The organism is Catenulispora sp. MAP12-49, from assembly GCF_041262705.1.
GTDB lineage: Bacteria > Actinomycetota > Actinomycetes > Streptomycetales > Catenulisporaceae > Catenulispora.
This window is the reverse complement of the sequence record NZ_JBGCCP010000013.1, coordinates 1-115,011: the sequence shown is the minus strand read 5'-3', so window position 1 is coordinate 115,011 and position 115,011 is coordinate 1. Positions and strand designations below refer to the sequence as shown.

Below are 115,011 nucleotides of genomic sequence, written 5' to 3'. Positions count from 1 at the left end.
CGCGTGGACCAGACGTTGACCCAGGACGCCACCGGGACCCTGGTGATGCTGGAGCTGGAAGCCCTCGGGCTGAACCGGGTCCGCACCGAGGTCTCGGTGCAGTACGTCGACCACAACCTGTTGCAGACCGACGAGCGGAACATGGCCGACCACCTGTTCCTGCGCTCGGCGGCGCAACGCTTCGGCCTGTGGTTCTCCCCGCCGGGCGGCGGCGTGTCGCACCCGGTGCACATGCAGCGCTTCGGGATCCCCGGCAAATCGCTGATCGGCTCGGACTCCCACACCTGCGCCGCCGGCTCGCTGGGCATGCTGGCCATCGGCGTCGGCGGCCTGGAGGTCGCGCTGGCCATGGCCGGGGAGCCGCTGTACCTGACCATGCCCCGGATCTGGGGCGTGCGGCTCACCGGCGAGCTGCCGGACTGGGTCAGCGCCAAGGACGTGGTGCTGGAGATGCTGCGCCGCCACGGCGTGAAGGGCGGGGTGCACCGGATCATCGAGTACCACGGGCCCGGGGTGGCGACGCTGTCGGCGATGGACCGGCACGTCATCGCCAACATGGGCGCCGAACTCGGGGCGACCGGGACGGTCTTCCCCTCCGACGACCGGGTCCTGGAGTTCCTGCGCGCCGAGGGCCGCGAGGCGGACTACGTCGAACTCGCCGCCGACCCCGACGCCCAGTACGACCTCACCGACGAGATCGACCTGTCCACCGTCGAACCGCTGATCGCCAAGCCCAGCTCGCCCGGCTCGGTGGTAGCGGTGCGCGAGGTCGCCGGCACCGAGGTGCACCAGGTGGTGGTGGGCTCCTCGGCCAACCCGGGCCTGCGGGACTTCGCCATGGTCGCCGCGATCCTGCGCGACCGCCGCGCCGACCGCCAGGTCTCGCTCGACGTCAACCCGACCTCGCGGGAGATCCTCGCCGACCTGACGAAGTCCGGCGCCATCCTGGACCTGATCCACTCCGGCGCGCGCCTGCACCAGACCGGGTGCCTGGGCTGCATCGGCATGGGTCAGGCCCCTGCGAAGGGCCGCAACAGTCTGCGAACCTTTCCGCGCAACTTCCCGGGCCGCTCCGGGACCGACGACGACCAGGTGTGGCTGTGCTCCCCGGAGACAGCCGCCGCGGCCGCTCTGACCGGACGCATCACCGACCCGCGCGAGTTGGGGTTCGCCTACCCTGACGTGCAGCTGCCGGAGTCCTCCTCGGTGGACGTCGTGGTGCTGGAACACCCGCTGCCGCCGGGCCTGGCCGCGGAGGTCGAGCTGGTCAAGGCCGAGAGCATCGGCAGGCTGCCGGAGCTGGACCCGCTGCCGGACCGCCTGGACGTCCCGGTGGTCCTCAAGGCCGGCGACAACGTGTCGACCGACGAGATCCTGCAGGCCGGCGCCGCGGCGCTGCCGTTCCGCAGCGACATCGAAAGGCTCGCCGAATTCTCCTTCACCCGCCTGGACCCGACGTACCCGCAGCGGGCCCGCGAGACCGGCGACCACGCCGTGATCGGCGGCGAGAACTACGGCCAGGGCTCCTCGCGCGAGCACGCGGCACTGGCGCCCCGCTCCCTGGGGCTGCGCGTCGTGATCGCCAAGTCGTTCGCACGGATCCACGCCTCGAACCTGGTGAACTTCGGCGTGCTGCCCCTGGAGTTCACCGACCCGGCCGACTACGACGGCATCCAGCCCGGCGACGAGCTTCAGCTCGACGGACTGAGCCGGCACCTGGCCGACGGCGAGTTCACGGTCAGCAACCTCTCGCGGAACACGACCTTCGGCGTCCGGCACCGGCTCTCGCCACGGCAGATCGCGACGATCCTGGCCGGCGGCCGGATCGCCGAGCACCTGGGCGGTCGGAGCAAGAGCTGAGGTTCTCAGGGCTCGATGTCTGAATCGGGCGCCTCTGGCGTATGCGTGGGTGGGGGTGGCGGGTGCGGTTTGTTTATGGCTGACAGGCACGGGCGTTTCTTGACGGCTTCGCGCATGGTTCACGGGATCCGCTGGTGGCGCGGGTCGGGTGTGACGCCTTTTCGCGGGGCGGCGGTGGTGTGGGCAGATGGTGGGGTCTACAGCGACAGTCAAAGACCACAGTCACTGCTCGGAAGCGATACCGCGGACGCCGTCGCGCCCGCGCCTCACCAGCCGATGACCCGTCGATCGGCCTGTGCCTCGCGGAAGCGCATCCGGGTGGCGGACAGCCAGTTCTGCAGCTGCTCGGCCAGCAGGTCGCGCGATTCGGAATAGGAGTCCAGCGCGGCTGCGCAGGCCTGTTCGGCCCTTTTCAGCTGGCGTGCGGTCTCCTCGATCGCCGGCGGGTCGCCGACCCGCTGCGCGACGCGGAGTCGGTCGGCGAGCTGTTGCCGGGCTCGCGTGCAGACGTCCACGGAGATGTGTGCTTCGTATTCGGCCACCAGAAGCTGCCCGATCCAGGCGTCGCCCACCGCCTGTTCCGCGCTGCGTACGGCCGCGCGCTGGTCCGCGCCGTGGCCGTCCCGGTCGATTTCCATGTGTTGTCACCTCCAACACTTTCGACTTGACCGTTCTGCTCGGATCGAAACTGGGGACTAAGCGGTATTTCACCCTACGGAACAAGCGCCGGACGCGCTTGGCGGGCAATGGCCCGCCGGGCGCGTCCGGTGAGGTGACGAAGAACCCTGATGTCTGCCCCGCTCTACTTCACCGCCTCCGTCTCCCGTACCTCGACGGCCCGGACGGCGTGCCGGCGACTGTAGCCGAAGTACACGAACAGTCCGACCACCATCCACACGCCGAACCGGATCCAGGTGTCCACCGGCAGGTTGAGCATCAGCCACAGGCAGGCCAGGATCGCCGCGATCGGGACGTAGGGCACCGCCGGGGTGCGGAAGGCGCGCGGCAGGTCCGGGCGCGTGCGTCGCAGGATGATGACACCCAGCGAGACCAGGATGAAGGCCGCCAGGGTGCCGATGTTCACCAGCTCGGCCAGCGCCTTGAGCGGGATGACGGCGGCGAAGCAGGCGACGACCCCGCCCAGCAGGATGGTCGAGCGGTACGGCGTCTTGAACCGGGGGTGGACCTTGGAGAAGGTCTGGGGCAGCAGGCCGTCGCGGCTCATGGCGAAGAACACCCGGGACTGGCCCATGAGCAGCAGCAAGGTGACCGAGGTCAGACCCAGGACCGCGCCGGCGCTGATGAAGCCGCTGAGCCAGTGCGCGCCGGTGGCGTTGAAGGCGTCGGCCAGCGGGGCCTTCTCCGAGAGCATCGTGTACTTCTGCATGCCGGTCACGACCAGCGTCACTGCCACGTAAAGCACCGTGCACACCGCCAGCGAGGCCAGGATGCCGCGCGGCAGGTCGCGCTGCGGCTTCTTCACTTCCTCGGCGGCGGTGGCCACGACGTCGAACCCGATGAAGGCGAAGAACACGACGGCCGCGGCGCTGAAGATGCCCATCACGCCGAAGGAACCCGGCGCGAAGCCCAGATGCTGGATCAGCGGCGCCGAGCCGCCGCTCGCGGTGCCGCCCGTCTTGGAGGTCGGCGGGATGAAGGGGTGGTAGTTCGAGCTCTTGATGAAGAACAGGCCGGCGATGATCACCATCAGCACCACCGCCACCTTGATCGTGACGATCACGGCGGTGACCCGGGCCGACTCCTTGACCCCGGCGACCAGCAGCGCGGTCACGGCCAGCACCAGCACCGCGGCCGGGATGTTCAGCCCCCAGTGCTGGTCGGTGCCGCCGCCGATGGCGCTCGGGATGTGGATGCCGATGTCGCCCAGCAGCGTCTGGATGTAGCCGGACCAGCCGACCGCGACCACCGCCGCGCCGAGCGCGAGTTCCAGGATCAGGTCCCAGCCGATCAGCCAGGCCGGGAACTCCCCGAGCGAGGAGTAGGAGAAGGTGTACGCCGATCCCGCGACCGGGACCGTCGAGGCGAACTCGGCATAACACAGGGCCGCCAGGGCGCATACGAGCCCCGCGGCGGCGAAGGACAGCGCGACGGAGGGTCCGGCGTAGTCCTTGGCGGCTGTTCCGGTCAGTACGAAGATCCCGGTACCGATGATCACACCGATGCCGTAGACGGTCAGGTCGAACGCCGACAGCGCGCGTTTGAGGCTGCGCTCGGAGTCGTCCGTGTCCTTGAGGGTCTCTTCAATACTTTTGGTGCGGAATAGGCCCTTCGTCGCGTTCTGAGTGTCCATGGGCCCCGGCTACCCCGAAATCCGGATCTCTATCACGGCGGTATCGGGGAAATTCAAGGAAAATTGGCCTGTTTGCCCCGGGGCGCGCCGGCACCGGGAGGTGTTGGCAACGCCATGGAGTGGTTCGACTACGGTATGTCCACCTCCGGCACGATCACCTCTGGCGCTGGTGGCCGTCGGGTTCATCGTCCGCCCGTTCGGCGGAGCGTTGCTGCGGCGTGATCGGCGGTCAGTTTCGAAGCAGAAGAGCGAGCGCGGGGCATTCGTTGACGGCTCTGCGGGCCCGACGCTGGGCTTCGGGCGGGATCGGCCGGTCGCCGATGATCGGGTAGCCCCACTCGTCGAGGGTGATGACTTCCGGGAGGAGGTCGGCGCAACCGCCGTAACCCCGGCAGGTGGTCCAGTCGACGGCCGCGCGCGGCGGCCGGGGTGCTTCGGTCATGTCAGGCCTCTCATTTCCCAACGGGCAGCATCGGCGGTCGCCCGGGTGCGGTGCAGCGGCCCCGGGCGTGGGCGTCGGCTTCCCGCGCGAACGTGGTCAGGGCACTGTGAGCCAGCCGCGCCGAGCCGTCGGGGTGGCGGCACGCGCCGCGCCCGGTGATCAGGCCGGCCCAGCGCGACAGGTCCGTGTGGATCTGGCGGAAGTCGGTGCGCGGCGTCGGATGGGCCAACTCGGCGAAGGCCGATGCCATGCGCGGCAAGCCATTCAGGCACGGTCCGCACTGGCCGGCCGATTCCAGGGCCGGGTAGCGCAGGATCGAGGCGGTTTCGATCAGACCGCAGCGGTCGTGGGGGAGGACCGCCAGCATCCCTGCTCCCAGGGGGACGCCCAGCGTCTCAAGGCTCGATGATGCCGCATCGGCCCAGGGCAGCCAGGTGCCGTGGTACCCGCCGATCAGGACTGCCTGGCTGCTGCCCGGATGCGGAACCGTATCCGTATCCGTATTCACCAACTGCCGCACCGGCGTGCTCGGCATGGCTTCGACCACGGTCGGCGTGCCGTCCGCGTGCCGCACCGTGAACAGCGACGTGGCCGCGCCGGCTCGGTACCATCCCGGGCCGTGGCGGGCGATCAGGGCCAGATGCGCCAGCGTCTCAACGTTCTGCACCAGCGTGGGTGCGCCGCCGACGCCGTGCTCGTACACCGGCCGGATCTGGAACCGGGGCCGGGCCGCTCCTCCGTCCAGGAACGACACCAGTGCGGTTTCCTGCCCCGACAGGAAGCGCTGCGGCACCTCGACGATCGTGACCGGCACCGTCGGCGCGGGCCGCTGCCGGCTCACCTCGGTCAGATACCGGCCCAAGCCGTGCCCGGCTTCCACAGTCAGAAAGGCCCGATCGGCGCCGACCGCCGCCGCCGCGAGGGCCAGGCCGTCCAGCACAAGGTGCGGCGCCAGCGACATCAAGGTTTTGTCTTTCGCGCTCGCCGGTTCGCCCTCCGAGCCGTTGGCCACGACCACCGCCCGGCGCCGGCCGCGCCGAGCCGCCTCGCGCACCGCGCTCAGCTTCCGGTGGGTCGGGAACGCCGCGCCGCCGTGCCCGCGCAGGCCCGCCAGCTCGGCGGCCAGGATGATCTGCTCGCCGTCGAGGTACGACAGGCCGCCGTAGACCGCGCAGTGCGCCTCGTAGTTCAACGGTTCCGAGGCGAGCAGTCGCCGCGCCGCGTTCGTGGCGTACGAGCGGATGCGCACCGGCAGGACAGTCGTGGTCATGGTGGTCATGGTGGTCGTCGTGGTCATCGTCGGGCTCCCGCCGCGAGAAGGTCTGCCGGGGTCTGTATCTGTATCTGTATCTGTGTCTGTGTCACGCGCCGGCGCCCGGCGAGGAAATGATGTGCGGTGGTGGCCAGCACCACCGCGACGCAGCCGAGGGTCAGCCCCAGGGCCCAGCCGTTCATCGCATGCCCCGTGCCGCTGCCGAGGGCCACGCCGTGCACGACCGCCGCCGGCCAGCAGCCGTAGGCCAGCCAGTGCACGGCCCGCCACGTCCGCCGGCCCAGCCGGGCCCGCAGCAGGCTGGTGACCGTCACCGCCAGGATCAGGTCCAGCGCGACCGTGCCCAGGCCCACCCACAGCGGCTCGTAGGAAGAGGAGAACGGCACCACGGCTGCCAGTGGGCTGATATCGACATAGGAATCGACGACCGCCGTCAGGATGTGCACCGTCAGGAACGCCACCGCCAGCAACGAGATGCTCCGATGCAGCGCCACCGCCGCCAGGCGCGGCATCCCCGGGAGCCGTACCTGGCGTCGCACGCCGATCCCCAGCACCATCACGATGCTGAACAGCACCAGGCACACGATTCCTGTGGCCTGCCCGGCGTACCAGATCACCGCGGAGTCCACGACGGCACCCCCTTCGGATCCAGGGCGTAGGCGAAGCCGGTGCTGCGCGGCGCGGCGGGCCAGCGGCCGACCGTGCACACCGTCCCGTCCTCGGCCAGCAGCCGCGCGTCCAGGCCGCACTCGGCGAGCCAGGCCGGGGCCCGGCCGCCGCGGATCACGGCGGCGGTGCTCGCGATGTTGGCGTCCAGGCAGCTGGCCGCCGTCACGCTCACCGTGCGCCACGGCGTCCGCGCCGACAGGCCGGTGGCCGGGTCGACGATGTGATGCAGGGTTCTGCCATCGCGGGTCCACCGGCGGGCGGCGGTGCCCGAGGTGGCCAGTCCGCCGTCGCGAATCAGGACACTGGTGAAGGCCGCGTTCGGGTCCGGGTCGTCGGTCCGATCCTGGACGCGGATCGCCCAGCCGTCCTGCGGCGCCGGCCCGGCCACGGCGATGTCGCCGCCGAGGCCGACCAGCACGCCGCAGCCGAACGTCGCGGCCAACTCCGCGGCCGCGCGGTCGGCGGCCCACGCCTTCGCGGTGGCTCCCAGGTCCAGCCGGATCCCGGAGGGCACCGCCAGGGTGCGCCCGACGGCGTCGAACCGGATCCGCCGCCAGCCCGGCACCGGCCGCACCACCAGCTTCACCGGGCTTCCGCCTTGCTGCACCAGGTCGAAGTCGCGGTCGTACCCCAGGCCCGCCAAGGCCGAGCCGACCGTGGGATCGACGTCCCCGCAGCTGAGTTCCGCGCCGCGCAGCGCCGCGGCCACCGCGTCGGCCAGCACCTGGCTGACCGGCAGGTCGCGTCCGGCCGAGCGGTCGAACGCGGCGATCTCGGAGTCGTCGCGGAACCGGCTGCAGGCCAGATCCACCCGGGCCAGCCAGGTTTCCAGCGCCTGCCGGGCATCGGTCAGCGCGTCCGGATCGGTGACCGCCAGCCGGACCGCGCAACCCAGCGCGCGCCAGTCGGCCGCCGCGGCACTCATGACGCACCCGAGGTGGCGGCGTGGCCGGACGACGATGACGAAGAAGACGAACCGGATGACGAGGATGGCGAGGACGACGATGACGATGACGATGAGGAAGACGAAGAGGAATTCGAAGAAGTCGTGCTCGTGGTGCTCGTGGTACTCGGCGCGGTTGTCGCCGGCTGTAATCCCGAGCTGCCCGGGTTCGCGTGCGCGGCCCGGGGCACGGTCGCGGCGATCGCCACCCCGCCGGCCACGCTCGCCGCCGTGACACCCCAGGTCACCGCGGAAATCCGGACCAACCTGCGTCGTGCTTCGCGCTCCATGACACCACCTCCACAACCGTTGTTCGGATCACCGCCAACGGTGGCTTCGTGAAGTGAGAGAGCGATGAGGGGCGCGTCAACGTCCGCTTTGAGAAAAAGCTCAGAAGATCCCGTGAGAACAAATAGTCGAGCGCTCGTGAGGTCGGCGGGTCACACCCTTGTGCGGTACTGTCATGGCCCGTAGATCTGGTGCGCGCAAGCGTGTCAGTATCAGGCAAAAAGGCATCAGCGTGCCGTTTCGCTTCACACCAGACCTGATTGAGAAGACGGATGAATGCTGATATAGCACTGTGGTGCACGGCTGCCGCCCTCATCATCGCGATAGCTGTCGCCGTGTACTGGGCCCGCGGTGCCGGGCAGTTGCGGGCGCGGGTCGCCGGCCTGGAAGAGGCCTGCGCGGCCCGGGACGCCGCGGTGGCGCAGCTGGTCGCCGCCGGTCTGCCCTCGGTCGGCGAGCTGACGGGCGATTCCCCGGCGGGCCAAGCGGTCCATCACTTCCCGGCCGTGCCGCCGGTCCTGGAGCGGACCGCTTTCGCCGGCGACATCCAGGTCCTGACGCGGCGGTATGGTACCGGTCTTCGTGATCTGCAGCGCGGCGTGGCCTCCTCGGTGCGTCAGCGCGTTGAGGAAGAGGCCCACCAGACCACCGAGTCGGCCGTGCGGTCCTTCGCCGAGACCGTGGTCAGCCTCGGGGCGAACCTGAGCAAGGTGGTCGCCGAGGCCATGCGCCGCCACCGGGGCGACGAGACCTTCGAGACCCTCACGCTGATCGACCACACCGTCCAGCAGATGATCCGCCAGGCGCAGTCCTACGTCGTGGTCTGCGGCGGCCTGCCCGGCCGGCGCTGGCCGGCCCAGCCGATGACCGACGTGGTGCGCGGCGCGATGGGCCGCATCCAGGACTACCAGCGGGTCCGGCCGCGCGAGCTGAGCCGCCAGGTGGTCGGCCAGGCCGTGGAGCCCGCCGTGCACGCGGTGGCCACGCTGCTGGACAACGCCGCCCGCTACTCCCCGCCCGGGTCCTTCGTCGACGTGACGTTCCAGGAGGGCCACCACGGCGTGACCGTCATCGTCGACGACGCCGGCGTGGGAATGAACAGCGAGCAGCTGGACGCCGCGCGCCGCATCCTGTCCGGCCAGGAACCGGTGGACCTGCACGCCCTGGGCCCGCACCCGAAGATCGGCTTCCCGACGGTGGCCGCGCTGAGCCGGCGCTACGGCTTCCAGGCCTCCATCGACGGCTCCAGCAGCCCGTTCGGCGGGACGCGCGCGGCGCTGTTCATCCCTGAGTCCCTGCTCGCCGCGGAGGTCCCGATCGACGACGGCTCCGACGCCGCGCCGCCCGCGCCGGAAGACCTCGTGGAACTGGACACCACCGACGCCGGGCTGCCGCGCCGCCGGCGGCACAGCGCCACGCAGGACACCCAGCCCCTCCCGCCGGTGCTCAGCGCCTCGCCGCCGCGGCCCGGCATCGCCGCGGCGTGGCAGAGCGGCGCGCACCGCACCGACGGCGCGGACACGCCCTCCGACCCCGCAGAAGGGACTCGATAGCCCGTGAGCACCACCGCCCCGCCGGCTGACGGGAACAACAAGCTGACCTGGATGCTCAGCAGCCTGGACATCGAAGGGGTGCGCTACTCGGTCCTCATCTCCGGGGACGGGCTGCGCATGGCGCATTCGGACTCGATCTCCCGCGACGAGGCCGACGCGTTCGCCGCGGCGGTCAGCGGGGTGCAGTCCCTGGGCAAGGCGCTGGCCACGATGACCGGGGACCAGGACAACCGGCTGCGGCAGAACCTGATCGAGTACGACCAGGCCCTGGTCCTGGTCACCGCCGCGGGCCAGAACGCGATGCTGGGGGTGTGCGCGGAGCCCACCGCGGACGCCGGGCTGATCGTGCACCGGATGAACGATCTGGCCTCGCGCCTGGGCAACGAGCTGACCAGCGAGACGCGCCGGCCATGAGCCGGCCGCGGCGCGACCCGGACCTGGTGCGCGCGTACGTCGTGACCGGCGGCGTGGTGCGCCCCAGCCGCAAGCTCGGGCTGGTGACGCTGCTGATCGCGCAGGACGTCCCGGCCCAGGGGCTGGCCCCCGAGCAGCGCCGGGTGCTGGGCGTGTGCAGCCGGCACGGCGCCCTGTCGGTCGCGGAGATCGCCGCGCACCTGGATCTGCCGCCGTCGGTGGTCTCGATCCTGGCCTCCGCCCTGATGGACTCCGGACATCTCGCCGTCCCCGCTCCGACCGCCGACGTCCCCGAGATCGACGTGCTGAAAGAGGTTCTCCGTGGGCTCCGCCAACTTGTCTGAGGTCGCCTACCTGCCCGGCACCGTCACCCGGTCCGTGAAGCTGCTGGTGGCCGGCCACTTCGGGGCCGGCAAGACCACGTTCGTGGGCAGCGTCTCGGAGATCAAGCCGCTGCGCACCGAGGAGCCGATCACCGAGGCCAGTCTCGGCGTGGACGACCTGGCCGGGCTGCCGAAGAAGACCTCGACGACGGTGGCCATGGACTTCGGGCGCCGGACCTTCGGGGACGTGGCGCTGTACCTGTTCGGCACGCCGGGGCAGCACCGGTTCCTGCCGATGTGGGACGAGCTGGCCCGCGGCGCGGCCGGTGCCCTGGTGCTGGTCGACACCCGGCGCCTGGACCACTCCGACGAGATCCTCAGTGCCGTGGAGAAGCGCGGCCTGCCCTACACGGTCGCCGTGAACGAGTTCGACGGCGGGCGCCGCTATCCGGCCCAGGAGATCCGCGAGGCCCTGGACCTGGCGCCGACCACCCCCCTGACCGTCTGCGACGCCCGCGACCAGACCTCGTCCATCAAGGCCCTGATCATGCTCGTCGAACACCTCACCAGCCGACCGGAGACGCTCGCGTGACGACCCAGACACCCCCACAGAGCACCGCCATATCGCGCATCCCCATGTACACGCCCGAGTTCGCCGCCGACCCGCACGGCGTGTACGAGCGGATGCGCAACCTGCACGGATCGCTGGTCCCGGTCCTGCTGGACCCCGAAGTGCCGGCCACGCTGGTGATCGGCTACCAGACCGCCATCCGGATCCTGCACGACCCGGAGCGCTTCCCGGCCGACCCGCGCCGCTGGGAGGGGGCGAACCTGTCCCAGACCTGCCCGGTCCGGCCGATGATGGAGTGGCGGCCGAATGCGTTGCGCAGCGCGGGTATGGAGCACTCCCGGTACCGCAGCTCCAACGTGTACAGCCTCAACGGCGTCGACCTGCACGCGCTGCGCCGGGTGGTCCAGGACGTGGCCGGGGACCTGATCGCCGGCCTGAGCCGGGCCGGCCAGGCGGACCTGATCACGCAATACGCGTTCCCGTTGGCGTTCCGCGTCCTCAACCGCATGCTGGGCTGCCCGCCGGAGATCGGCGAGCGGGTGGCGATCGGCATGGCCAAGATCTTCGAGGGCATCGACGCCGAGGCCGGCAACGCCATGCTCGCCGCGGCGCTGGCCGAGCTGGTCATGATGAAGAAGGAGCGCCCGGCCGACGACATCACCACCCGGATGCTGCAGCACGAATCAGAGCTGGAACTCCCGGAGATGGTGCACCAGCTGGCCTGCGTCTACGGCGCCGGCATCGAGCCCCAGCAGAACCTGATCGCCAACACCCTGCTGCTGATCCTCACCGACGAGCGGTTCTCCGGGGACGTGCTGGACGGCAACCTCACCGTCCGCGACGCGCTGGACGAGGTGCTGTATCAGGACCCTCCGATGGCCAACTTCGGCATCTCCTACCCGCCCTACCCGGTGCAGATCGACGGCGTCTGGCTGCCCGCGGACCAGCCGGTGGTGATCAGCTTCTCGGCCTGCAACAACGACCCGGCCATCGCCTCCGACCAGCGCGCCGGCAACCGCGCCCACCTGGCCTGGAGCGTGGGCCCGCACGCCTGCCCGGCCCAGTCCGCGGCCTACCTGATCGCCCAGGCGGCGATCGACCAGATCCTGGACGCCCTGCCCGAGATGGAGCTCGCGGTCCCCGAGAAGGACCTGGTGTGGCGGCCCGGGCCCTTCGCCCGCGGGCTGGCCGCGCTGCCGGTCGCCATCCCGGTCCCGAGGCAGAACCCTGTTCGCTGAACGCCCCGCGCACCCCGGCCGTTGTGAATCAGTAGCCTGTCCTCGATCGCTCCTGTCCGCCATGGAAGGCCCCAGCATGGACCAGCACGTCCTGACCCTCGATCCCACCGGCGCGAACCGCCACACCGAGGACGCTCATCTCCGGGCCCACGGCCCCGCCACCCGCGTCGACCTGTTGGGCCAGGAGGTGTGGGCGATAGCCGACCCGGCCGTGCTCAAGACGCTCCTGGTCGACCCCCGGGTGTCCAAGGACGCCGCCCGGCACTGGCCGAAGTTCCCCGACGAGATCGTCGGCAAGTGGCCGCTGACCCTGTGGGTCGGCGTGAGCAACATGTTCACCGCCTACGGCGCCGAGCACCGCCGGCTGCGCCGCCTGGTCAGCCCGGCCTTCGCCGCCCGCCGGATGGCAGCCCTGGCCCCGGCGATCGAGGAGATGACCCGCGCCCTGCTCGACGAGCTGGCCGCCACCCCGGCCGGCCAGAGCGCCGACCTGCGCGAGCGCTTCGCCGTCCCGCTGCCGATCCAGGTCATCGGCTCCCTGATGGGCCTGCCCGCCGAGGCCCGGCAGGCGTTCCGCGGCTGCGTGGACGCCGTGTTCGACACCACCTTGTCCGCCGAGGAGCAGACGGAGAACGCCACCAAGGTCTACGGCATCCTGGCCGGCCTGGTCGCCGACAAGCGCGAGAACCCGGGCGAGGACATGACCTCCGTCCTCATCGCCGCCCGCGACGACCAGGACGAGGAAGGCGACGGCTCGGCCCTGACCGAGCAGGAGCTGCTCGACACCCTCCTGCTGGTCGTCTCCGCGGGATACGAGACCACGGTCAACCTGATCGACCAGGGCATCACCACCCTGCTGTCGCACCCCGCCGAGCGCGCCAAGGTCGACGCCGGCACCGCGCAGTGGCGCGACGTCGTCGAGGAGACACTGCGCTTCGAGGCGCCGGTCGCGCACCTGCCGCTGCGCTACGCGGTGGAGGACATCGAGCTGCCCGGCGGCGTGACGATCCGCCAGGGCGAGGCGATCCTGGCCTCCTACGCCGCGGTCGGCCGCCACCCCGACCTGCACGGCCAGACCGCGGACGTCTTCGACGTCACGCGCTCGGGACAGGACCACCTGTCCTTCGGCTACGGCGTGCACTTCTGCCTGGGCTCGCAGCTCGCGCGGATGGAAGCGGAGATCGCACTGCGCATGCTCTTCGAGCGCTTCCCGGACCTCGCGCTGGCGCCGCAGACCACGCTGCGTCCGCTGGGGTCGCTGATTTCCAACGGACACGACGCGCTGCCGGTGGTGCTGCGGCCTGCCGCATCGTAGACGCCCGAGTTCCATCAGCCCCCGGATCTTGTAGCCCCCGGACCTTGTCCGGGGGCTGATTCACTCCTGCTCCCCGTCCGACAGCCGGCGCACCGACCACGCCGCGAGCAGCGTCGCCGCCGTCAGCGGCAGCCACAGCGCGGCCGAGCCGTGCGCGGCCAGGGCGGTGATGACCGACGGGGAGACGGCCAGGCCAATGCCGTTGGACAGCTGGAAGCGGGCCAGCGCGCGGCCCAGCACCGGCGCCGGGGTGATCGCCATCAGCAGCGGGCCTACGGCGCCGGCGTACATGATCTCGCCGATGGTGCAGAGCACTGACACGGCGGCGACGGCGGGGGCGGCCAGGCTGTGGCCGAGTGCGGACGCGAGCAGAAAGCCCAGGTAGGACACCGAGATCACGCCCCCCGACGCAGCCAGCGCGACGCTGCGCGGCCAGCGTCCCAGCCACACCGTCACCGGGACCTGCAAGGCGACCACCAGCGCGGTGTTGGCGACGAAGATCCCGGCGGCCCAGGCGGGGGAGGCGTGCAGCATCCGCACCACGATCAGCGGCAGCGCGATCTCCGGGACGTTGAGACAGAACACGTAGATGACGTTGGCGGCCAGCAGCTTGAGCATCACCGGCGTCGGTGCGGTACGGATGCCGGATCCCTTCACCGGCGCCGCCTGCCCCCGGATGCGGACCGTCCAGGCCAGCAGCGCCGAGACCAGGAAGCTGGCCCCGGTCGCCGCCGCCAGCCACCGCATCGCGGTCGGCCCGCCGGCCATGGCGGCGGTCGCGGCCAGCGCTCCGAGCCCCATGCCGCCGTTGCGGACAGAGCGTGCGGCGGCCGCTGCCGCGTCGCGCTCGCGGCCGGCGGCGACGGTGGCGATGAGCGCGGCGTGCGCGGTGGGCATGCTCTGGTTGCCGATGCCCAGGAACAGCGCGGCGGCGGTGAACCAGGGGACGCTGCCCGCCGGGGCCGCCAGCAGCACCAGGGTGCCCAGGACCCGGATCAGCATCGAGGCGGCCACCACAGTGCTGCGCGCGCCGCGATCGAGCCACCGGCCGGTGAGCGGTGTGGCGCAGAGCCCTGCGATGATGCCGGCGGTCATCGCGGCGCCGGAGACCGGCGCGGACAGGCGCATGACGTCGATCCCGTAGAGCAGCAGGAAGGGGCGCAGCATGCCGTTGCCGAAGGAGTCGACGAGCAGCGCGACGGCGTAGCGGGGGCCGCCGGTGGCGCGCAGGAGCGCACGTGCGCCGACGCGGGGGCGGGCCGGTGCTTGGGCCGGGTCCCGGGCAGAGTCCTGGGCCGGGCCCTGGGCCGCCTTCCGGGCGGATAGCTTGACGGCTTGCTCGGCGGTTCGCTCGACGGCTTCCTTGCCAGGTTCCCCGCCGGTCTCCGGCGGTGTTCGCGGGGGCGCGCTCATGGTCATGGCCCAACGGTGCGCGGCGCGGCCCCGGTCCGTCACGTGGATTGACCAATGGCGTCAACCGACGTGCCGTCCACGGTCCCCACCAGCGACAATGGCTGAGTGACCTTGCGCATCGACATCACCGGCATGCCGCCCGAGCGGCTGCGGTTCGCCGTCTCGCCGCTGGCCGAACTGGCCGCGATGCTGCACGCGCTGGCCGGCACCGCCCACCACCCGCGCTTCGCGGCGTGGGCGGCCGGCGTGCGCGGGGCGCTGCGCCCGGAGCTGGCCGAGCGGCTTCAGGAGGCCGAGTTCCTGTGGCGCTCCTCCCGCGCGGACTTCCTGCTGCCGGCCCGGCCGAAGGGCAGCCTGAAGCAGGAGCTGGACGACGTCGACGCGATCGACGACGAGGCCTACGTGCTCTCGGCGCTGGTCACCACCTGCGGCAGCAACCGCGTCCACTTCGGCGACGCCTCGCCGCTGACCGACGCCGGCGCCCGCGAGCGCGCCCTGGAACAGGCCCAGGCGCGCGGGGCGGTGCAGGAGGCCTTCGCCGAGCGGCTGCTGACCGACCCCGGCGTGGTGCGCCGCAGGGTCCGCGAGACGCTGGAGCAGTGCGGCGAGGCCTTCTTCGAGGCCGCGTGGGCCGACGTGGTCCCGCGCCTGGCGGCGGACGTGCAGGTCAAGACGAGCCTGCGGGAGCGCGAGGGGATCGGCCCGGCCCTGGCGTCGGTCTCGTCCGCGGTGACACTCGCCGCCCGCGCCGACGGCGACGCGTCGATCGTCGTGGACAAACTCCAGGACAACGCGACCCGCGCCCGCACCGACGGCGTGACCCTCATCCCGACCGTCTTCGGCAGCCCCCACCTGGTCGCGGTCCACGCCCGAGGCTGGCGCCCGGTGATGCAGTACCCGGCGGCCGAACCCGGTGCCGCCGAGCACGCGGTGTCGATGGACGTCATCGAGCGGCGGCTGCAAGCGCTGTCGCACCCGGTGCGGCTGCGGCTGGTACGCACCCTGGCCAGAAGCCCGCACACGACCGGGGAACTGGCCGCCGCGTGGGAGCTGACGGCGCCGGAGGTCTCGCGCCACCTCGCGGTGATGCGGAAGGCGGGGCTGCTGGTGGCCGAGCGCAGGGGGCGCTATGTGTACTACTCGCTCGACGCGTCCGCGCTGACGGCGCTCGGCACGGATCTGTTGTCGGCGATGCTGCGGTAGGGATTGTCGCCGGTGCTGACCAAACCGTTCTCGTACGCGACGATCACCAGCTGCACCCGGTCGCGCGCGTCCAGCTTCACCAGCAGGCGCGTCACGTAGGACTTGACCGTCGAGCCGCTGATGCCCATCGCCTCGGCGATCTCGGCGTTCGTCAGGCCGCGGGCGATGAGGGCCAGCGTTTCCAGCTCGCGGCCGGTGACGCCCAGGTGCCGGCCCCGGTCCGCCGGGGGCGGCTCGGTGCGGGTGCGGCGGGCGAACTGCTCGATCAGGCGGCGGGTGACCTTGGGGGCGATGAGCGCGTCGCCGGCCGCGATCACCCGGACGCCGGCCAGGATCTCGGTGATGCCCATGTCCTTCACCAGGAAGCCCGAGGCGCCGGCGCGCAGGGCGTTGTAGACGTTGTCATCGTCGTCGAAGGTGGTCAGGACCATGACGCGGGCCGTGTCCGGGCCGGCGGTGATCAGACTGGTCGCCTCGATGCCGTCCATGCCGGGCATGCGGATGTCCATGACCACCACGTCCGGACGCAGCGTACGGGTCATCCGGACCGCCTCCAGCCCGGTGCCGGCCTCGCCGACGACGTCGAGGTCGGGCCGGTCCGTGGCCGCCATGACGAGCGCGGAGCGGATCAGGGGCTGGTCGTCGGCGAGCAGAATGCGGACCGCCATCAGGACCGCCCCGACACCGGAACCGGAACCGAAACCGGAACCGGAATCCGCGCGGCTACAAGGAAACCGCCCCCGGCACGCGGCCCGGCGCTGAACTCGCCTCCCAACAGTTCGACCCGCTCTCGCATCCCGGCCAGGCCGTAGCCGGCGCCGTAATCAGTGCCACAGCCGGCGCGCCTGCCGTCGTCGGCCACCTCGATCGCCAAGTCTTCCTCCCCGTACTCGAACCGGACCTGACAGCCGCGCGCTCCGGAATGCTTTAAGACGTTCGTGACCGACTCCTGCACGATCCGAAAAGCAGCCAGATCGACCTCCGGCGGCAACAGCCGACAGACCCCGCGCCGCTCGACCTCGATGCGCACCCCCGCCTCGCGGGCTCTGTCCACCAGCTGCTCAACGCCGTCCAGCCCTTCCGGCGGCGCATCCGCCCCCGGCTCGTCATCGTGCAACGCGCCGAGCATGCGCCGAAGCCCCGCCAGCGTCTCCCGCGCCGCGTCCTCCACGACCCCCAGCGCCTTCACCGCATCGTCCGGCCGCCTGCGCACCACCAGCTTCGCCGCCCCCGCCTGCAACGCGACGACCCCGATCGTGTGCGCGACCATGTCGTGCAGCTCCCGGGCGATCCGCAGCCGCTCGGCGACCACCGCCTGCGACGCCACCCGGGCTCGCGTCTCCCGGACATGCGCACGCTCCCGCCGCCGCGAATCCCCCACCACCGCAGCCAAAGCGACGCACAGCACCACGACGGCCTCGACCGCCGTATCCACCCTCAGGCCCCTGACAAGGCACACCACCACGTACCCGAGAACTCCGGCGCCCGCGACCGCCGCCGCACAAGCCCCAGTCCGCTGGGATTCGCCGGCGGCGACGAAATAGAGCGCGGCACACACGGGAAGGTACTGATCCGGCGCGATACCGGCCGAGTGGATGTCGTAGTTCAACGCGAGCGCCCCGACCACCAGCGCGGCCATCGCCCCCAACGGCCTACGGGCAAGCCACCGGCACCCGCAGGCCACCACCACACCCGCCAACGCCAGGACGACCCACTCCCGATCATCCATTGCCCACGACGACCGGTGCCCCGGCCCCACCCCCACCACGGGCCCCCACGGCCGCTGCATCCGCTGCGACTGCGCCAGCAACAGGTACGACGTCGTCAGGACCCAGACACACGCCACCACCAACGGCGGCGGCACCCGCGGGAGGAACGGCCGGTTCTCGGACATGCGGCCAACCCTAGGTACGCACCCGCGCCACCACATCGGACCCAGGGCGTACGCCCCGAGACGGCATCCCCTGGCGCCCGATGCCTGCCCAGCTCCGATGTGCCGCCTCGACCGCCGTCGGCACTGTCGTCCCATGACGAATGCGAAACCCTCCGAAGACGCAGATCTCTTTGAAAGCACAGCTGTAGACCCGGACCCCGTCGTCCACCTGACCGACCTCCGCAAGGACTTCGGTGACCACGCCGCCCTGGACGGCGTCACCCTGACCATCCGCACCGGCGAGTCGGTAGCGGTGATGGGCCCCTCCGGCTCCGGCAAGTCGACCCTGCTGAACATGGTCTCCGGCCTGGACCGCCCCTCTGCGGGCCGCATCGTGGTCGGCGGCCAGGACTTGACCGCGCTGTCCGAGAAGGGCCTGGCGGTCTTCCGTCGCCGCCGGATCGGCATGGTGTTCCAGTTCTTCAACCTCCTCGACGACCTCCCGGCCCTGGATAACGTCGCCCTGTCCGGCCGGCTCGCCGGCATGCGCGCCCGGCCGGCCCGGGCACGCGCCGCCGAGTTGCTGGACGAGCTCGGCATCGCCGACCGCGCGGCCATCCACCCGGCGTCCCTGTCCGGCGGGGAACGGCAGCGCGTGGCCGTTGCCAGGGCCCTGATGAACAAGCCCGCGCTGCTGCTCGCCGACGAGCCGACCGGCGCGCTGGACAGCCGTTCCGGGGAGGCGGTGATGAGCCTGCTGACCGACCTGAACCGGCTCGGGCAGACCCTCGTCCTGGTGACTCACGACCCCCGGCTCGCCGCGCGGTGTGCGTCCCGCGTGGTCGAGATCGAGGACGGACGCATTGCTCGCGACCGTTTCCTGCCGGCTCTGCAGGACGCCCGATGAGCGCGGTGTGGACCGCGGCGTCGGCGGCCATCAAGCGCCGCAGGCTCCAGACTTTCGTTCTGGCCGTCGTGGTCCTGCTGTCCACCGGAATGGCGGTCGTCACCCTCGGTCTGCTCGCCGCCGTATCAGGCCCCTTTGACAAGGTCTACGCCGCAGCTCATGGCGCGCACATCGTCGCCGAATACTCCGACTCCAAGGCGAGCGCGGCCCAGATCGCGCAGACGGCTCACGCCCCGGGCGTGGTCGGTTCCGCCGGACCGTATCCGGTCGCATACCTGCATCAGCCCACTGAGACCGGCACTCCTTCGATCGGGCTGGCCGGGACGTTCACCGTCGTCGGCCGCGATCGTCCGGACACGGCGGTCGACACGCTGAAGCTGGCCGAGGGACGCTGGCCCGCAGGCCCCGGCGAGATCGTCCTGAACCTCCCGCAGGGCGACGACCGCACGACCGTGCGGCTGATCGACGTCGAACACCATGTCGTCACCGCCGACGGCCTCGACCTGAAAGTCGTCGGCTACGCCAGGTCCGTCAGCGATTCCGCCGACGGCTGGGTCACCCCGGCCGAGGCGACGGCGTTGGGCGCCACCGAGACCCAGATGATGTATCGGTTCCAGCAGGCGGGATCGGATGCGTCCTTGCGAGCCAACATGGCTGTCGTGGCCGCGACCATGCCCTCCGGATCGCTGATCGGAACGAGCTCCTACCTCACCATCAAGGCCCACCTGGCCACCGGCCCCAATACCTACGTGCCGTTCCTGACCGCCTTCAGCATCCTCGGTCTCGTCGTCTCGGTCGTGATCGTCGGCACGGTCGTCAGCGGCGCCGTGGTCGCCGGCTATCGGCACATCGGGATTCTCAAAGCCCTGGGATTCACGCCGGGCCAGGTGACAGCTGTGTACATCCTCATGGTCATGGTCCCGGCCGCGATCGGGTGCGTGCTCGGCGCCGTCATCGGCTCGGCCGCCGGGTCCTCGATGGTCAGCCAGGCCTTCTACGGCATCTCCGGCAACGACGTTCTCAGAGGGAGTGAAACCCTTCCGGCGTGGGTGTATCCGGCCGTGCTGCTCGGCATGCCGGCCCTGGTCGCGGTGTCAGCCCTCCTTCCCGCAATGAAGGCCCGCCGCCTGCCGGCCGCCGTGGTGATCAGCGCGGGTGCCGTGCCGCAGACCGGACGCGGTCTGCGGGTCCAGCGTGCGCTCGGCGGTTCGCGCCTGCCGCCTCCGGTGAGCCTCGGGCTGGGCTGGCCGTTCTCGCGGCCGGGGCGGACCGCGCTGACGCTGTCGACGGTGGTGCTCGGCGTGACGACCGTGACGCTGGCGATCGGCCTGTCGGCGACGGTCGTGAAGTACGACCGGACGCAGAGCGGCCAGGACAAGATCCAGGTGACGGCCACCGTGGACGATCCGGCCGCGCCCTGGCATCCGGCCGCCCCGGCCCACACCGACGACGAGTTGTTCAGCCTCCTGCGAGCGTTGCCCGGGACGGCCCATGTCTCAGCCGACGCGCCTTTCCGCACCCACCTGGCCGGCAGTACCGACGCCGTCGCCATGGACGTCGAGACCGGCGACACCGCGGCGCTGCACCCCGATCTGGCGCGCGGACGCTGGATCGAGGGTCCCGGAGAGGTCGTCGTCGGATCAGAGTTCTGGCACCAGCACCATCTCGCCCTCGGCCAGACCATCGTCCTGGGCTCCGCCGATGGTCAGGTCCCTGAAAAGGTCGTCGGCGAGGAATCCGGCGGTTGGGACGTGACGAGCACCGACTGGAATCGCTTTGTGGGCCTGCGTTCCACGCACCGTGCCATGACGTTCTATATCGGCCTGACCAAAGGCACCGAACCGAACGACTACGCCGCAAAGGCCGCCGGCCTGGACCCCGCGCTGAAACCGGCGCTGAACGACGGCATCGACACCACCGAGAAGGTGATGATCAGCGTGATCTCCACCCTCACCGGCATGCTGATCGCCGTCTCGGCGCTGGGGGTGTTCAACGCGGTCGTCATGACCACCCGCGAGCGGCGCAAGGATGTCGGGGTCCTGAAATCGATCGGGATGACGCCGCGCCAGGTGATCGCGCTGGTGGTGACGGCGATGGCCGCGCTGGGCCTGCTCGGCGGGCTGATCGGGCTGCCGGCGGGGATGGTCGTCCACCGGATCGTGGTCCCGGCCACCGGTCACGGCACCGGCCGCGACCTGCCCGCCTCGCTGCTGCACGTGTGGGCCTGGCCGACGGTGGCCGCGCTCGCCGTCTCCGGTGCGGCGATCGCCGCGCTCGGCGCGTTCCTGCCGTCGGTGCGTGCCTCGCGCTCGTCGGCCGCGGAGGTGCTGCGCACCGAATAGCGTCCCGTCTCCGCGAGGGCCCTGACCGGCTCGACGCAGCTGAGCATGACGTCGATGGCGTCGGCCCCGACTGCGCGGCCGGTCAGCCTCCGTTGCGCGCGCAGCGGTTTGGCGATCTGCTCCAGCAGCGTGGCGGCTTGCTGGAAGCGGGCCTGGCGGCGGCGGATCTCGGCCTGGTCGCCGGTCGGGGCGCTGAGGAAGGCGCTGAGGGCGGCGTGTGCCTCGCCCATGCGCCGCTTCAGGACGTCCCCGGTACGGATCGGCAGGACGAACCAGGAGGCTGCGATGCCGAGCGCCGCGCCGACCAGGATCGCCTCCAGCCGGGTGGTCAAAAGCCCCGTCGCGCTCTGCCCGAAGTAGCCGTACAGCAAAGACAGGACGGCGGTGACGCTCCCGGCCCAGAACGCGTAGCTGATCTCCCGCAGCCAGCTCGCCATGCCCAGCACCACGAAGATGATGACGACCGACCAGCGGTCCGCCGGCGGGAAGGTACCGGCGATCGCCGTCGCCAGGACGGTCCCGGCGGCCGCGCCCACGGCGCGCAGGACGCCCTTGTGCAGGACGTCGCCCCGGCTGCGTGCGCCGCTGCCGACGATGAAGGCGGTGAGCACGGCCCACGGCCAGTGGTTGTGGAAGGCGGCGTGGCCGACGGCGCAGGCGGTGCCCAGGGCCACGGCCATCTGGCAGGCCATGCGAGTGCTGGGCGGTATCCGCCTGGCACTGGACGATGCGGTGCGGGGCCGTGGTCGTTGTTGCGGCGTCGGCGGGCGCGGGCCTTGTCCGGGCAGACCCAACGCGGCGGCGCTCAGCTGGTACAGCGCCACCCAGAGCGCCGAGACCAGCGCGATCAGCGCGGACCACAGGTCGTGGTCGAGGTTGCTTGGGGGAGTGCCCTGGCCTTGCGTGAGCAGCAGCGTGATGAACGGGACGACCATGACCGCCCCGGCGGTGGCGGCGCGCGCTCCGAAGCGCCGGATCCAGATCGCGCCGGCCATCGCGGCGGTGAAGGCGGCGCCCCCGATGACGGGGTGCAGCTGAAGCAGAGAGCTGATTTCGGAGGCGCCGGCCGCCGACACGGTCAGAACCGCTGTGCCGATCAGGCGGTTCCGGGTGTCGGTACCGCGCTGGACGCGGGCCAGCGTGATCGTCATCGCCACCGCGGTGATGACGATGTCCAGGTGCTGGTGCGCCCGGTGCTCGATCCAGATCGCCGAGCCGTACGCCGACAGGACCGCCGCCATGGAGACGGCCGCGGCGCTCAATTTAGTACTCAATATGTACTACCTCGAAGGTGAGGGTGTCGTGCAGGCAAGCTTGATGCGAGCTTGGCGTCATCGAGATAGTAAGTGATAGCGTAGTTGTATGACAACCGCCCGGGACCGGCCGGACCAACCGGACTTGCTGGACGCCGCGACCGCGATCCGTCAGGGTACGGTGCGCCTGGCCCGCCGCGTCCGCGCCGTCCGCTCGGCCGGGGCGCTGAGTACCAACAAAATCAGTGTTCTCAGTCACCTGAAGCGCCTCGGACCCTCCACACCGGGCGAGGTGGCGGCCCTGGACCGGCAGCAGCCGCAGTCGCTGACGCGCGTGTTCGCCGAACTGGAGCGGGACGGCCTGGTGGTCCGCTCCGCCGACGCCGGGGACCGCCGGCAGTCGATCATCACGATCACCGACGCCGGCGTGGAGGAGCTCCAGCGAGACGTCGCCGAACGCGACGCCTGGCTCGCCGCGGCGCTCGCCGGGCTCAGCGAGACCGAGCGTCAGGTGCTGGTTCTCGCTGCGGCGCTTATGGAACAGATCGCAGACGGCTAGGGCAGGATGGTGCGGGTGAACGAACCGAAGATCCGCGAAGCGACGATCGCCGACGTCCCCCGGATCGTCCACCTGATCGAATCCGCCTACCGCGGCGACTCCAGCCGCACCGGCTGGACCACCGAGGCCGACCTGCTCGACGGCCGGCGCACCGACGAGGGCGACGTCACAGCCGCGGTGGCCGACCAGGACAGCCGGATGATCCTCGCCGAGGACGGCGACGCCCTGATCGCCTGCTGCCTGGTCCGCCACCGCGGCACCCACGCCTACTTCGGCATGTTCGCCGTCAGCCCCGCCGCCCAGGGCGGCGGCCTGGGCAAGCACCTCCTGGCCACCGCCGAACGCCTGGCGCACGACGAACTCGGCCTGACCACCATGGAGATGACCGTCATCCGCCAGCGCACCGACCTGATCGCCTGGTACGTCCGGCGCGGCTACACCCAGACCGGCCGGATGCAGCCGTTCCCCTACGGCGACATCCGCTTCGGCGAGCCTCGTCGCGACGATCTCGAATTCGAAGTGCTCGTCAAGGACCTGACTTGATGAGCGTATGCGGGTCGCCGTGGCTGGGCGAAGGCCGGGTCTATCCCGACCCGCCAGGACGGTGGCCGGCGCTCATGCGTGGCCTGCGGGTCGGTGATCCGCAGGTATGTGTATCGAGGTCCTTGATCGAGTATCTCGACATGACCGGCTCCACAGCCCTCACCGCCGCGGTTCGAACCGCTCCACGCTCAGGCCGTAGACGAACTCCCGGGCCGTCGCGATGAAGTCCTGAGGGAATCCGAGCTCGAAGGAGCAGGCCTCGTCCAGGCGTTGCAGTGCTTCGGCCGGCAGTTCCACGTCCAGTGCGGCCACGCTGTCGGTGAGCTGCTCGACGGTGCGGGCGCCGATGATTGGGTGGATCCAGCGGTGGCGGGCGCGGGTCCAGGCCACGGCGGCCTGGGAGGAGGAGACACCGAGGTCGTCGGCGACGGTGTCGAGCACGGCGGCGACGTGCAGGTCGTGCTCGGAGAGGTTCTCTTTGCTGGTGCGCGAGCCGGTGGTGGCGCCCTCGCGGGTGAACTTGCCGGTGAGTACGCCGCGGGCCAGGGGTGCCCACGCCGCGACCGACAGGTGCAGGGCCTCGGCCATCGGCAGGAGTTCGCGCTCGATGCCGCGTTCCAGCAGGCTGTAGTTGAGTTGCAGGCCTGCGAAGGGGGTCCAGCCGCGTAGTTCGGCGATGGTCTGGGCGCGGGCGGTGACCCAGGCCGGGGCGTCGGACAGGCCGATGTAGAGGACCTTTCCGGCGCGCACGAGGTCGTCCAGGGCGCGCATGGTCTCCTCCAGCGGCGTGTGCGGATCCCAGATGTGGACCCAGAGCACGTCGAGGTAGTCGGTGTCCAGGCGGCGCAGGCTGTCCTCGACCGAGCGCCGCAGGTTCTTGCGGTGGTTGCCCGAGGCGTTGGGGTCGGTGCCGTCCATGGTCAGGGTGTACTTCGTGGCCAGGACGAAGCGGTCGCGCTCCTGGCCGAGCAGTTCGCCGACGATGCGTTCGCTGGAGCCGTCGGTGTAGCGGTTCGCGGTGTCTATGACGTTGCCGCCGGCCTCGGCGTAGGCGGTGAAGATCTTCCGGCAGTCCTCGACGGAGACGCCCCAGCCCCAGTCCTCGCCGAAGCCCATCGTGCCGAGGAAGGCCTCTGATACGCGCAGGCCGGTGTTCCCGAAGGTCGTGTATCGCATGGGGCGAAGATACCCAGCGTCTAGACAGTCTGTCTAGACGTTATGTCTAGACGCCATGTCCACGGCGCTCGCTACCATGACGGCCATGGCACAGGAGGCGAATCCGGCACGTCGGACGGCAGCGGCCCGAACAGGACACGACGACCGGGAGGTTCGCGAGGCCATCCTCGCCGCGACCCGCCGCCTGCTGGACGAACGCCGCTTCGACGAGCTCAGCGTGGCCGACATCCTCACCGCCGCGGGCGTGGCGCGGGGCAGCTTCTACTTCTACTTCGCCGGCAAGCACCAGGTCCTCGCCGAACTGACCCGGCGCGCCGTCTCCCGCGGCCAGACCGCCGCCGAACCCTGGCTGGCCGTCACCGACGACCCCCGCGAGACCATCCGCCACGGCATCAGCGAAGGCGCGAAGCTGTGGCGCGCCGAGGCACCGGTGCTGCGGGCGGTGGTCGAGAACTGGCGGAGCGATGAGGAGCTCGGCGAGCTGTGGCTGAGCCTCATGGGCGCCTTCACCGGCGCGACCGCCGAACGGATCGCGGTGGATCAGGGCGCTGACGCTGGCGCCGATGCCAGTGCAAGCACCGATGCCGGCGCCAATACCAACACCGGCGCCAACACCGAGCACCTGGCCGCCGCCCTGACGTGGCTCGGCGAGCGCCTGTACTATCTCGCGGCGATCGGGGTCGAGCCGTTCGACGACGAGGATGCCCTGGTAGACGTCCTCACGCACATCTGGATGAGCGTTCTGCACCCGCCCGGCCACCGCTAGCTACGCGGCGTCGCTAGGATCACACCCATCGGGTTGGGGAACGCGCCGTCGGTGCCCTGGTTTCGGAGGGCGACACAGAGCCGAGCTAGACCCAAGCCGAAATCTTGTTGCGGCGGACCATTTCGCCCGTCAGGATCGCGCCATGACAACCCCCGCACCCGACGGACGCGCCGGCATCGACGCCGCCCTGGTCAAGCGGCTGATCGCGGCGCAGTTCCCGCAGTGGGCGCACCTGCCGGTCATCCCGGTGGAGGTCGACGGCTGGGACAACCGTACCTACCGGCTCGGCGCCGCCATGACCGTGCGCCTGCCGACCGCCGCGGGGTACGTCGCCGGCGTCGCCAAGGAGAACGAGTGGCTGCCGCGGCTCGCCCCGCAGCTGCCGCTGCCGATCCCGGAGGTGCTGGGGGTCGGGGAGCCGGGGGAGGGCTACCCGCATCCGTGGTCCGTCCGGGGCTGGCTGCCCGGTGCCACGCTCGCCATGCGGGAGCTGGCCGATCCGGAGCGCTTCGCCACCGATCTGGCCGCCTTCCTGCACGCGCTTCAGGCCGCTGACACCGCCGGCGCCCCGCTCGCCGGGGAACACAGCTTCTACCGGGGCACGTCCCCGGCCCACTACGACGCCGAGACCCGCGCCTGCCTGGCCGATCTCGAAGGCCGCATCGACACCCGCCGCGCCACCGAGGTCTGGGACGCCGCGCTGAAAGCCGAGTGGGGCGGCGCGCCGGTCTGGTTCCACGGCGACATCGCCACCGGCAACCTGCTCGTCGACGGCGGACGGCTGGCCGCCGTCATCGACTTCGGCACCAGCGGTGTCGGCGACCCGGCGTGCGACCTGGCCATCACCTGGGTGACGTTCACCGGCCCGGTCCGCGAGACCTTCCGCTCCGCCGTCGCGCAGGACGCGGCCACCTGGGCCCGAGGCCGCGGCTGGGCACTGTGGAAGGCGATGCTCCAGCTCAGCGGCCGGTCGCACACCGACCCCGCGCTGGCCCCGGAGTTCGAACGGGTCATCACCGACATCCTCGACGACCACGACCACGACCACGACCACGACCACGACCGCGACCGCGAGCACGACCGCCACGGCTGAGCCGCTTGCGCACATTTTCCGGATTCCGGTAGGGAAGGTCCAGGACTGGACGCGCACAGTCCGGCCGCACGCATTCCCAGAGACCGTAGAACGGTAGACCGGAGTCCCGATGACCGCCCTGCCCCGCTCCGCCCCGTCATCGCAGGCCACTGACGCCCACGGCATCGTCGCCTTCCTCGACGCCCTCGACGCCCTCGAAGCCGTCGATGGCGTGGCCGGCATCGAGCCGCACAGCGTCATGCTGCTGCGCCACGGCCACGTCATCGCAGAGGCCTGGTGGTCGCCGTACAGCGCGCGAGGGCTGCACCAGCTCTACTCGCTGAGCAAGAGCTTCACCTCCACCGCCGCCGGACTGGCCTGGGCGGACAAGCTCCTGGACCTCGACGCCCCGGTCCTGTCCTACTTCCCGGAACTCGACGCCGAGGTCACCGATCCGCGCAGCCGGTCGATCCTGGTCCGGCACATCGCCTCCATGTCCGCCGGGCACACCACCGAGCAGTGGAACCGGGCCCTGGACATCGACCACGACGAGCCCGTCCGCGGCTTCCTGCTCGACCCGCCGGACGGCACCCCCGGCGTCACCTTCGCCTACAGCCAAACCACCACCCACGTGCTCGGTGCGATCGTCCAACGCGTCACCGGATCCACCCTGCTGGACTACCTGCGTCCCCGCCTCCTCGAACCGCTGGGCATCGACGGGATCGATGAGATGTTCTGGCTCCAGCACCCGCCCGGCCGCGACATCGGCTTCGCCGGACTGCACGCCACCACCGAAACCGTCGCACGCCTCGGCCAGCTGTACCTCCAAGGCGGCGCGTGGGAAGGGCGGCAACTACTGGCGCCGGAATGGGTCGCCGAAGCCACCCGGACCCAGGTCGACAGCAGCAACTGGGGCGGCCCGGAATCGGATTGGGCCCAGGGCTACGGCTTCCAGTTCTGGATGTCCCGCCACGGCTACCGCGGCGACGGCGCCTACGGACAGCTCTGCGTCGTCCTGCCCGAACAGGACGCCGTCCTGGCCATGACCGGCGAGGCCGAGGACATGCAAGCCGTGCTCGACGCGGCGTGGACGCACCTGTTGCCCGCCTTCGACCGCGAGGGCTCGGAGGCGGCCGACGCAGCGCTCGCGCACCGCCTGACCGCATTGCAGCTGCCGTTCCCCGACGGCGACGAGGTCTCCGAATCAGAGTTCACCGCCGCCACCTCAGTGCTTCGCAAACTCGAGCGAATCAGCCTCACGCCACACACCCTGACCCTGCACGAACAGGACGGCACCACCACGACACTGCCGCTCCTCGCAGGCGCCTGGCCGCCCCCGACCGGCCACCTGACGGCCCGCGCCACCCGGACCGCCGAGGACACGGTCACCGTGCACCTGCAGTTCACCCAGACCCCGCACAAGCTCCTCATCACCTGCGACCTGCGCACCGGAACCTTCGACGCCCAGTGGCGCACGATGCCGCTCATGGCCCGCTCGATCAGCTCGCTGGCCGCCGTCGCCGATCCCGGGCGCCGCCAGGCCGAGTGGCCGGCACGCCGGAGCTGACGCGGGCGACTGACGTGGGCGGCTGACGCGGGCGATTCCCTTCTCGGACCATGCATTGATTCGGCGCGCGCCGGTGCTCTTAGGGGACGGAGGCACACCGCCGAGGGGGGATCGATGCGCGCGGACAAAGACGGCCACGACGCCGAGTTCCACGGGTTCATGGTCGGCCGCTGGCCGTCGCTGGTCCGGTTCGCCTACGGCCTGACCGGCGATCACGGCCACGCCGAGGATCTGGCACAGGCCGCGCTGGCCAAAGCGCTCGTGGCGTGGCCGCGCGTCCGCCGCGCCGATGATCCCGACGCCTACGTCCGCCGGATCCTGATCAACCTCAACCGCCGACGGTTCCGCAGACGCCGGGTGGAGGAACATCTCGGCGGCGAGGCGCCGGAGACGCCCGCCGGCGACAGCCCGGACACCGACCGGCTCGAAGAGCGGATGACCCTGATCCCGGCCCTGATGGACCTGCCGCCTGGCCAGCGCGCGGTGGTCATCCTGCGGTACTGGGACGGCCTGACCGAGACGCAGGCGGCCGCGATCCTGGGCTGCTCGGTCGGCAACGTGCGCAGCCAGGCCTCCCGCGCGCTGGCCCGCCTGCGTACCGACCCGCGGCTGCACGATTGGAGCGCCTCATGACAGACGATGAACTGGCCCTGCAGCGCTATCTCGACGAGGAACTGAACCGGCTCCAGCCGCGTCCGGTCCCCAGCGAAGCGGTCTACGGCCGCGCGAGGGCGATCCGTCACACGCGGCGGGTGTGGGCGGCCGGGACGGTGGCGGCTGCGGCGGTGTTGGGGACGGCACTTCCGGGTCTGGGCCTGATAGGGCCTCGGCACATCGCTCCCGCCGGCGGGACCACGGTCACAGTGAACGCGCCGCATGCCGACAAGAAGGGCGGATATGTGTTCTCCGGTAGCGCGGAGGGCAAGCGTTGGACCATCAAGGCCGCTCCCGGTGGCTGCCCTTCCGAGGGCCGTTACACCGTGGTGTGCAGCGGGCGTCCTGGGGACGATCCGGCTGACTTCGCCTCCGCGGGCTCGGCCGGATCGACGACGACGTATGAGGTGTTCTTCGGCTCCAAGACCACTCGGATCGACGTGGCTCTGAGCGACGGCGAACAGGTGTCGCTGCTGCCGGGTGTTGTGCAGGGGAACCTGGTGGCATTGCTGGTGGTGCCGCCGAAGCTCGGGATAACGCGCGTCGACGCCTACGCAGCGGACGGGAGCCCGATCGCGTACTCGATACCGTTCCAGGCAGACGGCATGGCCCACTTCGCCATGTGGTACCAGCCGGGCCAGGTGCCGACCCAGGCGGAGGCCTCCGGGACGATCACCGGCACCACCCAGTCGGGCAAGCCCGCATCTGTCGAGGTCAGGATCGGACCGTTCGGGATCTGCTACACCGTCGCGCCGCGTCCCGCGCCCGGCGCGATACCCACCACGAATTGCCAGTCGCTCACCGCGCTGGCCGATGACATACCTTCCCGTTTTCCCGACTGGGTGGCGGTCGGCGGGCGGGTCAACGAACGGGTCGCCTATGTGGACTTCATGCTGAGCACCGGCACGATCCGCGCACAGTCCGTGCGCATCGGCGGCTACGCGTTCGCGGTGGGCTTTGCCGACTTCGGCTTCCAGTCCCTCGGTGAGGTCGACTACGACGGCGCCGGCTACGTCGTCCCCGCGCAGATAGCGGCCAAGCCCTGAGCTTTCGCACGCGAAACTCCGCCGCCGCGCCGGGAAGGGCGCGGCGGCGGAGTGTATTCGTCAGGCCTCTGTCATTCAGCTCGCCGTACACACCGGCGTCGGCGCCGGATTGCTGCCGCTGTAGCTCGCCTGGAACCCGAACGACGTGTTCGCCCCCGGAGCCACGGCCGCGTCCGAGCTCACCGCCGTGAACGTCTCGCTCTGGCCGCTGTGCGCCTCGGTCGCGTTCCAGGCGTTGCTGACGGCCTGGCCGCCCGGCCACGTCCAGGTGACCTGCCAGCTGTGGGTGGCGGCGGTTCCGGTGTTGGTCACCGTGACGTTGGCGGTGAAGCCGTTGTTCCACTGGTTCGACACCGTGTAGGCGGCGGTGCAGCCGGCGTTGGTGCCGGTGCCCTGCGTCGTCGTGGTCACCGCGGCCGAGGCCGGTGAGAGGTTGCCGGCGGCGTCGAACGCCTTGACCGTGTACGTGTACGCGGTCGAGGGGCTCAGGCCGTTGTCGGTGAAGGTCGTGCCCGCGGTCGTTCCGGCCAGGGTGCTGCCCCGGTAGACGTCGTAGCCGCTGACGCCGACGTTGTCCGTCGAGGCGGTCCAGGACAGCGCGACCGAGGTGGACGTCGTCGATGTCGCCGCCAGGTTGGCCGGCGCCGTCGGCGGAGTGGTGTCCCCTCCGCCACCACCGCCGCCGGCCAGGCCCGGTGCCTTGATCGAGGCCAGATACCCGTCCTTGACGGTGTCGACGGTGGTCCAGTCGTCTTTCAGGATGCCGCCGGTGTCGCCGGAGTCGGGGTTCCAGGACCAGAACGTCCATTGGAAGGAGTCGGCGCCGTAGGTGCTCGTCGGCCGCAGATACGACACCAGCGTCTTGAGCCAGACCTGGTCGGTGGTGGAGGCCAGGGTGGTACCGAACTCGCCGACCCATACCGGTGCGATGTTCGAGTTGAACAGGTAGCCCCAGTTCTTGTCCCAGATCCCCGGCATGTTCGAGGGGAAGGAGGGGTCGGTGAACCAGGGCTGGCTGGCCACGCTGGTCGCGTAGTCGTGCGCCGAGTACACCAGCTGGTTCGGGACGTTCAGCTGCACCGGGTAGGTCCCGGCGCCTTGCAGGTTGCCGCCCCACCAGTAGGAGCTGCCGTTGTAGGTCTGCACGCCCTCGACGAAGATCAGCAGGTGCGGGTTCGCCGCCAGCACGGCGTTCCCGGCGCGCTCGGCGGCCAGCCGCCAGTCGATCGAGACGTCCCCGCAGCCCCAGCATGCCGGGTCGTGCGGCTCGTTGTGCAGGTCGATGCCGACCACCGCCGGGTTGCCCTGATAGCGGGTGGCCAGCGACGTCAGGTCGGTGATCCAGGTCGACTCCGGGACCGTGGAGGTGTACCAGAGCGCTGACTGCCCGCTGGAGTCGGGCCGGTGCCGGTCCAGGATCACCTTCAGGCCGATGGAGCCTGCGTAGTCCACGATCTTGTCCATCACCTGCAGCGAGGTCAGACCCTGCAGGTCGGTGTTCATCTGGTAGAAGTTGATGCTGTTGGGCATGGTGCCGGGCTTGAAGATGTCGTCGCTGTACGGCAGCCGGATCGTGTTGTAGCCCAGCGATTTCATCTGGTCCATCATCGACTTGTAGTCCCGGGACCACAGGCCGTGCGGGACGTAGTTGGCCGTCTCGAAGCCGAACCAGTTGACGCCGGCGATGCGGACCGGCTGGTTGTTCGAGTCCAGGATGTCGCGGCCGCTGGTGTGCCAGTAGCCGGCGCCGGCGGCCGCGAAGGGCTTGGCGGCCGCCGAGGACGGTTTCGCGGCTGTCGCCGGCTGCGCGAGTGCCCCGGCGAGCATCATGATCAGAACCGAGAGCAGGGCTCCGGCCGCTCGCCGCGCGGACAGACATCGAAGGCTGGTTCGACGCATAGTGACTCCCGTATGCATGGTCTGCTTGTGCAGCCCACTACAGGGCACGTACATCCCCTCGGCAACCGACCAGCCCCCGGTGCGATGTCGCGCGCGGCGTGCGGCTGAAACTTTCGACCCGATCAGCTCGTCGTGCAGTTCAGCGTGGGGGAGGTGTTCGCCCCCGAATACGTGGCCTGGAAACCGAAACTCGTGCTGCCGCCGGCCGCCACCGAGCCGTTGTAGGTCGCGTTCGTGACGGTCACCGGCGAGCCGCTGCCGGCCGGCACGCCGTTCCAGACATTGGTGATCTGCTGGCTGCCGCCCCAACTCCAGCTCACCTTCCAGCCGTTGGTGGGCGCCGTCCCGGTGTTCGTGACCGTCACCGAGGCGGTGAAGCCGGTGGCCCACTGATTGGTCACCGCATAGGCCGCGGTGCATCCGCTACCGCCGCCGGTACCGCCACTGCCGCCACCGCTTCCGCCACCGGTACCGCCACCGCTTCCACCACCAGTGCTCTGATCCAGCCCGAAGAAGTAGATCGCATCAGCGGCCATGCCGGTCAGCGGCAGCACGTGGCCGGTGTTGGCGATGCTGTACGCGTCGACCTGAGCCGTCCCGGAGGCGTCGTCGTACGCGGTGTGCGTCCAGCCGGACTGTGGCGAGTCGGTCGTACTCGGGGTCTGCGAAACCCCCAGCACGTTGGTCCACTGCTTGATCTCCTCGCCGAAGTTCACATACGACAGCGTGGTGTCACTGGTCCCGTGCCACAGCTGCATCCGGGGACGCGGCCCGCTGTACCCCGGGTCGGCGGCGCGCACGAGATCGCCCCACTGCTGCGGCGTCTTCGTGATCTGCCCCTGCGCGCAGGCGGTGTTCCACAGAGAGCCGTCTGTCGTGGCGAAGCATCCGAACGGCACCCCCATGAACGCCGCGCCGGCCTTGAACACGTCCGGGTAGTCGCCGAGCATGACGTTCGTCGCCATGCCGCCGGACGAGGCGCCGGTGACGTACACCCGGCTCGCGTCCGCGGCGTTGTGCTGCTCGACGTACTGGACCATGGCGATCAGCCCGGCCGGGTCGCTGGATCCGTTGTGCGTCAACGCGGCCGGGGAGGACACGTCCCAGCAGTCGCCGCTGCGCGTCACCGACGGATAGATCACGATGAAGCCGTACCGGTCGGCCAGCGAGGCGAACTCGGTCCCGGAGTAGAACGCCGGGCCCGAACCGCCGCAGTAGTGCAGCGCCAGCAGGATCGGGGGATGGGCCTGGACGCTCGCCGGGACGTACTCGTACATCTGCAGGTTCGTGGGGTTGGCACCGAAGTTCGTGACCTGCACCAGCGATGCCGCCGACGCCTCGGGTGCGGCGTCCACGGCGGCCACGACCGCCGCGAGGGATGTGAGCATCGCCAGCACCGCGGCGACGATCCGTCTGCCGGATCTCATGGGACCTCCTGCGCACTGCGAAGTGCCGCCGAGTCGGTTCAGCGGCCTGCGCCTCACGCTAGGAACGGACGCGCCCGGGAGCCAAGCGATGCGGCGGGAACGGGACGTTCGCCCTGCCTGCTCGCATGCCAGATATGAAAGTTTCGCCGAACCTGGTCCGGACGTTCCGCAGAGCCTTGACGGGCCTGGCCGCCAGGCTTAGGCTCCCACAGCATCTCATATATGAGATCTGACGAACCTCTCTGGAGTCGCGATGCCCGATCTGGCTCTGTCATCCCCCATGGGATCCCCGCCCGGCGCGCTGCCGTCTCGCACCGAGGCGGTGCTGGCGGCTATCAAACACGCGATCCTGGCCGGCGAGCTCAAGCCCGGGCAGCCGCTGGTGGAGACCGAGCTGGCCGCCCACCTCGGGGTCTCCAAGACCCCGGTGCGCGAGGCGCTCAAGACGCTGGCCGGGACCGGACTGGTGACGATGAGTCCTTATAAAGGCGGCGCGGTACGGGAGATGGACCGTGCGCACGCGCGCTGCATATACGACATGCGGCTTCTGCTGGAGCCGGTGGCGGCCGGACGGACCGTCGCGGCCAGCGGCGACTGGTCGGCGGCACGGCGCGCGCTGGAGGCCGCCGACCGCTCGGCCGACGCCGCCGAGCGTTCCCTGGCCAACCGGGTGTTCCACCGCGAGATGTACCTCGGATGCGGAAATCCGTTGCTGGTACGGACTTTGGACGACCTGCGCGACCAGACCGCCCTGGTGTCCGCTGCGGCGTGGGCCCAGCGGCCGTCGTGGGAAAGGGAGGCCGCGGAGCACCGCGCGATCCTCGCGGCGGCCGAGCGCGGGAAGGCCGAAGAGGTCAGGAACCTGATGCGCAGCCACATCAGCTCCTTCGTGGCGCGCAACTTCGCCGAGGACGCCGCATGAACCACCTGAGCCGACCGGCCGAAGAAGAAACGGAGCGGATATCCATGACCACCGCATCGGAAGACGCTGCGCCGTCCCCGTTGGACAGCCTGCGGGCCCGGCTGGCGACGGTGGTGGCGATCCCGGCCACCCCCTTCGCCCCCGACGGCGGCGTCGACTGGCCCGGGCACGCCGCGCTGATCCGCCGCCTGGTCCAGGACGGCGTCCAGGCCGTGACGCCGAACGGCAACACCGGCGAGTTCTACACTCTCAGCGAGCCGGAGAAGCGGCGGGCGGTGGAATCGACGGTCGAGGCCGTCGACGGCCGGGCCGAGGTGGTGGCCGGCGTCGGCCTGGACATCGCCAGCGCGGTCGACGCCGCACGCCACGCCGCCGACGTGGGCGCCAGTGCCCTGATGATCCACCAGCCGGTGCACCCCTACCGCTCCGCCGAGGGCTGGATCGAGTACCACCGCGTCATCGCCGACGCGGTGCCCGGGCTCGGCGTCATCCTCTACATCCGCGACGAGCGCGTGGCCGGGGAGCACATAGCCACGCTGGCCCGGCACAGCCCGAACGTGATCGGGGTGAAGTACGCGGTCCCGGACCCGGTGCGCTTCGCCTCGGTGGCGCGCGACGCCGGTCTGGAGGCCTTCGCCTGGATCGCCGGGCTCGCCGAGCTGTCCGCGCCGGGCTACTGGGCCGTCGGCGCGACCGGTTTCACCTCCGGGCTGGTCAACGTCGCGCCCCGGCTGTCCGCGGCGATGCTGGACGCGTTGCGCGGCGGCGACTTCGCCAAGTCGATGCTGCTCTGGGAGACGGTCCGGGAGTTCGAGGAGCTGCGGGCCGCCGATGCCAGTGCGGACAACGTCAGCGTGGTGAAGGAGGCGCTGGCCCAGCTCGGCTTCATCGGCCGCGACGTGCGTCCGCCCTCGCGCGCGCTGCCGCAGCCGGTGCGGGACCGGATCGCCGCCGTGCTCGACCAGTGGCGGAGCGGAGGATGGCTGTGACCGGCGCTCCCGACCGAGCTACCCGACAAGCTGCCCACGGGACTACCCAAGAAGCTGCCCACAGGACTACCCACCGAGCTACACACGAAGCCGGAAACGCTGATGGCGCCCCGGTTCAGCTGCGCAGCGCGGCCTGGTTCGGCGAGGGCGCGACCGGCGGTCACCTGCGTGCCTTCAGCCACCGCTCCCGCATGCGCCAGCTCGGCTACCTGCCGGAGGAACACCTCGGCAAACCGGTCATCGCGATCCTGAACACCTGGTCGGACATCAACCCCTGCCACATGCACCTGCGCGAGCGGGCCGAGCAGGTCAAGCGCGGGGTGTGGCAGGCCGGCGGGTTCCCGCTGGAGTTCCCGGTGTCGACACTGTCCGAGACGTTCCAGAAGCCCACGCCGATGCTCTACCGCAACCTGCTGGCGATGGAGACCGAGGAGCTGCTGCGCTCCTACCCGGTGGACGGCGCGGTGCTGATGGGCGGCTGCGACAAGACCACGCCGGCGCTGCTGATGGGCGCCGCCAGCGCAGGGCTCCCGGCGCTGTTCGTCCCGGCCGGGCCCATGCTTCGCGGCCACCACCGGGGCAAGACGCTCGGCAGCGGCACCGACCTGTTCGGGTACTTCGACGAGTACCGGGCCGGGCGCGTGGGGGAGTGCGAGATGGCCGAGGTCGAGTGCGGCCTGGCCCGCTCGCCCGGGCACTGCATGACGATGGGCACGGCCTCGACCATGACCGCCTGCGCCGAGGCCCTGGGCATGTCTCTGCCCGGCGCGTCCTCGATCCCGGCCGTGGACTCCGCGCACCACCGGATGGCTGCTGCCTCCGGCATGCGCGCGGTCGCGATCGCGCTGGAAGGGCTCACTCCGGACCAGGTCATGACCCGCGAGGCGTTCGAGGACGCGGCGGCCACCGTGCTCACGCTCAGCGGCTCCACCAATGCCCTGATCCACCTGATCGCGATGGCCGGCCGGCTCGGCGTGGAACTGCGGCTGGACGACTTCGACGCGATCGGGGAGCGCGTCCCGGTGCTGGCCGACGTCCGGCCGGTCGGGCGGTTCCTGATGGAGGACTTCTACTACGCAGGCGGCCTGAAAGCCTTGCTCCGCCAGCTTTCCGAGGTCCCGGGGATCCTGCACCCGGACCGGCCGACGGTCGCCGGGACCTCCTTCGGCGCGTACTACGCTGATGGCCAGATCCACGACCCCGAGGTGATCCGCACGCCGGACAACCCGGTGGCCGAGCACGGCGGCGTCGCGGTCCTGCACGGCAACCTGGCCCCGGACGGCGCGGTGATCAAGCACCTGGCCGCCGAGCCGCGCCTGCTCACCCACTCCGGACCGGCGGTCGTCTTCGACTCCTACCCCGACCTGCTGGCCCGCATCGACGACCCGGATCTGGGCGTCACCGAGGACACGGTCCTGGTGCTGCGCGGCGCGGGCCCGCTCGGCGGCCCCGGCATGCCGGAGTACGGGATGCTGCCGATCCCGGCCTACCTGCTCAAGAAGGGCGTGAAGGACCTGGTCCGGATCTCCGACGCCCGGATGAGCGGCACCAGCTACGGGACCTGCGTCCTGCACGTCGCGCCGGAGTCGCACGCCGGCGGGCCGCTGGCGCTGGTGCGGACCGGCGATGTGATCACCCTGGACGTCCCGGCGCGCACGCTGCGCCTGGAGGTCGACGACGCCGAACTCGAACGACGCCGTGCGGCCTGGCAAGCCCCGGCGCCACGGTTCGAACGCGGATACGGATCCCTGTACGCCGAGCACATCACGCAGCCGAATCAGGGCTGTGACTTCGACTTCCTGGCCCGGCCCGGTGTGAACCCGGTGCCGGACCCGCACTGAGCACGTAGTTCCAGTCTCAGCATCAAGCCCCGCCGCACATCAGCGGCGTCGGCTCCGCACCGACACCAAGCGAAGGACACCCCTATGTCCGTGCGCAAAACAGCCATGTCCCGCCGCACCCTGCTCGGCTCGCTGGCCGCCGGCGCCGCCGCCGCTCCGGTTCTGTCCGCCTGCGGGGCACCGGGATCGTCGAGCTCTGCCAAGGCCGCGCCGCCGAGCACGCTGGCCACCGCGCCGTCCAAGCCGGTGGCGCTGACCATCCTGGACGTGGCCGGGAACCTGCAGCTGACCCAGCCGATCCTGGACGCGTTCAAGGCCCGGCACCCCGAGGTCGTCTCCGGCATCACCACCAGCACCGGCACCGCGCCGGAGCTGGCTCCGAAGGTGCAGGCGCAGCAGCAGGGCGGGAACGTGCAGATCGACCTGGTGCTCACCGGAACCGACGGCTTGGCCGCCGGGATCGAGAAGCAGCTCTGGTACGACCTCAAGCCCTACTACGACACCTTCTTCCCGAACCTGATGGCGAACTACCAGCCGGCCGCCGCCTCCATGGCCGCGCTCGCCCAGGACCAGGGCATCGAACTGGTGGTCACCCCCTCCGGGCCGCTGCTGGAGTACGACCCGGGCAAGGTCGCCACAGCCCCGACCACGCCGGACGCCCTGCTGGCCTGGGCCCAGGCGCACCCCGGCAGGTTCCAGTACGCCCAGCCCCGCAACTCCGGACCGGGCCGCACCTTTCTCATGGGTCTGCCATACCTGCTCGGCGACTCCGACCCGAGCGATCCGACCAACGGGTGGGCCAAGACCTGGGACTACCTGGCGCAGCTGGGCAAGTACGTCGAGAGCTACCCGACGAAGACCTCCGCGACGATGACCGGCATCGCGCAGGGCACCGTCTGGATCATCGCCTCCACCGCCGGCTGGTACATCAACCCGCGCGCCACCGGCACCGTCCCGGCCGGGGTGAAGGTCGCCAAGTTCGACAACCTGACCTGGGTCAGCGACGCGCAGTACGGCGTGATCCCCAAGGGCATCCCGGCCGACCACCTCACCGCGGTGCTGCGGCTGCTGGCCTTCGCCCTGACCCCGGATCAGCAGGCTGCGACGTACGACCAGGGCTACTTCTACCCGGGCCCGGCGGTCAAGGGCGTGACCCTGTCCCAGGCCCCGGCCGCCTCGCAGCAGGTCGTCCAGAAGTACGGCGACCCCGACTTCGACACCTGGACCTCCACCGGCCCGATCCGCAACTCGCTGCCCGCCGGGGCCCAGGTCACCGCGTTCGACCTGTGGGACAAGAAGATCGGCGCGGCGAAGTGACGACGACCGCCGCGACCTCCCCCTCCCCGCAGGCCTCGCCCCCGCGCCGGCCCGCCTCCCAACTCGGCCGGCTCACGCTGCGCGGCGTCAGCCGGGCCTACGGCGCCCACACCGCCCTGCACCCGCTGGACCTGGAGATCACCGGCGGGGAGTTCATCGCGCTGCTCGGGCCCTCCGGCTGCGGCAAGACCACGGCGCTGAACTGCCTGGCCGGCCTGCTGCCGCTGACCGCCGGCGAGATCGAGCTCGACGGCCGCCGCGTGGACACGCTGCCGCCGGAGAAGCGCGGCTTCGGCATGGTGTTCCAGAACTACGCGCTGTTCCCGCACCTGACCGTGCGCGCGAACGTCGCCTTCGGCCTGAAGATGCGCGGCGTGGCCAAGGCCGAGACCGAACGCCGCGTCGCCGACGTACTGAACCTGGTCCGCCTCACCGAGCACGCCGCCAAGCACCCGGCGCAGCTGTCCGGCGGCCAGCAGCAGCGCGTCGCGATCGCCCGCGCCATCGTGACCGAACCGGCCCTGGTGCTGATGGACGAGCCGCTCTCGAACCTGGACGCCGCCCTGCGCCTGGCCATGCGCGGCGAGATCCGCCGCATCCACCAGGACTTCGGCCTGACCACGGTGTACGTCACGCACGACCAGGAGGAGGCGCTGTCGCTGGCCGACCGGCTGGTGGTGCTGCACGACGGCCGGGTCAGCCAGATCGGCACGCCCGCCGAGCTCTACGAGCACCCCGCCGATCCGCACGTGGCGGCGTTCATGGGGTATCGCAATCTGCTGCCACTGCGGGCGAGCTCGGTTGAGGGCACGACGGCGCTGGCCGAGGGGGACGGGCTGCGGGTGGTGGGCACCAGGGCCGGCAACCCGGCTGGTACCCCGGTCGACGGCGCGTTGTCGGCCGGGCAGCAGGTTTTGGTCGCGATCCGGCCGGAGGACCTGCGGGTCGCCGCCGAGGGCGAGACCGCGATCGGCGAGGCGGTCGCGGAGATCGTCGAGTACCACGGCCGGGTGCTGCACGTGGAGGCGGCCACGGACCAAGGGCGGCGTCTGCACCTGAAGGCGCACCAGCCGGTACGCCCGGGCGACCGGCTCCACATCGCCGTGGATGCCGAGCGAGCTTTGGTCTTCCCGGCGGAGGCGGTTGCCTCATGACCGCCGCCACAACCACTACTCCACCCACTGCTCCACCGCGTCTGGCGCTGCGCCACCGCCTGGCTGAACGCGGCGTAGACCGTACCCTGCTGCTCGTCCTGCCGGGAGCACTCGCACTGATCGCGCTGTTCTGTTACCCGTTCCTGTACGGGTTGCAGCTCTCGTTCCAACCTACGGCCGGCGGGGTGTTCGGCGCGTACCGGAGCTTCTTCAGCGACCCCTTCTCACGCAAGTCGATCTGGGCCACGTTCTCCCTGGCGATCCCCGCCTCGGTCATCAACGTGGGCGTCTCGATCCCGATCTCGTACCGGATGCGCCGCGACTTCCGGGGCAAGCGCATCATGCTCGCGGTGCTGGTCGTGCCGATCACCCTCGGCACGGTCCTGACCGCCGAGGGCATCCTGGAGTTCTTCGGCCCGGCCGGCTGGTTCAACCGGACGCTGCACCTGTTGGGCCTGGCAGCCTCGCCGATGAAGCTGACCATGAACTACACCGGCGTCCTGCTCTCACTGATCATCAGCGGCTTCCCCTTCGCCTACCTGCTGACCCACTCCTACCTCTCGGGCATCCACCCGAGCCTGGAGAAGGCCGCCGCCACCCTCGGCGCCGGTTGGTGGCAGCGCTTCCGGTACGTGACCCTGCCGCTGCTGTTGCCGGGGCTGCTGACCACGTTCAGCCTGACGTTCGTCATGGCCTTCGCGGTGTTCCCCTCGGCGTTGATGGTCGGCGATCCCGACGGCCGTACACACGTGATCTCCATCGAGGCCTACGAGGCCGCACTGGAACGCTTCGACTACGCCCAGGGCTGCGCCGACGCCATGATCATGACGGTCCTGATGCTGGCCGTGATCGGCGCGCTCGCAGCGGCCCGGTCGCGGATGTACCGGGGCGCGACGGGAGGCAAGGGATGAGTACTCCGACCGAATCGCTGCCCGACCCGGCTGGCCCGGCAGGCTTTGCCGAACCAGGTCCGGCCGGCTCAAGCCTGCCCGCTCCCGGGCTCGCCGCCGACCGCCCCCGCCACCTCGCCCTCCGCCCCGGCACCTGGCTCACCTGGGCCGTCCTCGCCTTCTTCCTCCTCAACCTGGCCGGCGTCATCGCCACCGTGCTCCTGAACTCCTTCGGCAGCCGCTGGTTCGACTCCTGGCTTCCCGGCGGTTGGACCAGCCACTGGTATACCGACGCCTGGAAGGAGTTCAGCCTCGGCCACGTCTTGGGCGTCACGCTCGAGGTGACTCTCCTGGTCGTCGCGATCTCGCTGGCTCTCGGCGTGCCCGCCGCCTATGCGCTGGCCCGGCGCGACTTCCCCGGCAAGAAGGCGCTGAACCTGCTGTTCATCCTGCCGATCCTCGTACCGCCGATCGCCTACGGCATCCCGCTGGCCACCATGCTCTACAAGGTGCACCTGGCCGGGACGCTGACCGGCGTCATCCTGGCCAACCTGGTGCCCTCGATCCCGTTCGTGGTGTTCACCATGACGCCGTTCATCGAACAGATCGACCCGCGGATCGAGGCCGCCGCGCGGGTGTGCGGGGCCCGGACGCACACCGTCCTCGGACGGATCCTCGGACCGCTGCTGCTGCCGGGCATGCTGGCCGCCGGGATCCTGGTGCTGGTACGTACTTTCGGCATGTTCGAGCTGACCTTCCTCACCTCCGGACCCAGCAGCCAGACGCTGGTGGTGACCCTGTTCTCGGCCGTGAACTCCGCCGGCATCCGCTCGACCCAGTCCATCGACGCCATGGCCGTGGTCTACACCGGCTCCATGGCGGTGCTGCTCCTGATCGCGCTGCGCTTCGTGAACCCGACCCAGCTGGTCGCGAGGTCCGCAGACTGACCACGAAAGAGGCCTGACATGCCCGAGCACACCAGCCGCCGGGAGCCCACAAACCGCCGGGAGCCCACCAGCCGACGTGACGTGCTGCGCCTGGCCGCCGTCGGCGGGACCGTCGCGCTCACCGGCGCGCTGAGCCCGGCGGCGCGCGCCGCCACGAGCCCGAAATGCGATACCGATCAAGCCGCTGACAAGGCGGCGGACCGCGCCGCTGACCGGATCGTGCGCTCCATCGAGCGACCCCGCATCCCGCGCCGGGACTTCCTCATCACCGACCACGGCGACAGCATCAACGCCGCCATCCGCGCGGCCTCGGCGAAGGGCGGCGGCCGCGTGGTCGTCCCGCCCGGGACCTGGACCACCGGCCCGATCCGCCTCGCCTCCCGCATCGACCTGCACCTCGCCGAAGGCGCCACCCTGCTGTTCGCCACCGACCCGAACGCCTACCTGCCCACGGTCTACAGCCGCTGGCAGGGCATCGAGCTGATGAACTACTCGCCGCTGATCTACGCCTACGGCGAACACGATGTCTGTGTTACCGGTAAAGGTGTGCTCGACGGCCAAGCGTCGACCGCCAACTGGTGGGCCTGGAAGAAGCAGGGCGACGCCGACTTCACCACCTTCGAGGCCAGCGTGAACGCCGGTCTCCCGGTCGCTCAGCGCGACGGCGCCAAGTACCACTTCCGCCCGACCTTCATCGAGCCCTACAAGTGCGAACGCGTCCTGGTCGAGGGCGTGACGCTGCGCAACTCGCCGTTCTGGCACCTGCACCCGACCCTGAGCCACGACGTGACGATCCGCGACGTCACCGTCGCCTCGACCGGCCCCAACACCGACGGCTGCGACCCCGAGTCCTGCGACGGCGTCCTGATCGACGGCATGTCCTTCGACGTCGGCGACGACTGCGTGGCGATCAAATCCGGCCGCGACGCCGACGGCCGCCGCGTCGACGTCCCCTGCCAGAACGTCGTCATCCAGAACAGCACCTTCGCCGCCGGCCACGGCGGCATCACCATCGGCAGCGAGATGACCGGCGGCGTCCGCGAGGTCTATGCCAGGGACCTGACGATGACCAGCACCGGCCTGCAAGCCGGGCACCGGTTGAAGACCAACTCGGTGCGAGGCGGGTTCATCGAGGGCAGCCACGTCTGGCGCGTGAACGTGAGCGCCATCGGCGGACCGTTGTTGCTCATCGACTTCAACTACGGCGAGGGCAACACCGGCACCTACCCGCCGACCGTCACCGACATCAACCTCAGCCACTGGACGGTCGCCGCCGCGACCCAGGGCTGGGACATCGCCGGCTACCCGACCGACCCGGTCGGCACCGTCCGGCTGCGGGACGTCACCGTCACCGGCCCGCTCACCGCCGCCAACGTCGCGACGAACATCAGTGACCTGCGACTGACCGACGTGGTGATCGACGGAGTCCCGCAGTGAGCTCGGTCCTGAGTCCGGTCCCGAGCCCGATCCCGAGCTCGGTCCTCGTGACCGGCGCGGCCGGCCGGATCGGCAGCCTTCTGCGCTCCGGCCTGCCGCCGCTGGGCTGGCGTCTGCGCTGCCTGGACCTGGTCGGACCGGTCGAGCCCGACGGGCTGCCCTGGACGATCGCGGATATCGCCGATGTGGCCGCCGCCGAGGCGCTTCAGGAAGCTATGACCGGCGTAGAGACCGTCGTGCACCTGGCGGGCATCCCCACCGAGGCCGCGTTCGCTGACCTGCTGCCGGCGAACATCGACGGGACCTACCAGGTGTTCGAAGCGGCGCGGCGGGCCGGGGTGGCGCGCGTCGTCTACGCGAGCAGCAACCACGCGGTCGGGTTCCACGCGACCGGTTCGCTGCTGACCACCGAGGTCAGAACGCGCCCGGATTCCCTGTACGGGGTTACGAAAGTCTTCGGCGAGGCGCTGGGTTCGTTCTACGCCGACCGGTACGGCATGGACGTCGCGGCCGTGCGGATCGGCAGCTGCTTCGACCGGCCGCCGGGGGAGCGGGGCCTGGCCACCTGGCTGAGCCCGGGCGACACGGTGCGGCTGATCGATGCGTTACTGCACGCGCCGTCCTTCGGCTTCCAGGTCCTGTACGGCATCTCGGCGAACACCCGCGCCTGGTGGGACCTGGCTCCGGCGCTCGCCCTGGGCTATCGGCCGCAGGACGACGCCGAGGTGTTCGCACAGGAAATCCTCGCCGAGCACGAGCCTTTGCCCGACGGCGATCCCGACCTCCGCTTCGTCGGCGGACGCATGACAGTCAACGGAAGGACCTGACCGCATGTCCCCACGAACCGCACGCCGGATCCGTGCCATCGGGATCTGGTGCCTGACCCCCAGCGTCGCCGTCGCGGCGGCGGCGACGTTCCTGCTCGACGCCCCGGCCTCGGCCGCGCCGGCCGGCAGGGCATCCGCCACGCTGGCCACCGGCGACAGCCGCAGTGTCTCCGAGCCGAGCGTTCCGAGCACCGTCTGCGCCACGGTGTCGGCACAGCTGACGATCTCCGGCCGCACCTTCTCCTCCTCCCAGGAATCGAACCCGCCGGACACCTCGCGGATCCAGCAGAAGCTGGATTCGTGCGCCGGCAGCAGCGGAACCGTCGCGGTGAAGCTGGTCACCTCCGGCTCGAACAGCGCCTTCCTCAGCGGCCCGCTGACCGTCCACGCCGGGGAGGTCCTGCTGATCGACAGCGGCGCGACCTTGTACGGCTCCCGCAATCCGGCGAACTATCAGGTCTCCGGCAAGCCGACCTGCGGCACCCTGGCCACCTCCGAGGGCGGATGCAAGCCGCTGATCCAGGTGTCCGGTGCGAACGCCGGTATCGAAGGCGTGCAGAACTCCTCCGGCCACCAGGGCACGATCGACGGCCGCGGCGACACCGGCATCCTGGGGTCCTCGACCACCTGGTGGCAGTTGGCCGACCAGGCGAAGTCGCAGAGCAAGGACCAGCAGAACCCACGCCTGATCGAGGCCGACTCCTCGAACGACTTCACGATGTACCACGTGAACCTGGTTGACTCGCCGAACTTCCACGTCGTCTACAAGGGAGGCAACGGGTTCACGGCCTGGGGCGTGCGGATCAAGACGCCGGCCGATGCCCGCAACACCGACGGCATCGACCCCTCCGGTGCCACGAACGTCACCATCGCGGACTCCTTCATCCAGGACGGCGACGACGGCATCGCGATCAAGGGCGGCAGCGCCGCGTCGAACATGACCATCCGGAACGACGCCTTCTGGGGCACGCACGGTATCTCGATCGGCAGCGAGACCAACGGCGGGGTGAAGAACGTCCTGTTCGCGAACGACACGCTCAACGGTGTGGACAGCTCCGGCATCACCAGCAGCAGCGACAACGGGATCCGGATCAAGAGCTCGGCGAGCAACGGCGGGGTGGTCACGCAGGTGACGTACTCGAACATCTGCCTGAGCGGGATGAAGGCGCCGATCGTGCTGGACACGCACTACAGCAGCGGGAGCGGGTCCTCGATCCCGTCGTTCACCGACATCGTCATCAACGGGGTTCTGGCCACGTCCTCCAGCTCCAGCGCGACGTCGGTGCTCAACGGGTACAACTCTTCGCACCCGCTGGGGGTGACGCTGGAGAACGTGCACCTGGATGTGTCGAAGAGCACTGCGGATTACGCGGCGGTGCAAACCTACAACAGTACCTTGACACCGACGGGTACCGGGGTCACGGTGACTGCGACATCGGGGAGCGGCAGCGTGCCGTCGTGCTCGTTCCCGAGCTACCCGGCACTGTGAGGACGTCGGCCGCGGCGAAAACCAGCTGATCCGTGACCGTCGAGGCGGGATGATGGCCGCCTACGACGAGGAGAAGCATGCCGAACAGCACACCGGCAGGCCTGTTGGCGGCGCCGTCGGACTCGTTGCCGGTGCCGCCGGCGAGCGATCGCGGTGTGTGGTCGGCGGAGCGTCTCGATCAGCCGACGCTGGCTGCCGTGCGCAAGCGGGCCGCGGCCGACGTGGTTCGGCCGTGGCCCGTCCCGCTGGCCAGCGCCTTCGCCCGGTTCCGCCGCGACGGCGACCGGACCGAGTACGAGAACGCGGTCTGGGCGCGTGACAAGCGGCTGAGCCGGGCGGCGGTGATGGCCGCGGTGACGCTCGAGCCGGGGTGGATCGACGCGGTCGTGGACGGGGTGAGCCTACTGTGCGAGCAGAGCACATGGTGCTGGCCGGCGCACGACGACGTGTTCGAGCGTGGCGGGATGGTGCCGGACATCGCGCGGCCCTACCTGGATCTCGGGGCCGGCGAGGTGGCCGCGCAGCTGGCGTGGATCGACCACCTGCTCGGCGCGCAGCTCGACGAGCGGGCACCGGGCCTGCGGGCGCGCGTGCGGCACGAGGTGGACGTCAGGGTACTGACGCCCTTCGTCGCCCGCCGCGACTGGCACTGGCTCGGCCTGCACGGCGACGCGCACAACTGGACCGCCTGGATCCACGGCAACCTCCTGGTCGCCGGCCTGGTCCTGATGCCCGAGGGCGAGGCCAGGGACCGGCTGGTCGGCATGGCGGCCGAAGGCGTGGACCGGTACGTGGCCGACATCCCGCCCGACGGCGCGATCGACGAGGGCGCCGGCTACTGGTGGCTCGGGGCGTGCCGGGCCCTGGAGGCGCTGGACGTCCTGGCCCACGCGAGCGGCGGAGCACTCGGCGGCGACCTGCCGAACTCACTGCGCGAGACGATCGCCTTCCCGCACCGCATGCACCTCGGCGGCGACTGGCACCTCAACTTCGCCGACGGGCAGGCGCGTACGACGGCCGTCCAGCCGTGGGACGCGCTGCACCGCGCGGCTCGCCGGGCCGGGGACGCGTCGGCGGCGGCCTATGCGGCGACCCATCGGCGGCCGGGGAAGCCGCTGGCTCGGGTGGATGGGGGCTTGGGGTGGTTTCTTCGGACTCTGACAGACGCCGATTGGGCCGCGGTAGGGGTGTCGGGGGCTGTGGGCGAGTCGGAGGTGGCAGGTGACTCCGAGGCGGTGTCGGCGCCGCTTCCCCGCGACGTCTGGCTGCCATCGACACAGGTCTTCCTGGCCCGCCGCGCCACCGGCTCCTCCCACGGCCTGACCCTCGCCCTCAAAGGCGGCCACAACGGCGAGAACCACAACCACAACGACGTCGGCACCGTCGTCGTGGCCCTCAACGGCATCCCGCTGATCGTCGACCCCGGCCGCCCGACGTATACCGCGCAGACCTTCGGCCCCGACCGCTACAGCATCTGGACCATGCAGAGCTCGTGGCACAGCGTCCCCGAGATCCGCGGCACCCCGCAGTCCGCCGGCGCCGAGTTCCAGGCCCGCGACGTTGACACGTTCGCCGAGGACGCCGCCGCCGGGATCGCGCTCGACCTCGCCGCAGCCTACCCGCGGACCGACATCATCAGCTGGCGCCGCGAAGCCCGCCTCGACCGCGCCACCGGCCAGGTCACGGTCGACGAAGCGTGGGAACTCGATGCGGCCGACGACCCGGAGCCGACGCGCGTGCACCTCATCGTCGCCGGAGCGGTGGACCTGAGCGAAGACCAGGTAGTGATCACCGCGCTCGAAGGAGCCGGAAAGGCCCGCCTGCGCTGGGATCCGGCGACGGTGCCGCTCACCGCGACCGTGCGGGAACTGGACGATCCATACCTCACCGACATCTGGGGCGACCGCCTGACCCGGCTGGAGCTCGACGTCACCGGGCTCGGGCCGGTCGGCCGGCTCAGGTGGAGCTTGGCTGCGTGCTGACGTCGGGTAGCGTCTTGCAATGGACGCTCCCGCGAATGTCATCCGCAACCTCGATGAGGCTGCTTCGCAGAACACTGAAATAGTGCTGCGCTACTTGCGCGTCTTCGAGACCCGCCAGGTCGGCGAGTTCGAGCAGATCGTGGCCGAGGACGTGCGAGTACACGGCGCCGGAACCCACGTCCAGGGTCGCGAATATCCTGCGGGCTCGGTGCTCTCGCCCGGTCTGTCGGACTGTCGTGTGCGCATCGATGACCTCTTCGCGGCAGACGACCGCGTGACTGTCGCGGCCACGCTCACCTATCGCCACGACCGATCCGGTCGCGATGTGACGATGTCGGTGTGCAAGACGTACCGGCTCGCGAAAGGGGTGATCGTCGAGTTCTGGGGTGAGACGGATCTGTATGGTCTCCTGCGCCAACTCGGCCATGTTCCGCACGAGGTTCCCGAGTTCTAACGCCCGCCACGATCCGCGGTGCCGGCGTCGAATTCCGCGATGAGCTCTTCGTCGGAAGCCTCAGGCCGGGCCTGCAACAGATCGAGGAGCTCGAGCCAGCGGTCGGTGCGGCCGTCGAGGCGGGTGTGGATCAGGTCCTCCAGCGGTCGGTCCAGCTGCCGATCGAGGCTTTCGTCCGTGCGTGACGGCGAGGTCGGGACTTCGTCGGCTTCGGCCGAGCGGAGAGGGTGTTCGCGGACCGCCTCGATCAGCGGCACGGTGTCGCCGGTGGCCATGGTGGCGCGCACATAGGGTGCCATCGCCTCGAGGTTTCCGGTGGTCTCCAGCTCCAGCGCCCATACGGCCTCCAAGCCGACGACGTCGGCCAGCAGCGTGTAGGCGGCGATCCGGCCGCCGCCGTCGAAATCGTTGATGGTCAAGCGCAGGACGTTGAGGATGAAGTCCGGATGGTCCGCCTTGGCGCTCAGCGCCAGAAGCGCCGCTCCGGGATCGTCGTGTGCGCGATCCGAGATCCAGTTCTTCAGGGGGAGTCCGCGCCGAGCTTTGGTGCACGCGATGTCGCGGACGTCGCGGCCGACCTCTTCGCGGTGCAGGACCGTGATGGCGATGTCTGTCTTCTCCGACCGTTCCAGCAGGCGGGACAGGACCGAATCGGGGGTGGCCTCGTTGGCCGCCAGTCGTTGGCGCTGTGGCACGGTGCCGCGGGTGAGGACGTGCTCGACCAGTACGCGGCGCAACGGGGTCCCAGCGGCCAGGTCAGCGATGGTGGCCTCCATGTTCTCGGTGAGCAGGGCGCGCCGGGTGATGTCGGGAGGCGCGATCGCGAGCAGGACGTTGGCGGCGTCGAGGTCGGTGTGCAGGCGGGAGCTGAAATGCTGCGAGATGCTCCGATCGCGGGCCGAATCCGGATCGGCGAGCAGTTCGGGCAGGGTGCCCTGGTAGTAGTTCACCCAGGTGATGGTTTGGGCCCAGCCCTTCGGGTCATCGGCGAACCGCTCAGCGGCGCGCTCGGCGATAAGGGCCCGTATATCGTTCGCGGCTCGTCGCATCCCCGGCCGCTCGGGGTCGTCGGACTCGCCGGCGGCCAGCGCGACTGTGAGCGCGGCCGGGCGGGTGTGCTCCAGGACGTCGGCGGCCGCCATGGTCCCGGTCCGCAGCGAGAACAACGCCGCATCGCGGATCCGTTTGAGTTGGTCGGCCGAGGGCGGCGACTGGTCGGCGCCGACGAACCTGCCGTATGTGTCCGCGGGCAGGGGTGTCGGCATGCGATTCCACGCGTAGTCGAACCTGTCATGCGGCACGTATTTGGCCGACGGCTTGGCGAAGCGCCGCAATCCCAGAACGGTGAAGTCCCGACCCCGGCCCGCCCACAGCGCGCGATGCCGTCTCGCCTCCTTCTTCAGGCCGTGGGCCGCCAGGGTCGCGATCACGGTCGCCGCCCGGCGTGCGTTGAGCCGGCCGGCGAACGGCAGCAGGGCCCGGACCAGGTCCGGATCGTCGGCGACGGCCAGCTGGGATATCAGTGGCTCGCCGGGCTTGCCGTCGGCTGCGGTCACGGCGTCCAGCAGCTTCTGCTTGATCCGCGGAGCGATGACGGCGTGGCCGTCGGGTCCCTTGCGCCTTCGCAGGATGATGTCGCGGGCCTCCCGTTCCCTGAACGTGAAGGACTCGTTCTCGAAGAACACCGCGTCGACTTCCTCGTCGAAGCGCGTCAGAAGACGTTCCATGGTGTATCTGTCCCGGTCGCCGTGGAGCAGCACTTGGCGGGCCAGCGCGACCAGCGCGCGGGAGGGCCCATGGACGAGGACGTACTCGCGCAGCGGAGCGCTGAGTCGGCCCCGTGAGGCCTCGACGACCGCGGCGAGCTCGGCTTCCGACAGCGCGGACGCGACGACCGGTATGTCGACCGGACGTGCCGAGTCGAGCAGGTACTGCAGCCGGCCGAGGGCTGCCGCACGCTCGGGGCTCACCTCCGGTGTCGACGCGGTCGGGGAGTTCGCCGGGGAGCTGGGAACCATCCGCACCACATGCCTTTCGCCCGGGCCCGAAAATCCAGGCTAGGGGATCGGTCGGCGGCGCGGCCCGGGTTGCCCGTAGCCGCCTGTGTCATGGTTGTTTATATGAACATCCAGATACCCCTTGCGCAGGAGAGGGAAATCGGAGATGGTCTATCCGCCGCTGCGGGAGGCACCGCGGGATCGTGGTCTCTCCACCGCAGCGGACCAACTTGCCCTGCTGAACAGCACGCTGGACATCACCAAGACCACGACCGGTGACACCGGCCTGCGCGCCCCCGCCCGGCCGTGCTCGAGCTCAGCTGCGAGGACGGCACGACGGCCACGCTGACCCTGGCCCCAGGCCAGACCTCCGGCGCCTTCCCCCGCCAGTACTTCACCGGCCCGACGACCTGCACCCTGACCGAGAAGCACCCCGACGCCGCCCCCGCCGCCGGGCCCGCCGACCCCTCCGCACAAGCGGCCCGCGCCGCACGTGCCGCCGCGTCTCCCGACGCTGCCGCGTACGGGTATGGACTTGTCGGCGGCGGCGGTCTCGATGCTGGTGCTCGGTGCAGGGCTGCTGTTCGGCGGGCGGCGGCGCTCGCGGGGTTCGTCGCCGAGGTAGAACCGTGAGCTGAAACCCTTACTGGCAAAGGAAACGTCTCAGCGGCGACCGCCATCACACCGCCATCACACCGGCAGCCCGAGCAGCGCCTCCCGCGTTCCCCGCAGGTGCTCCTCAGCAGCCTGCCGGAACTCCTCGGCGCTCCCGCTCGCGATGAGCTCGGCCAGACGGGCGTGCTGCGCGGCGATGCTGTGCCGGCGCTCGGCGGTGCGGCGCAGGGCGTGGCTGCCCATGCGCAGCTGCCGGTCGCGCAGGACGTCGTAGAAGTCGGCCAGCAGATCGTTGCCTCCCGCGCGCACGATCAGCTCGTGGAAGGTGCGGTCCTCGGCGACGGAGGCGGCGTGGTCGCCGGCGGCGGTCAGGTCCTGCTGGCGCCGCATCGAGGCGGCGAGTTCCGCGGCCAACGCGGCGCGGGTCCCGGCATCGGCGGCGATGACCTGCTCGGCGGCGAAGGACTCGATCAGCAGGCGCGCCTGGAGCACCTGCCGGATCTCGGCCACAGAGACCGGGACGACCAGCGCGCCGCGCTTGGGGTGCAGACGCAGCGCGCCCTCGCCTTGCAGCCGCAGGAACGCCTCGCGCACCGGCGTGCGGCTCAGGCCGGTCGCCGAGGCGGTCTCGCCCTCGCTGATCAGATCGCCCGCCGCGACGGCGCCGGTGAGGATCTGCTGCCGGGTGTAGGCGTACGCGCGGTCGGCTGCTGAGGCCTTGCCGGGGTCGGTCATCGCCGCCTCTCTCGTGCTGCCGGTTCGCGTGCTGACACGTTCGTGTGCTGACAGAGCCGTCAGCGCCGGTCGCTGAAACGGATGTCCAGGGAACGAAGGTAAGTATGGAGCCCGGCGTCCTGGATCGGGATCAGGTGCGCGTCGGTGCTGGTCTCGTTGACGTGCGCGTGCCACTTGCCGGGCGGGGTGATGAACGCGCCGCCCGGCACCCAGTCCACCCGCACCGGGTCGACGATCTCGCCGCGCTCGTCGAGGCGGTCGCCGAGCAGGGTGTAGCAGCCCTCCGGGGTGTCCAGGATCAGGTCCAGGGCGACCGACTGGTGCCGGTGCGGGCGCTGGACCTGGCCGGCTGGGAGCAGCCCGAACATCGCCCAGAGAGTGTGGGTGATGGTCAGGGTCTGGGTCTGCTCGGCGTTGGCCAGCAGCACGCTGACGCGGTTCTTCGCGTTGGCACCGGGACGGCCGGCGATCGCGGCGAGCTCGTCGGTGAGGCGCCGGCGAGGGAACTTGGTCGGCAGGAAGCGCGCGGTCTTCGGGGTGACGCCGAGGTAGCGCAGCAGGGGCTCGTCCGTGACCCAGTACAGGGCGGCGTCGGTGAGGCCGTGGTGGGTCGCCGGGTGTGCGCGGGGAGCGTGAGGACGTCGCCCTTCTCCCAGGTGACGACGCGTCCTGAGATCTCCGACCAGCCGCGTCCGGAGAGCACGTAGTAGAGCTCCGAGGTCGCCTCGGGGTCGGTCGCCAGCTTCTCGCCGGCGTTGATGCGCACGAAGCTCGCCACGACCGCCGGACTGGTGGCCGGACCGCCGGTGATGCCGAGCTCGGCGGACAGACGGCGTCGTGCCCGGCCTGGGCAACGTCGATCCGCACGGCTACGCCCGCCTGTACGCGCTGGCGCAGGCCGGCGACTGGGACGCGGCCAAGCAGGAGCAGGAGCGGCTGATGCGCCTGTTCGAGCTGGTCGGCGTGGGCGGGGCCGAGCGCATGGGCCGGGCTTCTTCGGCGCTGGGCGCTTTCAAGGCCGCGTTGTACCTGCGCGGCGTGATCGCCAACCCGCGCACCGCGCTGCCCTACATCCAGCTCGACGAAGCCGAGATCGACCGGGTGAAGGGCCACGCCGCGGTCCGCGGGCACGGCCACCTGGATCTGCACCCGCGCCGACCGCTGGGACGGCACCGGCTCCACCGCCACCACCTTCCTGCCGCCGGGCAGCGCGCCCGCGCAGCAGACCGGATCAGAGGCCGAAGGCCGCGCGTGCAGCCGCTTCTCGCAGCACATCGTCGCCGACACCCGGTGGCGCTCGCCGCAGGGCAAGCAGTACCTGCTGGTCGCCGGGTCGCGGCACGTCACCTCGCTGCAAGTCGGCTCGGCGACCGTCGCAGTACCCGATCACACCGCCGCGCTGCCCGCCGCGAGCGCTGCCGCGCCGGCGATCACCGGGGTGTTGGACATCGGCGGGACCGTGTCGCCGCTGGCGCGCTGAGCAGAGTGCTGCCCTTTCGTACCTCCGCCGGAAACGGTCAAGCGCAGACGTCTTGACAGCCCCACAGGTCTAGTCCAATCTGCGTGCTAGCCGCAGCTCCGGAGCAGCAGGCGTATCCGCCCACTCGCCATGTAGTGCTGCCTGGAGGACGTTTGATGCTCAGGAATCTCAGTTCTCGCCGCCGACAACTTCTCGCCTCAGCAGGGGCGGCGGCCGGCGCGCTCGCGCTCGCGGGAGCTGCCGCGGGCTTCGCGACGGACGCCACCGCCGCCCCGGGCTCGGCCCCGGCGGCTGCGTCCGGCAACCTGCTGACCAACCCCGGCTTCGAAAGTGGGGACTTGTCCGGTTGGACGTGCGACGCCGGTACAGGAGCCGTCGTCGCCAGCCCGGTGCACTCCGGCAGCCACGCGCTGGCCGGTACTCCCTCCGGCTCGGACAACGCCCAGTGCACGCAGACCGTGTCGGTGCAGCCGAACACGGCGTACACGTTCTCCGGGTACGTCGAAGGGTCCTACGTCTACATAGGCGTGACCGGTGGTACCTCGACGTGGACGCCGTCGGCGACCAGCTGGCAGCAGCTGTCGGTGTCGTTCACGACCGGCGCGTCGCAGACCTCCGTCCAGGTCTACCTCCACGGCTGGTACGCCGAGCCGGTGTACTACGCCGACGACCTGGCGCTGACCGGGCCGGCCGGACCGCCGCCGACGACGCCGAGCACGACGCCCACCACGCCGTCGACCACGCCCACGACGCCCCCGACCACCCCGACCACGCCACCGACCACGCCCACGACGCCGACGAGCCCGACCAGCTCGACGCCGACCAGCCCGTCCTCCAGCAGCTCCTCCTCCGCGCCTGGCGGCAGCACCTGTCCGGTGAAGTCGCGCCCGGCCGGCAAGGTGATCCAGGGCTACTGGGAGAACTGGGACGGCGCGCTCAACGGCGTGCACCCGGGCCTGGGCTGGATCCCGATCGACGACCCGCGGATCCAGCAGCACGGGTACAACGTCATCAACGCCGCGTTCCCGGTCATCCTCTCGGACGGCACCGTGGAGTGGCAGGACGGCATGGACACCAACGTCAAGGTTGGTTCTCCGGCCGACTACTGCGCGGAGAAGGCGGCCGGCGGGACCATCCTGATGTCGATCGGCGGCGCCACCGCCAGCGTCGACCTCAGCTCCAGCGCCGCGGCCGACAAGTTCGTCGCGACGATCGTGCCGATCCTGAAGCAGTACAACTTCGACGGCATCGACATCGACATCGAGACCGGCCTGACCGACAGCGGCAACATCAACACCCTGTCGACCTCGCAGCAGAACCTGGAGCGCATCATCGACGGCGTGCTGGCGCAGATGCCGTCGAACTTCGGGCTGACCATGGCCCCGGAGACCGCCTACGTGACCGGCGGCAGCGTGACCTACGGCTCGATCTGGGGCGCGTACCTGCCGATCATCAAGAAGTACATGGACAACGGCCGCCTGTGGTGGCTGAACATGCAGTACTACAACGGCAGCATGTACGGCTGCTCCGGCGACTCCTACGAGGCGGCCACAGTCCAGGGCTTCCAGGTCCAGACCCAGTGCCTGAACAACGGCCTGACCATCCAGGGCACCACGATCAAGGTGCCCTACGACCACCAGGTCCCCGGCCTGCCCGCCCAGCCCGGCGCCGGCGGCGGCTACATGACCCCCTCGCTGGTCTCCCAGGCGTGGAACAGCGTCGGCGGCCAGATCAAGGGACTGATGACCTGGTCCATCAACTGGGACGGGTCGTTGGGATGGACGTTCGGGGACAACGTGAAGGGGTTGGAGGGACGCTGAGATAGCCGAAAGCGGTCGCGGGGTCCCACGCCCGAATCAGGCGTGGGACCCCGCGACGGCGACGGCCCTAGCGCTCGCTGTCAGCCGCGTCGCTGAAGAACGCCAGCACCTGCGGCGTGGCCAGCTCCGCGGAGGTGTTGTGGTCGACGTTGCCGACGTCGATCAGCTTGACGCGGTCGCCGTGCGCGGCCAGTTGCGCCTGGCACTGCTGGGCGTTGGCGAAGGCGACGCCGTCGTCGCCGTTGGCGGCGTAGATCTGCGTCGGGGCGTCCGGGTGCCAGTCGCAGGAGACGTCGTTCTGCGTCATCGCCGTCAGCAGGGCGCCGGTCGGGTGCTGGAGACGTGCGGTGTACTGCGGGGTCAGTAGTGCTGCGGGGTTGCTCGGCAGGGCCGACAGGATGTCCTGCTCGGAGTGGTCGCCGTCGTAGAGGCCTTCGACGATCGAGGCGTACGGCTGCTGGAAGACCTCCGCTGGGTTGGCGTAGAAGTGGTAGATCCGGTTCATCGCCACGGTCCAGAAGGAGATGTAGAGCACTTCGCTCTCCGGGTTGAGCGAGTTGCTGAGCAGCGCGGGGATCTCAGCGGTACGGACGTTGTAGGGGCCGCTCATCGGTGCGACGGCTCCCAGGCGCCAGTAAGTGCCTGCCTGGCCCTGCTGGATCGCGTGCGCGAAGCCCATCGCCGCCGCGCCGCCCTGGGAGAAGCCGGTGACCATGACCCGCGGATTCAGGCTCGTGTCGTGCTGGCCGGCCAGGGTGCGGCTCGCGGTGAGCATGTCCTCCGAGGCCGTGACCTCAGAGGCCAGATCCATGTACGGATGGACGCCGGGGCCCGTGCCCAGTCCGAGGTAGTCCGGGGCGACGGCGGCGTAGCCGGCCGAGGCGAACAGCTCGACGGCCTCCCGGTCGCCGCCGCCCGCGGTGACCGAGGCGACCGCGTCGCGGGTCGGGTTGGTGCCGTGGTCGTAGGAGATGACGTTCAGCCGGTCGCCGGCGCCGGTGGGCAGGGCGACCAGGCCGCTGGCGGTCGTCGCGCGGCCCTGCGGATCGACGGTGCTGTAGGTGATGCGGTAGTCGGTGACCGCATAGCGCACCCGCTTGGTGTCGCCGAAGAACGGGACCACCGCCGCCTGCACCTGATCCGGCGACAGCGCCGCGACCTCCGTCACGGACAACAACCGGCCGGGCTCGTGGTGCTGCCGGCCGTGCTCGAACGCACCGGGCCCGGATGTCGAGGCGTTCGCGACGGTGGCCGAGGCGGCCGAGGCGACGGTCAGCAGCAAGGCGCCCGCCGCGCCGATCGCGACGGACTTCGCGGCGTGCTGACGGAAACGGCTGTGGGAACGGCTGTGGGAACGCATAGCGATTCTCTTTCCCCGAGATGGATGGCTTGAGGTGATGCCTCAAGTCTGCGAGCCGGGACGTGCTCGCACGATGGCCCTACATGGTGTTCGTTGGGTGTATGTAGCTCCACCGCCCGGGAAAGCCCGGTGCGTCGACAGGTCGTCGGACCTAGCATGCGGAGGTGGATCTTTCGCAGCTCGGCGCACCGGTCGGCCCGATGATCCGCGTCCACGGCGGGTTCGCCAACCGGATGTACCGGCTCGACACCGATCAAGGGTCGTTCGCGGTGAAGGAGCTGAACCTGGGCGACCGCCGCTGGGCGTATCACGGCGAGGACGTGTTCGCGTTCGAGCGGACGGCCTTCGCCGCCGGCATCCCGATGCCGGAGCCGATCTCGGCCGACCGCGGCACGCTCGTCCATCGATGGGTTGAGGGCGAGAAGGTGCCGGAAGCGCCGGTGTCGGCGGCGTACGCGTTCGAGATCGGAGAGATCCTCGCGCGCATCCACGCGCTCGATGCCGCCTGGAGCGCCGGGCCGGTCGAGGAACCAGTGGCACGGGACTGGCCCGAGCTCGCGGCGCGGGCGGCGGCGACCGGACAGCCCTGGGCCGAGGAGCTGGCCGCCCGGGTCCAGACGTTCCAGGCGATCGCCCGCTTCGTCGACACCTGCGAACGGCCGGGCCCGGTCGTGCTGACCCACAGAGACATCCAGCCGTGGAACCTGCTGGCCCGCCGGGGCCGGCCGGTGGTTCTGGACTGGGAGCTGTCGGGATTGCTCGACCTGTCCGGTGAGCTCGGTTCGACCGCGCTGAGCCTGGCGAAGGGCCCCGGCCTCGACGGCATCGAGCCCGCCGTCTTCGCCTCGGTCCTCGACGGCTACGCCGCCGGCGGCGGAGTGCTGCCGCCCTCGGGCCCGAGCTGGTTCGCGCACATGATCGGCGGCTGGTTGGGACACACGAGGTGGAACATCCTGCGGTGCCTGGCGGGCGTCGAGGCGGCCACCGGTCCCGGCCTCGCGCTGTCGCACGAGTCCGTGCGCGACGGAGTGCGTGGCCTGCCCGTCTTGTTCGGCCGGCTCGGCGAGCTCGAGGAACTGCTCCTATGACGGTTCGACTGACGGTTCGGCCGTTGACGCTGGCATGGGTGAAGCAGCATCTCCACACCGGCGAGCAGATCGTCGGCGTCGAGGAGCTGCAGGGCGGGATCACCGCCGAGATCCGGAAGCTGACCATCGTCACACGGGACGGGGACACCCGTGAGCTGGTGTTGCGATCGTTCGTCGAACCGGCTCACAGGGAGCGTGCCGAGGACTCGCTGACCAGGGAAGCCGGTGCCCTGACACAGCTTGCCGGGACCGGCGTGACGGCTCCCGGACTGGTCGCCGTCGATCCGACCGCCGCCCACTGCGAATATCCCTCGCTCCTCATGACCTGTCTGCCGGGCCGGACGGTCCTCACCGACGGCGGGGTGGAGACGCGGGTGCCGCTCTTGGCGCGTCAGCTGGTGTCGATCCACGCACTACGGCCCGCAGTACGTCCCCCCGGGTACGTGACGCTGACCACCGCCGACAGCGTCGTGGTACCGACGAACGCCGACCTGGCGGCGTGGGCCGCCGCCGTCGACATGATCCGCAGACCCGCTCCGCCCTACCAAGGGCGATTCCTGCACCGCGACTTCCAGCCGGGAAACGTGCTGTTCGGCGTGCTGCCATCGAGTCCGGCCGACACGCACATCACCGGGGTCGTCGACTGGGCGGCCACCTCGTGGGGTCCCGCAGATCTCGATGTGGCGCACTGCTGCACCAACCTCGCACTGCTGCACGGCCCGGCATGGGGCCGGCGGTTCGCCGAGGCGTACGAGGAGGCCGGCGGCGTGCTGGCCGCGGACGCGAGCGAGCGGTCGTACTGGATGGTGCGGGACCCGCTGGCGTTCTCAGAAGAGGTGGCCGTCATCGCCCGGGCATGGCGGGAATCGGGGAGGCCGGAGCTGACGACCCGAGCCGTGGAGGAGCGGCTGGACGCCTATATCAAGATGCTGCTGTCCTGACGACCTGACGACCTGACGACCTTCAGTTCCTTCGGGCGGTCCGCCCCCGCGACTCCGCCAGCCGCCGCTCCAACAACCGCCGCTCGGCATCGGTCGGCGCCAGCTCCAGCGCGGTCCGCAGGCTCTTCGCCGCCTCGTCCTCGCGCCCGAGCCGGCGCAGGAAGTCGGCGCGCGTGGCGTGCAGGAGGTGGTAGCCGTCCAGGCGGCCGGAGTCGGCGAGGGCGTCGAGGTCGGGGAGCGCCGTCTCAGGGCCCTGTGCCATGGCCAGCGCGACGGTCCGGTTCAGATCGACCATCGGGTTCGGGAGCACGCGCCGTAGTTGGTCGTAGAGCCCGACGATCTGCGGCCAGTCGGTGTCCTGGAAGCGGGGCGCGGTCGCGTGGCAGGCCGCGATGGCCGCCTGGATCTGGAACGGCCCGGCGCGGCGGCGGCGCAGCGCGCGCTCCAGGATCGCCGTGCCCTCGCCGATGAGGTCGCGGTCCCACTGGGAGCGGTCCTGGTGCTCCAGGGTGACCAGTTCGCCGTCGCCGTCCAGGCGTGCGGCGTGGCGGGCCTCCTGCAGCAGCATCAGGGCCAGCAGGCCCTGCGCCTCGGGTTCGTCCGGCATCAGGGTGGCCAGGACGCGGGCCACCTGGATCGCCTCGGTGCTCAGGCGGGCCTTGTGCTCCTGGTCGCTGTAGCTCTCGTTGTAGATCAGGTACAGCACGTGCAGTACGGCCGGCAGCCGGTCGGGCAGCAGGTGGGCCGGCGGGACCCGGAACGGGATGACCGCGTGTGCCACCTTCTGCTTGGCCCGGAAGATGCGCTGGCCCATGGTGCGTTCGCTGACCAGGAAGGCGCGCGCGATGTCGGCGGTGCTCAGGCCGGCCAGCGAGCGCAGGGTCAGCGCCACCTGGGCGTCCAGGTTCAGGGCCGGGTGGCAGCAGGTGAACATGAGTTCCAGGCGCTCGTCCGGGATCTCGCTGTCGCGGGTGTACGGCGGCGGGGCCTTCGCCTCCCAGGCGGCCCACTGGCGCAGCTTCGCCGCCTCGGTGGAGGCCCGGCGCCAGACGTCGACGGCGCGGTTGCGCGCGGCGGTGGTGAGCCAGGCCAGCGGCTGGCGGGGGACGCCGTCCTCGGGCCAGCGGCGCAGGGCCTGGGCGAAGGCGTCCTGCGCGCACTCCTCGGCCAGGTTCCAGTCGCCGCCGGTGAACCGGATCATGGTGGCCACGATCCGGCTCCAGCCGTCGGCGTACAGGGCGGCGATGACCTCGCTCGCCGGTTCGTCGTCGGCCATCGCCGCCTCCTCTCCTCTGCTTGCCTTTGCTTGCCCTTGCTTGCCTTTGCTTGCTCTGCGCGTGTGCCCCCCCGGGCGTCCTACGCCTGGTCGCCGGACCAGAACGGCCGCAGCTCGATCACCCCGTACCAGGCCATCGGGTGCCGCGAGGCGACCTCGACGGCCTCGTCCAGGTCGGCGCACTCCAACACGTCGAACCCGGCGATCAGGTCCTTGGTCTCGACGTAGGGCCCGTCGGTGAGCAGCACCTCGCCGTCGCGCACCCGTACGGTGGTCGCGTCGCTGTCGGGGCGGATACGCTCGCCGATGAGCCGGACGCCCTTGGCGTCGTTGTCCTTGACCCAGTCCTCGACGTCGGGCGCCCCCGGGATCTCCTCCTTGGCGCCATCGGGCTCCACGCACACCAGCATCAAGTACCTCATGTGACTGCTCCGTTCACAGTTCGTCGGCCGGCGACTCGCGCCGTTCTCGTGGGCTTCTCGTGGGCTTTCGTGGGGTTGACGAACGGGCAGGCGGCGTTACTACAGGCTGGCCCAGAAAATCTTCGAGGGCTACCGGTCGCGAGGTTTCCGCGCATGCGGCGGGAGGGAACGTCGGTCAGAGTAGCTCCGTACGCACCCGCGGGCCCGAGCACGGCACCCCTGGCGACCCCGGGCCCGGGTACGTGCCAGGGTTCACCCCTGGGGTGACGCCCCCGTAGTCGCGGAATCGTTGTCGGCGGATGCCGACCGGCATCGCGCTGGGCGGAGGAGCGGACGATGGTGGACTTCAAACTCGAGGTCGTAGTGCTTCCGGTGTCGGATGTGGACCGGGCCAAGGACTTCTATGCCGGGATCGGGTTCCGGGTCGACGTCGACTTCTCCGGCCCCGGGGGCTTCCGGGTCGTGCACCTGACGCCGCCCGGGTCGGCGGCCTCGTTCATCATCGGCAGCGGCGTGACCGACGCGGCGCCGGGGTCCGAGCGCGGCGTGCACCTGGTCGTGGACGACGTCGTCGCGGCCCGCGAGGAACTGCTGGCGCACGGCGTCGCGGTCAGCGAGGTGTTCCACGACGCCGGCGGTGTCTTCCACCACGCCGGCACCGTCGACCGGGTTTCGGGCCCGCATCCGGACCGGCAGTCCTACGGATCCTTCGCCTCGTTCGAGGACCCGGACGGCAACGCCTTCGTCCTTCAAGAGGTCACCACGCGCCGCCCCGGCCGCATCGGGCACGTGGTCTACCGCTCGGCCGCCGACCTCGAACTCGCCCTGCGCGATGCCGAGGCCGCCCACGCCAAGTACGAGGGCGAACTCGGCCACCCCGACGCCGACTGGCCGGCCTGGTACGCGGCCCACATGGCCCGGGCCGCCGGGCTCGACTGAAGCCGTGGACGTCGTCGGGGAGCGGGCCAGGCATGGGTCGTCTCGGCCCCGGCCCCGGCCCCGGCATTCCGGCTTGTGGCACGACGAAGAAAGAAAGTGGGGAGGGCATGGAATCCATCGGCATGGCGATGGTGGGACGGGAGGCCGAACAGGCCGAGCTCGCGGCGTTCGTCAAGGCCGCCGCGGGCCAGGCCCTGATCCTGCGCGGCGAGACCGGGGTCGGCAAGAGCTCGCTGCTGGCCCACGCCGCCGCCGCGGCCGAGCAGGAAGGCCACGCCGTCATCCGCACGGCCGGCGTCGAGGCGGAGTCGGAGCTGCCCTACGCCGGGCTGCACCAGTTCCTGCACCCGCTGCTGGCCGACGTCGCAGACCTCGACGACGGCAGCCAGTCGGTCTTCGACGCCGTCTTCGGCCGCGCCGAGGGCATCCCGCCGTCGGTCATGGCCCTGGGCATCGCCGTGCTCAGCCTGCTGTCCCAGGCCGCCGCGCGCCGGCCGCTGCTCCTGGTCCTGGACGACGGCCAGTGGTTCGACGACTCCAGCGCCGACATCTGCGGCTTCGTCGGCCGCCGCCTGGCCGGCAGCCCGGTGAAGCTGCTGGTCGGGGTCCGCACCGACATCGGCTCGCGCTTCGACACCGCCGCGCTGCCCGAACTGCCCGTCGCCGCCCTGAGCGAGCAGGACGCCGAGAGCCTGCTCATCCAACGCTTCCCGACGCTGGGCAAACAGGTCCGCGCCATGGTGTTGGAACAGGCCCAGGGCAACCCGCTGGCTCTGCTGGAACTGCCCGCGCACCTCGGTGCCGCGACGCAGGGCGAGCCGTTGTTGGAAAGCCTCGTCGGGGAACTCGGGATGCCGCTGCCTCGGCGTCTGCAGCGGTTGTACGGCGCGCGTATCGAGGCTCTGAGCCAGGTCATGCGCGAGGAACTGCTGATGGGCGCTCTCGACGGCGTCGGCACCGGGCACGGATCGCGCGGCGCCGGCACCGGCAGCAGTATCGGCATCGGAGGTAGTACCGGAGCCAGTACCGGGGCAGGCCCCGGCGCGCGCTACCGCATGCGCGACGCCGACGAAGCCGTGGCCGCCGGTCTGCTGGAGATCGAGCCGGCCACCGGTGACTTCGCGTTCCGCCATCCGCTGGTGCGCTCGGCGGTCGTGCAGATGGCCACCCCCAACCAGCGCCGCGCCGCGCACCAGGCGCTGGCCCAGGTGCACCGCGAGAACCTGGAACGCCGCGCGACCCACCTGGCGGCGGCCACCGTCGACCCGGACGAGGAGGTCGCCGACATCCTGGAGGCGGCGGCCGAGTCGGCGACCAAGCGCGGCGGCGCCCTGGCCGCGGTGGCCTGGCTGACCCGCGCCGCCGAGCTCAGCGAGGAGCACACCGGACGCTCCCGGCGCCTGGCCGACGCCGCGTTCGTCGCCGGGCACGCCGCGCGCCTGGGCCAGGCGCACCGGCTCGTGCAGTCCGGCCTCGGGCCCGGCTCGGCCGACGCGCCGGCCTCGGTGCTCGCCTCGGCGTACCAGGCGCTGTATCAGGACGGCGATGTCCTGTCCACGCACCGCCAGGTGGCCTCGGCCATCGACAGACTTCGCCAGAGCGGTCCGGCCGAATCAGACGAGGTCCTGACCCGCCTGGTCAACCTGCTGCTGGCGATCAGCCAATACGCGGGCGAGCGCACGGCCTGGGAGCGTACCCACGGCCTGCTGGCTGATCTGGGGGACCTGATCACCGAGCGCTCGCGCCTGTACGGCAACACCTGGAGCGACGTGATCCGGCACGGTGCCGGGGGCGCGGAGGTGATCGAACAGGCCGCCGCGAAGCTCGCGGGCCAGGAGCCCTGGGAGGTGACGCGTCTGGCCGTGGCCGCGTACCACCTCGACCTGCTCAGCAGGTTCCGTCCGTACCTGCGCGGCATCGTGGACCGCGAGCTGGAGACCGGCGCCGTGGCCAGCGGCATGGTCATGCTCCACCTGATCATGCTGGACCAGATGGCGGTCGGGGAGTGGGACGGAGCGCAGGACACCGGCCGGCGCGTCCTGGACCTGGCGGTCGAGCACGGGCACGAGCTGTTCGCCAACCAGAGCCGCGCGTACCTCGCGCAGCTCGCGGCGCTGCGCGGGCAGCTGGGACCGGCGCGCGATCTGCAGGCCGAGGTGGACGCCTGGGCCCGGCCGCGCGGACTGGGCTTCCTGACGCAGCTCGCCGACTCCGCCGGAGCGACGGCGGCGTTGAGCGCGGGTGACTACGAGAGCGCATACCTGTACGCCATCGGCATCACGCCGCCGGGGGAGTTCCGTCCGTACGCGTATCAGGCCTCGCGCACCTTGCTCGATCTGGTCGAGGCCGCCCGCCACACCGGCCGCGCCGAGCAGGCCCGGCAGCACGCGCTGGCCGCGCGGGACTCCGGGCTGCCGGAGGTCTCGCCGCGCCTGGCGCTGATCACCCACGGCGCGCTGGCGATGACGGCCGAGTCGGAGAAGGAGGCCGCGGAGATGTTCGCGCTGGCCGAGGCGCACCCCGACGCCGCGCGCTTCCCGTTCGAGCTGGCGCGGATCAGGCTGGCGCACGGGATCCGAGTGCGGCACGTGGAGGGACGCGCGGCGGCGCGGCAGTACCTGGTGCCGGCGGCGGAGGCCTTCGAGCGGCTGGGTGCCGCCGGCTGGACCGAGCGGGCCCGGGCCGAGCTGCGCGCGACCGGCGCCGTGCCGCGGGCCTCGATGCTGAACCTGGCGTCGCTGACATGGCAGGAGCGGCGCATCGCTGATCTGGCCGCGAGCGGGCTGACGAACAAGGAGATCGGAAAGCGGATGCACCTGTCGCCGCGGACGGTCAGCTCGCACCTGTACCGGATCTTCCCGAAGCTGGGGATCACGACGCGCGCCGCGCTGCGGGATGCGCTGAGCCGGACGGAGGGGGAGGAGGGGCTGGAGAGCTGAGGCGTTCGGTGAACCGCGCCGGGTCGCGTCACTCGGCCGCCGCGGTGATCCCGTTGGCGGCCAGCCAGGCCAGCACGTAGTCGGCGACCGCCGGCCAGCCGCTGTCGATCACCAGCGAGTGGCCCCGGTCGGCGAACTGCTTCAGGTCCGTCACCGCCGTGGAGTCGCCGTAGAGCTTGTAGGCCGCGCGCGTGACGGCGTCGGCGACCATGCGGTCTTCCTGCCCCGAGATCAGCAGCAGCGGGCCGCGCGCCGTCGTGGGCGTGGGCGTCTGCTCCGTCTCCCGCCCTTCGCCGTCGAGCCCGAGGTCGGCCAGCAGCCGGTGCGGAGCCGGGACGACGTAGCGGGAGTACAGCTGCGCGGCCTCCTCCTTGCCCACCGCGTTGGCGATCGTGTGCCGGAACTGGGGCTGGGGGAGCGGTACGTAGTCCTCGGATCGCATTGCGAGCCCGCCGCCGGATGCGGCCGACTCCGGCCAGGGCCCGTGGCCCGGCATCGGCGCGATGGCCACCGCGGCCCGGGCCAGGCCCGCGTCGAGCAGCTGCCGGGCGATCAGGCCGCCGGCCGAGTGCCCGATCAGGACCGGGAGGCTGTCCAGCTCGTGGATCGCCTTCTCGTAGTGCGCGGTGAGCTCGTCCAGGCCGAAGCCGCCGAGCGGGCCCGGGTCTTCGCGGGCCTGCGGCACGGCGTCGGGTTCGCCGGGCCAGTTCGGGACGTGGACGTCGTAGCCGTGCGCGGAGAACCGATCCGACCAGCCCTTCCAAGACGACATGTGGAGCCACGCACCGTGGATGAGGACAACGGGGATGCGATTCACGGATCAAGCGTCGGTCACCGGTGGCGGCCCGGGAAACAGTCGGATGACTGAATGTGACGGTCGAAGGGGAGGTCAGAGTGTCTGGGCGTCATGTGACTGATGTGCTCGCCCGGGGCGGGGATGGAGGGTTGTGCCGTCAGCGAAGATCAAGGAAGGACTCCATATGATGAACAGGCGGACGTTCACCAAGGCGGTCGGGCTCGGTGTGGGCGCCACGGCCGCGACGGCTGTGTCGACCGGTGCGGCCTCGGCGGCCCTGGGCACCGGCTCCAGCGCGACTGGGAACGGCCACGGCCGCCCCGGCGGCAAGCCCCCGGTGATCCCGACCATCGCCCCGGGGACGCACACCACCTTCTCGTCCCTGAAGCAGGTGCGGGCCGGCGTGCTGGACATCGGCTACGCCGAGGCCGGCCCCAAGCACGGCCCGGTGGCGATCCTGCTGCACGGCTGGCCCTACGACATCCACAGCTTCGTCGACGTGGCGCCGCTGCTGGCCGACGCCGGGTACCGGGTCATCGTGCCCTACCTGCGCGGCCACGGCTCGACCACGTTCCTGTCCTCGGCCACCATGCGCAACGCCCAGCAGTCGGCGATCGCGCTGGACATCATCGCGCTGATGGACGCGCTGCACATCGGCAAGGCGGTCGTGGCCGGCTTCGACTGGGGCTCGCGCACCGCCGACATCATGGCCGCGCTGTGGCCCGAGCGCGTCAAGGCGCTGGTCTCCACCTCCGGATACCTCATCACCAACGTCGCGGCGCAGAAGAACCCGCTGCCGCCCAAGGCCGAGCAGGTCTGGTGGTACCAGTACTACTTCGCCACCGACCGCGGCCAGACGGCCATGCAGACCCCCGCCGACCGCGACGCCCTGTGCCGCCTGGTCTGGGACGACGTCTCCCCGAGCTGGAACTTCGACGACGCGACGTTCAACCGCACCGCGGCCGCCTTCACCAACCCCGACTACGCGGCGATCGTCATCCACAACTACCGCTGGCGCCTCGGACTGGCCGACGGCGAGCGCCGCTACGACCGGTACGAGCAGCTGCTGGCGGCCAAGCCCACCATCGGCGTGCCGACCATCACCATCGACCCGGCGCTGGACCCGTTCCTGGCCTCCACCGACGGCACCGCCTACCGCGGGTTCTTCACCGGTCCGTACGACCACCGCGTCTACACCGGCATCGGCCACGACGTGCCCCAGGAGGCGCCGACGGCGTTCGCGCAGGCCGTCGTGGACGTCGACTACATGTAAGAAGGAGGGCCCTGAAGTGAGCGACCCCAGCGTGCATGACGACGCGGTGGACGCGCGCGCAGCTCGATTCGGTGCGCTGCCCGATCGCGTCGCGTTCGAGGACATGGTTCAGGAGCAGCCCGCGCTGCCGGCGAACCAGGCGGTGGACTCTTACGACTCCGACAGCCTGGGGGTACGGTTCTCCTGCCTCGCGGCGGACCTGGGCTTCTGAAGCTCGCACGAAGAAGGGGCGGCGGTCTGCGGACCGCCGCCCCTGCTGTATCTGCACCTACATCAGGCTTCTGAAGCGCCCTCCAGCAGCGCGGCGGTCACCGACCGCACCACCTCGCGCCGCTCGGCGCGGTCGGTGACCGACACCGAGGACATCACGTCCGGGCTGCTGAACTCCCAGAACGCAGCAACATGCAGGATCAGCGCGAACAGCACGTCGGCGTCGAACCGGCCGCCGATCACGCCGTCGCGCAGCGCCTGTCCGATGAGCGTGATCCGGCCCTGGGCGTCGGGCGTCGTCGGGCTGACCGTCGCCAGGTCCTCGCGCTCCAGGCGCCGCCAGGTGATCAGGCGCGACAGCTCGGGATGGTCGACGTAGGCGTCGCACAGCAGGGCCGCGGCCCCGGGCAGGTCCGCGACGTCCAGCGGCAGCCCCTCGACGGTCTCCCGCAGGACGTCCTCCCACACCGCGTCGAACAGCCCGGCCTTGCTTTTGAAGTAGTGGTAGATCTGCGCCTTGTTGGCCTGCGCGGCCTCGGCGATGCGGTCCACCCGGGCCCCGGTGAGCCCGCGCGCGGCGAACTCGGTGCGGCCCGCGGCGATCAGACGCCGCCTGGTGGCGTCAGCGTCTCGCTGCATGGAATGGCTCCTGTGCTAACTAACTATTTGGTTGATATGCTACCGGGCGTGCCCCCGTTCCACCCCGCCGGCTCAGCTCGGCGCCAGCGTCCCGAACCGCAGGCCGTCACGGCCCCGACTGACCAGCGCGGTGTGCCGGTGACGCCGCCAGCCGCGGCAGCGCGCGCCGACGGCGACGGCACGCTCCGGATGGAAGGCGGCGACGCTCACCTTCCGGCCCAGGCGCGCCCCGCAGTGTTCGCACAGGGCGCGGGCGGCCATGAACTCATAGGCCTGCCGGGCGATCCACAGGTCGGCCTCGGCCAGCTCGACCAGTCCGGCCCGTCCGGCCGGTCCGGCCGATTCGGCCGCGGGTCCGGCCTCGACCGGCGGCACCGTCGGGTGCCACGGTCCGCAGAACATCGAGGACAACTCGGTGAGCAACATCCAATCCATAACGCTACGTTCTCCCGCCGCCGCCCGAGTTCGCCCCCGTGGCGGACCCTGGCCGGCGCGCGCCAGGGGACCGGCCCGGGAGGTATGCCATGAAGCTGCTGGGCCGGCGCACCGAGTGCGCACGACTGGACGTGCTCCTCAAGGCGATGCGTGGGGGGGCCAGCGATGTGCTCGTCCTGTCGGGCGAGGCGGGTATCGGCAAGACGGCGCTGCTGGACTATGCAGTGCGCTGCGCCGCCGATGTGCGGATCCTGCGGGCCTCCGGCGTCGAGTCCGAGATGGAGCTGCCCTACGCGGCGCTGCACCGGCTGTGCCTGCCGTTGCTCGACGGCGTCGATCATCTGCCCGGGCCGCAGGCCGAGGCGCTGGCGACGGTGTTCGGGATGCGGGCCGGGGATCGGCCCGGTCCGTTCCTGGTCGGTCTCGGCGTGCTCAACCTGCTCGCCGAGGCGGCGCGCGGCGGTCCGCTGCTGTGCGCGGTCGATGACGCGCATTGGCTCGACGAGGCCTCGGCGCAGGCGATCGCGTTCGTGGCGCGTCGGTTGCGGGCCGAGTCGATCCTGATGCTGATCACCAGCCGCACACCGATTCCGAGCATGCGCGGGCTGGTGGAGCTGGGGGTCGAGGGGCTTGCTCCGGCGGCGGCCGGGGAGTTGCTGGACTCGGTGGTGCGCTGGCCGTTGGACGACGGGGTGCGTGCGGCGCTCCTGGCCGAGGCACGCGGCAATCCGCTGGCGTTGCTGGAGTTGCCGCTGGCTTCGCCTGATCGGCTCGCCGGCGGCTTCGGGTTGCTGGAGGCCACAGCGCTGACGGGGCGGATCGAGGAGAGCTTCCGGCGGCGGATCGCGGAGTTGCCTGCCGATTCGCAGGAGCTGTTGCTGCTCGCCGCGGCTGAGTCGGCCGGGGATCCGGTGCTGATCTGGCGTGCTGCCGCGGCGTTGGGGCTGAGCCCTGATGCCGGGGGTGCCTGCGAGGACGCCGAGCTGCTCACGATCGGGGTGCGCTTCGCGTTCCGGCATCCGTTGGTGCGGTCGGCGGTGTATCACGCGGCGTCGGCTGAGGCGAGACGTCGGGTGCATCGCGTGCTGGCCGACGCGACGTCGCGCGAGGCTGATCCGGACCGGCGTGCCTGGCATCTGGGGCAGGCCGCGGAGCGGCAGGACGAGGCGGTGGCCGCCGAGTTGGAGGCGTCGGCCGATCGGGCGCAGTCTCGGGGCGGGTTGGCCGCGGCGGCCGCGTTTTTGGAGCGTGCCGCGGCGCTGACGCCGGATCCGGTGAAGCGGGCTGAGCGTGAGCTGCTTGCCGCGCGCGACAAGTACCACGCGGGTGCCCCGGAGGGGGCGCAGGTGTTGCTGGACAAGGTGGAATCCGGGCCGTACGACGAGCTGCGGTCGGCACACGTGCTGCAACTGCGCGGGCACTTGGCCTTCGTCACCGGCAGCGCGGCTCTGGCGCCGAGTCTGTTGTTGGAGGCGGCGCGGCGGTTCGAGGTGCTCGATCCGGTGCTGGCTCGCGAGACCTATCTGGACGCGATCATCTACGCGCTCAGGGTCGGGCGGTTCGCTGACGACGTCACGGTGACCGAGGTGGCCAAGGCGGCGGCTGCCGCGCCGGCGCCGCGGCGGGAGGCGTCTGAGGAGCCGCGTGCGCAGGATCTGCTGCTTGACGCGCTGGCCGTGGTCTACACCGAGGGGCACGAGAAGGGCGCGCCTTTGGTGCGGCGGGCGTTGGACGCGTTCTCGCCGGACGGGTTGTCGATCGTCGAGGCGACCCGGTGGCTGTCGCTGGCCTGCTACGGGGCTTTCGCGACGTGGGACGACGTGGCCTGGGAGCGGATCTCCGCGGAGAACGTCCGGCATATCCGGGCCGCCGGCGCCCTCGGGATGCTGCCGGTCGCGCATTCGCAGCGGATGCTGGCGCATCTGCATGCGGGGCAGTTCCAGGCCGCGGCGGACTTGTTGGAGGAGTCGGACGCCATCGTCGCGGCGATCGGGGTGGATCGGCCCGCGTACGACGTGGCGGGGGTGGCGGCTTGGCGGGGGCAGACGGATCAGGCTTTTGAGTTGCTGCGGGTTGCCGAGGACGCGGCGGGGGAGCGGCGTGACGGCAATGGGTTGATGTTTGTGCGGTACGCGTCGGCGGTGCTGCTCAATGGGCTCGGTCGGTTTGGCGAGGCTCGGGATGCTGCGCTGGCGGCGGCGAATCCGAGGGGGTCGGCGTTCGCTTACTGGGCGTTGACGGAGCTTGTCGAGGCGGCGGTGCGGTGCGGGGATCGGGCGCTGGCGGAGCAGGCGGTGGAGCAGATCGCTGCGTTGACGACGCCGAGTGGGACCGATTGGGGGCTTGGTACTGAGGCACGGATGCGGGGGCTGATCAGCGAGGGCGCGGGGGCCGAGGCTGAGGTTGGGGCTGGGCCCGGGGCGGAGGCGTACTACCTCGAGGCGATCAAGCGGCTGGGGCGCAGCCGAGGGGTTATGGATCTGGCACGTACCCATCTGGTGTACGGCGAGTGGCTGCGCGGGCAGGAGCGGGTTGCCGAGGCGCGGGAGCAGTTGAGCACGGCGCATGGACGGTTCGCGGAGATGGGCGCTGAGGCTTATGCCGAGCGTGCACGGCGGGAACTGGCCGCGTGTGGGGTTTCCGTTGCCGGGCCTGCGGCGCAGAAGGCGGTCGAGCTGACGGAGCAGGAGCGTCAGATCGCTCGGCGGGCGCGCGATGGGCGCTCGAACGCGGAGATCGGGGCGGAGCTGTTTCTCAGCGGCCGGACCGTGGAGTGGCATCTGCGGAAGGTGTTCAGCAAATTGGGGATCAGTTCGCGGCGGGAGTTGCGGTCGGTGCTTTCTTGAGGCATCACTCTAGGAAAGCGCCGCGCCCAACTCCCGCCGCGACGAAATCCCCGCCTTCGCGAACACGTTCCGCAGGTGCCATTCCACCGTGCGGGGGCTGAGGAACAGCTCCGCGCCGATTTCGGCGTTCGACTGGCCGGCCGCGGCGAGGCGGGCGATCTGGGCCTCCTGCGGTGTCAGGACCGGGGCGCCGACGGTGCGCTTGCGGACCGTCTCGCCGGTGGCGAGTAGTTCGCGGCGTGCGCGTTCGGCGAAGGCTTCCATGCCGATGGCGAGTGCGGCTTCGTGGGCTGTGCGGAGTTCGTCGCGGGCTTGGGCTCGGCGGTTTTGACGGCGGAGCCATTCGCCGAACAGGAGGCGGGCGCGGGTCGCGAAGGTGTCCAGGCCGCCGGTGGTGAAGCGGTCTATTGCTTCGCGGTAGCGGTCTTCGGCGACCTTCGGTGCGCCGGTGAGGGCGTCGGCGAGTGCGTATGTTCCCAGTGCCCATGGGGTGCCGGACTGGCTCCAGTCGGCCAGCTTCGCGCAGGCGCGAGCCGCCACGGCTGGTTCGCCGGCGCGGGTTGCGGCCTCGACCAGTTCGCTCAGAGTGCAGTAGTGCACTGCGAAGTCCGGGTATTCCAGGCCCCGGTTGGCGGCTTGCAGGGCCAGCGGGTAGTCGCCGTGGCCGTTGTGCAGTACCGCTCGTGCGTAGGCCGCCAGGCCGATCAGGCGTCCCAGGCCGTGCTGTTCGCCGTCGCGCTCCATGGATTCGGTCAGGTCCAGGGTGTCCTGCTTGTGTCCCTGGTGCGCGGCGACCATTGCTTTGGTGGCCCGGTACGTCGGCAGGCCCATGGTCTGCTCAGCGGCCGCTGCCTCGGCGAGCAGTTCGGCGGCTTGGGGGAAGCTTCCCGCGTAGCTCACCGCAGCGGCCTGATACGTCAGCGCCGGCGGCAGGATCGACAGGGTGCCGGTCGTCCGGGCGAAGCGCACCGCGCGGTCGGTGATGTCCTGCAACGCCTTCAGGTCGCCGAGTTCGGCCGCCGTGTTCGCGGCGTACCACAGCAGCGGCAGGTCCTTGGTGTCGGTGAAGGAGCGCAGGGCTTGCTCCAGCGGGGTGATCGCGGCTACCGGGCCTTCGGTAGCCCAGGCGGCCAGACCTTGGGCGATCCGTCCGGGCGCGTCGTCGCCGCTGGGTAGGTCGCGGACGGCTTCGGCGGCGCGCCGCAGGGCGTTCGGGTCGTTGCGTCCCGTGCTCAGGGCCGCGCCGAAGGCCACCAGGCAGGTGTGCCGGGCGGCGGACGGGTCGAGGTCGCGCAGCTGGATCGCTGCGGCCAGCAGCGGCTCCACCACGCCGATCCCGGGGTTGACCACGTGGGTGGCCATGGCGCGCAGCCGGGCCGTGGTGCCGCGTTGCAGGGGGTTGAGTTCGCCGAGTTCGGCGGCGGCGAGCAGGTCGGGTACGCGGGCCGGCAGACCGGCGTCCAGGTAGGCCTGCGCTGCGGCCAGGGCTCTGCCTGCCCGGCCTTGGGCGTCCGGGGTGAGTGCGGTGGCGCGCTCCAGGAACGAGCCGGCTGCTGCCCGGCCGCCGCGCGCCAGGGCCCGGTCGGCGGAGCGTTCCAGGGCGGCGGCGACGTCCTCGTCCGGTTCGACGGCGGCGTGGGCCCGGTGCCAGGCGCGGCGGTCGGGGTCGCGGTCGGCGTCGGTCGCCTCGGCCAGGGCGCGGTGTGCGGCGCGCAGGGCTGTGGCGTCGGCTGTGCGCCAGATCGCCGAGCGCACCAGCGGGTGCCGGAAACGGACCGGGGCGCCCATGGTGATCAGGTCTGCGGCCTCGGCCGGTGCGGCCGCCTCGGGGCCGACGTCCAGAAGGTCCAGCGCCCGCCACAACAATGGTGCGTCGCCCACGGGTTCGACGGCTGCCACCAGCAGCAGGGTGCGGGTCTGCGGGGGCAGGGCCGCCACGCGCCGGCCGAAGCCGTCCTCGACGCGGGTCGCCACGCCGCCGTCGGCGGCCGTGCTCGGTCCGCCGCCGTGGTTGCCGAAGCCGAACGCCAGCTCCGCGGCGGTCCGGCTGCGCGGCAGTTCGAGCAGGGCCAAGGGGTTGCCGCCGGTCTCGGCGACGATGCGGTCGCGCACGCGCGCGTCGACCGGGCCGGGCAGCGCCTCCTGGAGCAGGGTGCGCGCGTCGGCGTCGGTCAGCCCGGTCACGGCCAGATCCGGCAGCCCGGCCAGCCCGGCCGGGCCTTCCGTCTCGCCGTCGGCGAGGCGTTCGGCGAAGATCAGCGCCACAGCCTCGGCGTCCAGCCGTCGGCCGACGAAGGCCAGGATCAGCCGCGACATCAGGTCCAGCCATTGCGCGTCGTCGACCAGGCACACCAGGGGCGAGGCGGCTGCGGCCTCGGCGAACAGCCCCAGCACCGCCATCCCGACCAGCATCAACTCCGGGACGGCGCCCGAGCTCAGGCCGAAGGCGACGCGCAGCGCGTCCTGCTGCACCGAGGGGAGTCGGTCCACGTGTGCAAGGAGTGGGGCGCACAGTTGCTGCAACGCCGAGTATGCGAAGTCCGACTCGGCCTCGACTCCGGCGGTGCGGACCACCTGCACCCGCACGACAGGCTGGGGCTGGCCGGACTGCCGGGCCGGGCCGGTCCGAGTGGACTGGCCGGCTTGAGTGGCCTGGCCGGCCTGCGCCGCCACGTACTCCAGCAGCGCCGACTTGCCGATGCCGGCCTCCCCGCGCAGCACCAGCACCCGGCTGTGCCCGGCGCGCACGTCCCGCAGCAGCCGGTCCAGCGTCTCCAGTTCGCGGCCGCGGCCGAGCAACTGGTACCTCGTGTCGTGCGACATCGTTTCCTTACGATGGTGGGGTCCCGGGACCATCTTACGAACGATCACCGGCGCTGAAGTCGCTGAACCCGAGCAACGGCTGCGGGCGGTAGTCCGTGGTGGAGCCGGGATCCCGCGGGTGGGTGACCTGCACCGGCCGGGGCGCGTACGGACCTTCGCTGTAGCGCACCGCGGCATCCAGCAGCGCCTCATAGACGGCCGAGGCGACGGCCTCCACCGCCGGCACCGAGCGCTCGCTGAGCCGGCGGCGGAACATGCGCAGCAGATACCAGCCCGGGACCTCGATGTCGGACAGCTTCGCGCCGGGGGTGGTCGCCCCCGAGTACGACGGCAGCAGCGCCGCGCCCAGCCCCGCCGTGACCATGGCGCGCGTGGTGATCTGGTGCACCGCCAGGTGCTCGACGCCGGGCCGGATCCCGTGGGCGGCGGCGAACCGGCTCCAGGCGCGCTCCAGCGCCGAGCCCGCCGGCGCGGTGATGAAGGGGAGGCCGTCGAGATCGGCCGGCGTGGTCGGGACCGGCCAGGATTCCGGGACCACGATGAGGTATCTGGCCTCGAACACGACGAAGGAGCGGATGCCCGGCGGCACCGGGATCGCGGTGTCCCGGTCGTCGGCCACCAGCAGGATGTCCAGATCGCCGACGCGCAGCGCGGGCAGCCCGTCCTCGGTGTGGGCCTCGACGAGCCGGAGCGTGATGCCCGGATGGTGCGCGGCCAGCCAGGGCACCGCGGCCGCGGCGATCTCCGGCACGGCCGCCAGCGGCACGCCGACGGCCACCGGCCCGACGGCCGCCTCGGCATAGGCGGCGAGCCCCTGAGCCGCATCGGCCAGCGTCTGCTCGATACGCTCCCCGAACCCGGCCAGCAGCCGCCCGGCCGCGGTCAGCCGCACCCGGCTGGCGCCCCGGTCCACCAACGGGACCCCGGCCTCCTGTTCCAGCCTGCTGAGTTGCTGCGACACCGCCGACGGCGTGGTCCCGAGCACCCGCGCGGCCGAGGCGATACCGCCGTGGGCGGCTATCGCGTTGAGCGCGACCAGGCGCTTGGGGTCCATGTCGCGCTTCGGGGCCATGTCCACGAGGGCAAGGCTAGTCGCGGCCGGGAAGGCGAGGCGGTGCGGGCGCCCGCACCGGACTCAGATCCAGCCCTCCTCGCGGGCGATCCGCACCGCCTCGATCCGGCTGTGCGCGCCGGTTTTGGCGATGGCGCGCGACAGGTAGTTGCGGACCGTGCCGTCGCTGAGGAACAGTTCGGCGGCGATGGCCTTGGTCGGCGCGCCGTTCACCGACTTCAGCAGCACTTCGCGCTCCCGGTCGGTGAGCGGGTTGTCGTCGGCGGACAGTGCGGCGGCCGCCAGATCCAGGCCCAGGACCGGTTCGCCCTCGACGATCCGGTGCAGGCCGTTGATCAGCTGGGCCGGGGACACGTCGACGGTCAGGAAGCCGGTCTGCGGGGCCAGCCGGGTCAGCGCCTTCAGTGTCGCCGCCCAGCGTTCCACCAGGATCAGTACCTTGATGTCCGGGCGGCGCTCACACAGTTGGGCGCACACGGTGTTCAGCGTCAGGGTGCCCGGCAGTTCGGCGTCCAGCAGGACGACGCCGGGCCGGTGCCGCCGTACCGCCGGCCAGACGTCCTCCAGCCGGGTGGGCCGGGCCACCACCCGGAAGTCGCCTTCCCGGCCCAGGAGCGCCGCCAGCCCTTCCCGCCACAGAACAGCCCGTTGCGCCAGTGCGATCTCGATCAATGTCGACCCCATCCGCAGCAGTACGCCTCCGCGCAGTGCATTCAGACTAGCCAACGGATACTGCTTCAGAGAATGCCGTAGGCGAAATATCCCTTTGCTTCGCTATGGATTTGCATTTCGTTCAAAGCCTGGGCCGACCTGGTGTGCCGTGAATACGCCGCGGTCTGCGCGAGATGCCGACCAGTCTTATGCGAGGCATAAGAATTCGCTATTTGTTTCGAATAAAGCGGGGGGCCCGAATAGCGGTATCAGCACCCTGATTCGATACGCCCTGGACGCTACGCCGCCAGCGCCGGAGCGGTCCCGGCCGCCAGCAGCCGCCGGATGTCCCGGACGGCCTCGCGCCCGGCGCGGTTGGCCCCCACCGTGCTGGCCGAGGGGCCGTAACCGACCAGGTGCAGCCGCGGTTCCAGCACCACGCGCGTGCCGTCCATGGTGATGCCGCCGCCGGGCGCGCGCAGGTGCAGCGGCGCCAGGTGGTCCAGGGCCGCGCGCCAGCCGGTGCACCACAGGATCACGTCCGCCTCGACGGAGCGCGGCGACCCCGGTACGCCGGCGACCGGCGCGTCCCACGCGACACCCTCCGGCGTGATCCGATCGAACATCGGAAGCCGGTCCAGCACCCCGGTGTGCTGGGCCTCGCGGATCGCCTCGTTCACCGGCAGCCCGGTGACGCCGACCACGCTCTGCGGCACCAGCCCCGCGCGCACCCTGGCGTCCACCATGGCGACGACTTCGCGCCCGTACTCCCGCGTGAACGGCTGGTCGCGGAACACCGGCGGCCGGCGCGTCACCCAGGTCGTCGTGGCTCCGGACGCGGCGAGCTCGGTGAGCAGCCCGATCGCGGTGATGCCGCCGCCGACCACGATCACGCGCCTGCCGGCGAACTCCTGCGGGCCGGGGTAGGTCGCGGCGTGCAGCTGGCGTCCGCGGAACGTCTCACGGCCGGGGTAGTACGGCCAGAACGGCTTGTTCCACGTGCCCGTGGCGTTGATCACGGCGCGGGCGGCCCAGGTGTCGGCGTCGGTCTCGACCAGCAGGCGGTCCTGCGGCCCGTAGCGCACGGCGCGGACCGTCGCCGGCCGGTGCACGGCCAGCTGGAAGTGCTCCTCGTACCGGGCGAAGTAGCGCGGGACCGCCTCCGAGGCCCGCTCCTGCGGCCCCGGCGGCTCGAAGGCCATGCCGGGCAGGTCGAAGATGCCGTTGACGGTCGCCATGCGCAGCGAGGGCCAGCGGTGCTGCCACGCGCCGCCGGGTGCCCGGTCGCCGTCCAGGACCACATATCCGGTCTCGGGGGCGAAGCCGGCCCGGTCCAGGTGGTAGGCGCTGGACAGGCCGGCCTGGCCGGCCCCGATCACTGCGACGTCCGTCATGCGCGTGGCTTCGTTCACGCCGGGTGGAACAACCGGACCCGGTCAATCCTTCCGGCGGTCGACGAAGACCATCCGCAGTTCGCTGGTGTACCGGCGGTCCTGCCGGTCGCGCAGCCAGCAGTGGTCGATGTCGGGCAGCATCTCGGAGAAGCCGATGGCCGATGTGCTCTCCTGCTGCTCCTGCGCCTCCCGGGCCGAGGTGCGGACACACCGGGCCAGCAGGTGGACGAACGCCGGGCTGCGGAAGTCGACGAACGCCGGCTTGTCCTCGGTCGCGACCCGGTAGAACATGCGGATCGGCAGCCCCTGTGCCGCACGCCACACGCACGCTTGGCGGTAGCGCTCTGCCTCGTCCTTCAGCTTCGCCCAGGCGAGGTCCTCCAGGTCGAAGGTCCACGACTCCCGGGACAGGACCAGGCGGCCGATGGTGACCCGGGGCGTGTGGGCGGTCTTCGGCAGCGGGGAGAAGCCGTTCACGACGGCGGCCGTCAGCTGCTCGCCGAGGGCCTCCATCAGGGGCCGGCGCTCGCCGGTGCGCAGGGATCGGACCGTCAGGGGCGCCGCCGAGCTGGCCTGATCGCGTTCCACGACCAACTCGGCGGCGCTGACCACGTCGCCCGGCGCGCCGGTGCAGTCCGCGTACATGGTCCAGTACCAGTACGCGGGCGACAACAGCGCCGAGGGGTAGGTGCGCGAAGTCACCTGGCGGGATGCCTTCGCCGGCACCGCCACGACGCGGTCCGGGAGCACGGCCTCGTCGATGGCGATGAGAGCCGGCAGGTCTTCGTGGAACTCGGCCAGGGGGCGGGCGTCCAGGGTGTTCATCGCCATGTGCAGCTCGCCGAGCACGCACAGGAAGTCGCCGCGCTGCGCCGCCTCGGCGTCGCGCGCGGCGATCATTAAATCAGGAGCCTGATAGACGGCCGAGGACCAGAGGGCTGAGTCCGCGAAACCCGCTGGGAAGGCTTCGCGGACGGCGGTGGCGAACCCCTCCAGCGGCACCTCGTGGCGGCGCGCGCCACTGGAAACATCAGAGGTGTCGGAGATGCCGGTGATGTCGGGGATCCGCAGCAGTTCCGCCCAGCGTCGGCGGAAGTCGGCGACCACATCGGACACCGGGGCGGGGAGTTCGCGGAAGGAGAAGTAGAGGTCGGGGGTGGCGGCTTGGACCAGTGCCGCCAACGGAATCGCTGACGCTTCGGCGCGGGCGCTGAGCCGGTCGAAGATCTCGCCGAAGCGCGCGGCGTAGGCCTGGCCGGCTTGGGCGACCAGCCAGCGCGCGCTGTCCAGGATCGCCGACAACGGCTCGGCCACCGCCTGGAGGATCTGCGGGCCGATCTCGACCCGGACGTCGCGGCAGGTGTCCTCGAACAGGACGCAGCGGCCCGCGTAGGCCTCGCCGCCGCGCCGGGCCGCGGCGGTGCCGGTCAGCTTCTCGAAGACGGCGTCGGCGTGCGCGAGTCCGGCGGCCAGGCGGTCGGCGTCGCCGGCGGCGGACGCCACCTCGTCGCGGGCGGCGATGAGCTCGTCGAGCGCGGCCAGCAGGCGCCTGCGGACGTCCTGGTCGGCGATCGTGTTGAGCTTGGCGCGCAGGGTGATCTCCGGGTCGGACTCGATCGGCCCGCTGAGGTCCGCGCGGAGTACGCCGCGCTCGATCAGATCGGCGATCAGTTCTGGGGCAGCGGTCAGTTCGGGAGGGGCGATCGGTCCCGGAGCGGCGATCAGTCCCGGGGCAGCGGTCAGCTCGCCGACCGTCGTGACCCCGTCGCACCGTTGGACCAGGTCCAGCTCCTGCGGCGTAAGGGCGATCTCGGTGCCGCGCACGCCGCGCAGCTGCCCGTCGACGATCGCCTTGTCCTCGCTCAGCCGTGGGCGCAGATGCGTCAGGACATCAGGATCCTGTGACAGGGCGCGGGCCACCTCGTCGATGGCCCAGTGTTCGAAGAACACTTTGCGGTGGGCGAGCAGTCCGGGGCCGGGCTGCGAGTCCAGGGCCGGACCTTCGGCGACGGCGCGTCCCCACGCCACCGGCCCGAAGAAGCCGATCGAGTCGTTCTTCAGGGCGTAGCGCTGGACGTAGTTGGCGACGGTCAGCTCGGCCTGGCGGCGGACCTTGCCTGGGAGCGTTCGCCCGGAGGCCAGCTTGTCCAGGCAGTTGCGCAGGACCGATCGGCTCTGCCAGGCCACCGCCTCGCGGAACGGGCCGTCGGCCGCGATCCGGCGAATCCGGGCACTGATGTGCTCGGCCGCGGCGGTGTAGAGCGGCTGGAAGTCGGAGGCGCTCGTGGTGGCCGCCGCATTGGCCAGGCCCGGGACGCAGAGCTGCTCGGCGAAGTCGGCGGGGAAGCCGGCGCCGCGCAAGGCCCATTCGGCGCGCAGGGACCAGTCTCCGGTGCCCAAAGGGATTCGCGCGTCCGTCTCGATCACGAATCCTCCAGCCGTCGGCTGACCTCGGCGTCCGACAGCGTCTCCAGCTCCGCGACCAGCAGCTCCTCCACCCGCGCCGCCAGCCCGGCGACCGTCGGGTCCTGGAACAGCAGCCCGACGTTCAGCTCCAGCCCGACCGTCTCGCGCAGCCGGTTCACCGCGCGTACCGCCAGCAGCGAGTGGCCGCCGAGGCCGAAGAAGTTGTCGTGCGCGCCGACGCCGGTGACGCCCAGCACCTCGGTGAACACCGCCGCGACCGCTTCCTCCGCCGGGCCGTCCGGCGGGACCGCCGCCGCGCGGGCTTGCCGGGCCGTGCCGCCGAGGGTCGGCGCGGGCAGGGTGCGGCGGTCGAGTTTGCCGCTGGCGAAGCGCGGGATGGCCGTGACCGCGATGATGACGCTCGGCACCGCGTAGCCGGTCAGGCGTTCGCGGACTGCCGCGTGCACGCCGTCCACGCTCGGTTCGACGCCGAGGCCGAAGACCACATACGCCGCCAGGTATTTGTCGCCGTTCGGGCCCTGACACACCAGCGCCGCCGCGTCGGTGACGCCCGGGGCGTTGCGCAGCGCGGCGTCGACCTCGCCGAGCTCGATGCGCACGCCGCGGATCTTCACCTGCTCGTCGACCCGGCTGCGGAACTCCAGCGTGCCGTCGGCCAGCATCCGGCCGCGGTCGCCGGTGCGGTAGACGCGCTCGCCGGGGCGCCAGGGGTGCGGGACGAACGCGCCGGCGGTCTTCGGCGCGTCGCCGAGGTAGCCGCGCGCCAGGCCGACGCCGGCGATGCACAGCTCGCCGACCACACCGACCGGGACCGGGCGCAGCGCCGAGTCCAGCACCACCACCTCGTTGTTCGCCATCGGCCGGCCCAGGCTCACCACGCCGCCGCCGACCGCGTCGGCGGCGGCGCAGGTGTGGAACGTGGAGTCGATCGAGACCTCGGTGGCACCCCAGGTGTTGTCCAGGCTCACCCGGTCGCCGAACACCTCGCGGAAGCGGGCCACCAGCCCGGCGCGCAGCGCCTCGCCGCTGGACAGGACGCTGCGAAGCTTGCTCAGGCCCTTGATGTCGTCGTCGGTCAGCGCCTCCAGGACCAGGTCCAGGATCGCCGGCACGAAGTTCACGTGCACGGCCTGGAACCGCACCGCGGCCTCGATGATCGCCCACGGGTCGCGGTGCGCGCCCGGCGGCAGGACGGCCACGGTGCCGCCCACGGCCAGCGGCCAGAACACCTCCACGGCCGAGTCGTCGAACGTCAGCGTGGTCTTGTGCAGCACGACCTCGCCGGGCGCCAGGTTGTGCCGCTGCTGCATCCACCACATGCGGTTCACCCAGCCGGCGTGGGTGCTCGCGACGCCCTTGGGCTTCCCGGTCGATCCGGAGGTGTAGTAGATCGAGCACAGGTCCAGCGGGTCCGCCTTCGCGACCGGGGCGCCGTCACCGGCCAGCGGCGAGCCGATGTAGCAGGCCTGGACCGTCAGCGGCGTGCACACCGCGCCGACCGCGACCTCGTCCTCCGCCGAGCCGACCAGGCACACCGGTGCGCCGGCGTCCCGCAGCAGCCCGACGGTCCGGGACGCCGGCGTCCCCGGCTCGATGGGCAGATACGCGCTGCCCGCCTTCAGGATGCCGAGCAGTGCCGCGACCAGGTCCGGCGAGCGTTCGAGCAACACCCCGACCGCGACGTTCGGCCCGGCCCCGGCGGCCCGCAGCCGCGCGGCGATCGCCTCGGCACGCGCGTTCAGCTCGGAGTACGTCAGGGAGCTGTCTTCGTCGATGACCGCGACGGCCGTCGGACGTGCCGCCGCCTGCCGTTCGAACAGCTCGTGCAGGCAGCGGTCCGGGAACGGCGTGGCCTCGACCATCGCCAGCGCGCGCAGCTCCGCCTCCTGCGCGGCGGTCATCAGCGGGATGGTGCTGATCGGCGCGCCCGGGTGCACCGCGATGTGCTCCAGCGCGGTGCGCAGCCGCCCGGCCAGCCGCTCGACGGTCGCGTCCTCGTACAACGCGGTGTCCCAGCCCAGCTCGCAGTGCAGCTCGTCGTCCTCGAGCGCGAACCCGACCCCGAGGTCGTACTTGGCGCTGTGTCCGCGCGCGGTCAGCTCGGTCACCGTCAGGCCCGGGAAGTGCAGCGGCTCGCGGCGCCGGGCGCCGAAGTTCACGAGCACCTGGAACAGCGGCGTGCGGGCCAGGTCCCGCTCCGGCGCCAGTTCCTCGACCATGCGGTCGAAGGGCAGCGTGGCGTGGTCGTAGGCGTCCAGCGCGGTGTCCCGGACCCGTTCGAGCAGCGCGGCGAACGTCGGGTCCCCGGACAGGTCGGTGCGGATCGGCAGCATGTTGACGAACAGGCCGATCACGTCCTCGGCCTCGGCGCTGTGCCGCAGCCCGAAGGTGGTGCCGACCGTGACGTCGGTGGTGCCGGTGCCCTGGTGCAGCACCGTCTGAGTCGCCGCCATCAGGACCATGACCATCGTGGCCCCGTGGTCGCGCCCGATCTCCGCGAGCTGCGCCGTGGTCTGCTGCGACAGCGCGAACTTGCGTTCGGAAGCGCCGCGGCCGTCCCGCTGCGCCGGACGCGGCCGGTCGGTCGGCAGCTCGAACGGCTCCGCGTCGGCCAGCGTTTCGCGCCAGTATTCGAGGTCTGCCTCGCTCTGCTGGGGATCCTCGGCCTGTTCGATGGCCAAGGCGACGTCGCGGTACTGGCCCGGCAACTCCGGAAGGTAGATCGGGCGCTGTTCGCGAAGCGCGGCGTAGGCCGCGGCCAACTCCCGGTGCAGGATGCCCTGCGACCAGTCGTCGAAGGCCAGGTGGTGCGCGGTGATCGCGAGCACGTGCTCCTCCGGGCCCAGCCGCATCAGCCGTACTCGCATCGGCGGCCCGGCCGCGACGTCCAGCGGCGTCTGCGACTCCCGCTCCAAGAAGGCCTGCAGATCGTCGGGGTCCAGATCGTCGCAGGACACGGCGACGTCCGAGGCCGGCCGCAGGATCCCGACCAGGCCGTCGGCGTCCTGGCCCACGCTCGTGCGCAGCACCTCGTGGCGCTCGGCCACCGCGCGCACCGCCTCGATCAGCGCCCGGCGGTCCAGCGGCCCGTCCAGATGCAGGAAGACCGGCGTCAGGTAGCCGCCCGGCAGGGTGCTGAGTTGGTCGACGAGCCACGTGCGCTGCTGGTCGCGGGAGAGCCGGACCCGGTTGTCCCGCCGCCCGGCCAACCAGTACGGATCGGGCTGCGGGGGAGCGGTGGGGGAGGTCATGGCGTCCTTCCGGCCGGCGACAGAGCGCGCCCATCGTGCGGGCGCGGGCTATCGGCGGGCCTTTCCCGGTGCATCGTGCGCGGATAGGGCGCTGATAGGGGCGGTGGGAAGCATTGATCGCATGACATCTGACTCGGCGCAGGCCCCTGATTTGGCACAGGCTCCTGATTTGGCACAGACGATCGCGGACATCTTCAGCGAGGTCTTCGGCGGCGGCCCGGTCGAGCCGGACAGCGACTTCTTCGACATCGGCGGCGACTCCATCCTGGCTGCCAAGGCTGTCGTCCGGCTGCGCAAGAAGCTGGACATGACGGTGACGATGCGCGACGTGTTCACCGCGCGCACCGCCAAGGCCCTCGCCGTGGTGCTGGCCGACCGGGTGGGATGAGACTCAGACGACGATGTCGAAACCGATCGCTGTCACTGCCGCCGCCAGCCTCTGCCGCACTTCCTCGGGCGTAGCGCCGGTGCCGATGACGTATCCGAGCCGGTCGTAGGACGACTGCGGCCGGCGCACTCGCGTCCCCTTCTGCGCCGTGACGGTCACCTCGCTGATCCCCTCCAGCGCGGCGGCATCGCGCACCCCTGACACCGCATCGAGCACGCCTTCGCTCTCGGTGAGCAGGAACCGGATGCCCGCCACGGCGCTCGCCCGATCCGGCAGCGCCGGCTTGGCCCCGGAAGCCGCGACGATCTGCGCCCGAAGCACGTCCGCCCCGGTCGCCAGCCGCATGAGCTCCGGAATCATGCCGCCGGCCATCCGGGCGTTGATCTCGATGACCACCGGCCCGCGCTCGGGATGCAGCCGCACCTCGGTGTGCGTCGGGCCGTTGCGGATCCCGGTCGCGGACAGCGCCGCGGCGACCTCGGCGAGCAGAAGGCGGCGCACGTCGGTCGCGAGCGGAGCCGGGAAGACGTGTCCGGCCTCGACGAAGAACGGCGGCGGCGCCATCGTCTTCTCGGTGACCCCCAGCGCGTGCGCGACGCCGTTCACGCTGAACATCTCGACGCTGTACTCCGGCGCCTGGACGTACTCCTCGACCAGGACCCGGCCGGCCGCCGGCTGGTCGCGCGTGTTGGTCTGGACGGCGAGGACGCGCATGGTCAGCTCGGTGGCCTCGGCCTCGTCGTGGCACAGCCGCACGTTCAGCGACCCCGACTCGTCGACCGGCTTGACCACCGCCGGCAGGCCGATCCGCTCCAGCGCCGCCGGCAACTGGCCGAGGGCTTGTACGAGCTCGAAATCGGGCTGCCCGACCCCGGCGGCGGCCAGCAGCCGCCGGGTCCGTCCCTTGTCCCGGCACACGCTCACGGCCTCGGGCGGATTGCCCGGCAGCCCCAGCGCCTCGGCCAGCCGCGCCGCCTGGAACAGGTAGAACTCGCTGGTCGTGGTGGCGCCGGCGATGGCCGACCCGGTCCCGAGCGCGCGCGAGGCCGCCAGCAGGGCGTCGAAGTCGTTGGTCTGGCAGTCCGCGACGGTGGCCCCCGTCTGGTCCAGCCCCCGGTACCGGGACGGCCGGCTGGTCAGCAGCACCGGCTCGAACCCCAGCTCGGCGGCGGTGACCAGAGCCCGCATCCCCGACCCGGTGGTGTTCGACTCGACGAACAGCAGCTTCCTCATCATGCCTCCGCATCATGCCGGTACAGCGGGCCCGGTGTGTCAGTGTTCACACATCAGAGTCCTGACGGATCGGGCGGCACCTCGACCGGGCTGCTCCACGACCACGCCGTCACCGGCCGCCCGTAGGGGACGCGTTCGGGCTCCTGCCGGACCGGCAGATCCCCCAGCCCCTTCTCCTCCCAGTGCCCGGCGTCGAACACCGTGTCGGCGTACCGGTCGCCACGATCCGGCAGGATCCCCACCACGACCGCCGGCCCGGCCAGCCCCCCGACCAGGTGCCGCAGCACCCGGTACACCGACCCCGACGTGTTCCCGCCGAAGATCTGCTGCTCGGCGGCCAGCGCGTGGGTCGCCGCGAAGGCCTCCCGGTCGTTGAGCCAGTGGATGTCGTCGATCTGCCCGTGGTCCAGGTTCGGCGGCAGCATGCTGTTGCCCAGCCCGCTCTGCAGCCGCTGCGGCCGGTCCGGCTGTCCGAACAGGACGCTGCCGACGCAGTCCACCCCGACCACCCGCAGCTCCGGAAGCTTCGCGCGCAGCGCCCGCGCCGTCCCGCACAGCGACCCGCCGCTGCCCACCGACCCCACCAGCACGTCCACGTGCCCGAGTTCGGCCAGCAGCTCGTCGGCCAGCGTCCGGTAGGCCGCCGGGTTCTGCGGGTTGCTGTACTGGCGCGGCCAGAACGCCCCCGGCAGGGTTCTGAGAAGCTCCTCCAGCAGCTCCAGGCGCGCGCTCTGCCAGCCGTGCGAGGACATCTTCTCCACGACGTGCACCTCGCACCCCAGCGCGCGCAGCTTGGCCAGCGTGATCCGGTCGATCCGCGGATCGGTGACGATGTGCACCGGATGCCCCAGCGCCGTCCCGACCAGCGCCACCCCCAGCGCCATCGTCCCCGAGGAGCTCTCGATCAGCGGCGCGCCGGGGGCCAGCTCGCCGCTCTCCCGGGCGGTCAGGATGATCTGCCGCGCCACCCGGTCCTTCATCGCGAACAGGTTCTGCAGCTCCAGCTTGGCGTACCCGCGCACGCCCTCGGCGGCGGGCAGGTTCAGGGCCACCAGCGGAGTGTGGCCGACGGCGTCTATCACGGAGTCGAAGAGCACGGCATCGCCTCGAAGATCGGCCAGGACCGGTGGACCTGGGACGGGTCGGTGAGCAACGGATCGGACAGACAGTGGTCGACCCGCACCGCGCTCACCCCGGGCAGCGCCGCGCAGGCGCGCCGGGCCGCGGCCAGGCGGTCGATGTAGCGGGGGTCGTCGTCGGAGAGCAGGATGCCCAGCACCGTGCCGCTGTGCGCGGCCACCACGCCGAGCCCGCCGATCTCCTGGCAGGCCGCGATCATCTGCTGCAGGCAGCGCTTGGGCCGCAGCCGCTGGTTCATCAGGGCACTGCCGGTCGCCACCCGGCCCAGGCCCGCCGGGTCGCAGCGCGCGGCGGCGTCCCGGGCCAGCTCCAGCAACCGCGCGTAGGCGCGCTGCTGGGCCCCGGTGAAGCGCTTGGGCACCCGGTTGTACTCCACCGTGTCCACCTCGCCGCCCTCGTCGACGCCCACGACCGTCATCGGCGGCAGGTGCCCGATCCGCTCGTGCAGCCGCACCTCGCGGTGCCGGAAGGCGACCGAGCCGTCGTACATGACGCCGTCGGTGGGCTCGACCTCGCGCAGCAGGTCCTCGATGCGCGCCGGGTCCGGCTCGGCGCGCAGGGCCCGGCCGACGGCGCGCGCCGTGGCCACCAGGTCGGCCGAGGAACTGGCGAAGCCCTTGCCCTCGGGCAGGTCGGTGGTGATCTCCAGGATGCCCCCGCCGGACGCGCCGAGGGCGGCGAGCATGGTCGTGGCCAGGAGCCGGGCTTTGCTCTTGTGCGCGGGGTTCACGGTGATGCCGGCGGCCTCCGGCTGGTAGCGGAAGGTGCTGGTGCTCCAGCGGTCGATCGGCAGGGTGACGAGGAAGTCGGTGTCCGAGGCGGGCAGGCGGCCTTGGAGGAGTTCGCCGAAGGTGCCGAAGGCGCGGCCGATGGCGATCCGTGACGGCGGAGCAGCAAGGGGCGTCGCGAAGGGCAAGGCCGTCGGCGTGCGGGGGTCGGCGGTCACCGTCCGGGAACCCCGGTGGGAACGCGAGCCGGCCGGTCCGGCATCGCGTCCAGCGCGGACAGCGCCGCCTCGACGGTCACGCGCCGGAACTCCCAGGCCTTCTCCAGGCTCGCGGCCATCGCATCCTGCTCGTCCAGCATCGCCTGGACCGCGTCGGGGTGCGCGGAGCCGGGCGTCAGCTTCCTGAGTAGATCGGCGACCGGATCGAAGACCCCTTCCAGGACCGCGATCGGATCGCTGATCGGATGCCCGGCCTCGTGGCCGATGCGGGCCAGCGCGGCTGGATCGGTGTCCATCGGCTGGCGTCCGGCCTCCAGCGCGGCGGTGATGTAGCGCCCTGCGACGACCTGCGCGGTGCGCCAGGGAATGCCCTCCTCCAGCGCCAGCCGGTTGGCCAGCGAGAAGCCGCCGAGGAATTCGCGTTCGCACAGCTCGCGCATCCGGTCGGTGCGGAACACCGCGGCGTCCAGCACGGCGGTGAGCAGCCGGCACAGCGAGTCCAGGTCGTCCAGCGCCTGCGTCAGGCCGCGCGAGCCCTCCTTGGACACCTCCACGGTGTTGCTGAACGGGGTGTTGCGCTGCGCCGCGACGACGTCGGCGTACCAGCCCGCCAGGTGGCCGCTGCGGCCCCGGATCCGTTCCAGGACCGGGTAGTTCTTCTTCTGCGGCATCGCCGAGGAGATGCCGGCCAGCTCGTCGGGCAGCTCCAGGAACGCGTGGCCGCTGCCGGCCCAGGCCATCAGGTCGGTGACGAACCGGCTCAGGCCCACGCCGAGCGTCGAGCACTGCGCGGCCAGCGCCAGCACCCAGTCGCGCGAGGCGACGGCGACAAGCGCGTGCGGCTCGGGCACGGCGAAGCCCAGCAGCGTCGCGAGCAGATCGCGCGGCCAGGGCAGCTCCTGGCCGGACATCGCCCCGGCGGCCAGCGGGCAGCGGTCCAGGGCGTCGTAAACGCTCAGCAGGCCCTCCAGTCCCTGCAACAGGTGTGATGACAGGGCACTGATGTAGAAACCGGGGGTCACGACCTGCGCGGCCTGCAAGTGCGTGAAGCCCGGCATCACGTCCCGCAGATGCCGCCGCGCCAGATCGCGGGCCGCGGCCGCGGTGCCGGCGACCGCCTCGGCCGAGGCCAGCAGGCGCTCGCGCCCGTACATCAACTGCGCGCAGGCCTGCAGGTCGTTGCGGCTGCGGTCGACGTGCCAGCGCGGGACCGGCGCCCGCCGGTGCGTCTCGATCTCCAGGCTCAACGCGATGTCGGAGAAGTTCTCCGCCGGATCGGCGGTGATCGACCCGGCGGCCTCGGTCAGCGCCCGCGCGAGCTGGTCGCACTCGGGCGCGCTCAGCACCCGCATGCGCTCGTAGGCGACCAGCAGGGCCTTCTCGATCCGGACGTAGTGCGGCAGCAGACGCCGCACCTCGTAGCGGAACTGCGGCTCGAGGACCTCCTCGTGCAGCAGCCGCGCCGGGGGACTGCTGACCCGGCCGGTCACCGGCGCCGGATCCGACCGCGCGTCAGATCGCAGGTCGGATCGCATGTCAGGCCGCATGTCCGATCGCATGGTCCCGCTCACCGCCACCTCGCTTCGCCTCGCCGCCGGATCACGGCGGCGCCCCAACCTCGCAGCGCCGGCTATCGGCGCCCTTTCGCCCCGCGATGCCCCGCCGATGCCGCGGCGATAACCGCGGCACCGGCCCCGCGGGTAACAGTGAGCGGATAGCGCGGCATGGACTCGGCGAGACGAACCCGGCGGCGTCGGTCGCCCCAGGCGAAGGTGGGTGGCTGGAACATGAGCGTCCTGCGATGGGCGGTGGCCGACGCCGACCGGATGGCGCGCCGCCTGGCCGCACTGCGCCGCTGCGGCGCATGGGTCGACAAGGCGGTGGTCCGCCCCGGCTTCACCGAGCCGGAACGACGGGCGCAGCGCTACGTGGCGCGCGAGGCGGTCCAGGCCGGGCTGCACGCTTGGGTGGACGCGGCGGGGAACTTATTGGTGGGGCGCGCCGGCGCGGGCGAGGTCGGTGGTCGCGGGAGCTTGGCGGCCGGGCGGGATGCGAGCGGCGGCGGGAGCCGGGCCGCGGGGCAGAGGGCTGGTGCCGGCGATGTGGCTGGCGGTCGTGGGAGCGTGCTTGCTGAGCAGAGGGCTGGCGTTGGCGCTGCGAGCTGGGTTCGCCCGCGTCTGATCCTCGGCGCGCATCTCGACACCCCTCCCGGCGGCGATCGCTTCGGTGGCGCGCATGGCGTGGTGGCGGCTTTGGAAGTGCTCCAGGTGGTGGCCGAGAGCGCGGGGGACCGGGAACTGGCGTGCGAGCCGGTGGTCGTGGTGTTCGCCAACAGCGCCGGTGCCTTGTTCCCGCATCCCGGCTGGGGCGCCAACGCGGTGCTGGGCAGCGTCGAGCGCGAGCCGGCTGACCGGTTCGGCACCTCGTTGCGGTATCCGCTGCACCAGGCCGGCGGCGACCTGGACGCGCTCGACTCGGCGGCATGGCCCTCGCCGGCGATGGCGTGGCTCGGCGTGGAGGTGGATCGGTGCGGTGAGCTTGACGGCTCGGCGGATCTGGGCATCGTCGCGGGATTCCAGGGGTGTGCGTCGTTCGAGATCGGTGCCGGTGTTCGCGGCGGGTCTGTCGACGTGGCGGTCAGCGAATCGCTGGCGGCTGTTGCGGCGGCCGGGCATGGCTCCGTCACGCTCGGCCGCCTGATCCTGCCCTCCGACGAGGTCTTGGCGCTCGTCGAGCTCTGCGATCCGAGTCCTGCGACGCTCGCGGCCGTGAAGGACATGGAAAGACAGATCGGCAGCCCCGTCGCCGTACGCCGCGTGCTGACCGCCGATCCGGCGGACGCCGACTTCGCGCTCGCCAAGCTCCTCGCCGAGGCCGCCGACGTCCAGTCCCTGCGCCACACCGCGGTCACGACCCGGGCCGGCGGCGACGCCCAGCTGTTCGCCCCGACGGTCCCGACCGGCGCGCTGCTCGTCCCGGCCACCGGCGACCGGGTCGCAGGCTCCTGTCTCACCGCCGCCGTCGAGGTCCTGCTGCAGGTCACCCGCACCCTCGTGGGCTTGCGATAGCCGATCGATAGCCGAGCGCAGGCCGCTGCCCGCACGATGGCCCCACCACGCGAACAGGAGGCGGCCGGATGACCGCGGACACGGCGAAAGTCGTCGTCAACGACGAGCAGCAGTACGCGCTCTGGCCGGCGAGCCGGCCCTGCCCGGCGGGCTGGACGGAGACCGGCGTCAGCGGAACGCGCGCCGAGTGCCTGGAGCACGTCGAGCGGGTGTGGACCGACATGCGCCCGCGCAGCCTGCGCGAGCGGCACGGCGAGGCCGGCTGACCGACCTGTCGCGGGGACGAGGGACCTGGCACACAGGGGCGTGCCGCCGCGCCGACAACACCGCAGTCGAGTCGGCGCGGCGACGCACGTCAGCAGGGCCCGAGAAGGCTGTAGGCCCGGCGGTCCGGCGGCTCACGATCGGTGCCGCCCGGCTCGATCGACAGCGAGCCGGGCGCCCCCACTTCCCACAGAAACAGAACTCGCCCTCTGCCACGCCCGAACGGAGCCGCGATGTCCACCACCACCCCCGGAGCCCGCACCCTCTCCCCGGAGCGCCGGGCGTTGCTGGAGCGCAGGCTGCGCGGCGCGACCGTACGTCCGGCGGGACCGGCCCCGAGGCCCGGTGGCGGCCCGGCGCCCCTGTCGCCGGTGCAGCACAGCATGTGGGTCATGGACCAGTTCCTCGCGGACAACTCGGTCTACAGCGTCTACCGCGCCGTGTGGCTGCGCGGCCCCATCGCCGTCGATGCCCTGCGTCACGCGGCCGACGAGCTGGTCCGCCGCCACGAGATCCTGCGCAGCGTCTACCCCGATCCGGCAGATCAGGCCGATCCGGTCCAGGTGCCGCTGCCGCCCGAGGGCGCGGACATCGAGGTCGTCGACCTGGCCGCTGCCTCTTTCGCCCCCGCAGCCCCCGCCGCCCCCGACGGCCGCACCGCCGCGCTCGCGTTGGCCACCCACGAAGTCGCGCAGCCCTTCGACCTCCGCCACGGCCCGCTGTTCCGGGTCCGCGTGTATCAGACCACGCCGACCGAAGCCCTGCTGCTGCTGACCATGCACCACATCGTCAGCGACGAGTGGTCCTGCGACGTCCTGGCCCGCGAGTTCAGCGCGCTGTACGCCGGAGCCGACCTCCCCGAACCCGAACTCCAGTACGCCGATTTCGCCGCGTGGCAGGCACACCGCGTCGAAGGCGCGCTCGCCGAGAAGCAGATCGAGTACTGGCGCGCCAAACTCGGGCCCGTCGACCACATCCTGCGCCTGCCGACCACCCGGCCGCGTCCCGCGCAGCCCACCTTCCGCGGCGGCAGCGTCTCCGTCACGCTGCCCGAGAAGACCACCGCCGCCCTGCGCGCCTTCGTCGCAGACCGAGGTACCACGGTCTTCGCCACCTTGTTCACGGCCTTCGCCGCTGTCCTTGGCCGGGCCAGTGGCCAGAACCGCTTCGCGATCGGCACGCTCACCCTGGGCCGCGCGTGGCGCCAGACCGAACCCCTGCTCGGCATGTTCGCCAACACCGTCGCCGTCCCGGTCGACCTCACCGGCGACCCCGGCTTCGCCGACGCCCTCGCCCGGACCGCCGAGGAGGTCGCCGGGGCGCTCGACCATCAGGACGTGTCCTTCGAGCAGGTCGTCGCGGCGGTCCGGCCGGCCCGCGACAGCTCTCGCAACACCCTGTTCCAAGTCCTGTTCCAGTCGGTCCAGGCCGACGCCGGGCGCTGGCGCATCCCGGGCCTGGACGTCGAACCCGTGCAGCTGCACAACGGCTCGCAGAAGTTCGACCTCACCATGATCGCGGTCAACCGTCCCGAGGTCGTCGAACTCCAGCTCGAATGCGCATCAGACCTCTTCGACAGCGCTGACGCCGAGCGTCTGGCCGAGCGCGTCGTCGGCGTCCTGGACGCGGCGCTCGCCGATCCGGCGGCCCGGTTGTCCGCGTTGGACCATGTCCCGGAGCGTGAGCGGGAACTGGTTCTGCGCACCTGGAACGAGACCGTGCAAGAGATCCCGGCTGTCCCGCTGCACGCTCTCGTCGAGCACCAGGCCGACCGCGTCCCGGACGCCGCCGCGGTCATCGACGCCGACGGCACGATCACCACCTACCGCGAGCTGGACGAGCGCGCCAATCAACTGGCGCATCGGCTACGCCTCGAAGGAGTGGACCGCGAGACGCCGGTCGCGGTGTGCCTGGACCACGGCGTCGGCCTGTTCGTGGCGCTGCTCGGCGTCCTCAAGGCCGGTGGCACCTACGTCCCGCTGGACCCCGGCCACCCCGCCGAACGCCTGTCCTTCGTCATCGGGGACACCCGCGCGCGGATCGTGGTGACCCGGGAAGGGTTGCTCGACCTGCTGCCGCCGATGCCGCGTCGCACGGCGCTGTGTCTGGACCGGGACGCCGCCGCCCTCGACGCGGAGCCGCGCTGCCGCCGTCCCGCCACGAATACGGACCCTGACGCCCTGTGCTACATCATGCACACCTCGGGCTCGACCGGCCGACCCAAGGGCGTCATGGTCACGCATCGCGGCCTCGTCAACTACCTGACCTGGGCGATCGGCGCCTACGGCATGGACGGCGCCTCCGGTGCCCCGATGCTCGGCTCTCCCGCCTTCGATCTGTCGGTCCCGAACCTCTGGCTGCCTTTGATCACTGGCAATGACGTCACGGTTCTACCTCCGGATCGAAGCCTGGCAGTGCTGGCCGCCGCCCTGACCGAGTCCCGCGATTTCAGCCTGGTGAAAGCCACTCCCGGCCACCTCGGCGTGCTGCGCGGCCATCTTCAAGGGTACGAAGGCCGCGAAGAGCTGGACTCCGTACGGACCTTCGTCCTCGGCGGCGACGAGCTGCGGCCCGAGAACGTCGCGGCGTGGCGCCGGATCTTTCCGCGCGCACGGATCATCAACGAGTACGGGCCGACCGAGACCGTCGTCGGCTGCTCGATCCACGAGGTCGGGCCCCATCCCGGCGCGACGATCCCGATCGGCCGACCGATCGCCAACACCCGCATGTACGTCCTCGACGACGCCCTGAATCCGGTCCCCGTCGGAGTACCCGGCGAGTTGTGCATCGGCGGGGACGGCGTGGCCCGCGGCTATTTCGCCCGCCCCGGGCTGACCGCCGAGAAGTTCGTGCCCGACCCCTACGGCGGCGTCCCCGGCGCGCGCATGTACCGCACCGGCGACGTCGCGCGGTTCCGCTCGGACGGCCAGCTGGAGTTCCTGGGACGCCGGGACCACCAGGTGAAGATCCGCGGCTACCGCGTGGAGCTCGGCGAGATCGAGGCGGTGCTGGCGCGGCATCCGCAGGTCGGCGAGGCGGTGGTCACGGTTCACGACGACGGTCCGGGACGGCGCCGCGTCGTCGCCTACATCGTCGCCGCCGCCGGCGCGCCGCGCGATCCGGCGCCGCTGGCCGCGTTCGCCGCCGCCGGACTGCCCGAGCACATGGTCCCGGCGCTGTGGGTGTTCCTGCCCGAGCTGCCGCTGACCGCCGGGGCGAAGATCGACCGCGACCGGCTGCCGGCCCCGGACGCCGCCGCGCACCGGCTCGACGACGGCGGTCAGACGTCTGAGCCGGTCGGCGATGGAGAGCGGGAGTTGGCCCGGATCTGGTCGGAGGTGCTTCGGGCCGAATCCGTGGGCCGGCATGACGATTTCTTCGCGCTCGGCGGGGACTCGATCCTGGCGATCCAGGTGGCGACGCGCGCCAAGCAGGCGGGGATCGGCGTCACGCCGCGCCAGCTTTTCGAACACCGGACGGTTGCCGCGTTGGTGGAGGCGGTGGCCGAGACGGCTGGGGCCACCTCCATAGAGGTGGTCGAGCCGCGCGAGCCCGCCTCGCGGAGCGGCGCTTTGCCCCCCACACCGATCCAGCATCTGATGGCCGACACCGGGATCGAGCTGGACCGCTACGTCATGCCGGTGTTCGTCCAATGGCAGGGGCGGGTGCAGCCGGAGGTGCTGGACGCGGCGCTCGTCGCGTTGGTGCGGCAGCACGACGCGCTGCGGATCAGGGTCCTGCGGGGCGCGGACGGGCTCGAGGCATCGATCGTGGAGTCGGTGCCGGATTCGCTGCTGGACGTCGCCGAGGATGACACCGAGGATGCCGACGGCGATCTGGCCGCACTGGCGGCTTCGGCCGTCGAGCGGCTGAGCTTGAGCGATGGGCCGGTTCTGCGCGGCGTGCTGCTGCGGACTGCCACGGAGGATCGGGTGGCGCTGCTCGCGAACCACTATGCGGTCGACTCCGTCTCGTGGGCGATCCTCCTTGAGGATCTGGAAACCGCCTATCGCCAGTTGGAACTCGGGGAACCGGTCGAGCTTCCGCAGCCCACGACGTCGTTCAAGGAGTTCGCGGAGCGGTCGGCGGAGTATGCGAGCTCTGATGAGTTCGCCGCTGAGGCCGACCGGTGGTTCCAAGCCCGTGATGGGGGAGTGGGGCTGCCGGTCGACGGGGATGCGACCGGTGACGGCGTCGAGCACGTCATCCGGTGCGCACTGGCGGAGGAGGAAACCAGGACCCTGATCGCTGTGGTCCCCTCCGCCTACGGGACGCGGATCGACGACGTGCTGCTGACCGCCGTGGCCGGGGTGGTGGGGCGCTGGACCGGGCGCAACGTGGTGGATCTGGAGCAGGAGCGCCATGGGCGCCATGCGCCGTTCGACGACGTGGACCTGACGCGGACCGTCGGGTGGTTCTCGGCGTTCACACCGGTGCGGCTGCACGTCACGGCCGGCGACTGGGGCGCGCGGGTGCGGAGCGTCAGCGCGCAGCTGGCCGCGTTGCCGCCGGACGGATTGGGCGCCGGGCTGGCGCGGTACTCGCGGCGCGACGGCCGGGTCTGGCCCGCGCGGCGTCCCGGGATCGCGGTGAACTACCTCGGGCGGCTCGACGATCAGCACGGCGGGCTCAGCCTCATGCGGCGGCTTGCCGCGCCGCAGGGGTGGCGCGTGGCGGCCGGCGGGACGTCGCCGCATGCGATCGAGGTGAACGCGGCGGTCGTCGAGGGGCGGTTGCAGACGGCGTGGGGCTTCTCAGAGGCCGTATTCCGACCGGAGACCGTGTCGGCGCTCGCCGAGGACTTCATCGCCGACCTGAAGGAGCTGATCACGCACTGCGCGGCCGTGGGCACCGCCGTGCGCGGCGGCCTCAGCCACGGCGCGCTGTTCCCGGGCGCCCCGCTGATCCTGGGATCCATGGCCGAGAACGGCATTCCCGGCGCCGCGCTGGCCGTGATCGGCGACGACGGCGAGGTCACGGCCGCGTGGGGCGAGGGGGTGCTGCGCGCCGGGTCGGCCGAGCCGGTGACCGGCGAGACGGTGTTCCCGGTGGGGTCGATCTCCAAGCACTTCACGGCGCTCGCGGTGATGCGGCTCGTCGATCGGGGCGTGTTGGCGCTGGATGAGGACGCGAACCGGTACCTGCGGTCGTGGCGCGTGCCCTCCTTCGACGGCGACTCGGGCCCGATAACGCTGCGGCACCTGCTTGGGCACACCTCCGGCTTCCGCGAGCTGAAGCAGCTCTACCTGCCGCCGGACGGCCCGGTGCCTACGCTCGTGGAGGTATTGGAAGGCGGCACGGGCTTCACCGACGGACCGGTGCGGCCACACTTCGCCCCGGGCACGGCGTTCGAGTACAGCAACGCGAACTCGGCGGTGCTGGAACAGATGTTGGTCGACGTGACGGGGGAGTCGTTCGCGACGTCGGTGACGGGCCTGGTGCTCGATCCGCTCGGGCTGACCGCGACCCGCTTCGCCGCACCGGAGCCCGAGCCCGCGTCGTCGGCCGCCACTCCGCTCACCGGCCACCAACCCGACGGCAGGCAGACCGACCCGACGTCGCACCTCTCGATCCCCGCAGCCGCAGGCGGTATCTGGTCCACGGCATCGGATCTGGCGCACCTCGCCCGCGATCTCCAGCGCGCAGCCACCGGCCGACCCTCGGTCCTGCTCAGCCACGAGGCCGCCGCGCAGATGCTGCACCGCCCCGCGTTCACCAACTACGGCCTCGGCGTCACCCTCCACGGCACCGGCCCCGACCAGTGGTTCAGCCACGGAGGCGAGGTCCCCGGCTTCCGCTCGGTACTGATCGCCTACGCCGCACGCCCCGGCGGCTTCGCGTTGGTGACCAACAGTGCGCGGGGCGCGGGGCTGATGTACGATATCTTGCTTGCTGCGGCGGGGGATTGAGGGTCGGCGAGAGAGCCTCGACGCCTGTCCGCGCCGAGTCTGGAGATCCGCGTTTGCCCTACCATCTGCTCACTGTCTCGAGCTCACGACGTTCAGGCTCGTGGCTGTATCTCTACCCGACCCTGGCGATCAAGGAACTCGCGGCACGCGTGGCGGATGACCAGGTCCCGGTGCAGGGCGACATACTCCTGCTCCGCTTCCCGAACGGCCAGACTTTCCAAGCGCCTCTCGCCGATTTCGCTATGGAAACGGAACTCCGCGACGGCAAATACGTCGTCCGCCATGATCCCGCGGACCCGGAGTTCACCGTCGTGGTCGCCATCGACGACAAATCCCCTGAGGTACCGGTCGGCACCGAGGTGTCGCTCGACGACTCGCTCCCGACCGGGGGACATCGGACGACCGGCTGGAAGAAGATCATCGAAACCTTCGATTCCATGGCCTGGAAGAAATCGGAAAGCCCCTAGAACCCCTCGCTCAGCACGTTCACCAATGCCCAGGCGAACAGCGCACCGGCCCCCGCCGGCAGCCGCGGGCTCCACTGCACATCGCACTCCATTTCGCCGGACTGGTGGAAGATGCGCACCACCACGTCCGTCTTCTCCTCCAGGAACTTCGGGTACAGATCCGTGGTGTAGCCGATGTTCCCGGCGCGCCAGGCGAGTCCGCGGGGGGTGGTGCGGTAGCTCAGCATGAGGGCGTCGAGGCGGGACTGGCTGTCGGCGCGGCGTTCGGAGCGGGAGACCAGGTCGGTGAACTGGATGTAGCGGCGGCGCAGGTCCTCGCGCCAGTGGGGGGATTCGCGGGTGGCGATGGTCAGGGGTGAGTCGCCCGGGTTCTTGGCGGCCAGCAGGGGGATCTCGTTGATGAAGTAGCCGGTCACCGGGTCGCGGTCTTCGCCGAGGGGGCGGATCGAGGCCGCGGTGGAGATCACCGAGGGTTGGCCGGCTTCGGTGGGCATCGCCCAGTGCACCGCGGCGGTCAGCAGGTGGAACAGGCGTACGCCAGCCGATTCCGCGGCCTTCTCCAGCCGCTCGACGCTGCGGCGCGGCAGGGGTGTCAGGATGCAGCGATCGGACAGCGCGTGCGTACCGTCGGCGGCCGCAGCGCCCGGCAGTGCACCGCCATCTCTCTCGCGCAGTGCACCGCCATTTCCCTCGCGCTGCCACGGCACCGCCGGCGCGAAGCCCTCCGGCAGCCGTCCGTGCCAGTACGCCAGGTCGTCCGCGGCCGCGTCCAGCTCCAGGTCCCGTACGCGCCGTACGAGCTCCGTGTACGACTGCGCGTCCTCAGCCTCCAGCGTGCCGCCGACCGCCTGGCCGAGGCGGTGCGCGAGCCGCGCGTGGCTGGGACCGTCGACCACCAGGTGGTGGCAGATCAGTGCGACATAAGCACGGTCGGCGGCGACGCGCACGACCGCGTAGCGGGCCAGGGCGCCGCCCTCGCAGTCGAAGGGACGCGCGGCGACCTCGTCGATCAGCGCGCGGGCCGCCGTGGCGTCGCCGCCGGGCAGGTCGAAGACCTCGGTGGCGGGCGCGGTGTCGTCGAGCCGGTAGCAGACCTCGCCTGTGTCCTCGTCCAGGCCCATGCGCACCCGCAGCGCCGGGGTCGCGGCGTTCAGCCGGCGGCCGGCGTCGGCCAGGTCCTCGGCGGTGAAGGAGCCCGCGACGTCGATGACGGTCGTGACGTTGTACGCGCACTCGTACAGCCCCTTCATCTCCGCGAAGAACATCGCGGCCTGGGAGGCGGTGGCGGGAGCGGAAGCGGCGGGTTTGGCAGACATCAGACTTGCCCTTCATCGATGGGACGCGACGGGGTACCCCGCTGCTGAGCCTAGTTGCGGCAGGCGATCGGAAGTAGCTTTCGAATATCAATATAGGAACATACAAAAGGCTGCCCCTGCCTGCGGCGATGCTCCGATGCCGGTTCACGGTTGGGCCGCTGATAGCGCCCGGATAGGGCCCGTGGCGAATCTGGCGCCGTGCCCCCAATCCGGTCCGCACCGCTCGACCTCGCCGTCCGCCCCGTCCCGCTGCCCTCGGCCGTGGCCGACCTCGAACAGCGCCTGGCCCAGGCGCGCGCCGCCTCCACCCCCGAGGCCATCGCCAAGCAGCACGCCAAGGGCAAGCTCACCGCCCGCGAGCGCGTCGACCGCCTGCTGGATCCGGGCTCGTTCCTGGAGGTCGACGAGCTGACCCGGCATCGCGCGACCCGCTTCGGGCTGGCCGCGAACCGGCCGCTCGGCGACGCCGTGGTGGTCGGCAGCGGCACGGTGTTCGGGCGCCGGGTGTGTGTGTTCGCGCAGGACTTCACCGTCTTCGGTGGGTCGCTGGGGGAGGCGGTCGGCGAGAAGATCGTGCGGCTGCTGGACCTGGCCGCCACGATGCGCTGCCCGGTGGTCGGCATCAACGACAGCGTCGGCGGACGCCTGCAGGAAGGCGTGGTCGCGCAGGCGCTGTACGGGCAGATCTTCCTGCGCAACGTCCGGCTGTCCGGCGCGGTCCCGCAGATCTCGATGATCATGGGCCCCTGCGCCGGCGGCGCGGTCTACTCCCCGGCGCTCACCGACTTCGTGATGATGGTCGAGCACACCTCGCAGATGTTCATCACCGGCCCGGAGGTGGTGCGGGTCATCAGCGGCGAGGAGATCGGGCTGGAGGACCTCGGCGGCGCCCGCGTGCACAGCACCCGCTCCGGCAACGCGCACTTCATGGCGCCCGACGAGGACGCCGCCATCGCCGAGGTCAGGGAACTGCTTTCCCTGCTGCCCGCCCACAGCGGCGAGCGCCCGCCGGTTCGGTCCCACCGGCGCTGTTGGGTCCCGGACGGTGCCCTGGATGCCGAATTCGATCCGGTGCTCGATCAGATGGCCGGAAACATCGGTGAGCCGGGCTTCGATGTCCGGCGCGTGCTGGACCGGATCCTGGACGACGGCCGCCTGCTGGAGGTCCACCGCCTGTTCGCACCGGAACTGGTCGTCGGGTTGGGCCGGATGGGCGGCCACACCGTCGGCGTGGTGGCCGGCCAGCATGCCGACGGTGTGGCCGACGGCTGGCTCAGCGACGACGCCGCGCTGAAGGCCGCGCGCTTCATCCGCACCTGCGACGCATACAACATCCCGCTGCTCACCCTCGTCGACTCCCGGGGCTTCCGCGCGGGCCACGACGGCGACGCGGTGACAGCCGGCCAGGTCGGCAAACTCGCGCACGCCTACGCCGAGGCCACCGTGCCGATGGTGACCCTGGTGCTCGGTGAGGCGATGGGGGAGGCGTACTCCGTGCTGGGCTCCCGCCACATCGGAGCCGACATGTACCTGGCGTGGCCGACCGCGCGCATCGGCATCCACGGCCCGGTCCCCGCCGAGTTCGCCGTTCAGCACGAAGCCGAGATCGCAGACCCCTACTACGCCGCCGAACGCGGCTACGTCGACACCGTGATCCGCCCGGCGGTCACGCGCGACGTGCTCACCCGCGGCTTCGAAGCGTTGCGGGAGAAGGAAGTCCAACGGCCGCCGCGCAAACACGAGAACATGCCGTTGTAGCCACTAGTGAATTAGACTGCTCACACAGCCTTCCGCCGCATCTCACGCCACACCGGAAACGCCAACGGCGTCAACGACATGGCCACGAACACCACCGCCGCGATCATCAGCGTCGGATCCAGTCCCAGCACCTGCGCGCCGATCCCGGCCAGCAGCGGCCCGAACGGCATCCCGGCCCACGCGCTGGCCTTCACCGCACCCATCACCCGGGCCACCAGGTGCGGCGGAATCCGCTCGTAGAAGACCGCGCTCATCAGGGGATTGATCGCGCCGCCCGCGCAGCCGGCCAGGGCGGTGACCGCCAGGACCAGCGGGACCGTCGAGGACAAAGCCAGTACCGCGTAGCGTGGCGCACCGCCGAGCAGCAGACCCGCCACGAACGTCGCGCGCCGGGGCAGCCGCGGACCCAGCCACGCCCCGCCGAACGTGCCCAGCAACGCGCCGAGCGCGGCCGCGCCGGTGATCAGACCGAGCAGCACCGGGCTGTGGCCGCCGTCGCGGATCCACACCGGGACCAGCACCGAGTTCAGGCCCTGATCCAGCAGGTTCGTCACCGCGACCATGGTGACCAGGCCGAGCAGCAGACGGTCGGAGGTCAGGAAGCGCAGCCCCGTGGCCAGGCGGCGCAGATAGCCGCGGCCGATGTCGCTCTCTGCTTCAGTGCCGGCGAGCTTGCCGGAATGCGCGTCGTCGGCGGGCAGCGTGAACGCCAGCAGGACCGCCGAGGCCGCGAACGTGCACGCGTTCACCAGCACCACGTTCGCCGTCCCGATCGCCACCACCAGCACACCGGCCAGCGGCGGCCCGAGGAGCTGCCCGGCACGCGCCGTCCCGGTCGCCAGCCCGGCCGCGCGCTCCAGCGCCACGTCGGCGCGTGCGGCCGCAAACGGGAGCAGCGCGGTGGTCGCGCAGTCTGCCGTCCCGCGAGCCGCTCCTATGACGAACACCGCCGCCGCCAGCACCGGATAGTGCAGCGTCCCCAGCGCCGACAGCAGCGGCACCACCGCCGCGGCGCAGGCGGCCAGCGTGTTGCCGGCCAGGCAGACCCGGCGCGCGCCGACGCGGTCCACGAGCGGGCCGCTGAGCACCTGGAGCAGGACGTAGGGCACCAGCTCGGCGAACACCAGCGCCCCGACGGCCGAGGCGCTGTGGCTGGTGGTCACCGCGAGCCAGGGGATCGCCAGCGCGGACATCGCGATGCCGGAGACGGAGACGGCGTTCGCGATGAGCAGGCCGGCCAGCGGTGCGCGGGAGGCGCGGGAGGCTCGGGCAGTGAGTGTCACCGTGCTCATTCTTGTGCAAATCGGCCCTCGGGCCCGTGAGGCTGCCGCCGGGTGTCGGGGTGGGTGTCGGGGACACCATTGGCGGCACTGTCGGCGACGATGCCGGCCGCGCCGGGCATACGCGGCGGGATCGCGCCGGAGTCCTGGAACGTGCAGTAGGAGTGCGGGGAGATGAACAGCGCCAGCCGCAGGTCCTCGTGCGCGTCGGTGACTCTGAACTCGACGATGGCGCGCGGGTGCAGCGGGACGCTGCCCAGGCCGTGGTAGTACCCGTCGAGGTCGAACACCAGCTGGTAGGTGCCGCGGCCGGCCGGGTCGGGGCACAGCTCCAGCCGGCCGTCGCCGGCGGTACGGCCCGTGGACAGGTCCTGCCACCCGGAATCGCCGCGGCGCCGGAGCCGGGCGCCCAGCTCGGCGCCGGGCACGCCGAAGGCGACATCGATGACGAGGACGGACAACTTCACCCGAAAACCATCGGGACCGTTCCTATCGCCGTGGCATCGGGACGGCATCGGACCCGCGGGGCGTCAGTCCAGACAGAATTCAGTCCAGACAGAACTCGTTGCCCTCGACGTCCTGCATCCCGATGCAGGACTCGTTCTCCTCGTCGCCCAGCAGGACCTGCACCTGCGTCGCGCCCAGCGCGACCAGCCGGTCGCGTTCGGCCTCCAGGGCGGCCAGCCGCTCGGCGCCGACCAGGCCGGTGCCGACGCGGACGTCGAGGTGCACGCGGTTCTTGACGGTCTTGCCTTCGGGGACCTTCTGGAAGTAGAGCCGCGGGCCCACGCCGTTCGGGTCGACGCAGGCGTACGCCCGGCCGTCCTGGCCGGCCGCCGGGACGTACCCCAGGACCTCACACCAGAAGCGGGCGACGCGGTCGGTGTCGTGGCAGTCGAAGGTGACTTGGAAGTGTTGGACCGATGCCATGGAGCCAGCTTAGGGCGCCGGTGATCTCGAAAAGGCGTTCGATAAGCGACAGTTGGTGAGCGGATAAGCCCTCTGCGTAGCTTCGCCACCGCCGGACCGCCCACACCGACGCTGGATCCGGCGCCAACTCTCACGAAGGGTGCTGCCGATGACCGCCATGTCCCCCCGGGCCCGCCACTCGCGGATCGCCGCCGGTCTGTTCCTGCTCTCCACGGCCGCCGGGGCCACCGCCCTGGCCGCCGGACCGGCCGCCGCCGCGCCCGCGTCGCACGCCTCCGCAGTCCACGCCGCCGATCAGGCCCCGAACCCGGCCGCCGCCCCGGGCAACACGGTGTGGGACTGACGGCCCGGCCATGATCGAGCTGCGCAGCGACACCTTCACCGTCCCGACCGCCGCGATGCGCCGGGCCATGGCCGAGGCCCGGGTCGGCGACGACGTCTACGGCGAGGACCCGACGGTCAACCACCTGGAGGAGTACGCCGCCGCTCTGCTGGGCAAGCAGGCCGGCTGCCTGCTCCCCAGCGGCACCATGGCCAACCTGGCCTCGATCCTGGCCTGGGCCCCGCGCGGCGGCCGGCTCCTGGTCGGCGCCCGCACCGACGTGTACTGCTACGAGGCCGGCGGCTACTCGGCGCTCGGCGGCGTGGTCTGCACCCCGATCCCGAACCGCTCCGACGGCGGCCTGGACCCGGCGGACCTGTGCGCGGAGTTCGACGACACGGACGACTCGCAGATCGCCCCGGTCGCCCTGATCTGCCTGGAGAACACCCAGTGCCAGTGCGGCGGCACGGTCCTGAGCCCCGAGCACGACCAGGCCGTCCGCGCCCTCGCCGACGCCCGCGGCGTCCCGATCCACCTGGACGGCGCCCGCATCTTCAACGCCGCCGTGGCCACCGGCCGCCCGGTCGCGGACGTCGCAGCGGTCGGCGACACGGTCCAGTTCTGCCTGTCCAAGGGCCTGGGCGCGCCGATCGGCTCGATGGTCGTCGGCACGACCGAGGCCGTGGCACGGGTGCGCCGCATCCGCAAGATGCTCGGCGGCGGCATGCGCCAGGCCGGCGTCATCGCCGCGGCCGGCCTGCTGGCCCTGACCGAGATGGTCGACCGCCTGGCCGAGGACCACTCCAACGCCGCGCGGCTGGCCGCCGGTCTGGCCGGGCTGCCGGGGCTGCGCGTACAGGTGCCGCAGACCAACATCGTGATGTTCGACGTGCTCGACGAACGGCTGACCCAGGCCGCCTTCGTCGCCGCGGCGCACGCGCGGGGCGTCGCGGTGATGGAGCTCGGCGGGCGGGTCAGGGCCGTGACGCACGCCGGGGTCGACGCCGAGCAGATCGATCGGGCGGTGGAGGCTTTCGCGGCGGTGCTGGCGAAGACGCCGGTCGCGGTGGTGGGGTAGCGGAGCTTCGGTGTCGCGCGCTCAGCCCCCCTGCCCCGACTCGCCGCCCCCCACCTCCGCCAGCAGCGCCGCGATCTCCCCGGCCAGATCCCTGGCCTCGCTCACCGTCATCGCCGTGGCCACCGTCGCGGCCTGCCACCAGTCGCCCACGGCGCCGGAGGTGTCGCCGCGCTCGTCGCGGATGCGGCCGCGCAGCACCAGGGCCTGGGCCGAGGCCAGGCCCTCGCCGAAGGCCTCGACCGCGTGGTCGGCGTCGTCGGCGGCTTCGGCCAGGTGGCCGGCGGCCAGTTCCGCGCGCGCCAGTGTCAGGGCCGCGCGACCGCCGAGGTTGCGGTCGCCGACGGCCTCGGCCGCCTCCAGCGCCTGGCGCAGCACCTCCACCGCCGGGCCCGGGTGGCCGTCCTCGGCCTCGGTGGCGCCCAGGCCCATCAGGGCGTGGCACTCGCCGATGCGGTCGCCGGTCTCCCGGACCGTCGCCAGCACCTGCCGATAGGCCTCCCGCGCCCGCTCCATGTCGTTGCGGTGCCGGTACATGTCGCCGAGCCGCAGCTGCACCTGCGCGGCCACCCGGCGCACGCCGGTCTCCGCACAGATCAGCTCCGCGCGGGTCAGCAGGTCGAAGGCCGCGCCGTCGTGGCCGCGCGCCAGGTGCACCTGCGCGATGCTGTTCAGGACGTACGCCTCCGCGACGCGGTCCCCGGCCTCGCGGAACGTGACCAGCGCGTCCGTCCAGCGCTCCAGCGCGCGGTCCAGGTGGCCCTCGCGGCGGTCCAGGACCGCGACGTTGCGCAGCACCAGCGCCGCGCCGTAGCTGTCGTCCAACTCCCGGTAGAGGGCCGAGGCCCGGTCGAACTGCTGCCGGGCGCCGGCGTTGTCCTGCTCGAACATGTGCAGCGAGCCAAGCGAGTAGCGCATCGCCGCCTCGCCGCGGCGGTCGCCGGCCTGGCAGACCGCCTCCAGCGCGGTCTCGTGCGTCTCGCGCCAGTCGCCGTAGTAGGACCGGGCCTCGAACAGCGCGACCGAGGACATCGCCAGGCTCCACGCCTTGTCGGCCAGCCCGCGCGCGGCAGCCTGGCGCACCGCCGCCACCAGCGACAGGCGCTCGCGCTCGAACCAGGCCAGCGGGTCCTCGATCAGCGGGGCCACCGCGTCCTGGGGGAGCGGCCAGGTCGTGGCGTCGTCTGAGGGCAGCAAGTGGTCGCCGGAGTACTCCCGCTCGTGCGCCAGCTTGGCTAGGAACAGGTGCGCGCCGATCAAGCGCTCCAGCGCCTGGTGGCGCTCGTTCGGCGGGTCCTCGGCCAGCAGCCGCTCCCGGGCGAAGGGGCGGACGATGTCGTGGAACCGGTAACGCGTCGGCGCGCCATCAGGGCCCTGCTCGATGTCGATGAGGTAGGCCTCGGTCAGCTCCTCCAGCAGGTTCTCCGCGTGCCAGACGTCGGCCTCCAGCAACGGCGCCGCGACCCACGCCGCGAAGTCCGGGCCGCCGAACAACGCCAGCCGCCGGAACAACTGCCGCGCCTCGGCCGACAGCCCCGCGTAGGTGACCGAGATGCTGGCCCGCATCCCGACGCCCTCGTGATTGAGCTCGTCCAGCTGCCGCGACTCGTCGATCAGCCGGTCCACCAGCGCCCGCACGCTCCAATGCGGCCGCGCCGCCAGCCGCGCCGCGACGATCCGCAGCGCCAGCGGCAGATGCCCGCACAGCCGGCACAGCTGCGCCACCGCCTCGGGTTCGGCCCGGATCCGCGCGCCATCGGCGACCCTGCCCAGCAGCGCCACGGCACTGTCGTCGCTGAACGTCCCGACCTCCAGCCGCACCGCCGCCGGCACCCCGGTCAGCCGCCGCCGGCTGGTGACGATCACCGAGCAGCCCGGCCCGCCCGGCAGCAGCGGCTGCACCTGGTGCTCGGTCATCGCGTCGTCGAGCACCACCAGAACCCGCCGGTCGCCCAACAGGTCCCGATACATCTCGGCACGCTCCTCCAGGCCCTCGGCCAACGACGGCCCGGCGACCCCGAGCGCCCGCAGGAAGCGCTCCAGCACGTCGGCCGGCGCGACCGGCTGGTCGCCGTCGCGCAGGCGCGCGTAGAGCTGGCCGTCGGGATAGGACTCGGCCAGCCGGTGCGCGACGTGGACCGCCAGCGTGGTCTTGCCGACGCCGCCCTGGCCGTAGAGCACGGTCACCGGCAGCACCGCCGGACCGTCGTCGACGGTGCGGACCACCGGCATCTCCGACACGATGCGCGCGATCGCCTTGGCCCGGCCGGTGAAATCCGGAATCGCCGGCGGCAGCAGTCGGGGGGTTGGAGGCAGCGGACGGACAGCGGGGCGGCGCGCGCCGGGGGAGACTCCGGGGGCCATGGCAGGGTCCTGCGTTATGCCGACGGCGGCGGACATCGTCGGCGGGACCGACGTCGTGGCCGGAACCTGCGGCGGCGGCGGTGCGATCGCGGCGCCGGGCTCGGCGGCGAATCCGGCCTCGGTCCCGGCGAGGGCGCCGGCCTCGGTGGCGAGCGCAGGCTCGGCTCCGGCAATAGGTCCGGCAACAGGCCCGGCGACAGGCCCGGCAACCGGTCCGGCGCTCGCCGCCGCGGCGGCTGCTGCCGCCGCCGCCGCGACCGCGCTCGTCCCCGCGGCCGTCCGCTCATCGACCTCGCCGGTCAGGATCGCCTGATGCAGCCGCCGAAGCTCCGGACCGGGCTCGATCCCCAGCTCCTCCTTCAGCGTCCCGCGCGTCGCGCGATACACCTCCAGCGCCTCGGCCTGCCGTCCGGCGCGGTACAGCGCGGTCATCAGCAACAGCCGGAAGCGCTCGTTCAGCGGGTACTCGTGGCAGACCCGCACCAGTTCCCCGACCAGATCGCCCCGGGTGCCGGCCTCCAACTCGGCCTCCAGGCACACCTCCAGCACGTTCAGCCGGCGCTCGTTCAGATGCGCCACGCTGTGCTGGACGACGTCTCCGACCACGTTGGCCAGCGCCGGCCCCCGCCACAGTGACAGTGCTCTGCGGAACTCGGCCGCGGCCTCGGTGATCCGCCCCCGGCCCAGCAGCGTGTGCCCGTCGGCCGCTGCCTGCTCGAACACGCGCGCGTCCAGCACATCCGTGCCGAGCCGGAACAGGTAGCCGGGGTTGCGGGTCCGGATCCGCTCCGGATCGCCGAGCAGCCGCCGCAGCGCCGAGACACAGATCTGGATCTGCGCCCGCGCGGTGGCCGGCGGCCGGTCGCCCCAGACCGCGTCGACGAGCCGCTCGACCGGGATGATGGTGTCCGGCTGCAGCAGGAACATGGCCATGACCGCTTGTTCGCGCAGTCCGCCGAGTCGGATCGGCACCCCTTCGCCGACGATCTCCAGGGGTCCCAATACGCGGAAGTCCATACCGCCACTGTCAGCATTCAAAGCAAGTCGACACTCTGTCTCTCCCAGGACCCTGTGGACCGCTGGAGCCGACCCCCTGGTGTTGCCGCGTCGGACACCACTGCGCCTGATCGTGCCGATGGTGGCGCAGTGTGTCAAGAACATCAACTCTCGGATACCGCGGGTTCGGGCCGTTCCGGGGAACCGGTCGCGGGCGCCGTTCCGACTGGACAGGCGAGAAGCGAATCAGGCCACGGATGCCGATGATGCTTAGCAAGGCGAATTATATGGTCGGCGCCCGGGTCGCCGATTTCCGCAGATGGGCGGTCCGTCCGCTTTGTCAACGTGTTCCGGCCAAAAGTTCACCATCTGCACAGTTCGCCGATACCGGCCAACCGGGGCCCGGGTAAGGGCTCTGTGTTACCGGGCGGAAAGGAACATCTCATGTGTGGAATCACCGGGTGGATCTCCTACGAGCGCGACCTGCGCGCCGAGGAGCGCGTCCTGGACGAGATGACGGCCACGATGGAGTGCCGCGGACCCGACGACCGCGGTGCCTGGATCCAGGGTCCCGCCGGGCTCGGGCATCGCAGGCTGGCCATCATCGACCTGCCGGGCGGCCGTCAACCGATGAGTACCGAGGTCGGCGGGCACAGTGTGGTCATCGTCTACTCCGGCGAGACCTACAACTACACCGAACTGCGCTCCGAGCTCGCCTCGCGCGGGCACCGGTTCACCACCGAGTCGGACACCGAGGTCGTGTTGCGCGGATATGTCGAATGGGGAGCGGCCGTCGCCGAGCGCCTGAACGGCATGTACGCCTTCGCGATCTGGGACGGCCGCGACAGCAGACTGCGCCTGGTCCGCGACCGCATGGGAATCAAGCCCCTGTATTACACGCCGACCCTCGATGGGGTGCTGTTCGGCTCCGAGCCCAAGGCGATCCTGGCCAATCCGCTGTCCCGGCGCGCGGTCGGCGTCGCCGGGCTGCGCGAGCTGTTCGTGATGGTCAAGACCCCGGGGCACGCCTTCTGGGAGGGGATGCGCGAGGTCGAGCCGGGCACCGTGGTCACGGTCGGCCCCGAGGGCGTGCGCACCGAGGCGTACTGGACGCTTCAGACCCGGGAGCACACCGACGACCGGGACGCGAGCGTCGAGCATGTCAGGGAGCTGCTGGAGGACATCGTGCGCCGCCAGCTCGTCGCGGACGTCCCGCGCTGCGTCCTGCTCTCCGGCGGCCTGGACTCCTCCACCCTGACCGCGCTGTCCGCCCGGCAGCTGGCCGCGACCGGGCAGAAGATCCGCAGCTTCGCCGTCGACTTCGTCGGCCAGGCCAAGAACTTCGTGCCCGACCCGATCCGCGCCGACCCCGACACCCCCTTCGTGCACGCGGTCGCCGAGCACTCCGGCACCGTCCACCAGGACATCGTGCTGGACGCCGAGGCCCTCACCGACCTGGACGCCCGGCGCACCGTCATCCGGGCCCGCGACATGCCCGCCGGCTTCGGCGACATGGACACCTCCTTGTATCTGCTGTTCAAGGAGATCCGCGACCACTCCACGGTCGCCCTGTCCGGGGAGTCGGCCGACGAGGTGTTCGGCGGCTACCAGGACTTCTTCAACGAGGACGCGCGCCGCGGCGGCACGTTCCCCTGGCTGGTGAAGTACATCCAGAACTTCGGCGACGACATGACCCTGCTGCGTCCGGAGCTGCGCAAGGCCTTGGACATGCAGACCTACATCAAGGACTGCTACGAAACGGCGGTGGCCGGCATCGAGCGCCTGCCCGGCGAGAGCGACTTCGAGTTCCGCATGCGCCGGGTCTGCAACCTGTACCTGACCCGCTTCGTCAGGGTCCTGCTGGACCGCAAGGACCGGCTGAGCATGGCCGTCGGCCTGGAGGTGCGGGTGCCGTTCTGCGACCACCGGCTGGTGGAGTACGTCTACAACGCGCCGTGGGCGATCAAGTCCTTCGACGGCCGCGAGAAGTCGCTGCTGCGCGAGGCGGCGGCCGACGCGCTGCCCCGCGCGGTCTACGACCGGGTGAAGAGCCCGTATCCGTCCACGCAGGACCCGCGCTACGCCATCGCGCTGCGCGCCCGGGTCGCCGATCTGCTGGCGCAGCCCGCGCACCCGGTGTTCGACTTCGTCGACGCGATCTCGGTGCGCCGGATGGTCGACGACTCCGATCCCGGGATCATGCAGGCGGCGCGGCGGGGGTTGGAACGGACGCTGGATCTGGCGCTGTGGTTGGAGATGTACAAGCCGGAGGTGTCCTTCACCGTCTGAGCCGACCATCTGGGCCGACCGTCTGAGCCGACCATCCGAGACGACCATCTGAGACGCGTTGACCCGGTAGGGGTCCCGCAGTACCTTCACCGAAGTTAACCACCTTTACTACAGTTAAGTGGTGACTTCATGAGACCTCTGACGATGTTCCGCCGGGTCCGGCTGGCGCTGCTGGCAGCCGCCCTCACGCTCGGCATGACCATGGCCGGTGCTGCCGGTGCTGCCGGTGCTGCCGGGGCCTCCTCCCCGGCGGCCGCCGCCTCGTTCCCGAACGTCGTGGTGCCGGTACCGGTGTCGGAGACCGCGAACGGCTTGACGTTCACGCTGGCCGCTTCGGCGACGCTGACGGCCGACGACGCGAACGTCGGCGGCTACCTGGCCGGGATCCTGCGCGCCTCGACCGGTTACGCGCTGCCGCTCACCGTCGGCGCGACGACGCCCGGCACGATCGCGCTGTCCCTGTCCGGCGCGCCGGCGACGGTCGGCGCCGAGGGATATCAGCTCACGATCACGGCGGGCTCGGTGCGGGTTCAGGCGAACTCGGCCTCGGGCCTGTTCCACGGCGTGCAGACGTTCCTGCAACTGCTGCCGGGCCAGGTGATGAGCCCGACCAAGGTGACCTCCGTGACGTGGAAGGCCACCGGCGGCACGATCCTGGACTACCCGCGGTACGAGCACCGCGGGGCGATGCTGGACGTCGCGCGGCACTTCTTCACCGTCGCCCAGGTCGAGCACTACATCGACGAACTGGCGCTGTACAAGGTGAACTACCTGCATCTGCACCTCTCGGACGACCAGGGATGGCGCATCGCCATCAACTCCTGGCCGAACCTGGCGACCTACGGCGGTTCGACCGAGGTCGGCGGAGGCGCCGGCGGTTACTACACGCAGGCCGACTACACCGCGATCGTGAACTACGCCGCGTCGCGCTACATGACGGTGGTCCCGGAGATCGACACCCCCGGCCACACGAACGCCGCGCTCGCCTCGTACGCGTCGTTGAACTGCAACGGGGTCGCGCCGCCGTTGTACACCGGGACGGACGTCGGCTTCAGCTCGCTGTGCGTCTCGCTGCCGCTCACCTATACGTTCCTGGACCAGGTCATCGGCGAGATCGCGGCACTGACCCCGGGGCCGTACATCCATATCGGCGGTGACGAGGCCAGCTCCACGACGCAGAGCGATTACGTGTCCTTCATCAACCAGGAGCAGCAGATCGTCGCCAACCACGGCAAGGCGGTCATGGGCTGGCACAACATCGCCGCCGCGACCCTGGCCCCGTCCACGGTCGCGCAGTTCTGGGACACCACCAAGTCCAACAGCGCGCTGGCCGCCGCGGCCGCCAAGGGCACGAAGATCATCATGTCCCCGGCGAACCACGCCTACCTGGACATGAAGTACACGAAGAAGACCACGCTGGGCCAGAACTGGGCCGGGTACGTCGACGTGAACGCGGCCTACGGCTGGGACCCGGGGAACTACCTGAGCGGCGTCAGCTCCTCGGCGATCGCCGGCGTCGAGGCGCCGCTGTGGTCCGAGACGCTCGTCACCTCCGCGAACATCGACTACATGGCGTTCCCGCGGCTGCCGGCGCTGATGGAGCTCGGCTGGTCGCCGGAATCCACCCACGGCCAGAGCGCGTTCGACGCGCGGCTGGGTGCGCAGGGGCCGCGCTGGCATGCGATGGGGGTGGACTACTACAAGTCGACGCAGGTCACGTGGCCGACCGGATCTTGACGGCGGAGGTGTTCTAGCATCAGGGGTTCGCCGTGAGAAAGGCAGATCCCTGATGCCCGTCGAGATACGCCCGTTCGATCCGAGCTCGGCCTCCGAGGCCGAGCTGGCCGAGTACTACGCGGTGTCGACGGCCGTCCTGGCCGTCGACCACCCCGACGTCTGGCCGCCGACACTGGCTGAGTTCGTCGAGACGATCAGGCGGCCCCTGACGGTGCTGGGCCCGGTCCGGCGCTGGGTGGCGCGGGACGCGGGCCGCATCGTCGGGACCGCGTCGGCGATCCAGCCGGAGCACGAGAACACGCACCTGACGATCGTGCAGGTCACCGTCCTGCCGGAACGGTGGCGCCAGGGTGTCGGCACCGCCGTGCTGCGCGGGGTGCTTCCCGACGTGCGCGCGGACGGCCGCACCGTCGTCATGGGGTACAACGTCAAGGCCGACGCCTCCGGCGAGTCGTGGGCACGCAAGCTCGGCTTCGTCCGCACCCACGGTTACGTCAAGCAGACCCTGAAGCTCGCCGACGTGGACCCGGGACTGTGGCAGCGTCCTGTCGCCGCCGGATTCCGGCTGGAGAGCTGGTCCGGTGCGGCGCCGGAGGCGTTGCTCGTGGAGTATGCCCGCGCCCGCACGGCCATCACCGACGCCCCGACCGGCGAGTCCACGCTGGAGTTCGAGGACTGGACCCCCGAGCGCGTCCGCACCCACGAAGCGGACTTGCGTTCCCGCGGCGTCCTCATCCGCGTCACGGTGGCCGTCCACGAGGACAGCGGCCGGGTGGCGGGCTTGACCGAGCTCGAAGTGTCCGAAGGCGGACGCCGCCGTGCCATCCAGCAGGACACCGCCGTCATGGCGGACTTCCGCGGGCACGGCCTCGGCCTGGCCGTCAAAGGGGCCACGCTGCGCTGGCTGACCGCCGAGCAGCCGGGGGTCGAGCAGATCTTCACGCAGACCGCTCACGACAACGTGCACATGATCCGGATCAACCACGCGCTGGGCTTCGTCACCACCGCGGCGTTGTCAGAGCTCGAAGTCGGCGTCGCCGAGCTCGCCAAGCGGTTGGAGGTCTGATGGTGGTCGAGATCCGTCCGTTCGATCCGCCCTCGGCTTCCGCGGACGAGCTGGCCGCGAGCTACGCGGTGATGGTCGCCGTCCAGTCGCTGGACCATCCGGAGCAGAAGCTGCCGACGCTTGAGCAGTACATCGAGCTGATCAGCGTGCAGAACTCGCTCGCCGGCCCGATGCGGCGCTGGCTGGCCCGCGAGGACGGCCGCGTCGTCGGCCACGCCTCCGCGATCTACCCGGAGCCCGAGAACCGGCACATGACGATCGCGCGGATCATCGTCACTCCGGAGCGGCGACGCCGGGGCGTCGGGACGGCGCTGCTGCGCACGATCCTGCCGGACCTCGGCGCCGACGGCCGCACGGTCGTGGTCGGGCACGGTGTGAAGACCGACGCCTCCGGCGAGCAGTGGGCCCGGGCGCTGGGCTTCGTCCGCACCCACGGGTTCATCCGCCAGATCCTGACGATCGCCGACGTGGACCCGGCGCTGTGGCAGCACCCTGTCGCCGACGGGTTCCGCCTGGAGCGCTGGACCGACGCGGCGCCCGAGACGCTTCTCGCCGCATACGCGCGGGCCCGCACCGCCATCACCGACGCCCCGAGCGGGGAGTCCACGATGGCGCACCGGGAGTGGACGCCCGAGCGCGTCCGGCTCCACGAGGAGACCCTGCGGGCCGGGAACTGGGGCAACCGCGTGCTCGTGGCCGTCCACGAGGACAGTGGCGAGGTCGCGGCCGCCACCGAGCTCAGCGTGCGCGCCGAGCAGCCCACCCGCGCCTTCCAGGGCGACACCGCCGTCGTCGCCGAACACCGGGGACACGGCCTCGGCCTGGCCGTCAAGGGCGCGATGCTGCGCTGGCTGACCGCCGACCGGCCGGACGTCGAGCACGTCTCCACGCAGACCGCTCACGACAACGTGCACATGGCCCGGATCAACTTCGCGGTGGGCTTCACGACCGACGCGGCGTTGTCCGAGCTCGAAGCCGATCTGGGCGACCTGGTCAAGCGCCTGGCGGCCGAATAGGGGGAAACGCCGCAGGCCTCGTCGCCCTCCGGACGGTCGCAGTACTCTGACGTCCGGTGCCCGGTACGCGGGCCCTGACGAGGGGGTATGCGGATCATGACGATTCAGCCCGGGGGCGGCGCGCCGGTTCTCGCGGTGTCCGTGTTCGTGCTCTCGGCGCCGGACCTCGGCGGGCCGGGGGTCTCGAAGATCGTGTTCCAGCAGCTCGTCGGAGTGAACAGCGAGATCGATCCGGCGCAGTACGTCACCACCGCCCCGGGCGGCACCATCGTGCACACCAAGCAGATGGGGCAGACCGTGCCGCCGAGCGTGACGCTCAAGCGCGGCATGGACGCCGACAAGACCCTGTGGCAGTGGCACCAGCTGGCGCTGAACGGCGACCCGGCCGCGCTGAAGTCCGCCGTGCTGCAGATGTACAACGCGGGCGACTTCGCCGCCGGCAAGCCGCCGCTGTCGACCTGGGAGCTGGAGAACGCGTGGTGCGCGAAGATCGCCTTGGCCGGTGCGGACGCCGGGGCCGGCAGCGTGGTGTTCGAGACGGTGGAGATCGTGTGCGACAGGATCTCGCCGGCCTGAGCCTGAGCCTGAGTTTGAGCCAGGGCGCGGGGCCCGGCCCGGCCTAGCCCCGCGAGTTCTCCACCAGCGCGAGCAACTCCTCGGTCGTCCCGGTCTCGGCGATCCTGGGGAAGATGTTCTGAACGCTGTACGCGTGAGCCTCCGGCGTCCGGTCGGTCATCGCGTCGATCGGCAGGCTCACGTGGAAGCCGTCCTCGTGCGCGCTGCGCGCCGTCGACTCCACGCCGCCGCTGGTCGAGATGCCCGTCACCACCACCTGCGTGACGCCCAGCGCGCGCAGCCGGTCGGCCAGGCCGGTCCCGGCGAAGGCACTGCGGGCGTGCTTGGTGACGACCAGGTCCTCGGGCCGCCGATCGAGTTCGGGGACCAGCTCCGTCCAGCCCTCCGGGAAGGTCCGCGGCGCGCCGGAGGCGGCGTCGGTGCGTCCCGGGGGCGAGCCCGCGACGTTCACCAGGACCACCGGCAGGCCGTGCTTGCGGAAGGCGGCGGCCAGGGCCGCGCTGCGGGTGACGACGTCCTCGGTCGGGTGCGTCAGGGCCATGGCGGTGATGCCCGTCTGCAGGTCGATCACCACCAGCGCGGTGGTCGGGTCGAGCGTGGAGAACATGGGGTGTGTTCCTTCCGGGGATGGTGACGGCGGGGTGGATCAGGACCCGGCGAGCCGCCGGAGCAGCTCGACGCTCGCCGCGAGCTGCTCCAGCTCGGCGGGGCTGAGGGTGGCGGTGATCGCCGTGGTGAGCCAGTCCTCCTTGGCCAGGCGCCCGGTGCGGAACTGCTCCCGCGCCTCGTCGGTCAGGCCGAGGATCGTCTTGCGGCCGTCGCTCGGATCGGCGGAACCGGCGACCAGCCCGGCGTCCACCAACGCGGCCACGATCGCCGCCATCGACTGCTGCCGGACGCCCTCGGCACGCGCCAGGGCCGTGGCCGTCGTCGGCCCGTCGCGCTCCAGCCGGCCGAGGACGGAGGACTGCGACTTGGTCAGGTCGCTGCCCTCGGTCTGGGCCCGCAGCCGCCGCAGCACCTGACCGAGGGTCACCCGCAGCTCGTGCGCGACCGTCGCGGCGCGCGCCGGATCGGCTTCTTCCACGTCGGCGACGCTATCAGAAAGCACAGCCAACTGAACAGTTGGCTGTGTATTCGACGCCTGGACTCCGCCGTTCGTTTGATCCGACGAACCAGGCCTCCGGAATTCGTCTGACCGCACAACGACGCCGGTACCCCGCCGCGGGCACTGTGGCGGCCATGGGAACAACCGAAGGCCTCGAAGCGGCGACGCTGGAGCTGCACCAGCGCGCGGTGGTCGCCGACACCCACAACGACCTGCTCTGCTCGGTCGTCCTGCGGCCGCCTCCGCAGTGGCCCGACTACTTCCGCGCACAGTGGCTGCCGCAGCTGCGGGCCGGCGGCGTGGATATCCAGGTGCTGCCGGTCTTCATCGACGACAGCTTCCGCCCGGAGGGCGCGCTGCGCCAGACGCTGCGCATGATCGAGGCCGCGCACCGGATCGCCGAGGGCAACGGCGACGAGGTCAGCCTGTGCCTGGACGGCGCCGACATCGACCGCGCGCTGGAGGCTGGGAAGATCGCGCTGGTCCTGGCCTTGGAAAGTGCCCCCGGCATCGACGCCGACGTCGAACTCCTCACTACGCTGTTCCGGCTCGGCGTCCGGATCGCTTCGCTGGCGCATTTCGGCCGCACGCCGCTGGCCGACGGCTCGGCCGAGGACGCCGCGGGCAGTCGGCTGACCGCTGCCGGGGTGGAGGCGCTGGCCGAGATGGAGCGTCTGGGGATGCTCTTCGACGTCTCGCACCTCGGCGCAGCCGGCGTGGACCACGTGCTGGAGCTGGCGACCCGGCCGATCATGGCCACGCACTCCTCGGCCCGGGCCTTGTTCGACCACCACCGCAACCTCACTGACGCGCGCTTGGCAGCCATCGCGGCTGGAGGCGGGGTGGTGTGCGTGAACTTCTTCCCCGGCTTCCTCGACGAGCACGAGCCCTCGCTGGCCCGCCTCGTCGACCACATCGAGCACGTCGGCAAGGTCGCCGGCGCCGACCACGTCGGCATCGGCCCGGACTTCGTGGTCGAGGTGCTTCGGGACGTGACCCCGGGCGGCGTCGAGCTCGGCATGATGGCCGGCTGCGATCCGTTCGCCACGCTGCCCGGTCTGCCCGGGCCCGCCGGGCTGCCGCTGCTCACCGCCGAGCTGCTGGCCCGCGGTATGGACGAGGCGGTCGTCGCGGCCACGCTCGGTGGCAACATCCTGCGGTTGTTCAGGGCCGAACTCGGCGTGCCGGCCGAGCGTCGCGGGGTCGCCGCGTGAACACGACTGCTATGACCGCCATGGATCTGCCGTCGATGCTCGCCGACCTGGAGACCCTGGTCTGCTGCGAATCCCCGACCGCAGACCGGGCCGCGACCAGCCGTTGCGCCGACCTGTTCGCGGACATGGGCTCCCGGCTGCTGGGGATACCCGCCGAGCGGCTGGACCACGGGGGAGCGGCCCAGCTGCGCTGGCGCTTCGGCGCCGGAGACCGTGTCCTGCTGCTCGGCCACCTCGACACCGTCTGGCCGCACGGCACGCTCGAACGCCTGCCCTTCGCCGTCACCGACGGGAAGGTCACCGGCCCCGGCTGCTTCGACATGAAGGCCGGACTGGTGCAGATGCTGCACGCGCTCGCCGCCCTGCGACCGAACGGGCGGAACGGGCAGAACGGGCCCGACGCCCTTGACGGTGTCAGCATCCTGGTCACCACCGACGAGGAAGTCGGATCCCCGGCGGCCCGCACGCTCATCCAGGACGAGGCCCGCCGCAACCGGGCGGTGCTCGTCCTGGAAGCCAGCGCCGGCGCCGACGGTGCGCTGAAGACGGCCCGCAAGGGCGCCGGCTGCCACCGCCTGCACGTCCAAGGCCGCGCCGCGCACGCCGGACTCGAACCCGAACGGGGCGCGAACGCCGCCGTCGAGCTCGCGCACCAGATCCTGGAGATCGTGAAGCTCGCGGACCCCGAGGCCGGTACGACGGTCACGCCGTCGCTGACCGCCGCCGGGGACTCGGCGAACACCGTGCCGGCCACCGCGCAGGTCGCGGTCGACGTGCGCGCCTTCAGTGCCGAGGAACAGGCGCGCGTCGGCGCGGGCCTGGAAGCCCTCCGGCCCCGCCTGGACGGGACCTCGCTGCGGATCGAGCGCGGCCCGGAGAGCCCGCCTCTGCCCCCTGAGTCCTCCAGCGAGCTGTTCGCCCGCGCCGAGCGCGCCGCCGCCCGGCTGGGCATGCCGCCGCTGCGCGGGATCGCCGTGGGAGGTGGCTCGGACGGCAACTGGACCGCCGCCGTCGGCACCCCCACGCTCGACGGCCTCGGCGCCGTCGGCGGCGGCGCGCACGCCGAGGACGAGCACGTCCTGGCCGAGGCGATGCCCGAGCGCGCGGCGCTGCTGGCCGAGCTGGTGGCCGACCTGCTGGGAGCACGTCCGTGAGTACGGCACAGCACGCACACACCCAGGCGCGGGCGGCGGCGGCCGCGGCGGGGGTCACCATCAGGGAGCTGACCGAGCCGAAGGACCACGACGCCGCCGCCGGCCTGATCGCCGGGCTCTGGAGCGTCGAGCCCGGCCAGTCGCCGATGCCCAGCGGCCTGCTGCGGGTCATGGCCTACGAAGGCTGCTACGCGGCCGGGGTCTTCGACGACGAGGACGGCGGCCGGCTGATCGGCGCCGCCGCCGGGTTCCTCGCCTCCGACGGCGACGCCGGCGGCAACCACCTGCACTCGCACATCGCCGGCGTACTGCCGGAGGCGAACGGCCGGCACGCGGGCTTCGCGCTCAAGCTCCACCAGCGCGCCTGGGCCCTGAGCCGCGGGATCGGCCGCATCACCTGGACCTTCGACCCGCTGATGCGCGGCAACGCGTACTTCAACATGGCGAAGCTCGGTGCGCAGGCCTCCGGCTACCTGGTTGACTTCTACGGCGAGAAGTTGCACGACGGAGTCAACGCCGGGCAGGGCAGCGACCGGTTGCTGATGAACTGGGTCCTGGACGCGCCGCGGGTCGTCGCGGCGGCCGGCGGACAGCGCGTCGCCGAACCGGAGCTGGAGCCGCTGCTCGGCGCCGGCCGGGCGGTGCTCGCCGAGACCGACGTCGCCCCGGACACTGCGGCCGAAACCACGGCGATTAGTACGACTGCAAGTACTACCTCTGGTGCTAGTGCAGCGCCGCATTGATCCTTCGGGGGTCATGCGGCTTTGAGTGGGCTGCCGTCGTAGGTCCAGCGGTAGGGCTTGGCGTCGTGTTCGTC

Annotated in this window: 93 protein-coding genes and 2 pseudogenes (1 of these 95 only partly in view); 56 read left to right on the top strand and 39 right to left on the bottom strand. The window is 71.4% G+C overall.

What is annotated here, in order from left to right:
* On the top strand, positions 1–1,860 hold the 3' portion of the coding sequence (locus ABIA35_RS23550; protein WP_370359329.1) for an aconitate hydratase. 102 nt of this gene lie to the left of the window's left edge; the window shows 1,860 of its 1,962 coding nt (coding positions 103–1,962); its start codon lies beyond the left edge, outside the window; its stop codon occupies positions 1,858–1,860.
* A 266-nt stretch (positions 1,861–2,126) separates the two neighbouring features.
* Here the strand turns inward: ABIA35_RS23550 and ABIA35_RS23545 are convergent, their stop codons facing one another.
* From ABIA35_RS23545 to ABIA35_RS23520, 6 genes are all read right to left on the bottom strand, one after another.
* Positions 2,127–2,498: a hypothetical protein gene (locus ABIA35_RS23545; RefSeq protein ID WP_370346016.1), complete on the bottom strand. Its 372-nt coding sequence runs from the start codon at positions 2,496–2,498 to the stop codon at positions 2,127–2,129.
* A gap of 164 nt (positions 2,499–2,662) precedes the next feature.
* On the bottom strand, positions 2,663–4,171 hold the full coding sequence (locus tag ABIA35_RS23540; protein ID WP_370346014.1) for an amino acid permease: 1,509 nt from the start codon (positions 4,169–4,171) through the stop codon (positions 2,663–2,665).
* A gap of 229 nt (positions 4,172–4,400) precedes the next feature.
* The gene (locus ABIA35_RS23535; RefSeq protein ID WP_370346012.1) at positions 4,401–4,613 is read right to left on the bottom strand and encodes a ferredoxin; all 213 of its coding nucleotides are present in this window, start codon (positions 4,611–4,613) and stop codon (positions 4,401–4,403) included.
* 10 nt (positions 4,614–4,623) lie between these two features.
* A complete protein-coding gene (locus ABIA35_RS23530) occupies positions 4,624–5,910 on the bottom strand; it encodes an NADH-ubiquinone oxidoreductase-F iron-sulfur binding region domain-containing protein (protein ID WP_370346010.1) in 1,287 nt (428 codons plus the stop codon).
* Positions 5,907–6,515: a ferric reductase-like transmembrane domain-containing protein gene (locus tag ABIA35_RS23525; protein WP_370346008.1), complete on the bottom strand. Its 609-nt coding sequence runs from the start codon at positions 6,513–6,515 to the stop codon at positions 5,907–5,909. The genes ABIA35_RS23530 and ABIA35_RS23525 overlap by 4 nt, the downstream gene beginning before the upstream one ends.
* Positions 6,500–7,480: an FAD:protein FMN transferase gene (locus tag ABIA35_RS23520; protein ID WP_370346006.1), complete on the bottom strand. Its 981-nt coding sequence runs from the start codon at positions 7,478–7,480 to the stop codon at positions 6,500–6,502. The genes ABIA35_RS23525 and ABIA35_RS23520 overlap by 16 nt, the downstream gene beginning before the upstream one ends.
* Before the next feature lie 12 nt (positions 7,481–7,492).
* Between ABIA35_RS23520 and ABIA35_RS23515 the strand changes: the two genes are divergently transcribed.
* The 7 genes from ABIA35_RS23515 (at position 7,493) to ABIA35_RS23485 (ending at position 13,200) form a co-directional block, all read left to right on the top strand.
* The gene (locus tag ABIA35_RS23515) at positions 7,493–7,840 is read left to right on the top strand and encodes a hypothetical protein (protein WP_370346004.1); all 348 of its coding nucleotides are present in this window, start codon (positions 7,493–7,495) and stop codon (positions 7,838–7,840) included.
* Between the two features lie 218 nt (positions 7,841–8,058).
* Positions 8,059–9,339 (top strand): ATP-binding protein, encoded by a 1,281-nt coding sequence (locus tag ABIA35_RS23510; protein WP_370346002.1) that lies wholly within the window; start codon positions 8,059–8,061, stop codon positions 9,337–9,339.
* A 3-nt stretch (positions 9,340–9,342) separates the two neighbouring features.
* On the top strand, positions 9,343–9,753 hold the full coding sequence (locus ABIA35_RS23505; protein WP_370346000.1) for a roadblock/LC7 domain-containing protein: 411 nt from the start codon (positions 9,343–9,345) through the stop codon (positions 9,751–9,753).
* The gene (locus ABIA35_RS23500) at positions 9,750–10,097 is read left to right on the top strand and encodes a DUF742 domain-containing protein (RefSeq protein WP_370345998.1); all 348 of its coding nucleotides are present in this window, start codon (positions 9,750–9,752) and stop codon (positions 10,095–10,097) included. Before ABIA35_RS23505 ends, ABIA35_RS23500 begins: the two co-directional genes overlap by 4 nt.
* A complete protein-coding gene (locus ABIA35_RS23495) occupies positions 10,075–10,668 on the top strand; it encodes an ATP/GTP-binding protein (protein ID WP_370345996.1) in 594 nt (197 codons plus the stop codon). The genes ABIA35_RS23500 and ABIA35_RS23495 overlap by 23 nt, the downstream gene beginning before the upstream one ends.
* A complete protein-coding gene (locus tag ABIA35_RS23490; RefSeq protein WP_370345994.1) occupies positions 10,665–11,885 on the top strand; it encodes a cytochrome P450 in 1,221 nt (406 codons plus the stop codon). Before ABIA35_RS23495 ends, ABIA35_RS23490 begins: the two co-directional genes overlap by 4 nt.
* A 76-nt stretch (positions 11,886–11,961) precedes the next feature.
* Positions 11,962–13,200, top strand: a complete 1,239-nt coding sequence (locus ABIA35_RS23485) for a cytochrome P450 (protein WP_370345992.1) — start codon at positions 11,962–11,964, stop codon at positions 13,198–13,200.
* 60 nt (positions 13,201–13,260) lie between these two features.
* On the opposite strand, the gene ABIA35_RS23480 is transcribed toward ABIA35_RS23485, so the two are convergent.
* Positions 13,261–14,619 (bottom strand): MFS transporter, encoded by a 1,359-nt coding sequence (locus ABIA35_RS23480; protein WP_370359328.1) that lies wholly within the window; start codon positions 14,617–14,619, stop codon positions 13,261–13,263.
* Between the two features lie 99 nt (positions 14,620–14,718).
* Here ABIA35_RS23480 and ABIA35_RS23475 point away from each other — a divergent pair, with 99 nt between their 5' ends.
* Positions 14,719–15,816 carry a DUF5937 family protein gene (locus ABIA35_RS23475; RefSeq protein ID WP_370359327.1) on the top strand — a complete coding sequence of 366 codons (1,098 nt, stop codon included), beginning with the start codon at positions 14,719–14,721 and terminating at the stop codon, positions 15,814–15,816.
* Here ABIA35_RS23475 and ABIA35_RS23470 read toward each other — a convergent pair.
* Together ABIA35_RS23470 and ABIA35_RS23465 are read right to left on the bottom strand one after the other, a co-directional pair.
* Positions 15,750–16,484 carry a response regulator gene (locus ABIA35_RS23470; RefSeq protein ID WP_370359326.1) on the bottom strand — a complete coding sequence of 245 codons (735 nt, stop codon included), beginning with the start codon at positions 16,482–16,484 and terminating at the stop codon, positions 15,750–15,752. The two genes, ABIA35_RS23475 and ABIA35_RS23470, sit on opposite strands and share 67 nt — an antisense overlap.
* Positions 16,484–17,710 (bottom strand): sensor histidine kinase, encoded by a 1,227-nt coding sequence (locus ABIA35_RS23465; RefSeq protein WP_370359325.1) that lies wholly within the window; start codon positions 17,708–17,710, stop codon positions 16,484–16,486. Before ABIA35_RS23465 ends, ABIA35_RS23470 begins: the two co-directional genes overlap by 1 nt.
* Before the next feature lie 133 nt (positions 17,711–17,843).
* Here ABIA35_RS23465 and ABIA35_RS23460 point away from each other — a divergent pair, with 133 nt between their 5' ends.
* Both ABIA35_RS23460 and ABIA35_RS23455 read left to right on the top strand, forming a co-directional pair.
* Positions 17,844–18,596: an ABC transporter ATP-binding protein gene (locus ABIA35_RS23460; RefSeq protein WP_370345982.1), complete on the top strand. Its 753-nt coding sequence runs from the start codon at positions 17,844–17,846 to the stop codon at positions 18,594–18,596.
* Positions 18,593–20,938 (top strand): FtsX-like permease family protein, encoded by a 2,346-nt coding sequence (locus ABIA35_RS23455; protein ID WP_370359324.1) that lies wholly within the window; start codon positions 18,593–18,595, stop codon positions 20,936–20,938. The genes ABIA35_RS23460 and ABIA35_RS23455 overlap by 4 nt, the downstream gene beginning before the upstream one ends.
* Before the next feature lie 125 nt (positions 20,939–21,063).
* On the opposite strand, the pseudogene ABIA35_RS23450 reads toward ABIA35_RS23455, so the two are convergent.
* Positions 21,064–21,618 (bottom strand): annotated as a pseudogene (locus tag ABIA35_RS23450) (FUSC family protein); the annotation flags it as partial.
* Between the two features lie 682 nt (positions 21,619–22,300).
* On the opposite strand from ABIA35_RS23450, the gene ABIA35_RS23445 reads away from it, so the two are divergent.
* Both ABIA35_RS23445 and ABIA35_RS23440 read left to right on the top strand, forming a co-directional pair.
* Complete coding sequence (locus ABIA35_RS23445; RefSeq protein WP_370345978.1) at positions 22,301–22,750, top strand: MarR family winged helix-turn-helix transcriptional regulator; 450 nt, start codon at positions 22,301–22,303, stop codon at positions 22,748–22,750.
* A 15-nt stretch (positions 22,751–22,765) separates the two neighbouring features.
* Positions 22,766–23,293 (top strand): GNAT family N-acetyltransferase, encoded by a 528-nt coding sequence (locus ABIA35_RS23440; RefSeq protein WP_370359323.1) that lies wholly within the window; start codon positions 22,766–22,768, stop codon positions 23,291–23,293.
* A gap of 159 nt (positions 23,294–23,452) precedes the next feature.
* On the opposite strand, the gene ABIA35_RS23435 is transcribed toward ABIA35_RS23440, so the two are convergent.
* Positions 23,453–24,469 (bottom strand): aldo/keto reductase, encoded by a 1,017-nt coding sequence (locus tag ABIA35_RS23435; protein ID WP_370359322.1) that lies wholly within the window; start codon positions 24,467–24,469, stop codon positions 23,453–23,455.
* A gap of 85 nt (positions 24,470–24,554) precedes the next feature.
* Here ABIA35_RS23435 and ABIA35_RS23430 point away from each other — a divergent pair, with 85 nt between their 5' ends.
* The 5 genes from ABIA35_RS23430 to ABIA35_RS23410 all read left to right on the top strand — a co-directional run bounded on the left by ABIA35_RS23430 (position 24,555) and on the right by ABIA35_RS23410 (position 29,574).
* Entirely contained in the window at positions 24,555–25,235 is a 681-nt protein-coding gene (locus ABIA35_RS23430; RefSeq protein WP_370359321.1) for a TetR/AcrR family transcriptional regulator, read from the top strand.
* 142 nt (positions 25,236–25,377) lie between these two features.
* Positions 25,378–26,328: an aminoglycoside phosphotransferase family protein gene (locus ABIA35_RS23425; RefSeq protein WP_370359320.1), complete on the top strand. Its 951-nt coding sequence runs from the start codon at positions 25,378–25,380 to the stop codon at positions 26,326–26,328.
* 109 nt (positions 26,329–26,437) lie between these two features.
* Positions 26,438–27,874 carry a serine hydrolase domain-containing protein gene (locus ABIA35_RS23420; protein ID WP_370359319.1) on the top strand — a complete coding sequence of 479 codons (1,437 nt, stop codon included), beginning with the start codon at positions 26,438–26,440 and terminating at the stop codon, positions 27,872–27,874.
* A 114-nt stretch (positions 27,875–27,988) separates the two neighbouring features.
* A complete protein-coding gene (locus tag ABIA35_RS23415; protein WP_370359318.1) occupies positions 27,989–28,507 on the top strand; it encodes a SigE family RNA polymerase sigma factor in 519 nt (172 codons plus the stop codon).
* On the top strand, positions 28,504–29,574 hold the full coding sequence (locus tag ABIA35_RS23410) for a hypothetical protein (protein WP_370359317.1): 1,071 nt from the start codon (positions 28,504–28,506) through the stop codon (positions 29,572–29,574). The genes ABIA35_RS23415 and ABIA35_RS23410 overlap by 4 nt, the downstream gene beginning before the upstream one ends.
* A 75-nt stretch (positions 29,575–29,649) precedes the next feature.
* Here ABIA35_RS23410 and ABIA35_RS23405 read toward each other — a convergent pair whose 3' ends face one another.
* Together ABIA35_RS23405 and ABIA35_RS23400 are read right to left on the bottom strand one after the other, a co-directional pair.
* Positions 29,650–31,473, bottom strand: coding sequence for a cellulase family glycosylhydrolase (locus ABIA35_RS23405; protein WP_370359316.1), 1,824 nt, complete (start codon positions 31,471–31,473; stop codon positions 29,650–29,652).
* A gap of 122 nt (positions 31,474–31,595) precedes the next feature.
* Positions 31,596–32,900, bottom strand: a complete 1,305-nt coding sequence (locus ABIA35_RS23400; RefSeq protein ID WP_370359315.1) for a PHB depolymerase family esterase — start codon at positions 32,898–32,900, stop codon at positions 31,596–31,598.
* A 280-nt stretch (positions 32,901–33,180) separates the two neighbouring features.
* On the opposite strand from ABIA35_RS23400, the gene ABIA35_RS23395 reads away from it, so the two are divergent.
* The 12 genes from ABIA35_RS23395 to ABIA35_RS23340 all read left to right on the top strand — a co-directional run bounded on the left by ABIA35_RS23395 (position 33,181) and on the right by ABIA35_RS23340 (position 47,149).
* Complete coding sequence (locus ABIA35_RS23395) at positions 33,181–33,822, top strand: GntR family transcriptional regulator (RefSeq protein WP_370359416.1); 642 nt, start codon at positions 33,181–33,183, stop codon at positions 33,820–33,822.
* Between the two features lie 44 nt (positions 33,823–33,866).
* Positions 33,867–34,811 carry a dihydrodipicolinate synthase family protein gene (locus tag ABIA35_RS23390; RefSeq protein WP_370345962.1) on the top strand — a complete coding sequence of 315 codons (945 nt, stop codon included), beginning with the start codon at positions 33,867–33,869 and terminating at the stop codon, positions 34,809–34,811.
* Positions 34,802–36,652, top strand: coding sequence for an L-arabinonate dehydratase (araD, locus tag ABIA35_RS23385; RefSeq protein ID WP_370359314.1), 1,851 nt, complete (start codon positions 34,802–34,804; stop codon positions 36,650–36,652). Before ABIA35_RS23390 ends, araD begins: the two co-directional genes overlap by 10 nt.
* An 84-nt stretch (positions 36,653–36,736) precedes the next feature.
* On the top strand, positions 36,737–37,969 hold the full coding sequence (locus tag ABIA35_RS23380) for an ABC transporter substrate-binding protein (protein WP_370359313.1): 1,233 nt from the start codon (positions 36,737–36,739) through the stop codon (positions 37,967–37,969).
* Positions 37,966–39,123: an ABC transporter ATP-binding protein gene (locus ABIA35_RS23375; RefSeq protein WP_370359312.1), complete on the top strand. Its 1,158-nt coding sequence runs from the start codon at positions 37,966–37,968 to the stop codon at positions 39,121–39,123. The genes ABIA35_RS23380 and ABIA35_RS23375 overlap by 4 nt, the downstream gene beginning before the upstream one ends.
* Positions 39,120–40,034, top strand: coding sequence for an ABC transporter permease (locus tag ABIA35_RS23370; RefSeq protein ID WP_370345954.1), 915 nt, complete (start codon positions 39,120–39,122; stop codon positions 40,032–40,034). Before ABIA35_RS23375 ends, ABIA35_RS23370 begins: the two co-directional genes overlap by 4 nt.
* Positions 40,031–40,960: an ABC transporter permease gene (locus ABIA35_RS23365; protein ID WP_370359311.1), complete on the top strand. Its 930-nt coding sequence runs from the start codon at positions 40,031–40,033 to the stop codon at positions 40,958–40,960. The genes ABIA35_RS23370 and ABIA35_RS23365 overlap by 4 nt, the downstream gene beginning before the upstream one ends.
* Before the next feature lie 18 nt (positions 40,961–40,978).
* A complete protein-coding gene (locus ABIA35_RS23360; protein WP_370359310.1) occupies positions 40,979–42,397 on the top strand; it encodes a glycoside hydrolase family 28 protein in 1,419 nt (472 codons plus the stop codon).
* Positions 42,394–43,224, top strand: coding sequence for an NAD-dependent epimerase/dehydratase family protein (locus ABIA35_RS23355; protein ID WP_370359309.1), 831 nt, complete (start codon positions 42,394–42,396; stop codon positions 43,222–43,224). Before ABIA35_RS23360 ends, ABIA35_RS23355 begins: the two co-directional genes overlap by 4 nt.
* A gap of 4 nt (positions 43,225–43,228) precedes the next feature.
* Entirely contained in the window at positions 43,229–44,713 is a 1,485-nt protein-coding gene (locus ABIA35_RS23350; RefSeq protein ID WP_370359308.1) for a glycoside hydrolase family 28 protein, read from the top strand.
* A 77-nt stretch (positions 44,714–44,790) separates the two neighbouring features.
* Complete coding sequence (locus tag ABIA35_RS23345; protein ID WP_370359307.1) at positions 44,791–46,695, top strand: heparinase II/III family protein; 1,905 nt, start codon at positions 44,791–44,793, stop codon at positions 46,693–46,695.
* A 19-nt stretch (positions 46,696–46,714) separates the two neighbouring features.
* The gene (locus tag ABIA35_RS23340) at positions 46,715–47,149 is read left to right on the top strand and encodes an ester cyclase (RefSeq protein ID WP_370359306.1); all 435 of its coding nucleotides are present in this window, start codon (positions 46,715–46,717) and stop codon (positions 47,147–47,149) included.
* Here ABIA35_RS23340 and ABIA35_RS23335 read toward each other — a convergent pair.
* Positions 47,146–49,167 (bottom strand): hypothetical protein, encoded by a 2,022-nt coding sequence (locus ABIA35_RS23335; protein ID WP_370359305.1) that lies wholly within the window; start codon positions 49,165–49,167, stop codon positions 47,146–47,148. The genes ABIA35_RS23340 and ABIA35_RS23335 overlap by 4 nt on opposite strands.
* A 285-nt stretch (positions 49,168–49,452) precedes the next feature.
* Between ABIA35_RS23335 and ABIA35_RS23330 the strand changes: the two genes are divergently transcribed.
* Entirely contained in the window at positions 49,453–49,779 is a 327-nt protein-coding gene (locus ABIA35_RS23330) for a hypothetical protein (protein ID WP_370359304.1), read from the top strand.
* Between the two features lie 57 nt (positions 49,780–49,836).
* Here the strand turns inward: ABIA35_RS23330 and ABIA35_RS23325 are convergent, their stop codons facing one another.
* Positions 49,837–50,496, bottom strand: a complete 660-nt coding sequence (locus ABIA35_RS23325; protein ID WP_370359303.1) for a GntR family transcriptional regulator — start codon at positions 50,494–50,496, stop codon at positions 49,837–49,839.
* Between the two features lie 59 nt (positions 50,497–50,555).
* A pseudogene (locus ABIA35_RS23320) lies at positions 50,556–51,325 on the bottom strand (cupin); the annotation flags it as partial.
* A gap of 8 nt (positions 51,326–51,333) precedes the next feature.
* Here ABIA35_RS23320 and ABIA35_RS23315 point away from each other — a divergent pair.
* Positions 51,334–52,032, top strand: a complete 699-nt coding sequence (locus tag ABIA35_RS23315; protein ID WP_370359302.1) for a dihydrodipicolinate synthase family protein — start codon at positions 51,334–51,336, stop codon at positions 52,030–52,032.
* A gap of 99 nt (positions 52,033–52,131) precedes the next feature.
* Positions 52,132–53,796, top strand: a complete 1,665-nt coding sequence (locus tag ABIA35_RS23310; protein ID WP_370359301.1) for a glycosyl hydrolase family 18 protein — start codon at positions 52,132–52,134, stop codon at positions 53,794–53,796.
* A gap of 67 nt (positions 53,797–53,863) precedes the next feature.
* On the opposite strand, the gene ABIA35_RS23305 is transcribed toward ABIA35_RS23310, so the two are convergent.
* Positions 53,864–55,156, bottom strand: a complete 1,293-nt coding sequence (locus tag ABIA35_RS23305) for an alpha/beta hydrolase family protein (RefSeq protein ID WP_370359300.1) — start codon at positions 55,154–55,156, stop codon at positions 53,864–53,866.
* Between the two features lie 164 nt (positions 55,157–55,320).
* Here ABIA35_RS23305 and ABIA35_RS23300 point away from each other — a divergent pair, with 164 nt between their 5' ends.
* On the top strand, positions 55,321–56,244 hold the full coding sequence (locus ABIA35_RS23300; protein ID WP_370359299.1) for a phosphotransferase family protein: 924 nt from the start codon (positions 55,321–55,323) through the stop codon (positions 56,242–56,244).
* Positions 56,241–57,185 carry a phosphotransferase family protein gene (locus ABIA35_RS23295; protein WP_370359298.1) on the top strand — a complete coding sequence of 315 codons (945 nt, stop codon included), beginning with the start codon at positions 56,241–56,243 and terminating at the stop codon, positions 57,183–57,185. Before ABIA35_RS23300 ends, ABIA35_RS23295 begins: the two co-directional genes overlap by 4 nt.
* Before the next feature lie 22 nt (positions 57,186–57,207).
* Here the strand turns inward: ABIA35_RS23295 and ABIA35_RS23290 are convergent, their stop codons facing one another.
* On the bottom strand, positions 57,208–58,461 hold the full coding sequence (locus ABIA35_RS23290) for an RNA polymerase sigma factor (protein ID WP_370359297.1): 1,254 nt from the start codon (positions 58,459–58,461) through the stop codon (positions 57,208–57,210).
* Positions 58,462–58,541: 80 nt separating this feature from the next.
* The gene (locus ABIA35_RS23285) at positions 58,542–58,883 is read right to left on the bottom strand and encodes a YciI family protein (RefSeq protein ID WP_370345923.1); all 342 of its coding nucleotides are present in this window, start codon (positions 58,881–58,883) and stop codon (positions 58,542–58,544) included.
* A gap of 336 nt (positions 58,884–59,219) precedes the next feature.
* On the opposite strand from ABIA35_RS23285, the gene ABIA35_RS23280 reads away from it, so the two are divergent.
* Positions 59,220–59,822 (top strand): VOC family protein, encoded by a 603-nt coding sequence (locus ABIA35_RS23280; RefSeq protein ID WP_370359296.1) that lies wholly within the window; start codon positions 59,220–59,222, stop codon positions 59,820–59,822.
* 107 nt (positions 59,823–59,929) lie between these two features.
* A complete protein-coding gene (locus tag ABIA35_RS23275) occupies positions 59,930–62,761 on the top strand; it encodes an AAA family ATPase (protein ID WP_370359295.1) in 2,832 nt (943 codons plus the stop codon).
* Between the two features lie 28 nt (positions 62,762–62,789).
* Here the strand turns inward: ABIA35_RS23275 and ABIA35_RS23270 are convergent, their stop codons facing one another.
* On the bottom strand, positions 62,790–63,578 hold the full coding sequence (locus ABIA35_RS23270) for an alpha/beta hydrolase (protein ID WP_370359293.1): 789 nt from the start codon (positions 63,576–63,578) through the stop codon (positions 62,790–62,792).
* Between the two features lie 163 nt (positions 63,579–63,741).
* Here ABIA35_RS23270 and ABIA35_RS23265 point away from each other — a divergent pair, with 163 nt between their 5' ends.
* Both ABIA35_RS23265 and ABIA35_RS23260 read left to right on the top strand, forming a co-directional pair.
* On the top strand, positions 63,742–64,830 hold the full coding sequence (locus tag ABIA35_RS23265; protein WP_370359292.1) for an alpha/beta fold hydrolase: 1,089 nt from the start codon (positions 63,742–63,744) through the stop codon (positions 64,828–64,830).
* A gap of 16 nt (positions 64,831–64,846) precedes the next feature.
* Positions 64,847–65,041 carry a hypothetical protein gene (locus ABIA35_RS23260; protein WP_370359291.1) on the top strand — a complete coding sequence of 65 codons (195 nt, stop codon included), beginning with the start codon at positions 64,847–64,849 and terminating at the stop codon, positions 65,039–65,041.
* A 62-nt stretch (positions 65,042–65,103) separates the two neighbouring features.
* Here the strand turns inward: ABIA35_RS23260 and ABIA35_RS23255 are convergent, their stop codons facing one another.
* Both ABIA35_RS23255 and ABIA35_RS23250 read right to left on the bottom strand, forming a co-directional pair.
* The gene (locus ABIA35_RS23255) at positions 65,104–65,679 is read right to left on the bottom strand and encodes a TetR/AcrR family transcriptional regulator (RefSeq protein ID WP_370359290.1); all 576 of its coding nucleotides are present in this window, start codon (positions 65,677–65,679) and stop codon (positions 65,104–65,106) included.
* Positions 65,680–65,751: 72 nt separating this feature from the next.
* Positions 65,752–66,114 (bottom strand): hypothetical protein, encoded by a 363-nt coding sequence (locus ABIA35_RS23250; RefSeq protein WP_370359289.1) that lies wholly within the window; start codon positions 66,112–66,114, stop codon positions 65,752–65,754.
* An 89-nt stretch (positions 66,115–66,203) separates the two neighbouring features.
* On the opposite strand from ABIA35_RS23250, the gene ABIA35_RS23245 reads away from it, so the two are divergent.
* Positions 66,204–68,960 carry an AAA family ATPase gene (locus ABIA35_RS23245; RefSeq protein ID WP_370359288.1) on the top strand — a complete coding sequence of 919 codons (2,757 nt, stop codon included), beginning with the start codon at positions 66,204–66,206 and terminating at the stop codon, positions 68,958–68,960.
* 9 nt (positions 68,961–68,969) lie between these two features.
* Here the strand turns inward: ABIA35_RS23245 and ABIA35_RS23240 are convergent, their stop codons facing one another.
* The 6 genes from ABIA35_RS23240 to ABIA35_RS23215 all read right to left on the bottom strand — a co-directional run bounded on the left by ABIA35_RS23240 (position 68,970) and on the right by ABIA35_RS23215 (position 80,578).
* Positions 68,970–71,783, bottom strand: coding sequence for an AAA family ATPase (locus ABIA35_RS23240; protein ID WP_370359287.1), 2,814 nt, complete (start codon positions 71,781–71,783; stop codon positions 68,970–68,972).
* Positions 71,784–71,817: 34 nt separating this feature from the next.
* Entirely contained in the window at positions 71,818–72,855 is a 1,038-nt protein-coding gene (locus ABIA35_RS23235) for a LysR family transcriptional regulator (protein ID WP_370346039.1), read from the bottom strand.
* Positions 72,856–72,918: 63 nt separating this feature from the next.
* Positions 72,919–73,539 carry a response regulator transcription factor gene (locus tag ABIA35_RS23230; RefSeq protein ID WP_370359285.1) on the bottom strand — a complete coding sequence of 207 codons (621 nt, stop codon included), beginning with the start codon at positions 73,537–73,539 and terminating at the stop codon, positions 72,919–72,921.
* Positions 73,540–73,805: 266 nt separating this feature from the next.
* The gene (locus ABIA35_RS23225) at positions 73,806–74,900 is read right to left on the bottom strand and encodes an NAD(P)-binding domain-containing protein (RefSeq protein WP_370359284.1); all 1,095 of its coding nucleotides are present in this window, start codon (positions 74,898–74,900) and stop codon (positions 73,806–73,808) included.
* Between the two features lie 42 nt (positions 74,901–74,942).
* On the bottom strand, positions 74,943–77,327 hold the full coding sequence (locus tag ABIA35_RS23220; RefSeq protein WP_370359283.1) for a lantibiotic dehydratase: 2,385 nt from the start codon (positions 77,325–77,327) through the stop codon (positions 74,943–74,945).
* On the bottom strand, positions 77,324–80,578 hold the full coding sequence (locus tag ABIA35_RS23215; protein WP_370359281.1) for an amino acid adenylation domain-containing protein: 3,255 nt from the start codon (positions 80,576–80,578) through the stop codon (positions 77,324–77,326). Before ABIA35_RS23215 ends, ABIA35_RS23220 begins: the two co-directional genes overlap by 4 nt.
* A gap of 121 nt (positions 80,579–80,699) precedes the next feature.
* On the opposite strand from ABIA35_RS23215, the gene ABIA35_RS23210 reads away from it, so the two are divergent.
* Positions 80,700–80,966 carry a phosphopantetheine-binding protein gene (locus tag ABIA35_RS23210; protein ID WP_370359280.1) on the top strand — a complete coding sequence of 89 codons (267 nt, stop codon included), beginning with the start codon at positions 80,700–80,702 and terminating at the stop codon, positions 80,964–80,966.
* A 3-nt stretch (positions 80,967–80,969) separates the two neighbouring features.
* On the opposite strand, the gene ABIA35_RS23205 is transcribed toward ABIA35_RS23210, so the two are convergent.
* The 4 genes from ABIA35_RS23205 to ABIA35_RS23190 are packed head-to-tail and all read right to left on the bottom strand — an operon-like array spanning position 80,970 to position 85,820.
* Positions 80,970–82,202, bottom strand: coding sequence for an ATP-grasp domain-containing protein (locus tag ABIA35_RS23205; protein ID WP_370335143.1), 1,233 nt, complete (start codon positions 82,200–82,202; stop codon positions 80,970–80,972).
* 50 nt (positions 82,203–82,252) lie between these two features.
* Positions 82,253–83,296: a PLP-dependent cysteine synthase family protein gene (locus tag ABIA35_RS23200; protein ID WP_370335141.1), complete on the bottom strand. Its 1,044-nt coding sequence runs from the start codon at positions 83,294–83,296 to the stop codon at positions 82,253–82,255.
* Complete coding sequence (locus ABIA35_RS23195; protein WP_370335139.1) at positions 83,278–84,285, bottom strand: kinase; 1,008 nt, start codon at positions 84,283–84,285, stop codon at positions 83,278–83,280. Before ABIA35_RS23195 ends, ABIA35_RS23200 begins: the two co-directional genes overlap by 19 nt.
* Complete coding sequence (locus tag ABIA35_RS23190) at positions 84,282–85,820, bottom strand: argininosuccinate lyase (protein WP_370359279.1); 1,539 nt, start codon at positions 85,818–85,820, stop codon at positions 84,282–84,284. The genes ABIA35_RS23195 and ABIA35_RS23190 overlap by 4 nt, the downstream gene beginning before the upstream one ends.
* 252 nt (positions 85,821–86,072) lie before the next feature.
* Here ABIA35_RS23190 and ABIA35_RS23185 point away from each other — a divergent pair, with 252 nt between their 5' ends.
* From ABIA35_RS23185 to ABIA35_RS23170, 4 genes are all read left to right on the top strand, one after another.
* On the top strand, positions 86,073–87,353 hold the full coding sequence (locus tag ABIA35_RS23185; protein WP_370359277.1) for a hypothetical protein: 1,281 nt from the start codon (positions 86,073–86,075) through the stop codon (positions 87,351–87,353).
* Between the two features lie 68 nt (positions 87,354–87,421).
* On the top strand, positions 87,422–87,619 hold the full coding sequence (locus tag ABIA35_RS23180; protein WP_370335133.1) for an MbtH family protein: 198 nt from the start codon (positions 87,422–87,424) through the stop codon (positions 87,617–87,619).
* 231 nt (positions 87,620–87,850) lie between these two features.
* Positions 87,851–93,526, top strand: a complete 5,676-nt coding sequence (locus ABIA35_RS23175) for an amino acid adenylation domain-containing protein (protein ID WP_370359276.1) — start codon at positions 87,851–87,853, stop codon at positions 93,524–93,526.
* 53 nt (positions 93,527–93,579) lie between these two features.
* Entirely contained in the window at positions 93,580–93,993 is a 414-nt protein-coding gene (locus tag ABIA35_RS23170) for a hypothetical protein (RefSeq protein ID WP_370335129.1), read from the top strand.
* On the opposite strand, the gene ABIA35_RS23165 is transcribed toward ABIA35_RS23170, so the two are convergent.
* Positions 93,990–95,309: a condensation domain-containing protein gene (locus ABIA35_RS23165; protein WP_370359275.1), complete on the bottom strand. Its 1,320-nt coding sequence runs from the start codon at positions 95,307–95,309 to the stop codon at positions 93,990–93,992. The two genes, ABIA35_RS23170 and ABIA35_RS23165, sit on opposite strands and share 4 nt — an antisense overlap.
* 207 nt (positions 95,310–95,516) lie before the next feature.
* On the opposite strand from ABIA35_RS23165, the gene ABIA35_RS23160 reads away from it, so the two are divergent.
* Complete coding sequence (locus tag ABIA35_RS23160) at positions 95,517–97,067, top strand: acyl-CoA carboxylase subunit beta (protein WP_370359415.1); 1,551 nt, start codon at positions 95,517–95,519, stop codon at positions 97,065–97,067.
* A 20-nt stretch (positions 97,068–97,087) separates the two neighbouring features.
* On the opposite strand, the gene ABIA35_RS23155 is transcribed toward ABIA35_RS23160, so the two are convergent.
* The 3 genes from ABIA35_RS23155 to ABIA35_RS23145 form a co-directional block, all read right to left on the bottom strand.
* Complete coding sequence (locus ABIA35_RS23155; protein WP_370359274.1) at positions 97,088–98,350, bottom strand: MFS transporter; 1,263 nt, start codon at positions 98,348–98,350, stop codon at positions 97,088–97,090.
* Between the two features lie 5 nt (positions 98,351–98,355).
* Positions 98,356–98,814, bottom strand: a complete 459-nt coding sequence (locus ABIA35_RS23150) for a hydroxyisourate hydrolase (RefSeq protein ID WP_370335123.1) — start codon at positions 98,812–98,814, stop codon at positions 98,356–98,358.
* Between the two features lie 79 nt (positions 98,815–98,893).
* Positions 98,894–99,277, bottom strand: a complete 384-nt coding sequence (locus tag ABIA35_RS23145) for a VOC family protein (RefSeq protein ID WP_370335121.1) — start codon at positions 99,275–99,277, stop codon at positions 98,894–98,896.
* A 148-nt stretch (positions 99,278–99,425) separates the two neighbouring features.
* On the opposite strand from ABIA35_RS23145, the gene ABIA35_RS23140 reads away from it, so the two are divergent.
* Complete coding sequence (locus ABIA35_RS23140) at positions 99,426–99,620, top strand: hypothetical protein (RefSeq protein ID WP_370359273.1); 195 nt, start codon at positions 99,426–99,428, stop codon at positions 99,618–99,620.
* A gap of 10 nt (positions 99,621–99,630) precedes the next feature.
* Positions 99,631–100,677 (top strand): GntG family PLP-dependent aldolase, encoded by a 1,047-nt coding sequence (locus ABIA35_RS23135; RefSeq protein WP_370359272.1) that lies wholly within the window; start codon positions 99,631–99,633, stop codon positions 100,675–100,677.
* Between the two features lie 21 nt (positions 100,678–100,698).
* Here the strand turns inward: ABIA35_RS23135 and ABIA35_RS23130 are convergent, their stop codons facing one another.
* Positions 100,699–104,055, bottom strand: a complete 3,357-nt coding sequence (locus tag ABIA35_RS23130; protein WP_370359271.1) for a BTAD domain-containing putative transcriptional regulator — start codon at positions 104,053–104,055, stop codon at positions 100,699–100,701.
* A gap of 423 nt (positions 104,056–104,478) precedes the next feature.
* Between ABIA35_RS23130 and asnB the strand changes: the two genes are divergently transcribed.
* From asnB to ABIA35_RS23105, 5 genes are all read left to right on the top strand, one after another.
* Complete coding sequence (asnB, locus tag ABIA35_RS23125) at positions 104,479–106,323, top strand: asparagine synthase (glutamine-hydrolyzing) (protein ID WP_370359270.1); 1,845 nt, start codon at positions 104,479–104,481, stop codon at positions 106,321–106,323.
* 129 nt (positions 106,324–106,452) lie between these two features.
* Positions 106,453–108,060 carry a beta-N-acetylhexosaminidase gene (locus ABIA35_RS23120; RefSeq protein WP_370359269.1) on the top strand — a complete coding sequence of 536 codons (1,608 nt, stop codon included), beginning with the start codon at positions 106,453–106,455 and terminating at the stop codon, positions 108,058–108,060.
* A gap of 52 nt (positions 108,061–108,112) precedes the next feature.
* Positions 108,113–109,126, top strand: a complete 1,014-nt coding sequence (locus ABIA35_RS23115; RefSeq protein WP_370359268.1) for a GNAT family N-acetyltransferase — start codon at positions 108,113–108,115, stop codon at positions 109,124–109,126.
* Positions 109,126–110,142, top strand: a complete 1,017-nt coding sequence (locus tag ABIA35_RS23110) for a GNAT family N-acetyltransferase (RefSeq protein ID WP_370359267.1) — start codon at positions 109,126–109,128, stop codon at positions 110,140–110,142. The genes ABIA35_RS23115 and ABIA35_RS23110 overlap by 1 nt, the downstream gene beginning before the upstream one ends.
* A gap of 96 nt (positions 110,143–110,238) precedes the next feature.
* A complete protein-coding gene (locus ABIA35_RS23105; RefSeq protein ID WP_370359266.1) occupies positions 110,239–110,718 on the top strand; it encodes a phage tail protein in 480 nt (159 codons plus the stop codon).
* Between the two features lie 43 nt (positions 110,719–110,761).
* Here ABIA35_RS23105 and ABIA35_RS23100 read toward each other — a convergent pair whose 3' ends face one another.
* The gene (locus ABIA35_RS23100) at positions 110,762–111,325 is read right to left on the bottom strand and encodes a cysteine hydrolase family protein (RefSeq protein ID WP_370359265.1); all 564 of its coding nucleotides are present in this window, start codon (positions 111,323–111,325) and stop codon (positions 110,762–110,764) included.
* A 39-nt stretch (positions 111,326–111,364) separates the two neighbouring features.
* On the bottom strand, positions 111,365–111,805 hold the full coding sequence (locus tag ABIA35_RS23095; RefSeq protein WP_370359264.1) for a MarR family winged helix-turn-helix transcriptional regulator: 441 nt from the start codon (positions 111,803–111,805) through the stop codon (positions 111,365–111,367).
* 155 nt (positions 111,806–111,960) lie between these two features.
* On the opposite strand from ABIA35_RS23095, the gene ABIA35_RS23090 reads away from it, so the two are divergent.
* From ABIA35_RS23090 to ABIA35_RS23080, 3 genes are read left to right on the top strand one after another with little or no spacing between them, the layout of a single operon-like run.
* On the top strand, positions 111,961–113,040 hold the full coding sequence (locus ABIA35_RS23090; RefSeq protein WP_370335099.1) for a dipeptidase: 1,080 nt from the start codon (positions 111,961–111,963) through the stop codon (positions 113,038–113,040).
* A gap of 11 nt (positions 113,041–113,051) precedes the next feature.
* Complete coding sequence (locus ABIA35_RS23085; protein ID WP_370359413.1) at positions 113,052–114,194, top strand: M20 family metallopeptidase; 1,143 nt, start codon at positions 113,052–113,054, stop codon at positions 114,192–114,194.
* Positions 114,191–114,937 (top strand): GNAT family N-acetyltransferase, encoded by a 747-nt coding sequence (locus ABIA35_RS23080; RefSeq protein ID WP_370359263.1) that lies wholly within the window; start codon positions 114,191–114,193, stop codon positions 114,935–114,937. Before ABIA35_RS23085 ends, ABIA35_RS23080 begins: the two co-directional genes overlap by 4 nt.
* Positions 114,938–115,011 lie beyond the last annotated feature (74 nt).

What these genes read in the sequence shown, in the direction of transcription:
- ABIA35_RS23545 (WP_370346016.1), bottom strand. Translation starts at nt 2,498, where the DNA reads ATGGAAATCGACCGGGACGGCCACGGCGCGGACCAGCGCGCGGCCGTA.
- ABIA35_RS23540 (WP_370346014.1), bottom strand. Translation starts at nt 4,171, where the DNA reads ATGGACACTCAGAACGCGACGAAGGGCCTATTCCGCACCAAAAGTATT.
- ABIA35_RS23535 (WP_370346012.1), bottom strand. Translation starts at nt 4,613, where the DNA reads ATGACCGAAGCACCCCGGCCGCCGCGCGCGGCCGTCGACTGGACCACC.
- ABIA35_RS23530 (WP_370346010.1), bottom strand. Translation starts at nt 5,910, where the DNA reads ATGACCACGACGACCACCATGACCACCATGACCACGACTGTCCTGCCG.
- ABIA35_RS23520 (WP_370346006.1), bottom strand. Translation starts at nt 7,480, where the DNA reads ATGAGTGCCGCGGCGGCCGACTGGCGCGCGCTGGGTTGCGCGGTCCGG.
- ABIA35_RS23510 (WP_370346002.1), top strand. Translation starts at nt 8,059, where the DNA reads ATGAATGCTGATATAGCACTGTGGTGCACGGCTGCCGCCCTCATCATC.
- ABIA35_RS23500 (WP_370345998.1), top strand. Translation starts at nt 9,750, where the DNA reads ATGAGCCGGCCGCGGCGCGACCCGGACCTGGTGCGCGCGTACGTCGTG.
- ABIA35_RS23485 (WP_370345992.1), top strand. Translation starts at nt 11,962, where the DNA reads ATGGACCAGCACGTCCTGACCCTCGATCCCACCGGCGCGAACCGCCAC.
- ABIA35_RS23480 (WP_370359328.1), bottom strand. Translation starts at nt 14,619, where the DNA reads ATGACCATGAGCGCGCCCCCGCGAACACCGCCGGAGACCGGCGGGGAA.
- ABIA35_RS23470 (WP_370359326.1), bottom strand. Translation starts at nt 16,484, where the DNA reads ATGGCGGTCCGCATTCTGCTCGCCGACGACCAGCCCCTGATCCGCTCC.
- ABIA35_RS23465 (WP_370359325.1), bottom strand. Translation starts at nt 17,710, where the DNA reads ATGTCCGAGAACCGGCCGTTCCTCCCGCGGGTGCCGCCGCCGTTGGTG.
- ABIA35_RS23460 (WP_370345982.1), top strand. Translation starts at nt 17,844, where the DNA reads ATGACGAATGCGAAACCCTCCGAAGACGCAGATCTCTTTGAAAGCACA.
- ABIA35_RS23455 (WP_370359324.1), top strand. Translation starts at nt 18,593, where the DNA reads ATGAGCGCGGTGTGGACCGCGGCGTCGGCGGCCATCAAGCGCCGCAGG.
- ABIA35_RS23445 (WP_370345978.1), top strand. Translation starts at nt 22,301, where the DNA reads ATGACAACCGCCCGGGACCGGCCGGACCAACCGGACTTGCTGGACGCC.
- ABIA35_RS23435 (WP_370359322.1), bottom strand. Translation starts at nt 24,469, where the DNA reads ATGCGATACACGACCTTCGGGAACACCGGCCTGCGCGTATCAGAGGCC.
- ABIA35_RS23430 (WP_370359321.1), top strand. Translation starts at nt 24,555, where the DNA reads ATGGCACAGGAGGCGAATCCGGCACGTCGGACGGCAGCGGCCCGAACA.
- ABIA35_RS23425 (WP_370359320.1), top strand. Translation starts at nt 25,378, where the DNA reads ATGACAACCCCCGCACCCGACGGACGCGCCGGCATCGACGCCGCCCTG.
- ABIA35_RS23420 (WP_370359319.1), top strand. Translation starts at nt 26,438, where the DNA reads ATGACCGCCCTGCCCCGCTCCGCCCCGTCATCGCAGGCCACTGACGCC.
- ABIA35_RS23415 (WP_370359318.1), top strand. Translation starts at nt 27,989, where the DNA reads ATGCGCGCGGACAAAGACGGCCACGACGCCGAGTTCCACGGGTTCATG.
- ABIA35_RS23410 (WP_370359317.1), top strand. Translation starts at nt 28,504, where the DNA reads ATGACAGACGATGAACTGGCCCTGCAGCGCTATCTCGACGAGGAACTG.
- ABIA35_RS23405 (WP_370359316.1), bottom strand. Translation starts at nt 31,473, where the DNA reads ATGCGTCGAACCAGCCTTCGATGTCTGTCCGCGCGGCGAGCGGCCGGA.
- ABIA35_RS23400 (WP_370359315.1), bottom strand. Translation starts at nt 32,900, where the DNA reads ATGAGATCCGGCAGACGGATCGTCGCCGCGGTGCTGGCGATGCTCACA.
- ABIA35_RS23395 (WP_370359416.1), top strand. Translation starts at nt 33,181, where the DNA reads ATGGGATCCCCGCCCGGCGCGCTGCCGTCTCGCACCGAGGCGGTGCTG.
- ABIA35_RS23390 (WP_370345962.1), top strand. Translation starts at nt 33,867, where the DNA reads ATGACCACCGCATCGGAAGACGCTGCGCCGTCCCCGTTGGACAGCCTG.
- araD (WP_370359314.1), top strand. Translation starts at nt 34,802, where the DNA reads ATGGCTGTGACCGGCGCTCCCGACCGAGCTACCCGACAAGCTGCCCAC.
- ABIA35_RS23380 (WP_370359313.1), top strand. Translation starts at nt 36,737, where the DNA reads ATGTCCGTGCGCAAAACAGCCATGTCCCGCCGCACCCTGCTCGGCTCG.
- ABIA35_RS23370 (WP_370345954.1), top strand. Translation starts at nt 39,120, where the DNA reads ATGACCGCCGCCACAACCACTACTCCACCCACTGCTCCACCGCGTCTG.
- ABIA35_RS23365 (WP_370359311.1), top strand. Translation starts at nt 40,031, where the DNA reads ATGAGTACTCCGACCGAATCGCTGCCCGACCCGGCTGGCCCGGCAGGC.
- ABIA35_RS23360 (WP_370359310.1), top strand. Translation starts at nt 40,979, where the DNA reads ATGCCCGAGCACACCAGCCGCCGGGAGCCCACAAACCGCCGGGAGCCC.
- ABIA35_RS23350 (WP_370359308.1), top strand. Translation starts at nt 43,229, where the DNA reads ATGTCCCCACGAACCGCACGCCGGATCCGTGCCATCGGGATCTGGTGC.
- ABIA35_RS23345 (WP_370359307.1), top strand. Translation starts at nt 44,791, where the DNA reads ATGCCGAACAGCACACCGGCAGGCCTGTTGGCGGCGCCGTCGGACTCG.
- ABIA35_RS23340 (WP_370359306.1), top strand. Translation starts at nt 46,715, where the DNA reads ATGGACGCTCCCGCGAATGTCATCCGCAACCTCGATGAGGCTGCTTCG.
- ABIA35_RS23335 (WP_370359305.1), bottom strand. Translation starts at nt 49,167, where the DNA reads ATGGTTCCCAGCTCCCCGGCGAACTCCCCGACCGCGTCGACACCGGAG.
- ABIA35_RS23325 (WP_370359303.1), bottom strand. Translation starts at nt 50,496, where the DNA reads ATGACCGACCCCGGCAAGGCCTCAGCAGCCGACCGCGCGTACGCCTAC.
- ABIA35_RS23310 (WP_370359301.1), top strand. Translation starts at nt 52,132, where the DNA reads ATGCTCAGGAATCTCAGTTCTCGCCGCCGACAACTTCTCGCCTCAGCA.
- ABIA35_RS23305 (WP_370359300.1), bottom strand. Translation starts at nt 55,156, where the DNA reads ATGCGTTCCCACAGCCGTTCCCACAGCCGTTTCCGTCAGCACGCCGCG.
- ABIA35_RS23295 (WP_370359298.1), top strand. Translation starts at nt 56,241, where the DNA reads ATGACGGTTCGACTGACGGTTCGGCCGTTGACGCTGGCATGGGTGAAG.
- ABIA35_RS23290 (WP_370359297.1), bottom strand. Translation starts at nt 58,461, where the DNA reads ATGGCCGACGACGAACCGGCGAGCGAGGTCATCGCCGCCCTGTACGCC.
- ABIA35_RS23285 (WP_370345923.1), bottom strand. Translation starts at nt 58,883, where the DNA reads ATGAGGTACTTGATGCTGGTGTGCGTGGAGCCCGATGGCGCCAAGGAG.
- ABIA35_RS23280 (WP_370359296.1), top strand. Translation starts at nt 59,220, where the DNA reads ATGGTGGACTTCAAACTCGAGGTCGTAGTGCTTCCGGTGTCGGATGTG.
- ABIA35_RS23275 (WP_370359295.1), top strand. Translation starts at nt 59,930, where the DNA reads ATGGAATCCATCGGCATGGCGATGGTGGGACGGGAGGCCGAACAGGCC.
- ABIA35_RS23265 (WP_370359292.1), top strand. Translation starts at nt 63,742, where the DNA reads ATGATGAACAGGCGGACGTTCACCAAGGCGGTCGGGCTCGGTGTGGGC.
- ABIA35_RS23255 (WP_370359290.1), bottom strand. Translation starts at nt 65,679, where the DNA reads ATGCAGCGAGACGCTGACGCCACCAGGCGGCGTCTGATCGCCGCGGGC.
- ABIA35_RS23250 (WP_370359289.1), bottom strand. Translation starts at nt 66,114, where the DNA reads ATGGATTGGATGTTGCTCACCGAGTTGTCCTCGATGTTCTGCGGACCG.
- ABIA35_RS23245 (WP_370359288.1), top strand. Translation starts at nt 66,204, where the DNA reads ATGAAGCTGCTGGGCCGGCGCACCGAGTGCGCACGACTGGACGTGCTC.
- ABIA35_RS23240 (WP_370359287.1), bottom strand. Translation starts at nt 71,783, where the DNA reads ATGTCGCACGACACGAGGTACCAGTTGCTCGGCCGCGGCCGCGAACTG.
- ABIA35_RS23235 (WP_370346039.1), bottom strand. Translation starts at nt 72,855, where the DNA reads ATGGCCCCGAAGCGCGACATGGACCCCAAGCGCCTGGTCGCGCTCAAC.
- ABIA35_RS23230 (WP_370359285.1), bottom strand. Translation starts at nt 73,539, where the DNA reads ATGGGGTCGACATTGATCGAGATCGCACTGGCGCAACGGGCTGTTCTG.
- ABIA35_RS23225 (WP_370359284.1), bottom strand. Translation starts at nt 74,900, where the DNA reads ATGACGGACGTCGCAGTGATCGGGGCCGGCCAGGCCGGCCTGTCCAGC.
- ABIA35_RS23215 (WP_370359281.1), bottom strand. Translation starts at nt 80,578, where the DNA reads ATGACCTCCCCCACCGCTCCCCCGCAGCCCGATCCGTACTGGTTGGCC.
- ABIA35_RS23210 (WP_370359280.1), top strand. Translation starts at nt 80,700, where the DNA reads ATGACATCTGACTCGGCGCAGGCCCCTGATTTGGCACAGGCTCCTGAT.
- ABIA35_RS23205 (WP_370335143.1), bottom strand. Translation starts at nt 82,202, where the DNA reads ATGATGAGGAAGCTGCTGTTCGTCGAGTCGAACACCACCGGGTCGGGG.
- ABIA35_RS23190 (WP_370359279.1), bottom strand. Translation starts at nt 85,820, where the DNA reads ATGCGATCCGACCTGCGATCTGACGCGCGGTCGGATCCGGCGCCGGTG.
- ABIA35_RS23185 (WP_370359277.1), top strand. Translation starts at nt 86,073, where the DNA reads ATGAGCGTCCTGCGATGGGCGGTGGCCGACGCCGACCGGATGGCGCGC.
- ABIA35_RS23180 (WP_370335133.1), top strand. Translation starts at nt 87,422, where the DNA reads ATGACCGCGGACACGGCGAAAGTCGTCGTCAACGACGAGCAGCAGTAC.
- ABIA35_RS23175 (WP_370359276.1), top strand. Translation starts at nt 87,851, where the DNA reads ATGTCCACCACCACCCCCGGAGCCCGCACCCTCTCCCCGGAGCGCCGG.
- ABIA35_RS23165 (WP_370359275.1), bottom strand. Translation starts at nt 95,309, where the DNA reads ATGTCTGCCAAACCCGCCGCTTCCGCTCCCGCCACCGCCTCCCAGGCC.
- ABIA35_RS23145 (WP_370335121.1), bottom strand. Translation starts at nt 99,277, where the DNA reads ATGGCATCGGTCCAACACTTCCAAGTCACCTTCGACTGCCACGACACC.
- ABIA35_RS23140 (WP_370359273.1), top strand. Translation starts at nt 99,426, where the DNA reads ATGACCGCCATGTCCCCCCGGGCCCGCCACTCGCGGATCGCCGCCGGT.
- ABIA35_RS23135 (WP_370359272.1), top strand. Translation starts at nt 99,631, where the DNA reads ATGATCGAGCTGCGCAGCGACACCTTCACCGTCCCGACCGCCGCGATG.
- ABIA35_RS23130 (WP_370359271.1), bottom strand. Translation starts at nt 104,055, where the DNA reads ATGGACTTCCGCGTATTGGGACCCCTGGAGATCGTCGGCGAAGGGGTG.
- asnB (WP_370359270.1), top strand. Translation starts at nt 104,479, where the DNA reads ATGTGTGGAATCACCGGGTGGATCTCCTACGAGCGCGACCTGCGCGCC.
- ABIA35_RS23120 (WP_370359269.1), top strand. Translation starts at nt 106,453, where the DNA reads ATGAGACCTCTGACGATGTTCCGCCGGGTCCGGCTGGCGCTGCTGGCA.
- ABIA35_RS23115 (WP_370359268.1), top strand. Translation starts at nt 108,113, where the DNA reads ATGCCCGTCGAGATACGCCCGTTCGATCCGAGCTCGGCCTCCGAGGCC.
- ABIA35_RS23110 (WP_370359267.1), top strand. Translation starts at nt 109,126, where the DNA reads ATGGTGGTCGAGATCCGTCCGTTCGATCCGCCCTCGGCTTCCGCGGAC.
- ABIA35_RS23105 (WP_370359266.1), top strand. Translation starts at nt 110,239, where the DNA reads ATGACGATTCAGCCCGGGGGCGGCGCGCCGGTTCTCGCGGTGTCCGTG.
- ABIA35_RS23100 (WP_370359265.1), bottom strand. Translation starts at nt 111,325, where the DNA reads ATGTTCTCCACGCTCGACCCGACCACCGCGCTGGTGGTGATCGACCTG.
- ABIA35_RS23090 (WP_370335099.1), top strand. Translation starts at nt 111,961, where the DNA reads ATGGGAACAACCGAAGGCCTCGAAGCGGCGACGCTGGAGCTGCACCAG.
- ABIA35_RS23085 (WP_370359413.1), top strand. Translation starts at nt 113,052, where the DNA reads ATGACCGCCATGGATCTGCCGTCGATGCTCGCCGACCTGGAGACCCTG.